The sequence below is a fragment of the Embleya sp. NPDC127516 genome (assembly GCF_044765325.1).
GTDB lineage: Bacteria > Actinomycetota > Actinomycetes > Streptomycetales > Streptomycetaceae > Embleya.
In genome coordinates, this window is the sequence record NZ_JBIWJT010000010.1 from 247,759 (window position 1) to 362,706 (window position 114,948).

General features: G+C 71.2%; 99 protein-coding genes and 2 pseudogenes (2 of these 101 cut by a window edge). 60 read left to right on the plus strand and 41 right to left on the minus strand.

The window, feature by feature from the left end; genetic code table 11:
- Positions 1-681: the 5' portion of a dihydropteroate synthase gene (gene folP / locus ACIRL2_RS21285; protein ID WP_402234074.1), read on the minus strand. 132 nt of this gene lie to the left of the window's left edge; the window shows 681 of its 813 coding nt (coding positions 1-681); it begins with the start codon at positions 679-681; its stop codon lies beyond the left edge, outside the window.
- 206 nt (positions 682-887) lie between these two features.
- Between folP and ACIRL2_RS21290 the strand changes: the two genes are divergently transcribed.
- Positions 888-1,595 (plus strand): DivIVA domain-containing protein, encoded by a 708-nt coding sequence (locus ACIRL2_RS21290; RefSeq protein WP_402233986.1) that lies wholly within the window; start codon positions 888-890, stop codon positions 1,593-1,595.
- Entirely contained in the window at positions 1,592-2,170 is a 579-nt protein-coding gene (locus ACIRL2_RS21295; protein WP_395870514.1) for a DNA-3-methyladenine glycosylase I, read from the plus strand. The genes ACIRL2_RS21290 and ACIRL2_RS21295 overlap by 4 nt, the downstream gene beginning before the upstream one ends.
- A gap of 103 nt (positions 2,171-2,273) precedes the next feature.
- On the opposite strand, the gene ACIRL2_RS21300 is transcribed toward ACIRL2_RS21295, so the two are convergent.
- Complete coding sequence (locus tag ACIRL2_RS21300; protein WP_395870516.1) at positions 2,274-3,071, minus strand: enoyl-CoA hydratase/isomerase family protein; 798 nt, start codon at positions 3,069-3,071, stop codon at positions 2,274-2,276.
- A gap of 304 nt (positions 3,072-3,375) precedes the next feature.
- Here ACIRL2_RS21300 and ACIRL2_RS21305 point away from each other — a divergent pair, with 304 nt between their 5' ends.
- Positions 3,376-3,543 carry a DUF3117 domain-containing protein gene (locus tag ACIRL2_RS21305; protein WP_078976897.1) on the plus strand — a complete coding sequence of 56 codons (168 nt, stop codon included), beginning with the start codon at positions 3,376-3,378 and terminating at the stop codon, positions 3,541-3,543.
- Positions 3,544-3,649: 106 nt separating this feature from the next.
- Here the strand turns inward: ACIRL2_RS21305 and ACIRL2_RS21310 are convergent, their stop codons facing one another.
- Entirely contained in the window at positions 3,650-4,336 is a 687-nt protein-coding gene (locus ACIRL2_RS21310; protein ID WP_395870518.1) for an O-methyltransferase, read from the minus strand.
- Between the two features lie 325 nt (positions 4,337-4,661).
- On the opposite strand from ACIRL2_RS21310, the gene sigE reads away from it, so the two are divergent.
- The 5 genes from sigE (at position 4,662) to ACIRL2_RS21335 (ending at position 9,666) form a co-directional block, all read left to right on the plus strand.
- Positions 4,662-5,279, plus strand: coding sequence for an RNA polymerase sigma factor SigE (gene sigE, locus ACIRL2_RS21315; protein ID WP_052174094.1), 618 nt, complete (start codon positions 4,662-4,664; stop codon positions 5,277-5,279).
- Positions 5,280-5,383: 104 nt separating this feature from the next.
- Complete coding sequence (locus ACIRL2_RS21320; protein WP_395870520.1) at positions 5,384-6,004, plus strand: anti-sigma factor family protein; 621 nt, start codon at positions 5,384-5,386, stop codon at positions 6,002-6,004.
- Between the two features lie 301 nt (positions 6,005-6,305).
- Entirely contained in the window at positions 6,306-8,123 is a 1,818-nt protein-coding gene (locus ACIRL2_RS21325) for a trypsin-like peptidase domain-containing protein (RefSeq protein WP_402233989.1), read from the plus strand.
- A 164-nt stretch (positions 8,124-8,287) separates the two neighbouring features.
- Positions 8,288-8,722, plus strand: coding sequence for a sec-independent translocase (locus tag ACIRL2_RS21330; RefSeq protein WP_395870524.1), 435 nt, complete (start codon positions 8,288-8,290; stop codon positions 8,720-8,722).
- 299 nt (positions 8,723-9,021) lie between these two features.
- Complete coding sequence (locus ACIRL2_RS21335) at positions 9,022-9,666, plus strand: hypothetical protein (protein ID WP_395870526.1); 645 nt, start codon at positions 9,022-9,024, stop codon at positions 9,664-9,666.
- Positions 9,667-9,798: 132 nt separating this feature from the next.
- On the opposite strand, the gene ACIRL2_RS21340 is transcribed toward ACIRL2_RS21335, so the two are convergent.
- The gene (locus tag ACIRL2_RS21340; RefSeq protein WP_395870528.1) at positions 9,799-10,947 is read right to left on the minus strand and encodes an Mrp/NBP35 family ATP-binding protein; all 1,149 of its coding nucleotides are present in this window, start codon (positions 10,945-10,947) and stop codon (positions 9,799-9,801) included.
- A 74-nt stretch (positions 10,948-11,021) separates the two neighbouring features.
- Between ACIRL2_RS21340 and ACIRL2_RS21345 the strand changes: the two genes are divergently transcribed.
- From ACIRL2_RS21345 to ACIRL2_RS21355, 3 genes are read left to right on the plus strand one after another with little or no spacing between them, the layout of a single operon-like run.
- The gene (locus ACIRL2_RS21345; protein WP_402233991.1) at positions 11,022-11,933 is read left to right on the plus strand and encodes an amidohydrolase family protein; all 912 of its coding nucleotides are present in this window, start codon (positions 11,022-11,024) and stop codon (positions 11,931-11,933) included.
- Between the two features lie 45 nt (positions 11,934-11,978).
- Positions 11,979-12,455 (plus strand): macro domain-containing protein, encoded by a 477-nt coding sequence (locus ACIRL2_RS21350; protein ID WP_402233993.1) that lies wholly within the window; start codon positions 11,979-11,981, stop codon positions 12,453-12,455.
- Positions 12,456-12,475: 20 nt separating this feature from the next.
- A complete protein-coding gene (locus tag ACIRL2_RS21355) occupies positions 12,476-13,717 on the plus strand; it encodes a benzoate/H(+) symporter BenE family transporter (protein WP_402233995.1) in 1,242 nt (413 codons plus the stop codon).
- On the opposite strand, the gene ACIRL2_RS21360 is transcribed toward ACIRL2_RS21355, so the two are convergent.
- The 3 genes from ACIRL2_RS21360 to ACIRL2_RS21370 form a co-directional block, all read right to left on the minus strand.
- A complete protein-coding gene (locus ACIRL2_RS21360) occupies positions 13,689-14,273 on the minus strand; it encodes a TetR/AcrR family transcriptional regulator (protein ID WP_402233996.1) in 585 nt (194 codons plus the stop codon). The two genes, ACIRL2_RS21355 and ACIRL2_RS21360, sit on opposite strands and share 29 nt — an antisense overlap.
- Before the next feature lie 102 nt (positions 14,274-14,375).
- Positions 14,376-14,960, minus strand: coding sequence for a DUF1003 domain-containing protein (locus ACIRL2_RS21365; RefSeq protein ID WP_395870536.1), 585 nt, complete (start codon positions 14,958-14,960; stop codon positions 14,376-14,378).
- On the minus strand, positions 14,950-16,224 hold the full coding sequence (locus tag ACIRL2_RS21370) for a magnesium transporter MgtE N-terminal domain-containing protein (protein ID WP_395870538.1): 1,275 nt from the start codon (positions 16,222-16,224) through the stop codon (positions 14,950-14,952). The genes ACIRL2_RS21365 and ACIRL2_RS21370 overlap by 11 nt, the downstream gene beginning before the upstream one ends.
- A 154-nt stretch (positions 16,225-16,378) precedes the next feature.
- On the opposite strand from ACIRL2_RS21370, the gene ACIRL2_RS21375 reads away from it, so the two are divergent.
- Positions 16,379-17,206, plus strand: a complete 828-nt coding sequence (locus ACIRL2_RS21375; protein ID WP_395870541.1) for a hypothetical protein — start codon at positions 16,379-16,381, stop codon at positions 17,204-17,206.
- A 108-nt stretch (positions 17,207-17,314) separates the two neighbouring features.
- Positions 17,315-18,259: a hypothetical protein gene (locus ACIRL2_RS21380; RefSeq protein ID WP_395870543.1), complete on the plus strand. Its 945-nt coding sequence runs from the start codon at positions 17,315-17,317 to the stop codon at positions 18,257-18,259.
- Between the two features lie 129 nt (positions 18,260-18,388).
- Here ACIRL2_RS21380 and ACIRL2_RS21385 read toward each other — a convergent pair whose 3' ends face one another.
- Entirely contained in the window at positions 18,389-18,913 is a 525-nt protein-coding gene (locus ACIRL2_RS21385) for a hypothetical protein (protein WP_395870545.1), read from the minus strand.
- Between the two features lie 148 nt (positions 18,914-19,061).
- Between ACIRL2_RS21385 and ACIRL2_RS21390 the strand changes: the two genes are divergently transcribed.
- Positions 19,062-20,030, plus strand: a complete 969-nt coding sequence (locus ACIRL2_RS21390) for an HpcH/HpaI aldolase/citrate lyase family protein (protein WP_391586794.1) — start codon at positions 19,062-19,064, stop codon at positions 20,028-20,030.
- A 158-nt stretch (positions 20,031-20,188) separates the two neighbouring features.
- On the opposite strand, the gene ACIRL2_RS21395 is transcribed toward ACIRL2_RS21390, so the two are convergent.
- Complete coding sequence (locus tag ACIRL2_RS21395) at positions 20,189-21,085, minus strand: RNA polymerase sigma factor SigF (protein WP_395870547.1); 897 nt, start codon at positions 21,083-21,085, stop codon at positions 20,189-20,191.
- 152 nt (positions 21,086-21,237) lie between these two features.
- Between ACIRL2_RS21395 and ACIRL2_RS21400 the strand changes: the two genes are divergently transcribed.
- The 3 genes from ACIRL2_RS21400 (at position 21,238) to gltX (ending at position 23,660) form a co-directional block, all read left to right on the plus strand.
- Complete coding sequence (locus ACIRL2_RS21400; RefSeq protein WP_395870548.1) at positions 21,238-21,606, plus strand: STAS domain-containing protein; 369 nt, start codon at positions 21,238-21,240, stop codon at positions 21,604-21,606.
- An 86-nt stretch (positions 21,607-21,692) separates the two neighbouring features.
- Entirely contained in the window at positions 21,693-22,160 is a 468-nt protein-coding gene (locus ACIRL2_RS21405) for an ATP-binding protein (RefSeq protein WP_395870550.1), read from the plus strand.
- 129 nt (positions 22,161-22,289) lie between these two features.
- The gene (gltX, locus tag ACIRL2_RS21410) at positions 22,290-23,660 is read left to right on the plus strand and encodes a glutamate--tRNA ligase (RefSeq protein WP_395870672.1); all 1,371 of its coding nucleotides are present in this window, start codon (positions 22,290-22,292) and stop codon (positions 23,658-23,660) included.
- Positions 23,661-23,728: 68 nt separating this feature from the next.
- Here the strand turns inward: gltX and ACIRL2_RS21415 are convergent, their stop codons facing one another.
- The 3 genes from ACIRL2_RS21415 to ACIRL2_RS21425 form a co-directional block, all read right to left on the minus strand.
- Entirely contained in the window at positions 23,729-24,760 is a 1,032-nt protein-coding gene (locus tag ACIRL2_RS21415; protein ID WP_395870552.1) for a hypothetical protein, read from the minus strand.
- 271 nt (positions 24,761-25,031) lie between these two features.
- Complete coding sequence (locus ACIRL2_RS21420; protein WP_395870554.1) at positions 25,032-26,627, minus strand: hypothetical protein; 1,596 nt, start codon at positions 26,625-26,627, stop codon at positions 25,032-25,034.
- A gap of 360 nt (positions 26,628-26,987) precedes the next feature.
- A complete protein-coding gene (locus ACIRL2_RS21425; RefSeq protein ID WP_395870556.1) occupies positions 26,988-28,670 on the minus strand; it encodes a hypothetical protein in 1,683 nt (560 codons plus the stop codon).
- Between the two features lie 613 nt (positions 28,671-29,283).
- On the opposite strand from ACIRL2_RS21425, the gene ACIRL2_RS21430 reads away from it, so the two are divergent.
- From ACIRL2_RS21430 to ACIRL2_RS21440, 3 genes are all read left to right on the plus strand, one after another.
- A complete protein-coding gene (locus tag ACIRL2_RS21430; RefSeq protein ID WP_395870558.1) occupies positions 29,284-29,832 on the plus strand; it encodes a hypothetical protein in 549 nt (182 codons plus the stop codon).
- Between the two features lie 1,193 nt (positions 29,833-31,025).
- Positions 31,026-31,574, plus strand: a complete 549-nt coding sequence (locus ACIRL2_RS21435) for a hypothetical protein (RefSeq protein WP_402234000.1) — start codon at positions 31,026-31,028, stop codon at positions 31,572-31,574.
- Between the two features lie 227 nt (positions 31,575-31,801).
- A complete protein-coding gene (locus ACIRL2_RS21440) occupies positions 31,802-32,305 on the plus strand; it encodes a hypothetical protein (protein WP_402234002.1) in 504 nt (167 codons plus the stop codon).
- Between the two features lie 102 nt (positions 32,306-32,407).
- Here ACIRL2_RS21440 and ACIRL2_RS21445 read toward each other — a convergent pair whose 3' ends face one another.
- The 3 genes from ACIRL2_RS21445 to ACIRL2_RS21455 all read right to left on the minus strand — a co-directional run bounded on the left by ACIRL2_RS21445 (position 32,408) and on the right by ACIRL2_RS21455 (position 38,004).
- The gene (locus ACIRL2_RS21445) at positions 32,408-33,535 is read right to left on the minus strand and encodes a hypothetical protein (protein WP_402234004.1); all 1,128 of its coding nucleotides are present in this window, start codon (positions 33,533-33,535) and stop codon (positions 32,408-32,410) included.
- A 365-nt stretch (positions 33,536-33,900) separates the two neighbouring features.
- On the minus strand, positions 33,901-36,273 hold the full coding sequence (locus ACIRL2_RS21450) for a hypothetical protein (RefSeq protein ID WP_395870566.1): 2,373 nt from the start codon (positions 36,271-36,273) through the stop codon (positions 33,901-33,903).
- A 453-nt stretch (positions 36,274-36,726) separates the two neighbouring features.
- The gene (locus ACIRL2_RS21455; RefSeq protein ID WP_402234005.1) at positions 36,727-38,004 is read right to left on the minus strand and encodes a hypothetical protein; all 1,278 of its coding nucleotides are present in this window, start codon (positions 38,002-38,004) and stop codon (positions 36,727-36,729) included.
- Between the two features lie 527 nt (positions 38,005-38,531).
- Here ACIRL2_RS21455 and ACIRL2_RS21460 point away from each other — a divergent pair.
- The 10 genes from ACIRL2_RS21460 (at position 38,532) to ACIRL2_RS21505 (ending at position 51,108) form a co-directional block, all read left to right on the plus strand.
- Entirely contained in the window at positions 38,532-39,020 is a 489-nt protein-coding gene (locus ACIRL2_RS21460; protein WP_395870570.1) for a hypothetical protein, read from the plus strand.
- Between the two features lie 541 nt (positions 39,021-39,561).
- Entirely contained in the window at positions 39,562-40,404 is an 843-nt protein-coding gene (locus ACIRL2_RS21465; protein WP_395870572.1) for a hypothetical protein, read from the plus strand.
- Between the two features lie 343 nt (positions 40,405-40,747).
- Positions 40,748-42,346 (plus strand): hypothetical protein, encoded by a 1,599-nt coding sequence (locus tag ACIRL2_RS21470; RefSeq protein WP_402234007.1) that lies wholly within the window; start codon positions 40,748-40,750, stop codon positions 42,344-42,346.
- 282 nt (positions 42,347-42,628) lie between these two features.
- Positions 42,629-44,377, plus strand: coding sequence for a WxL protein peptidoglycan domain-containing protein (locus ACIRL2_RS21475; protein WP_402234009.1), 1,749 nt, complete (start codon positions 42,629-42,631; stop codon positions 44,375-44,377).
- Positions 44,374-45,585: a hypothetical protein gene (locus ACIRL2_RS21480; protein WP_395870578.1), complete on the plus strand. Its 1,212-nt coding sequence runs from the start codon at positions 44,374-44,376 to the stop codon at positions 45,583-45,585. The genes ACIRL2_RS21475 and ACIRL2_RS21480 overlap by 4 nt, the downstream gene beginning before the upstream one ends.
- Complete coding sequence (locus tag ACIRL2_RS21485; RefSeq protein ID WP_402234011.1) at positions 45,582-46,376, plus strand: hypothetical protein; 795 nt, start codon at positions 45,582-45,584, stop codon at positions 46,374-46,376. The genes ACIRL2_RS21480 and ACIRL2_RS21485 overlap by 4 nt, the downstream gene beginning before the upstream one ends.
- 47 nt (positions 46,377-46,423) lie before the next feature.
- Positions 46,424-47,800, plus strand: coding sequence for a hypothetical protein (locus tag ACIRL2_RS21490; protein ID WP_395870582.1), 1,377 nt, complete (start codon positions 46,424-46,426; stop codon positions 47,798-47,800).
- A gap of 308 nt (positions 47,801-48,108) precedes the next feature.
- Complete coding sequence (locus tag ACIRL2_RS21495; protein ID WP_402234013.1) at positions 48,109-48,939, plus strand: hypothetical protein; 831 nt, start codon at positions 48,109-48,111, stop codon at positions 48,937-48,939.
- Between the two features lie 175 nt (positions 48,940-49,114).
- Entirely contained in the window at positions 49,115-49,786 is a 672-nt protein-coding gene (locus ACIRL2_RS21500) for a response regulator transcription factor (protein ID WP_020556678.1), read from the plus strand.
- Between the two features lie 56 nt (positions 49,787-49,842).
- On the plus strand, positions 49,843-51,108 hold the full coding sequence (locus ACIRL2_RS21505) for an ATP-binding protein (RefSeq protein WP_395870586.1): 1,266 nt from the start codon (positions 49,843-49,845) through the stop codon (positions 51,106-51,108).
- A gap of 88 nt (positions 51,109-51,196) precedes the next feature.
- Here the strand turns inward: ACIRL2_RS21505 and ACIRL2_RS21510 are convergent, their stop codons facing one another.
- Both ACIRL2_RS21510 and ACIRL2_RS21515 read right to left on the minus strand, forming a co-directional pair.
- The gene (locus tag ACIRL2_RS21510) at positions 51,197-51,793 is read right to left on the minus strand and encodes a GtrA family protein (RefSeq protein WP_395870588.1); all 597 of its coding nucleotides are present in this window, start codon (positions 51,791-51,793) and stop codon (positions 51,197-51,199) included.
- Positions 51,790-52,281, minus strand: coding sequence for a GtrA family protein (locus ACIRL2_RS21515; RefSeq protein ID WP_395870590.1), 492 nt, complete (start codon positions 52,279-52,281; stop codon positions 51,790-51,792). Before ACIRL2_RS21515 ends, ACIRL2_RS21510 begins: the two co-directional genes overlap by 4 nt.
- Before the next feature lie 225 nt (positions 52,282-52,506).
- On the opposite strand from ACIRL2_RS21515, the gene ACIRL2_RS21520 reads away from it, so the two are divergent.
- Complete coding sequence (locus tag ACIRL2_RS21520; protein ID WP_395870592.1) at positions 52,507-53,646, plus strand: 5-(carboxyamino)imidazole ribonucleotide synthase; 1,140 nt, start codon at positions 52,507-52,509, stop codon at positions 53,644-53,646.
- Positions 53,643-54,146 carry a 5-(carboxyamino)imidazole ribonucleotide mutase gene (gene purE / locus ACIRL2_RS21525; protein WP_395870594.1) on the plus strand — a complete coding sequence of 168 codons (504 nt, stop codon included), beginning with the start codon at positions 53,643-53,645 and terminating at the stop codon, positions 54,144-54,146. Before ACIRL2_RS21520 ends, purE begins: the two co-directional genes overlap by 4 nt.
- A gap of 385 nt (positions 54,147-54,531) precedes the next feature.
- On the opposite strand, the gene ACIRL2_RS21530 is transcribed toward purE, so the two are convergent.
- Both ACIRL2_RS21530 and ACIRL2_RS21535 read right to left on the minus strand, forming a co-directional pair.
- Complete coding sequence (locus ACIRL2_RS21530; RefSeq protein WP_395870596.1) at positions 54,532-54,957, minus strand: CoA-binding protein; 426 nt, start codon at positions 54,955-54,957, stop codon at positions 54,532-54,534.
- A 106-nt stretch (positions 54,958-55,063) separates the two neighbouring features.
- Entirely contained in the window at positions 55,064-56,383 is a 1,320-nt protein-coding gene (locus ACIRL2_RS21535) for a UDP-glucose dehydrogenase family protein (RefSeq protein WP_395870598.1), read from the minus strand.
- Between the two features lie 249 nt (positions 56,384-56,632).
- Between ACIRL2_RS21535 and ACIRL2_RS21540 the strand changes: the two genes are divergently transcribed.
- On the plus strand, positions 56,633-57,793 hold the full coding sequence (locus tag ACIRL2_RS21540; RefSeq protein ID WP_402234017.1) for an acyl-CoA dehydrogenase family protein: 1,161 nt from the start codon (positions 56,633-56,635) through the stop codon (positions 57,791-57,793).
- Positions 57,794-57,905: 112 nt separating this feature from the next.
- On the opposite strand, the gene ACIRL2_RS21545 is transcribed toward ACIRL2_RS21540, so the two are convergent.
- The 3 genes from ACIRL2_RS21545 to ACIRL2_RS21555 all read right to left on the minus strand — a co-directional run bounded on the left by ACIRL2_RS21545 (position 57,906) and on the right by ACIRL2_RS21555 (position 61,437).
- Positions 57,906-58,508: an acyltransferase gene (locus tag ACIRL2_RS21545; protein ID WP_395870674.1), complete on the minus strand. Its 603-nt coding sequence runs from the start codon at positions 58,506-58,508 to the stop codon at positions 57,906-57,908.
- A 22-nt stretch (positions 58,509-58,530) separates the two neighbouring features.
- The gene (locus tag ACIRL2_RS21550) at positions 58,531-60,063 is read right to left on the minus strand and encodes a glycosyltransferase (protein WP_395870602.1); all 1,533 of its coding nucleotides are present in this window, start codon (positions 60,061-60,063) and stop codon (positions 58,531-58,533) included.
- Positions 60,064-60,363: 300 nt separating this feature from the next.
- On the minus strand, positions 60,364-61,437 hold the full coding sequence (locus ACIRL2_RS21555; RefSeq protein ID WP_395870604.1) for a glycosyltransferase family 2 protein: 1,074 nt from the start codon (positions 61,435-61,437) through the stop codon (positions 60,364-60,366).
- A 258-nt stretch (positions 61,438-61,695) separates the two neighbouring features.
- Here ACIRL2_RS21555 and ACIRL2_RS21560 point away from each other — a divergent pair, with 258 nt between their 5' ends.
- The 5 genes from ACIRL2_RS21560 (at position 61,696) to ACIRL2_RS21580 (ending at position 70,286) form a co-directional block, all read left to right on the plus strand.
- Positions 61,696-63,219: an LCP family protein gene (locus tag ACIRL2_RS21560; protein ID WP_395870606.1), complete on the plus strand. Its 1,524-nt coding sequence runs from the start codon at positions 61,696-61,698 to the stop codon at positions 63,217-63,219.
- 78 nt (positions 63,220-63,297) lie between these two features.
- The gene (locus tag ACIRL2_RS21565) at positions 63,298-64,671 is read left to right on the plus strand and encodes an LCP family protein (RefSeq protein WP_402234020.1); all 1,374 of its coding nucleotides are present in this window, start codon (positions 63,298-63,300) and stop codon (positions 64,669-64,671) included.
- A 122-nt stretch (positions 64,672-64,793) separates the two neighbouring features.
- Positions 64,794-66,626 carry an HSP90 family protein gene (locus ACIRL2_RS21570; protein WP_402234022.1) on the plus strand — a complete coding sequence of 611 codons (1,833 nt, stop codon included), beginning with the start codon at positions 64,794-64,796 and terminating at the stop codon, positions 66,624-66,626.
- 9 nt (positions 66,627-66,635) lie between these two features.
- Complete coding sequence (locus tag ACIRL2_RS21575) at positions 66,636-69,539, plus strand: hypothetical protein (RefSeq protein WP_402234023.1); 2,904 nt, start codon at positions 66,636-66,638, stop codon at positions 69,537-69,539.
- A gap of 216 nt (positions 69,540-69,755) precedes the next feature.
- Positions 69,756-70,286 carry a pyridoxamine 5'-phosphate oxidase family protein gene (locus ACIRL2_RS21580; RefSeq protein WP_402234025.1) on the plus strand — a complete coding sequence of 177 codons (531 nt, stop codon included), beginning with the start codon at positions 69,756-69,758 and terminating at the stop codon, positions 70,284-70,286.
- A gap of 113 nt (positions 70,287-70,399) precedes the next feature.
- Here the strand turns inward: ACIRL2_RS21580 and ACIRL2_RS21585 are convergent, their stop codons facing one another.
- Positions 70,400-70,864 (minus strand): DUF6299 family protein, encoded by a 465-nt coding sequence (locus ACIRL2_RS21585; RefSeq protein WP_395870616.1) that lies wholly within the window; start codon positions 70,862-70,864, stop codon positions 70,400-70,402.
- 220 nt (positions 70,865-71,084) lie between these two features.
- On the opposite strand from ACIRL2_RS21585, the gene ACIRL2_RS21590 reads away from it, so the two are divergent.
- Positions 71,085-71,375 (plus strand): hypothetical protein, encoded by a 291-nt coding sequence (locus tag ACIRL2_RS21590; RefSeq protein ID WP_395870618.1) that lies wholly within the window; start codon positions 71,085-71,087, stop codon positions 71,373-71,375.
- Positions 71,372-71,617: a hypothetical protein gene (locus tag ACIRL2_RS21595; RefSeq protein ID WP_395870620.1), complete on the plus strand. Its 246-nt coding sequence runs from the start codon at positions 71,372-71,374 to the stop codon at positions 71,615-71,617. The genes ACIRL2_RS21590 and ACIRL2_RS21595 overlap by 4 nt, the downstream gene beginning before the upstream one ends.
- 102 nt (positions 71,618-71,719) lie before the next feature.
- Here ACIRL2_RS21595 and ACIRL2_RS21600 read toward each other — a convergent pair whose 3' ends face one another.
- Positions 71,720-71,902 carry a DUF397 domain-containing protein gene (locus tag ACIRL2_RS21600; RefSeq protein WP_395870622.1) on the minus strand — a complete coding sequence of 61 codons (183 nt, stop codon included), beginning with the start codon at positions 71,900-71,902 and terminating at the stop codon, positions 71,720-71,722.
- Positions 71,899-72,723 carry a helix-turn-helix domain-containing protein gene (locus tag ACIRL2_RS21605; RefSeq protein WP_402234028.1) on the minus strand — a complete coding sequence of 275 codons (825 nt, stop codon included), beginning with the start codon at positions 72,721-72,723 and terminating at the stop codon, positions 71,899-71,901. Before ACIRL2_RS21605 ends, ACIRL2_RS21600 begins: the two co-directional genes overlap by 4 nt.
- A 136-nt stretch (positions 72,724-72,859) precedes the next feature.
- Between ACIRL2_RS21605 and ACIRL2_RS21610 the strand changes: the two genes are divergently transcribed.
- The 7 genes from ACIRL2_RS21610 to ACIRL2_RS21640 all read left to right on the plus strand — a co-directional run bounded on the left by ACIRL2_RS21610 (position 72,860) and on the right by ACIRL2_RS21640 (position 77,442).
- Positions 72,860-73,354: a hypothetical protein gene (locus ACIRL2_RS21610; protein WP_402234029.1), complete on the plus strand. Its 495-nt coding sequence runs from the start codon at positions 72,860-72,862 to the stop codon at positions 73,352-73,354.
- 76 nt (positions 73,355-73,430) lie between these two features.
- The gene (locus tag ACIRL2_RS21615) at positions 73,431-73,769 is read left to right on the plus strand and encodes a hypothetical protein (protein WP_402234030.1); all 339 of its coding nucleotides are present in this window, start codon (positions 73,431-73,433) and stop codon (positions 73,767-73,769) included.
- 247 nt (positions 73,770-74,016) lie between these two features.
- Positions 74,017-74,262, plus strand: a complete 246-nt coding sequence (locus tag ACIRL2_RS21620) for a hypothetical protein (RefSeq protein ID WP_395870630.1) — start codon at positions 74,017-74,019, stop codon at positions 74,260-74,262.
- A complete protein-coding gene (locus ACIRL2_RS21625; protein ID WP_395870632.1) occupies positions 74,231-74,749 on the plus strand; it encodes a DUF6879 family protein in 519 nt (172 codons plus the stop codon). Before ACIRL2_RS21620 ends, ACIRL2_RS21625 begins: the two co-directional genes overlap by 32 nt.
- A 26-nt stretch (positions 74,750-74,775) precedes the next feature.
- Complete coding sequence (locus ACIRL2_RS21630) at positions 74,776-75,624, plus strand: helix-turn-helix domain-containing protein (RefSeq protein WP_395870634.1); 849 nt, start codon at positions 74,776-74,778, stop codon at positions 75,622-75,624.
- Between the two features lie 79 nt (positions 75,625-75,703).
- Positions 75,704-76,561, plus strand: coding sequence for an NDP-sugar synthase (locus tag ACIRL2_RS21635; protein ID WP_395870636.1), 858 nt, complete (start codon positions 75,704-75,706; stop codon positions 76,559-76,561).
- Between the two features lie 38 nt (positions 76,562-76,599).
- A complete protein-coding gene (locus tag ACIRL2_RS21640) occupies positions 76,600-77,442 on the plus strand; it encodes an STM4013/SEN3800 family hydrolase (RefSeq protein ID WP_402234033.1) in 843 nt (280 codons plus the stop codon).
- Between the two features lie 278 nt (positions 77,443-77,720).
- On the opposite strand, the gene ACIRL2_RS21645 is transcribed toward ACIRL2_RS21640, so the two are convergent.
- From ACIRL2_RS21645 to ACIRL2_RS21670, 6 genes are all read right to left on the minus strand, one after another.
- Positions 77,721-78,212 carry a GNAT family N-acetyltransferase gene (locus ACIRL2_RS21645; protein WP_395870640.1) on the minus strand — a complete coding sequence of 164 codons (492 nt, stop codon included), beginning with the start codon at positions 78,210-78,212 and terminating at the stop codon, positions 77,721-77,723.
- A gap of 648 nt (positions 78,213-78,860) precedes the next feature.
- Positions 78,861-80,696: an LCP family protein gene (locus ACIRL2_RS21650; RefSeq protein WP_402234035.1), complete on the minus strand. Its 1,836-nt coding sequence runs from the start codon at positions 80,694-80,696 to the stop codon at positions 78,861-78,863.
- Between the two features lie 326 nt (positions 80,697-81,022).
- The gene (locus ACIRL2_RS21655; protein WP_402234037.1) at positions 81,023-82,525 is read right to left on the minus strand and encodes an LCP family protein; all 1,503 of its coding nucleotides are present in this window, start codon (positions 82,523-82,525) and stop codon (positions 81,023-81,025) included.
- A gap of 155 nt (positions 82,526-82,680) precedes the next feature.
- Positions 82,681-84,435, minus strand: a complete 1,755-nt coding sequence (locus ACIRL2_RS21660; RefSeq protein WP_402234039.1) for an LCP family protein — start codon at positions 84,433-84,435, stop codon at positions 82,681-82,683.
- A 258-nt stretch (positions 84,436-84,693) separates the two neighbouring features.
- Positions 84,694-86,097, minus strand: a complete 1,404-nt coding sequence (locus tag ACIRL2_RS21665; protein WP_402234041.1) for an LCP family protein — start codon at positions 86,095-86,097, stop codon at positions 84,694-84,696.
- Positions 86,098-86,193: 96 nt separating this feature from the next.
- Entirely contained in the window at positions 86,194-86,940 is a 747-nt protein-coding gene (locus ACIRL2_RS21670; protein ID WP_395870650.1) for a TIGR03089 family protein, read from the minus strand.
- 124 nt (positions 86,941-87,064) lie between these two features.
- Between ACIRL2_RS21670 and ACIRL2_RS21675 the strand changes: the two genes are divergently transcribed.
- Positions 87,065-88,231, plus strand: coding sequence for a peptidoglycan recognition protein (locus tag ACIRL2_RS21675; RefSeq protein WP_395870652.1), 1,167 nt, complete (start codon positions 87,065-87,067; stop codon positions 88,229-88,231).
- A gap of 22 nt (positions 88,232-88,253) precedes the next feature.
- On the opposite strand, the gene ACIRL2_RS21680 is transcribed toward ACIRL2_RS21675, so the two are convergent.
- Positions 88,254-89,492: a glycosyltransferase gene (locus tag ACIRL2_RS21680; RefSeq protein ID WP_395870654.1), complete on the minus strand. Its 1,239-nt coding sequence runs from the start codon at positions 89,490-89,492 to the stop codon at positions 88,254-88,256.
- Between the two features lie 82 nt (positions 89,493-89,574).
- On the opposite strand from ACIRL2_RS21680, the gene ACIRL2_RS21685 reads away from it, so the two are divergent.
- Positions 89,575-90,504 carry a DNA-3-methyladenine glycosylase family protein gene (locus ACIRL2_RS21685; protein ID WP_395870656.1) on the plus strand — a complete coding sequence of 310 codons (930 nt, stop codon included), beginning with the start codon at positions 89,575-89,577 and terminating at the stop codon, positions 90,502-90,504.
- Between the two features lie 184 nt (positions 90,505-90,688).
- Positions 90,689-91,132 (plus strand): annotated as a pseudogene (locus tag ACIRL2_RS21690) (SRPBCC family protein); the annotation flags it as partial.
- Between the two features lie 358 nt (positions 91,133-91,490).
- Here the strand turns inward: ACIRL2_RS21690 and ACIRL2_RS21695 are convergent.
- Together ACIRL2_RS21695 and cofD are read right to left on the minus strand one after the other, a co-directional pair.
- The gene (locus tag ACIRL2_RS21695; protein WP_395870658.1) at positions 91,491-92,825 is read right to left on the minus strand and encodes a coenzyme F420-0:L-glutamate ligase; all 1,335 of its coding nucleotides are present in this window, start codon (positions 92,823-92,825) and stop codon (positions 91,491-91,493) included.
- Complete coding sequence (cofD, locus tag ACIRL2_RS21700) at positions 92,825-93,787, minus strand: 2-phospho-L-lactate transferase (protein ID WP_395870660.1); 963 nt, start codon at positions 93,785-93,787, stop codon at positions 92,825-92,827. The genes ACIRL2_RS21695 and cofD overlap by 1 nt, the downstream gene beginning before the upstream one ends.
- A gap of 653 nt (positions 93,788-94,440) precedes the next feature.
- On the opposite strand from cofD, the gene ACIRL2_RS21705 reads away from it, so the two are divergent.
- On the plus strand, positions 94,441-95,439 hold the full coding sequence (locus ACIRL2_RS21705; RefSeq protein WP_395870662.1) for an NAD-dependent epimerase/dehydratase family protein: 999 nt from the start codon (positions 94,441-94,443) through the stop codon (positions 95,437-95,439).
- 1,876 nt (positions 95,440-97,315) lie between these two features.
- On the opposite strand, the gene ACIRL2_RS21710 is transcribed toward ACIRL2_RS21705, so the two are convergent.
- Positions 97,316-98,428 carry a sensor histidine kinase gene (locus ACIRL2_RS21710; RefSeq protein ID WP_395874525.1) on the minus strand — a complete coding sequence of 371 codons (1,113 nt, stop codon included), beginning with the start codon at positions 98,426-98,428 and terminating at the stop codon, positions 97,316-97,318.
- Positions 98,425-99,120, minus strand: a complete 696-nt coding sequence (locus ACIRL2_RS21715) for a response regulator transcription factor (protein ID WP_402234045.1) — start codon at positions 99,118-99,120, stop codon at positions 98,425-98,427. The genes ACIRL2_RS21710 and ACIRL2_RS21715 overlap by 4 nt, the downstream gene beginning before the upstream one ends.
- Positions 99,121-99,441: 321 nt before the next feature.
- Here ACIRL2_RS21715 and ACIRL2_RS21720 point away from each other — a divergent pair, with 321 nt between their 5' ends.
- Genes ACIRL2_RS21720 through ACIRL2_RS21730 form a run of 3 tightly spaced genes read left to right on the plus strand, consistent with a single transcriptional unit; the run spans position 99,442 to position 101,434 of the window.
- On the plus strand, positions 99,442-100,101 hold the full coding sequence (locus ACIRL2_RS21720) for a glycosyltransferase family 2 protein (RefSeq protein ID WP_402234077.1): 660 nt from the start codon (positions 99,442-99,444) through the stop codon (positions 100,099-100,101).
- Positions 100,098-100,718, plus strand: a complete 621-nt coding sequence (locus ACIRL2_RS21725; protein WP_395874484.1) for a DUF2064 domain-containing protein — start codon at positions 100,098-100,100, stop codon at positions 100,716-100,718. Before ACIRL2_RS21720 ends, ACIRL2_RS21725 begins: the two co-directional genes overlap by 4 nt.
- Positions 100,715-101,434, plus strand: coding sequence for a class I SAM-dependent methyltransferase (locus tag ACIRL2_RS21730; protein ID WP_402234047.1), 720 nt, complete (start codon positions 100,715-100,717; stop codon positions 101,432-101,434). The genes ACIRL2_RS21725 and ACIRL2_RS21730 overlap by 4 nt, the downstream gene beginning before the upstream one ends.
- Before the next feature lie 1,089 nt (positions 101,435-102,523).
- Here ACIRL2_RS21730 and ACIRL2_RS21735 read toward each other — a convergent pair.
- Complete coding sequence (locus ACIRL2_RS21735; protein ID WP_395874488.1) at positions 102,524-103,030, minus strand: hypothetical protein; 507 nt, start codon at positions 103,028-103,030, stop codon at positions 102,524-102,526.
- On the minus strand, positions 103,027-104,193 hold the full coding sequence (locus ACIRL2_RS21740) for a molybdopterin-dependent oxidoreductase (RefSeq protein ID WP_402234049.1): 1,167 nt from the start codon (positions 104,191-104,193) through the stop codon (positions 103,027-103,029). Before ACIRL2_RS21740 ends, ACIRL2_RS21735 begins: the two co-directional genes overlap by 4 nt.
- Before the next feature lie 281 nt (positions 104,194-104,474).
- On the opposite strand from ACIRL2_RS21740, the pseudogene ACIRL2_RS21745 reads away from it, so the two are divergent.
- Positions 104,475-105,572: pseudogene (locus ACIRL2_RS21745) on the plus strand (glycosyltransferase 87 family protein); the annotation flags it as partial.
- 260 nt (positions 105,573-105,832) lie between these two features.
- Here ACIRL2_RS21745 and ACIRL2_RS21750 read toward each other — a convergent pair.
- The gene (locus ACIRL2_RS21750; protein ID WP_395874492.1) at positions 105,833-106,231 is read right to left on the minus strand and encodes a rhodanese-like domain-containing protein; all 399 of its coding nucleotides are present in this window, start codon (positions 106,229-106,231) and stop codon (positions 105,833-105,835) included.
- Positions 106,228-106,791 (minus strand): cysteine dioxygenase, encoded by a 564-nt coding sequence (locus tag ACIRL2_RS21755; RefSeq protein WP_395874494.1) that lies wholly within the window; start codon positions 106,789-106,791, stop codon positions 106,228-106,230. Before ACIRL2_RS21755 ends, ACIRL2_RS21750 begins: the two co-directional genes overlap by 4 nt.
- Positions 106,792-107,619: 828 nt before the next feature.
- Between ACIRL2_RS21755 and ACIRL2_RS21760 the strand changes: the two genes are divergently transcribed.
- From ACIRL2_RS21760 to ACIRL2_RS21770, 3 genes are all read left to right on the plus strand, one after another.
- Positions 107,620-107,889: a WhiB family transcriptional regulator gene (locus ACIRL2_RS21760; RefSeq protein WP_355545315.1), complete on the plus strand. Its 270-nt coding sequence runs from the start codon at positions 107,620-107,622 to the stop codon at positions 107,887-107,889.
- 132 nt (positions 107,890-108,021) lie between these two features.
- The gene (locus ACIRL2_RS21765; RefSeq protein ID WP_402234052.1) at positions 108,022-111,750 is read left to right on the plus strand and encodes a glycosyltransferase family 2 protein; all 3,729 of its coding nucleotides are present in this window, start codon (positions 108,022-108,024) and stop codon (positions 111,748-111,750) included.
- The gene (locus tag ACIRL2_RS21770) at positions 111,747-113,216 is read left to right on the plus strand and encodes a DUF5719 family protein (protein WP_402234054.1); all 1,470 of its coding nucleotides are present in this window, start codon (positions 111,747-111,749) and stop codon (positions 113,214-113,216) included. The genes ACIRL2_RS21765 and ACIRL2_RS21770 overlap by 4 nt, the downstream gene beginning before the upstream one ends.
- 96 nt (positions 113,217-113,312) lie before the next feature.
- Here ACIRL2_RS21770 and ACIRL2_RS21775 read toward each other — a convergent pair whose 3' ends face one another.
- Positions 113,313-113,678: a metallopeptidase family protein gene (locus ACIRL2_RS21775; RefSeq protein WP_078976974.1), complete on the minus strand. Its 366-nt coding sequence runs from the start codon at positions 113,676-113,678 to the stop codon at positions 113,313-113,315.
- Positions 113,679-113,955: 277 nt separating this feature from the next.
- On the opposite strand from ACIRL2_RS21775, the gene ACIRL2_RS21780 reads away from it, so the two are divergent.
- Together ACIRL2_RS21780 and ACIRL2_RS21785 are read left to right on the plus strand one after the other, a co-directional pair.
- Entirely contained in the window at positions 113,956-114,330 is a 375-nt protein-coding gene (locus ACIRL2_RS21780) for a DUF3499 domain-containing protein (RefSeq protein WP_395874499.1), read from the plus strand.
- Between the two features lie 106 nt (positions 114,331-114,436).
- Positions 114,437-114,948, plus strand: partial view of a phosphomannomutase/phosphoglucomutase gene (locus ACIRL2_RS21785; protein WP_402234056.1) — the 5' end (the start) only. 859 nt of this gene lie beyond the right edge of the window; only the first 512 of its 1,371 coding nucleotides appear in the window; it begins with the start codon at positions 114,437-114,439; its stop codon lies beyond the right edge, outside the window.

Genomic DNA, 114,948 nt, shown 5'->3' on the forward strand with positions numbered 1-114,948 from the left:
GGTGGTGGCCAGCGTGCCGAGCAGGCGCTCGTTCACCGGCTTGTCCAGCGTCTCGCCGACGAAGTCCTTGTTGGACAGCGAGACCAGCACCGGCCAGCCGGTGTCGACCATCTCGCCGAGTCGGCGGGTCGCCTCCAACGAGTGCCGGGTGTTCTTGCCGAAGTCGTGCCCGGGGTCGATCAGGATCGCGTCCCGGCGCACCCCGAGCCGCGCGGCGCGCTCGGCCAGGCCGACCGTGACGTCCAGGATGTCCTCCATCACGTCCACGTAGCCGATCCGGTGCGGCCGGGTGCGCGGCTGCGCCCGCCCGGCATGCGTGCACACGATGCCCACGTCGTACTTCGCGGCCACCTCGGCCAGCTTGGGGTCCACCCCGCCCCACGCGTCGTTCATCAGGTCCGCGCCCGCCTCGCAGACCGCCTCGGCCACCTCGTGTCGCCAGGTGTCGACGCTGATCACCACGTCGGGGTGGCGGCGGCGGACCTCGGCCACGAAGGACGCCGTCCGGCGGATCTCCTCGGCGACGTCCACCTCCGCCCCCGGACCGGCCTTGACACCCCCGATGTCCACGATCCCCGCGCCCTCGGCGACCGCGCGCTCGACCGCGTCCAGAGCGGGTCGATCGTCGAACGTCGCGCCCTTGTCGAAAAACGAGTCCGGCGTCCGGTTGACGATCGCCATGATCACCAACTCGTCACCGCCGAACTCCCGTCGTCCCAGCCTCAGCGTCGTCACCCCGTCGACCTCCGCTACCCACACCCTGCACGTGCCACCTGACCCCCTGATCGTGGCACGATCGTCCCGTGCGACGACCCGGGGGCTTCCCGAAGCGGCCCGGAGCGGACACCCGTGCCAGCACCTGCACCACCGTCGAAGGGGAGCCGTCCGTGTTCTGGATCCAGCTTGTCGTGGTGACCGGGGTGATCCTCGTGATCGCCGCGGTCGTGCTCGGGGCGGGTGGCTCCCTCCCCGACGCCTACCGCGAACAGCCCGAGCTGCGGATGCCCGGCGACCGCCCGCTCACGAGCGCGGATGTCGACCACATCCGGTTCCCGGTGGTCTTCCGCGGCTACCGGATGAGCGAGGTCGACCTGGTCCTGGACCGCCTCACCGGCGAGCTCGCGGCACGCGACGCGCGCATCCTGGAGCTCGAGTACAAGATCACCGGCACCACCCCGGCCGGGCTCACCGTCTCGGTCCCGGGCGCGACCACCGCGGGCGCGAGCGCGGTCGGCGCCGGCCGGCTCGCCCCGCCGCCGCGCGGGTCGGGCACCACGCTGTCCCTGGAGAAGCCGGACCGGGCCGACGAACTCGTCGCCGACGCGACGTCGACCCCGACCCCGGCCGCGCCCGCGGCCGTCGACGAAGCGGACGGGACGCGGGACGAGAGTCCGAACGAGCAGCGGGACGAGACCGCGGACGCGAAGCGGGACGAGACGCCGGACGCGGGGAAGACCCCGGAGGCGAGTGCCGAGGCGGCGACCGAGCCGGGCGCTGCGGCGGACGCTCCGGCCGACCGGGTCGGCGACGCCGAGTCGACCGCGGAGTCGACCGCGGAGTCGACCGCCGAGCCGAAGGGCGACCCGAAGCCGTGACCGTCGTCGGCGGTCCGATCGCGGGACCGGACGGGTTGCCCCGCTGCCCGTGGGGCGCGTCCGGCCCCGAGGACTACCGGGCCTACCACGACACCGAGTGGGGCGTCCCGGTGCACGGCGAGGACCGGCTGTACGAGCGGTTGTGCCTGGAGGCGTTCCAGTCCGGGCTGTCCTGGCTGACCATCCTGCGTCGGCGGGCGGGCTTTCGGGCCGCTTTCGCGGACTTCTCGATCGCCCGGGTGGCGCGGTTCGACGACGCGGATCGGGCTCGGCTGCTCGCCGACGAGGGGATCATCCGCAATCGGGCCAAGATCGACGCGGCGATCGCCAACGCGCACGCCGCGCAGGCCCTCCAAGGCGGTCTGGACGCGCTCGTATGGTCGTTCGCACCTTCCGGACGCCGGAAGGCTCCCGCGGCCCTGTCGGACGTACCGGCGGTCACCGACGAGTCCACCGCGCTGGCGAAGGAGCTCAAGCGCAAGGGTTTCCGGTTCGTCGGCCCGACCACCGCCTACGCGCTGATGCAGGCCTGTGGGCTGGTCAACGACCACCTCGAGGGCTGCGTGTCCCGCTGAACGCGGCCGGCCGCGGCGTCGAGTGCGGTCCGCGCGTCGACACCGCGGACCGTCGTGCGCGACCCGAGGGTCCGCGCGGCGGTCCGCGCAGCCGGCACCGGGGTCAGCGGCCGACGAAGGTCGGCTTCTCCTTGGCCACGAAGGCCGCGACCGCGATCCGGTGGTCCTCGGAGCCACCCGCGCGCAGTTGCAGCTCGTCCTCCTTGGCGAGCGTGTCCACCAGCGAGTGGGACGCGCCGAAGGCCACCGACTCCTTGAGCGCGGCCAGCGCCACGGTCGGGCCGTCGGCCAGCCGGCGGGCCAGTTCGCGGGCCGCGCCGACGACCTCGTCGGCCGGGACCACTCGGTTGGCCAGGCCCAGTTCGAGCGCCTCGGCGGCCTTGACGGTGCGCGGCAACATCAGCAGCTCGACCGCCCTGGCCTGACCGACCAGGCGCGGCAGCGTCCAGGAAGCGCCGGAGTCGGCGGTCAGCGCGACCCCGGCGAACGCGGTGTTGAACCCGGCCGTGTCCGCCATGATCCGGAAGTCGCACGCCCACGCGATCGCCGCGCCGGCCCCCGCGGCGACGCCGTTGACCGCCGCGACCACCGGCTTGGCCATCGTCGCCAGCGCGGTCACCAACGGGTTGTAGTGCTCGCGCACGGTGGCGAAGGTGGCCTCGGGGCCGGTCTCCAACTGCCGGATGTGCGCCTTGAGGTCCTGGCCGGCACAAAACGCCCGACCGCTGCCGGTCAGCAGTACGGCTCGGACGGCGGGGTCCTCGGCCGCGCGGAGCACCGCGTCGCGCAAAGCGATCTTGGTCGGCTCGTCGAGCGAGTTCATCGCGTCCGGGCGGTTCAGCGTGACGGTCGCGACCCCGTCGGCGAGTTCGTAGAGCACATTGTCGGTCTTGTCGGCCATGGCCTGCCTCCGCATCGGATCCATCTCCGCAGGTGGGATGTGCACAGCATGCCGGACCGCCGTGCCGTGCCCACGCCCGGCCCTGACGGACCGTCAGCTCACTGCCGGGGCGGGATCGAGCCGGCGCGGAGCCGGGACGGACCATCTCATTTCAGTGCCGTACGGACGTGGTTCGAGAGGCCGACGGGACCCGATGTTGCTCACCCCACCGTTCGATGCGGGATAATGGTCCCTGATCAATGCTCTCGAAGACCGGTGGCCGGTTTGAGCACCGGTGCGTCGATATGCAGGAAGGGGAACGAGCATGGCGGCCATGAAGCCGCGGACGGGCGACGGCCCGCTCGAGGTGACCAAGGAAGGGCGGGGCATCGTCATGCGCGTTCCGCTTGAGGGCGGTGGACGGCTCGTAGTCGAGCTGTCGGCCGATGAGGCCGGTGCCCTGAGCGAGGCGCTGAAGAACGCCGTGGGCTGACCCCCAGGGGCGACGCCCTCGACGAAAGTCGTGATGCGACGGCCCCGGTCCGGACATGGAGACTCATGTCCGGACCGGGGCCGTCGGCATGCGCCGGCGGCGTCGATCAACTCCGACGGGCCGCGCACAGCAGGCCGTCGCCGACCGGGAGCAGGGCGGGCACGAGCGACTCGTGCTCACGGATCACCCGCAGCACGTCGCGCACCGCGGCGGTCTCCGCGTCCCGGTGCGCCGGATCGGCCACCCGGTCGCGCAGGAGCGCGTTGTCGAAGCACACCACGCCGCCGGGCCGCAGCAACCGCAGCGCCTCGGCCAGGTAGTCCAGGTACTCCAGCTTGTCGCCGTCGCAGAACACCAGGTCGTAGCCGCCGTCGGCGAGCCGGGGCAGCACTTCCAGGGCGCGGCCGGGGATGAAGCGGGCGCGTCCGCTGGGGAAGCCCGCCTCGGTGAAGGTCTCCTTGGCGAGGCGCTGGTTCTCCGGGTCGGCGTCGACCGTGGTGAGCACGCCGTCGGAGCGCATGCCGCGCAGCAGGTAGAGCCCGGAGACCCCGGTCCCGGTCCCGATCTCGGCGACCGCCTTGGCCTCGACCGCGGCCGCGAGGAAACGCAGCGCGGCGCCGGCGCCGGGACCTATCGGGAGCACGCCGACTTCCCGGGCGCGGGCGCGGGCGCCCGCGAGGACGGCGTCCTCGCCGACGTACTCTTCCGCGAACGCCCAGCTCGCCTGGCGATTGCCGGAAATGGCTTCCTCCTCTGTCCCGGCCCCCCGTACGCGTCCCGACGAGGCGGCCACCTGAGCGCAAGCGTATTACCGAGGGCTCGGCCGCCCGGTCGGGGAGCGCCGCACGAGTGCGCGCGGGCGGCGGCGACGAGATCCGTCGAGCGACCGGTGCGGGATCGGGGAACCGCGCCCGGGCGCGGTTCGTTGGCTCCCTCGGAAGACAGGTGAACACGAGGCTCGTGGTCTCGCGGCACCGAAGGTGGGTCGGATGTGGGCTCGGCGCCCTTATCCGGGCTTAACAGGCAGGACGCTTATGGTGGTTGCGCTACTCGGAAGAGGAGGTGTGGCAGTGGTCGACCACCGCGGGGAACAATCCTGTACCCGCGACGCGTCGCCGATGCCGGATCACGTGGCCGAAGCCGCAAACGCAATCAGCAGCCCAGCCCAGGCCGAATGGGTCCCGCCGTCGTGGGAGGACATCGTCCGAACCCACTCCGCTCGGGTCTATCGGCTCGCCTACCGCCTCAGCGGCAACCCGCACGACGCGGACGACATCACCCAAGAGGTGTTCGTCCGAGTGTTCCGATCGTTGTCGAGCTACACGCCCGGCACGTTCGAGGGTTGGCTGCACCGCATCACCACGAACCTTTTCCTCGACATGGTTCGGCGCCGTCAGCGCATCCGCTTCGAGGGTCTGGGCGACGACGCGGGCGAACGCCTCGCCGGTCGTGAGCTCTCACCCGCGCAGGCATACGACGACGCCCACCTGGACGCGGACGTCCAGCAGGCGCTGGATGCCCTCGCCCCGGAGTTCCGCGCCGCGGTCGTGCTGTGTGACATCGAGGGCCTGTCGTACGAGGAGATCGCCACCACGCTCGGAGTGAAACTCGGGACCGTGCGCAGCCGCATTCACCGCGGCCGGTCCCAGCTCCGTGCGGCGCTGCGGCATCGTGCTCCCCGGAACAAGGCAGGCCAGGAGACGGCTGCGGAGGTCCGGACCACGGTGCGGAGATGAGGGACCGTGACCAGTGAGCCCGGCGACCGCTTGGGCAGGGGGGTAGTGAGTGCGACACGGATGGGACGCACCGCGACCCGACGTGGGGCATGCGAGGTGGGGACATGAGCCACCTCGAGGACAAACTCGCCGCCTATGTGGACGGTGAGCTGGGCCATGAGGCCCGGGAGAAGGTGCTGGCGCACCTCGCCGAATGCGCGGACTGTCGCGTGGAGGCCGAGGAACAGCGCCAGGTGAAACAACTGCTCGGCAGGGTGCGACAGCCCGGTCCGTCGGACGATCTGATGGCACGGCTGCTGGCCATGGGCGAGCCCGACCAACCGTCGCCTCCGCCGCCCGCGTCGGGGGATCGCTTCACCTTCCCGACCGCCGGGCGACCGGCGGTCTCGGCACGTGCGCGCTCGCGCTCGACCGGTCCACGTGCCGGTCGGCCCGGCAACATGCCCGAGCGGGTGCGCCCGCCGGTGAGTCGGCGTCGGTTGACGTTCGCCGCCGCGGGCGCGTTCTCGATGATGGCCGTCGCGCTCAGCAGCGCGTTCGTGCCGGGCGGGACCAGCGGCGGTACCGAGGGACGCCCCGCGGCCCCGGCCGTGGAGCGTTATCTCGTGGAGCAGGCCGCCACCACGACCGCCCTGCCCGCGGGCTCGGCGTCGCGGCGTCCCGCGCCGGTGCTGGCCGGGACGCAGTTGACGGTCCCGATCCAGCCGGTCGACGCCCGGCGCTGAATTCGCCCGCGCCGGGCCGGCTCGTCGGCCCGGCGGGGCGTCACGCGTGTCCGGAGCCTGTCCGGACACGCGTTCGTCACGTGTTCGTGCGCCGGGCCGGGCCGAGCGGGAACGATTCGCCGCAGGCCCGGTCCGCGGCGCGGGCCGGGTGGGGCCGGTACGTTCGGCGGGTCGCGCGTGCGACGCGGCGGGGCGGGTATCCACTGCCGCCGGGACGACACCGACCGGCACGCGCAAGACTGTGGCCGTGCCGTGGAAGCAGCAGGTGTTCGGCACACCGGGAGCGGTAGGAAGGCACACGATGAGCGACGTATACGGCCGCGGGGGAGCGGAGCCGCCGCGAGGTGACGACGCGCCGGCCGGACCGGGACCCGATCACGACGCCGAACCGGCGGCCTTCCCGACCGGGACACCGCCCTCGCGGCGGCGGGAGGAGCCCGCGCCGGATCGATCCGCCGAGGCCGACCGGACCCCCGAGGTCCCGGCCGAGACCCCGCCGGGGCCTTCGGTCGAGCGTGGCCCCGACGCGGAGCCCGCCGCGTTCCCGACCCGCCCGTCGCCGGTCGCGGCCGAGCCGCCCGCGACCGGCGGCGCCCCGGCCGCGGCCGGGTCTTCCGCGCCGGCGGATCCGGCCGAGCCGGTCGCCGAGCCGGCGGCCGATCCCACCACCGAGCCGGCCGCGTTCGGGCCGCCCGTCCCGGATGTCCGGGAGGCGGTCACCGCCGAGGTGCCGGTCGTACACGGCACCGCCGAGATCCCGAGCGCGGACGATCCGGCCTACGACCCCTTCGCGCCGCCCCCGCAGCCGCCACCGCCCGCCGGGGCGCCGACCCGGCCGTGGCCGGGGCAGGCCGGTGGCTACGGGACACACCCGGGCACGGCACATCCGGGCTATGGGCCCTACGGGCCGTACCCCTCGTACGCCCCGCAGGCGGCCTACACGCCTTATCAGGCCGTGCCGTACGGCTATTCGGTGCCGGGGGACATGACCGGTGCCGGCGGGCCCACGGAGGACCTCGGCAAGCGCTACGGCCGCCGGCTGATCGTGTGGGCCGCGGTCCTCGCGCTGGTGGCCGGGCTGATCGGCGGCGGCATCGGCGCCTGGATCGCGGATCGCCACGACACCAAGGTCCGCCTCGGCGACCCGCCCCCGACCGGCCCCGCGCGGGGCAAGGACACCATCGCCGGACTCGCGGGCCGCACGCTGCCGGGGGTGGTGTACATCCACACCAAGACCGGCCGCGGCGAGGCCACCGGCACCGGTTTCGTGCTGGACACGGCCGGCGACATCCTGACCAACAACCACGTGGTCGAGGCGGGCGCGTCCGGCGGCACGATCACCGTGACCTTCAACGACGGCCAGCAGACCTCGGCGACCCTGGTCGGCCGGGACACCGGCTACGACCTCGCGGTGATCCGGGTGTCCGGCGTTCAGGGGCTGCACCCGCTGCCGCTGGGCAACTCCGACGGCGTCCAGGTCGGCGACCCGGTGATCGCCATCGGCGCGCCGTTCAACCTGGAGGGAACCGTCACCTCCGGGATCATCAGTGCCAAGGACCGCGCGGTCAGCGCGGGCACCTCGGGCAGCGACGTGTCCTACATCAGCGCGTTGCAGACCGACGCGCCGATCAACCCCGGCAACTCGGGTGGTCCGCTGATCGACGCGGCGGGCGCGGTGATCGGGATCAACTCGGCGATCCGCTCGGCCGGCGGCGGGCAGGGCAATCCGTTCGGGGCCCAGCAGGAGGCGGGCAGCATCGGCCTCGGCTTCGCCATCCCGATCAACCAGGCGCGTCGGGTCGCGCAGCAGTTGATCGACACCGGCAAGGCCTCGCACCCGGTGATCGGCGTCACATTGGATGTCGCGTTCCAGGGTGACGGTGCGCGGATCGCGCCGCAGGACGTCAAGGGCGCGCCGCCGATCCGGGCGGGCGGGCCGGCCGAGCGGGCCGGGCTCAAGCCGGGCGACGTGATCAAGGCGATCGACGGCCGCAAGGTGCACGACGCCAACGAGTTGATCGTGGCGATCCGGTCCAAGGCGCCCGGTGCGGTGGTCAAGCTCACCATCGAGCGGGACGGGACCGAGCGCACGGTCGACATGACCCTCGAAGCCGGATGACCCGGACATGACGTACGGATGTCCGGACGAACACATCTTCGGGGGATAGGCCGCAAACACCGGGTTCGATGCCGGCCGCCACCTTCCGCTTCCGGGGCCGACGACTACTCTGAGGGGGTTCGGTCGCCCGACCGAACCCCCTCGCGCAATCTCGTGGAGTCCAGGTGTTCGACGTCGGTGCACCCGAGATGGTCGCGCTCGTCATCCTCGCGATCGTGATCTTCGGTCCCGAGAAGTTGCCGAAGATGATCGGCGACGTGGCCCGCACCATTCGCAAGTTCCGCGAGTTCTCCTCCGGGGCCCGAGCGGACCTGAAGAAGGAACTCGGTCCGGAGTTCCAGGACATGCACCTCGAGGACCTCAACCCCAAGACCTTCGTCCGCAAGAACCTGATGGGCGACGGCGACGACCTGGGCATCAAGGAACTGCGCGACTCGCTCGGCAAGGACTTCGAGGACATCAAGGGCCTGGCGAGCGGCAGCCCGTACGACCCGGACGTGCCGGACACCTCGTACAGCCCGCCCTCGCTGCACAAGAACACCGCCGCCCCTCGGGTCGAGCCCGGCGAGCGCCCGCCGTACGACGCCGACGCGACCTGATCGCCGGCGCGACGCCCGGGACACACCTCGGTCGCCGTCGCCCCGACGCGGGTTCGAACGACGCCGCGCGCCGTCGCCGATTCCCGCCCCTTCCCGGCCCGACACGGTGCGGGGGCACACGCGCATTCGGGCAGTATGGCTTCCGGAGTACACGGGCGGTGTGTGGTCGGTGACTCGGCGGATACATGTATCGGACGGACGGTCCACCCGGAAGTCGCCGGGAGAGGTGGGCCCCGGACATGGCATACCGAGGCAGCCGGCGGCGCCGTCGCGCCGCGTGAGAGGACCTGAGGCGGAGCATGGACACAATCAGCCACGCGGGCGAGGCGTTGCCCGCCGACGAGGCCGGCAAGCCCGACCTGCTGGCGGAATACCTGGGCGCGGACTTCCCCTGGTACGGCCTGGACGAGGGCTGGAACGGGCGGCGTTGGTTGTCGTCGGTGTGCAGGGGCCGAGGCGCGATCGAGTACGGCACGCTCGGCCACGGCGATCTGCCCAGCCGGCGGCCCGGTGATCCGACACCCCGACGGTTCGTGTCCGTGGTGACCGTCCCGCAGCGGCCCAAGCGGCCGGCCGGGGACGGTACGGGGCAGATGGAGGCCACCTCGAAGTCGAGCGCGGCGTCACTCGCAGGGGTGGCGTTGCTCGCGGAGAGTTGGCCGTGGCAGTTGGATCGCACGACCCGCGCGGAGTGGCTGGATCAGCAGACCAACATCGCCTGGGACCTGTCCGACAATCTGACCGGATCGGGGTGGACGGACCTGGCCATCCCGGTGGACGGGGTGCCCTCGCGGTTCCGCTACCGGGAGTCGGCCTACGGCTGGGTGCTCGCGGGCGAGAGCGCGGGCGTCTACATCGGGGTGTACGGCCGCGGCGCGAGCGCGTACGGCCTGGGCCTGTCCCGCTCGGTGGACCTGAGCAGCTACGCGAGGCCGGATTCGTGAACCGCGGCGATGATCCCGGGGGCACGCGCGGGACCGGCCGCGCGTGACCCCGGGATCATCGCGGTGGAGCGCGATGCCCGGCCGGGCCGAAGCCGTGCCGGGCATCGTGGCGCGGGCCCCGGGACACGTCCTCTAGAAATTGCGCAGCGGGGTCAGGCCGAGTTGGAGGCCGGAGAGACCGCGCTCGCGTCCGCCGAGCTTGGCCGCGATCGCGGCGAGCGCGACGGCCGCGGGCGACTGCGGCGCGTCGATCACGACCGGCTTGCCGGTGTCGCCGCCCTCGCGCAGCCGGGTGTCGATCGGGATCGAACCCAGCAGCGGGACCTTGGTGCCGGTGGCCGCGGACAGGCCGTCCGCGACCCGCTGACCGCCGCCGGAGCCGAACACGTCGACCATCTCGCCGCAGTGCGGGCAGGGCAGGCCGGCCATGTTCTCGATCACACCGGCGATGGTCTGGCGGGTCTCCACCGCGATGGTGCCCGCGCGCTCGGCGACCTCGGCGGCGGCCTGCTGCGGCGTGGTCACCACCAGGATCTCCGCGTTCGGCACCAACTGGGCGACCGAGATGGCGATGTCGCCGGTGCCCGGCGGCAGGTCGAGCAGCAGCACGTCCAGGTCGCCCCAGTAGACGTCGGCGAGGAACTGCTGGAGCGCGCGGTGCAACATCGGACCGCGCCAGACCACCGGAGTGTTGCCCGGGGTGAACATGCCGATCGAGATGACCTTCACGCCGGACGCGGACGGCGGCATGATCATGTTCTCGACCTGGGTGGGCTTGCCCTCCGTGCCGAGCATGCGCGGCACCGAGTGGCCGTAGATGTCCGCATCCACGACGCCGACCTTGAGCCCCTGCGCGACCATCGAGGCGGCCAGGTTCACGGTCACCGACGACTTGCCCACGCCGCCCTTGCCGGAGGCCACCGCGTATACGCGGGTGAGCGAACCGGGTTGGGCGAACGGCACCTCGCGCTCGGCCTGACCGCCGCGCAGGTTGCTCGCGAGTTCCTTGCGCTGCGCGTCGCTCATCACGTCCAGCTCGACCCCGACCGAGGTGACGCCGGGCAGCGCGCCGACCGCGGTCTCGACCCGGCTGATGATCGTCTCGCGCATCGGGCAGCCGCTGACGGTCAGGTACACCCCGACCGCGACCCGCCCGTCGGCGTGGATCTCGACGGATTTGACCATGCCCAGTTCGGTGATGGGCCGGTGGATCTCGGGGTCCTGGACGGTCGCCAGCGCATCCTGGACGTCGTCCGCCGAGGGCAGGGTTGCAGAAGCCATACCGTGAGCTTACGACGCCCTCGGAAAAACTCTTTGAGAGCATCGACCTCCGAGCCGAATGGGGAGGTGGCCGTGTGACGACGGTGGCCGAGGAGACGCGCGTGGCCGGCTTCCGCCGGGAGTTGGGCCTGGCGTCGCTGATCGACGTGCACACGCACTTCATGCCGGGGCGCGTGCTGGACAAGGTGTGGGCGTACTTCGACGCGGCCGGTCCGCTGCTCGGCCGGCCGTGGCCGATCACCTACCGGCTGGACGAGGACGAACGGGTCGCCACGCTGCGCCGGTTCGGCGTCTCGGCGTTCACGTCGATGCTCTATCCGCACAAGCCCGAGATGGCCGCGTGGCTGAACGCGTGGGCGCGCGAGTTCGCCGACCGTACGCCGGACTGCCTGCACACCGCGACCTTCTTCGCGGAGGCGGGCGCGGCGAAGTACGTGCGCGAGGCGATCGACGCGGGTGCGGTGGTGTTCAAGGCGCACGTCCAGGTCGGCGGGTGGGATCCGGCCGATCCGCTGCTGGAGGACGTGTGGGGCACGCTCGCGGACGCCGGGGTGCCGGTGGTCGCGCACTGCGGGTCCGGGCCGGTGCCGGGCGCGCACACCGGGCCCGAGCCGATCGCCCGAGTGCTGGCCCGGCACCCCCGGCTGCGGCTGATCGTCGCGCACATGGGGATGCCGGAGTACGGCGCGTTCCTCGACCTCGCGGACCGCTACCCGGGGGTGCACCTGGACACCACGATGGCCTTCACCGACTTCGTCGAGGAGTTCACGCCCTTCCCGCCCGCCGATCGCTCCCGGTTGCGGGACGTGGGGGACCGGATCCTGTGGGGCAGCGACTTCCCGAACATCCCGTACGGCTACGCGCACGGGCTCGACGCGCTGGCCGGGCTCGACCTGGGCGACGACTGGCTGCGGGCGGTCTGCCACGACAACGCGGCCCGGCTGTTCGCCGCGGGGCTCTCCGGTCGAGCCCAACGCCGGTCGTAGGAAACGATTGCCGGCGCGTCGGCGCGGACGGCTACGTTGCCGCGCATGGCGACCGTCACGTATGTCCGAGGAGACGCCACCACGCCCCTGGGCAAGGGCGTCAAGGTGATCGCGCACGTGTGCAACGACCAGGGCGGCTGGGGCAAGGGCTTCGTGCTCGCGCTGTCCCGGCGCTGGTCCGAGCCGGAGGCCGACTATCGGCACTGGCATCGCGAGCGGGCCGGGAACGACTTCGGGCTGGGCGCGGTGCGTCTGGTCCGGGTCGACACCCACTTGTGGGTGGCCAACATGATCGGTCAGCACGGGATGCGTACCGGCAGCAAGGGACCGCCGGTGCGCTACGACGCGATCGACCGGGCGTTGGCCGAAGTCGGGCGCCGGGCCCTGGAACTGGGTGCCTCGGTCCACATGCCGCGAATCGGCTGTGGTCTGGCCGGGGGCAACTGGGGCAGGGTGGAGCCGCTCGTCCTGGAACGGTTGAGCGCGTGCGGTGTCCCGGTCACCGTCTACGACCACGACTGAACCACGAGGCGAGGCGCCCGGTGACTACGCGAACCACGGCGGACACGAAGCCGGCGTCGGCGGCGGGCAGGCCGAGCCTGTGGCGGGACGCGTCCTTCTCGGCCGTGCTCGCCGGCCTGATCGCGGTGCTGGTGTCCTACTCGGGGCCGCTGGTGATCGTGCTGTCCGCGGCCTCGGCGGGCGGGCTGACCCGGGAGCAGACCGGATCGTGGGTCTGGGCACTGTCCATCGGCAGCGGGCTGACCTGCCTGGGGCTGAGCCTGTACACCAGGATGCCGATCGTCACCGCGTGGTCCACGCCGGGCGCCGCGCTGTTGGTGACCAGCCTGGGGTCGTACTCCTACCCCGAGGCGATCGGCGCGTTCGTGGTCACCGGTGTGCTGATCACCGTGATCGGGGTGACCGGCGTGTTCGGCCGACTGATGCGGCGGGTGCCCGCCGCCGTGGTGTCCGCGATGCTGGCCGGGATCCTGTTCTCGTTCGGCACCGGGGTGTTCACCTCGGTCAAGTCCGCGCCCTGGACAGCCGGCGGCGTGCTGCTCGGCTACCTGCTCGCCAAGCGCTTCCTCCCGCGCTACGCGGTGCTCGTCGCGCTCGTGGTCGGGGTGGCCTGCTCGGCGGCGACGTCGCGGTTGCACGTGCGGATCGAGGCGTTCGAGATCGCCCGCCCGGAGTGGACCACGCCGCACCTGTCGGTGCCGGCCCTGATCGGCATCGCGGTGCCGCTCCTGGTGGCCACCCTCGCGTCCCAGAACGCGCCCGGGATGGGGGTGCTGGCCGCGTCCGGCTACACGCCGAACGACCGGGTGCTGATCGGCTCGACCGGGGCGGTGTCCACGCTGCTCGCGCCGTTCGGGTCGCACGCGATCAACCTGGCCGCGATCACCGCGGCGATCTGCACCGGCCCCGAGGCGCACCACGACCCCCGCAGGCGTTACGTCGCGGGGGTCTCGTGCGGGGTCTTCTATCTGATCGTGGGCATGTTCGGGTCGACGCTGGTCGCGCTGTTCGCGGGCCTGCCCAAGGAACTGGTGGCCGCGGTCGCGGGCGTCGCGCTGTTCGGCGCGCTGGCGAGCGGCCTCACCGGCGCGATGGCCGACGACGAGCACCGCGAGGCGGCGCTGATCACCTTCCTGGCCACCGCGTCCGGGGTCACCATCGGCGGGATCGGATCCGCGTTCTGGGGGCTGATCGCGGGTGTCCTGGCCCACGTGGTGCTGTCCTGGGGCCGGTTCAGCCCGCGGCGCGGCTCCCGCCCATGAGCAAGCGCATGCCCTCGGCGAGATCACGGCCGGTCGGGGCGGTCTCCGGCGCGAGCATCCACTGGCGGACCACGCCCACCAGCAGCGCCTGACACAGCGCCCCGACGGTGCCGGTCAGATGCTCGTTGCCCTCCTCGGGCACGCCCAGGAACACCGAGGCCAACCCGGACCGGCCCTCGTCCTGCGCCGCGGCGAGCACCTTGTGGATCTCCGGCAGGTCGTCGAGGTGGGCCAGGATCTCGAAGTTGGCGGCCCACATCATCCGGTGCGACTCCATCAGATCGATCACCCGCGTCCAGATCGCCTCGAAGCGCTCCAGCGGCGCGGACTCGGCGCCGACCGCGTCGACCAGCGCGGCGCTCAACTCGTTGCCCCACTCCTTGATCGACTCCAGCAGCGCCTGCTGCATCAGCGCGTCCTTGGACCCGTAGTGGTAGCCGATCGATCCGAGGTTGGTGCCCGACACGGCGACGATGTCGCGCGCGGTCGTGCGCATGTAGCCCTTCTCGTACAGACAACGTTTGGCGCCGGCCAGCAGGTCTTCGCGGTGTCCCATGGGGCGATGGTAACCGGGGATTAGACAAATGTCTTACACAAGTGACTCATACGCGTGTATGAAGAAGTTCGACCCCGCCGTCGACCTGGATCCGGTGCCGGCTCAGGGATGTTCCGGGTCCGGCGGCGGCTGCTGCCGGGTCAGGTGCGCGTCGGTGACGTCGCGTCCCATCAGCCACCCGTCGGTCTCCCGTCGCTCGTCCAACTCCTTGAGCATGGACTGGAGTTCCGAACGCAGGAAGTCCCGGGTGGCGACCTCGCCGAGGGCGATCCGCAGTGCCGCGACCTCGCGGGTCAGATATTCGGTGTCGGCGATGTTGCGCTCGTTGCGGGCCCGGTCCTGCTCCAGGTTGACCCGGTCCCGGTCGTCCTGCCTGTTCTGCGCGAGCAGGATCAGCGGCGCCGCGTAGGACGCCTGGAGGGACAGTGCCAGGGTCAGGAAGATGAACGGGTACTCGTCGAAGCGCAGCGCCGGCGGCACGAAGATGTTCCAGCCGATCCACACGATCACCGTGGCGGTCATGTAGACCAGGAACCGACCGGTGCCCAGGAAACGGGCGATCCGCTCGGAGAACCGGCCGAACGCCTCCGGGTCGTACGCGGGCAGCAGCGGACGCCGCCCCGGATCGCGCGGTTGATCCAGGCGCGGGCGGCGGCGCTTGTCGGCGCTCGTGCTCTCACGAGCCACGGCGGACACCCCCGTCTCCGTGTATGGCGCCCTCGCGCCAGTCCTCGGGCAGCAGATGGTCGAGCACGTCGTCGACGGTGACCGCGCCGAGCAGGTGGTCGTCCTCGTCCACCACCGGCGCCGCGACCATGTTGTACGCGGCCAGGAAGCTGGTCACCTCGGCGAGCGGGGTGTCCGGGCGCAGCGGCATCAGGTCGGTGTCCAGCACCGCGCCGACCAGGGTGAACGGCGGATCGCGCAACAAGCGCTGGAAGTGCACCGTGCCCAGGTACTTCCCGGTCGGCGTCTCGGTCGGCGGCCGGCACACGTAGACCTGACTGGCCAGGGCCGGCGAGAGGTCGGCGTTGCGCACGTGGGCGAGCGCCTCGGCGATGGTGGCGCCGGGTTCGAGCACGATCGGCTCGGTGGTCATCATGCCGCCGGCGGTGTCCTCGACGTAGGTCAGCAGCCGGCGCACGTCCTCGGCCTCCTCCGGCTCCATCAGGCCGAGCAGGCGTTCCGCGGTGTCCTCGGGCAGCTCGGAGATCAGGTCGGCCGCGTCGTCCGGGTCCATCGCCTCCAGCACGTCGGCCGCGCGCTCCTCCTGGAGCTGGCCCAGGATCTCCACCTGGTCGTCCTCGGGCAGTTCCTCCAGCACGTCCGCGAGCCGGTCGTCGTCGAGCGCCGCGGCCACCTCGGCGCGGCGCTTGGCGGAGAGGTTGTGCAGCACGTTCGCCAGGTCGGCGGGCCGCAATTGCTCGAAGGTGGCGAGCAGGTTGGCCGCGCCCTGCTGGTCCTCGGGGCGCTCGAAACCGACCACCGCGTTCCAGTCCACGGTGATCGTCTCGCCGCGTCGCCGGCGCAGGCCGGAGGTGCCGCCCTTTTGCACGAAGAGCTTGGAGATCAGCCAGTCGCGACCGCGTCCGAGCGCCATCGCGACGTCCAGCACGGTCACCGGCTCGTCGGTCTCGGCCAGGCTCACCCGGCGATCGAGCATCTCGGCGAGCACCAGCGTCTCGCTCGGCCGTTGCTCGAAGCGGCGCATGTTGACCAGCCCGGTGGTGATCACCTCGCCGGTCTCCACGCTGGTCACCCGGGTCATCGGGACGAAGATCCGCCGACGGGTGGCCACCTCGACGACCAGGCCGAGCACGCGCGGGGGGAGCTGGGCGGTGCGCAGCATCACCACCACGTCGCGCAGCCGGCCGACGTGGTCGCCGTTGGGGTCGAACACGGCCACGCCCGCCAGGTGCGAGATGAACACCCGCCCGGATGACGCACCCATGCCGTGGTCCCTCCGTCGCCGATGTGTATGCCCGCTCGGGCCGATCCGCGGCCGATCCGCGCGGTCGTTCCTCGTATGCCCCCGGACGGTCAGGCTACCGGTCGACGTGGGCATGATCACGACACCTCGCGCCCGGCTCAGTACAGTGCCGCCCGTGCGCTTGCCTCAGACGAAGACCACGATCGCCCTCCTGGCCGCCTGCGTCCTCACCGGCACGGCGTGTTCGAAGGCGGAGACCGGACTCGGCTCGGAATCCGCGGATTCCATCGCCGGCAAGTCCAAGGCGGCGGCCGCGACGGCCGTCGCGGTCCACGTGCAGGGCGTGTGGCGGATCCAGACCCAGGAGTTCCGGATCGATCTGCGGCTCAAGCGCGAGGGAGGGGTGGGCACCGTGGTCACCGCGGACAGCACCATCGAACTGCTGCGGATCGGCGAGGACCTGTTCGTGCGCGGCGACGCCCGGCTGTATCGGGGCCGGGACGGGCGCGGGGGGACCGACGTCGAGGAGTCGGCCCAGACGCTGCGGGACAAGTTCGTCAAGGTGCCGCCCGCCGATCCCAGCTACGCGCGGCTGTCCGGGTTCACCCGGATGCAGGACATGATCACCGATCTGATCCGGCTCAACGGCAAGCTCAAGAAGGACGGCCGGGAGAAGATACGCGGCGCCGAGTCACTCAAGGTGGTGGCCGACCGGGGGCGCGGCGGCGAACTGCGGGTGGCGCTGAAGGGGACCCCGTTCCCGCTCAAGTACATTCCTTCGCCGAGCGGCGGATCGCTCGAACTGTTCGAGTACAACCAGGACTTCCCGCTGGTGTTGCCCAAGCCCGACGACGTGCTCGACTACGGGTCGATGACCGACGGCAAGGAACCGTCGGACAAGTCGCCGGACAAGTCCCCGGTCAAACCCTCGGGTCAGCCCTCCGGAAAACCCTCGGGTCAGCCCTCGGGCAAGCCCACCGGGCCGGTGCCGGGTACCGACTGAGGCGGGGGATTCCGGCTCCGGGATACCGTTTCCCGCAGGACGTCGACGCGGGCGTGCGTCGATCAGGTCAGCGAACCAACGAGACATCGAACGACGAGGAACCCAACGGTGGATCACGTGCGGCGCGGCTTCGTGGTGGCGACGGCTGTATCGGTCACGGTGCTGGCCGCCGGGTGCAGTGCGGGACGGCCCGCACACCGCTCGTGGCAGGCGCCGGTGGACGAGCCGACGGCGGGTGCGCCGCTCGGCAACCAGGTGGACGGGCTGGACCCGGCGGCGATCCTTCAGCGTGCCCAGGCCGCGACGGCCGCCGCGAAGTCCGTGCACGTCAAGGGCGAACTGGCGGTCCCGGGCGCGTCCGGCAGGCCGGCCAAGCCGTTCAGCGTGGACATGCGCTTCACCAGCACCGGCAGCGAGGGCCAGATCGTCGAGGACAACACGACCGCGTACATCACCCGGGTGCAGAACCAGGTCTGGTTCCGGGGGGACGCGAAGTTCTGGTCCAAGGTCGAGGGCAACGGCAGCGAGACGGCCAACCACGACAAGTACGTACAGGTCCCCTCCGGGGACAAGAAGTACGGCGGCATCGTGGAGAACACCTACGTCGAGCGGCTGACCAACAAGCTGATGGGCAAGCCGGGCAAGCTGGAGAAGGGCGCGGTCAAGCAGGTCAACGGCCACAAGGCGATCGCCCTGGAGAATCGCACGCCGGGCGCGGGCGGCACCATCTGGGTGGCCACCGAGGGCGCCCCGTACCTGCTGCGGATGGAGTCGGCCCAGGACGCGAAGCAGACCGGCGCGTTCGACTTCCTCGGCTACGGCGAACGGGTCGACGTGCACGCGCCGGAGCCCAAGGACGTGGTGGACAAGGACCTGACCACCCAGGGCCGCCCGACCGGCGGCAGCAACGGCACCTCGACCGGCGGCTCGAGCACGCGGCCGCCGACGACCGGCGCGCCCACGAGTTCCACCACGCGCCGCCCCGACATCGGCCGGACCGGCAAGCCGCCGGTCCCCGCCGGCCTCAAGCACGACCCGGTGTTGTTCTTCTGATCGGGCGTCGGGCCCACCCGGGGCGGCCTCATCCGGTGCGGGCCCACGGCTCACCCGAGGCGGCTCCGTCGCCGCGCCCGACGTCCCGCGGACGGTCGGCGCCCGGGCCCGGCCCGGGGGCACCGACTGTCAGCCGCGCCGGCGCAGGCGGCCGATCGACAGGTTGAACGGGGACGCGCCGCGCGTCACGGCCGGCGACCCGACCGGAACGGTGCGTCCGGCGTCCCGGGGCAGATCCCGGGCCGGGCCGGTCGGGGTCAACCGGATCAGGTCGCACTCGCGTTTCCAGCGGGCCGGCTGCTCCTCGCCGTCGGGCGCGTTCAACCGGGCCGCGTGCAGGGCCAGCACGGCCGGCTCCCACGCCGGGTCGTCCGGTGCCACCACGGCGACCCGGGCGGTCCAGCCGGGCAGCCGGCCGCCCTTGTCCTTGCTGCGCAGGTCCACGAGCGCCTCGGCGGCCTCGGCCAGGCCGGGCACGAACTGCTCGACCGCGCCGTCCGCGCGGGCCGTCACCAGCCACGACGCGCCGTCCAGCCACACGTGCCAGACCGGGCGGGCGGGTGCGGTGCCGACCGTGAGCCAGAGCAGGCCGGACTTCTTCGCGGCTTCCTCGCGCAGCGCGTCCGCTTCCGGGAGTGCGTCGGTGTCCGTCATGCGCCACAGCGTCCCACAACGCGCGGGCGCGGAACGTGGTCCCGCCCCGGCGACGTGCGAGGCCGAACGTGCGCCACCTCATAGCCCGCCAGGGGTGACCCGTCGGTAACCTGACCGCACGATCCGCAGCACTGGGAGGACCAGAGACATGGCCGCCACATCGCGTAGCTTGCGTTCCCGCCGTTCCTGTATGGCTGTGCCCGGCAGCAACCCGCGCTTCATCGAGAAGGCGCAGGGGCTTCCGGTCGACCAGGTGTTCCTCGACCTCGAGGACGCCTGCGCCCCGCTCGCGAAGGAGGGCGCGCGGCACACCATCGTCGACGCGCTCAACAACGGCGACTGGGGGAATCGGATCCGCGTCGTGCGGGTCAACGACTGGACCACCCACTGGACCTACCGCGACGTGGTCACCGTCGTGGAGGGCGCGGGGGCCAACCTCGACGCCATCATGCTGCCGAAGGTCCAGGACGCCGGCCAGGTCAAGGCCCTGGACCTGCTGCTCACCCAGATCGAGAAGACGGTCGGCCTGGAGGTCGGCCGGATCGGCATCGAGGCGCAGATCGAGAACGCCCGAGGACTGGTCAACGTCGACGAGATCGCCGCCGCGTCGCCGCGCGTGGAGACCATCATCTTCGGCCCGGCCGACTTCATGGCGTCGATCAACATGAAGTCCCTCGTGGTCGGCGAGCAGCCGCCGGGCTACGACACCGGCGACGCGTACCACTACATCCTGATGCGGATCCTGATGGCCGCGCGGGCCAACGACCTCCAGGCGATCGACGGCCCCTACCTCCAGATCAAGGAGGTCGACGGCTTCCGCCGGGTGGCCGGCCGCTCGGCCGCGCTGGGCTTCGACGGCAAGTGGGTGCTGCACCCCGGCCAGATCGACGCCGCGAACGAGCTGTACTCGCCGACCCAGGCCGACTACGACCACGCCGAGATGATCCTCGACGCGTACGACTGGTGCACCTCGGCCGAGGGCGGCATGAAGGGCGCCGCGATGCTCGGCGACGAGATGATCGACGAGGCGTCGCGCAAGATGGCCCTGGTGATCTCGGCCAAGGGTCGCGCGGCGGGCATGCAGCGTACGCAGAAGTTCGAGGCCCCCAAGGGCTGAGTCCGGCCCCGGTGACCCGGGCCGGTGCTCCGGTGCCCGGGCGGTGACGCGACGAAGGGGCGGCACCCGATCGGTGATCGGGTGCCGCCCCTTCGTGTCGCATCGGCCGTGTCGCATCCGCGCGGCGCGGCGGCTCCCGGGGCGCGCCGCGGCCCGGCTCAGCTCTCGGTGAGCAGACCCGCGCGCAGAGTGCCGAGCGTGCGCGACAGCAGCCGAGAGACGTGCATCTGGGAGATGCCCAGTTGCTCGCCGATCTCGGACTGGGTCTTGCCGCCGAAGAAGCGCAACATCAGGATGTGCTTCTCGCGCGGCGGGAGCGCGGCGATCAGCGGCTTGAGCGACTCTCGGTTCTCCACCAGTTCGATCGCGTCGTCGTCCGCGCCGAGCCGGTCCATCGGAACCGCGGCGTCGTCGCCGGCGCCCGCGGGGGTGTCCAGCGACGAGGCGCTGTAGCCGTTCGAGGCGATCATGCCCTCGACGACCTCCTCGCGGGAGACGTCCAGGAAGTCCGCCAACTCGGCGACGGTGGGCGCCCGTTCCAGGCGCCGGCCGAGCTCGTCGCTCGCCTTCGCCAGCCGCAGCCGCAACTCCTGGAGTCGGCGCGGAACCCGGACGGACCACGAGGTGTCCCGGAAGAAGCGCTTGATCTCGCCGAGGATGGTCGGCATCGCGAAGGTCGGGAACTCCACCTCGCGCTCGGTGTCGAAGCGGTCGATCGCCTTGATCAGCCCGATCGTGCCGACCTGGACGATGTCCTCCAGCGGCTCGCTGCGGGTGCGGAAGCGAGCCGCCGCGAAGCGCACCAGCGGCAGGTTGAGTTCGATGAGGGTGTTGCGCACGTACTGGTACTCGTGGGTGCCCTCTTCCAGCCGGTTCAGCCGCCGGAAGAGTGTCTTCGAGAGCGCGCGCGCGTCGGCGGCGCCCATCGATCCGATCTCGTCGTCGTCGAATTCACGCGCGAGTTCGCACAGATCCAGCTCTTCTGCCCCGGTGTCCGTCGCCGGTGGCCGCTGTGACCCCCGGACCTGCATCTCGGCTTCGAGCTGTACTGCCATGCCTCCCCCTCGTCACGCTTTTGAGGTCTCTCCCGTGCGCCTAACCCGGATGGGGGAGAGCAAACACCATCCACCCGAAAAACTTGTGCGGGCAAGCCGACCCCCCGCATTCGGGGGCGGTCGTCTATCGTGTGCCCGGGCCGGAGTACTCGATGGGCAAAGGGCAGCAGGAGGCTGGCATGCAGGGCGGCTTGACGGTGTCGGTGAGCACCAATGGCACCTCTGCGATCGTTACGGTCGCCGGTGAGATCGACGTGGACAGTGCCGCCGCGGTGCGGGACCGCCTGTTCGAGTGTGTCGAGCAGGGCAGTACGCGTCTGGTGATCGACTGCTCGGACCTCGATTTCTGTGATTCGACCGGGCTGAACGCGTTTCTCGCCGCCCGGCTGCGCGCGCAGGCCGCGGGAGGAGCCGTCCACCTCGTGGGCGTTCAACCCGCTGTTGCGCGGGTATTCGAGATCACCGGTGCGGTACAGGGGTTCACTTTCCACGAGACCCTGGCAGAGGCGGTCGGAGAGTAGCCCGTGACTTCTGGTGTCCTCCAGCGGGATGCGGGCAACTATCACCGCGTAGCAGCGTGAGCGAGGTGAGCCAGTAGATGTGCGCCATGCGATCGCAGGCGCCCGGCGACGGGGGCGCCTGCTTCTCCACACCACCGCTTCGTCAGGTGCGGAGATTGCCGTTCGAGGGCGCGAAGGGGGCGGTGGCGCGGTCGAGGACGTTCATCCGCAACACGCTCCACGCGTACGGATGGTCGGGTTCCCAGGACGAGCAGGTGATGCTGACCGCCGACGACGTGCTGCTCGTCGCGGTCGAGCTGGTCACCAACGCGTGCCTGCACGCGGGCGGTCCGGTGGAGTTGCGCGTCGTGCGGACGAGCGAGCTGTTGCGGATCGAGGTGGACGACCGCAGCGAGGAGCCGCCGCAGGCACGTGCTCCGCATTCGGGGACACGACCGGGCGGACACGGACTGCACATCATCCGGCGGCTGACGCTGGACTGGGGGGTGGTCGTGCACCAGGGCGACGGGAAGACCGTGTGGGTGGACATGCCCGTCCCCGAGGTGATGCGCTGAATCGGACGCCTGCTCGCGGGGTGCGGTGCCGAGCCGGATACCGGCCCGAACCCGGTGCGCTCGGCGGATACCCTGGAGCACATGTCTGCCTCTTCGGTTCGTGTTCGCTTCGCTCCCTCTCCCACCGGCATGTTCCACGTCGGTGGCGCTCGTTCCGCGCTGTACAACTGGGCCGTCGCGCACAAGGCCGGCGGCACGTTCGTGCTGCGTGTCGAGGACACCGACGAGGCGCGGAACCGGCCCGAGTGGACCGAGGGCATCATCGGCGCGCTCGCGGCGATCGGCATCAACGCGTCCGACCCGGCCTTCGAGGGCCCGTACTTCCAGTCGCAGAACACCGCGTTGCACCGCGAGAAGGCGGTCGAGCTCTTCGACGCGGGCCGCGCGTACTACTGCGACTGCACGCGTGAGGACCTGGAGGCCCGGACCGGCTCCAAGCACCTGGGCTACGACGGCTTCTGCCGCGACCGCGGGCTGCCCGCGGGCGAGGGGCGCGCACTGCGCTTCCGTACGCCGGACGAGGGCGTCACGGTGGTGGCCGACCTGGTCCGCGGCGACACCGAGTTCCCGAACGCCTCGCTGGAGGACTTCGTGGTGGCCCGGGGCAACGGCTCGGCCGTGTTCCTGCTGGCGAACGTGGTCGACGACGTCGACCAGCGGATCACCATCGTCATCCGCGGCGAGGAGCACCTGTCCAACGCGGCCAAGCAGCAGCTGTTGTGGGAGGCGCTGGGCGCGACCGCGCCGCAGTGGGCGCACCTGCCGGTGATCGTCAACGAGAAGCGGCAGAAGTTGTCCAAGCGTCGGGACAAGGTGGCGCTGGAGTCCTACCTGGACGAGGGCTACCTGCCCGAGGCGCTGGTGAACTACCTCTTCCTGCTCGGCTGGGGCCCGAAGGACGACGTGGAGATCCGGCCGTACGCGGAGCTGGAGCAGCTCTTCGACCTGCGGGACGTGAACAAGTCGTCGGCGTTCTTCGACGTGAAGAAGTTGTCCTCGTTCAACGCCGACTACATTCGCGCGCTGGACGCGGACGCGTTCGTGAAGGCGTGCGAGCCGTGGGTGCTCGGGGAGAAGGCGCCGTGGGCGAAGGAGGCGTACGACCCGGCGGTGTTCGCCGAGGTCGCGCCGCTCGTGCAGACCCGGATCACGGTGCTCGACGAGGTCCCGATGTACGTGGACTTCCTGTTCCTGGACGCGCCCGCCGAGGACGAGGCGGCCTGGGCCAAGGCGATGAAGCCGGGCGCCGCGGACGTGCTGGCCAGTGCGCGCGAGGAGCTCGCGGGGGCCGAGTGGAACGTGGACGCGCTCAAGGCCGCGGTCGAGGCCGCGGGTGCCGCGCACGGCCTGAAGTTGTCCAAGTCGCAGGCCCCGGTCCGGGTCGCGGTGACCGGTCGCACGATCGGCCTGCCCCTGTTCGAGTCGCTCCAGGTACTCGGCCGCGACCGGGTCCTGTCCCGCATCGACGCGGCGCTGGCCAGGTTGGCGACGGCGCAGTAGTCGCCGCACCGGAACACGGCGGGCCCGCACACCGGGAAACGGGTGGGCGGGCCCGCCGGGGCGGCGGGTCAGCTCAGTGACAGGGTCAGTGTGGTGTCGTAGGCACCGGGCTGCTGCATCGCGGGTACGGCGAGCGAGATCGATGCCTTGGCGATGAACGCGCCGCCGGTTCGCGGGGCGTTCGGCGTCGACGCCAGCACGGATCCGCCGGCGATCCGGCCGGGCGTGCCGGGCACCGCGACGCTCAGGCCGCCCGGCGCGCTCTCCACCGCCGGTACCCAGGTGAAGTGATCGGCCGGAATCCGGCCGCCGTCCGGTGAGGTGAAGTCGCCGATGTCGGCGGTGAGCGTCCAGCCGAGCGAGCCGCCGCGCACGTCGGTGACGGTGATCGGGTTCAGCGGGCCGGACATGGTCTGCGCGCGGGTGCTCACCGCGCCGCCCACGAGTCGGATGCCGTCACCCTGCTGGGAGATGGTCAGCCCGCCGGTGCCGATCACGCCGGTGATGTGCTGGGACACCGTGCCGGCGCCGGAGTCGGCACCGACCGTCAGAGTGCGCGAGACGGCCGGTGGCACGACCGGGGCGCAGTCGATCAGCGTCCCCCCGATGCCCTCCGCGGTCACCGTGTAGGTGCCCGGGGTGAGCGTGACCGGGCCGCTTCCGGGGATCGTGAACGTGCCGGTGAGATCGGTGAGTTCAAGGGAGCCGGAGGGATTCTCCGGCGCCGGGCGGCCCTGACCGCGTACCCCGAAGGCGGTGTGCTGCGAGCCGCCCACGTTCACGGCGGCCTCTGCGTAGAACGGGATCGAGTCGATGTGCGGCATTCCCGGATACTTCGGCTGCGTACCCCAGTGCCAGGTGACGGTGACCGTTTCGCCCGGGTTGTAGGTCGGCTTGTCCGGGCTGACGACCAGGTCCACGTCGAACGCGTCTTCCGGGAACCGTATGCCGAGGATGGAGGAGGAGCATCGCTCCTGGTACGTGATGGTGTCCGCCTGTGCGGGTGCCGCCGACGTCAGGCCGACGGCCGCGACGACGATCGCCGTCGCGCAAGCCGCCAGGACGCGACGGGCCGAGTTTCTCTGGTTTCTCTTGAACACGGATTTCCTTGCCGGAGTCGGGAATCGATCGGTGCCAAGGCGCGGTGGGGACCGGGTTGGTTCCGAGCGGGTCCCCGACCGACACGATGTTTGGCACGATCAATGATTACTGACGGCAACCCGCGCCGCACTCGGAATTGCGCAGCAACTCGCTTGGGTGGCAAGGAAATTGACGGGCCGTTGGATCGTTCCCGGCCGGGAACTCCGGACGGCCCCCGCGACTGTCGTCGCGGGGGCCGCCCGGAGTTTCGGTGTTGCTCGTGCTATCGCGTCAGCTGATCGAGAGGGTCAGCGTGGCGGTGTAGGTGCCGACCGCCTGGTACGCCGGGACGGCGAGGGAGAGGTCGGCGTCGGCGGCGAAGGTACCGCCGGTGACGGGCGCCGCCGGAGCGGACGCCAGCGTGGCGCCGGTGCCGATCGGGCCGGCACTACCGGGCACCGCGACACTGGGCGAGCCCGGGCCCGCGGCGACCTTCGGGGTCCAGGTGAACTTGTCGGCGCCGATCTTGCCGCCGGTGCCGTTGGTGAAGTCGGACACCGAGCCGGTGAGGGTCCACCCGGTGTTGCCGCTGCGGAAGTCCTTCACGGTCACGGTGTTCAGCGCGCCGGTCATGTTCTGCGCCTGGCCGTTGATCGTGATGTCCGACAGCTTGATCGCGCCGGCTTCCTGGGAGATGGTCAGGCCGCCGGCCACCACGTTGCCGGTCACGGTCTGGTCCAGGCTCGCGCCGGGGACGGTGATGCGGAACGGAGTGGTGATCGCGGTGGTGTCGTCGGTGCCCTCGGTCACGTAGATCGAGGCGATCGACGGGTCGCTCGCGACGAAGTCCGGGATGGTGAAGGTGCCGTCGGCGGCCGAGTCGGCGTACGCGGCCGTCTCGTCCAGCACGTAGCCCGAAGCGGTCTGGCCGCGCGCGATGATGGTCAGGTTCGGGGTGAAGTTCTTCCCGGTGACCTTGACCGTGGTGCCCACCGGACCACTGGCCGGGTCGAGGCTGATCTGCCGCGCGGTGGCGGTGATCTTGATCGGGGCGAGCGCCTCGGAGGCACCGACCTTGACCTTGATCTTGTAGTCGCCCGCGGCCACCGTGGCGATCGTGCTCACGTTGCCGGTGAGCGCGCCGTCGGCCACCGCGAGGGTGTTGCCGGGCGCGATCTTGGCCGCGTCGCAGGCCGCGCCGGCGGCGTCGCACAGCTCGACCGACGGGGTGCCGGCCGGCCAGTGCGCACCGGTCAGTGCGATCGGCGCGCCGGCGGCGGCCTCGGCCGGACCGGACAGCGTGGCCGGCTCCTGCGAGGTGCCTTCGACCTTGAGGGTGCGCGAGACCGCGACCGGGGTCACCGGCGTGCAGTCGGTCGGCACCTTCAGGCCCAGGGCCGTGGTGAAGGTCGAGTAGATGTCCGGGGTCAGGGCGACGTCACCGGGCGTGGTCAGGGTGAACTTGCCGGTGCCGTCACTGACCTTGAGGTCCTGGCCGGGCAGGGCCTCCGGGTTGTCCTGCGGCCCGATCACCTTGAAGTTGCCGCTCTGGGCACCGGAGAGCTTCACCGTGCCGTCGAGGTAGGTCGAGTTCGCCGGCACCTTGCCGATCACCGGAATGGTCGGCGGGGCTTTCGGGAACACCGTCCAGTGCCACTTGACCGTGACCTCTTCACCCACGGCGTACGTGGGCTTGTCCGGGGTGACCTGCAGATCCATCTGGACCTGACCGTTGGGCAGGTTCGGCGAGTACTTGTTGACACAGTGCGTCGTGTAGTCGACCGGGACCGCCTGGGCGGACGGTGCGAGGACCACGAGACCGCCGGCGGTCGCGACGGCGACGACGGCTGTCGAGGCGAGCAGCCTGCGTGGAGCGATTCTTCGCATTCGGGACACTATTCTCCTCGCGGGGATGGGAATATGCCTACTGCCACGGTGGAGCGGCATCGCGCGATCCCGGAATTCTGCGGCCTCCGCCCTCTCGGAGCGTGGCGGGCCGCCGGTCGGAATGCGACGGATGCGGTAGCGGTCGGCAATAGATGGTCCGACACCGTATTCATCCGTTAATTGCTGACGAAGTCAATGACTATTCCGAGGCGATCCAGGTGTCACGTGTCAACATGATCGACTTGCCGCGCGGCAAGGGAAGCGGAATGCGATCGTCCCCTCCCGGACCCCGGTATCGGGCACAACGAAGGCCGCCGTCCCCAGGGACGGCGGCCTCCGGTCGAGCCCTTCGGATATACGTCAGCCCGTCACGGTGAACGGGGTCGACGCGTTGCGGTCGGAGTGGAAGGTCTCCGACGCGATGATGCCGGTGGTGTTCGACTTCGTGATCAGGATCCAGATGCTGAAGTCGCCGTTGGCGTTCGCCCAGGCGCCGGCCCAGTCACTGGTCTTGGAGTTGCCCGCCAGACCGTTGACGTTGACCCACGCGAGCGAGCCGTAGCCGTGCCCGGTGACCAGGACGAACGTGCACGGGTCGCCGGACGTCTTGTTCAGCTCCAGCCAGCGGCGCTGCACGGTGACCGAGGTCAGCGCGCTGTTGCTGCCGTCGCTGAGCTTGAGCTTGTAGGTGCCCTCGCCCACGTTTCCGGCGATCGTCACGTTGCCGGCGAGCGTGCCGTCGGCGGCGATGGTGATCGGGCCCGAGCTGATCCGGGCGGCGCTGCACGCGGAGCCGTCGGCCGCGCACAGCGACGCGGCGGCGGAGCCGTTCGGGGTCCAGTTGTTGCCGGACACCGCGACCGAGCCACCGGCGTGCGTGGTCGCGGGCGACGCCGACAGGGTGGCCGGCAGGGCCGCGCCGATGGTGAACGGCACGGCGAAGCCGGTCGTCTCGTCGACGCCCTCGGTGATCCAGACCGCGGTGATGCTCGGGTCGCTCACCACGAAGTCCGGGATGGTGATCGTGCCGTCGGCGGCCGAGTCGGCGTACGCGGCCGTCTCGTCCAGCACGTAGCCCGTCGCGGTCTGGCCGCGCGCGATGACGGTCAGGTTCGGGTTGAAGTTCTTGCCGGTCACCGAGACGACGGTGCCCACGGGGCCCCGGTTGGGGCTGAGCGTGGCCTGTCGGGCGACCGCGTTGATCTTGACCGCGGCGACCGCCTCGCCGGCGCCGACCTTGACCTTGAGCTTGTAGTTGCCGGTCGGCACGGTGGCGACGGTGTTGATGTTGCCGGACAGCGCGCCGTTGGCCACCACCAGGCTGTTCGCCGCGATCTTGCTCGCGTCGCACGCGGCGCCGTTCGCGTCGCACAACTGCACCGACGGGGTGCCCGCGGCCCAGTTGTTGCCGGCCAGCGCGACCTGGGCGCCGGCGTTGAACTCACCGGGGTTCGCGCTCAGGGTGGGCGCCCCCTGCGAGGGGCCGTCCACGGTGAGGGTGCGCGACACCGAGATGGGGTTGATCGGCGAGCACTTGGTCTCGACCGTCTGCCCGACCGCAGTGGTCCACGTCGAGTAGATGTCCGGGGTCAGGTTGACCTGGCCGGCCTGGGTCAGTGTGAGGTTGCCGACCGGGTTGCTCAGGATCAGGTCCTGGCCGGGCAGCGCCTCGGGGTTGATCTTCGGTCCCTGGATGGCGAAGTTGCCGGTCTGCGCGCCCGTCAACTTCACCGTACCGACCGGATAGGTCGAGTCCTTCGGCACCTTGCCGACGACCGGGATCGACGTGGGGGCCTTGGGGTACAGCTTCCACTGCCACTCGACCGAGACGACATCGCCCACCTGGTAGCTGCTCTTGGCAGGGGTGACCACCAGGTCGATCTTGACCTGGCCGTCCGGCGGCGTCGAGTACGGGTTGGTGCAGTGCGTCGCGTAGTCGACGGTGTCGGCTTGCGCGGCGGGGGCGAGGACGAGGGCGCCGGTGCTCGCGATGGCGCCGACGGCTGCGGCCGCGATCAGCCTGCGCGGAGCGATTCTTCGCATTCGGGACACGTTTCTCCTAGCCGGGTGGGAGGTGCCTGGTGGTGCGGGAGAGTCCGCTTCCCCCGCGTACGCCCGGAGGGCGACATTTCGTCGCCCACTACGGCCGTCGCCCGTCGGCGACGGGTGTCGGGAGTGTTGGCCGAGTGGCTGGGTGAAAAGGCCGGGATGGCGAACTCCGAACGTTGCTGGTCCGCCCGAACATCTAGCGAATAAAGGCGCAGGAAGCAATGCGTAAAACGTGGCGATCTTGGTGTCACGTGTCACCATGATCAACTTTGATAAACCTGCTCCAGCCTTCTGTTTCTGAGCTTGACCGAGTCAATAGGAACCGCGATCGATTCATGATCGCTGCCCGATGGATTCATCTACAAAACCGTATTGACTTCTTCCGCTTGCGCAGTTTCACTTTGGCTGTGCCGGAGGGCCCCGGCGTGGGGAAGAAGCGGGCCCGCCCCGGATCCCGATAACACCGTCGTGCCGTCCGGTTCGTACCGCGTCGGCCGACCCTTCGGGATGCCCGCCGGTTGCTCCACCGTTTTCGCCTGCGGCGTGCAGGCCGGGAAGAACGTGCGCCATCACCAGGTCCTCGGAAGCGATGAAAAGGAGCTCCACCATGTCTCGTACCAAGCTCGCAAGCGCCGGTATCGCCTGCTCGGCCGCCGCCTTCGCCGCGGTCATGGCGCTGTCCGGCACCGCGAACGCGGTTCCCGATTCGCGCAGCGTGAACCTCACCTGCAAGGACAGCACGGGTACCACGTGGGTCACCGGCGGCACTGGAACCCTCACCTCCAGTGACCCGGGCGGCACGGCGGCGCAGAAGATGAAGCTCGTCTCGCCGATGACCGCGCCGATCGCGATCCCGGCGAACTCGCTGACCACCACCATCCGCACCATCCAGACCGGCGCGGGTGCGGGCACCGTTCGTGACTTCACCGGCACCGTGAACCTGCCGATGAACATCGGAAACCAGATCAACCTGGGCCCGGTTTCCGGGACTTCGCGGCTTGCTGCGGGCACCACCGTGCGCCTGCAGGACACTTCGGCCGCCGCGCCGAGCGCCACAAACTGGTCGGTGAAGATCAACACGAGCATCTCCGGCTCCCCGGTGGAGATCTGGTGTGCCGGCAAGCAGGACGCGGCTTCGGGCGACTACACGTTCTGATCGATCCCGGACCGGACCCTGCCCGTGCAGGAGGGTCCGATCAGGATTCGATGATCAGGATTCGATGACGTCTCGCGCCTGCCCGGGCGGCCTCGTGCCGCCCGGGCAGGCGTACGCATGTCCGGGTATCGGTGACGCGAGCCGGTGGGGGCACAAGGGCGTGGCCCGGCGAGCGGGCTTTTCCGCCGTTCGAGGTATTCCCGATGATTCGGGTCGGAGGGCCGGGGCGGCATTCTTTATCGGTGTCACGTGTCACCAAGATCGAATCAGATAAAGCCGGCCCGATAATCGCCTTTCGATTCTTTCCCGGATTCCCGGGAACGGAAACCGTTTTACTTCGCCGGCCGTACGGTTCGTGTCGAGTCGGCCGAAAGGGCCCGTGCGAGTGGTGGAGCGGGCCGGTCATCGGTCTCGGCGCGGTCGGTGACGGTGGCCGTATCGGCCGCATTCCCCGCCTACGCGGGCCGAAGCCGTGGTGCGGGCCGGGTCTTCGAAACCGACGCGCAGGAAGCCTCTCCAGGGCTCCCGCCGCCGCTCGGTACAGCGGGTGTGACCACCGCGTTCGCGGCAACCGCAGCAGCTTGGCCACCGTGCCGGACGCATCGAACCGGCCGGTGTGGATCGCATTGCGCCCGAACGGGCCACGGTCCTGCCCTGCGGCGCGGGTGGATCGGACTCCGGGGCGGACGACCTTCGCCCGCCGAGCGGCTCGGGCCCGGAAAATTGCACCGGAACCATCGATTTCGCTTTCCTTCGCGGATTGGTTTCCGTGCGTCTCTCCGGACGTGCCGCGTCCCGCGGGACGTTTGTTTTACCGAGAATTCGGGACGCAATACTCACGTTACGTAATCACGCCTGTATAGTGACGCGTGTCACCATGATCAAAGATATGCATTTGGTGATCATGAGGATTGAAGGCGCTCTGTCGGTCGATATGGTTGGAAGCTTCTCGAAGATCACTCGGCTTTGTAAACGTGGACATTAGGCATTGACTTCTTTTCTTTCTCCCGCTTCACTCTCCCTGTGCCGGAAGGCCCGATGCAGAAGCAATCCGGGCCCTTCGCGGTTTGGCTTGCGTCGCCGTTCCCGTCGATGTCGAGATACCGGCCGGCAGTACCAGCGTCTTGCCTGCTTCAGGGCACTCGGGCAAGCACGTCTTCATTCGGAAAGCCGTGAAAGGAGCACCACCCCTCATGTCTCGTTCCAAAGCTGCAACGGTTGGCATCGCCTGTACGGCGGGTGCCTTCGCGGCCGTGATGGCCATGTCCGGTACTGCCAACGCCGCTCCGCCGGAGTCGCGCGGGGTGCACCTGACCTGTGTCGACATCAACTCGGGTATCACGTACTCGACGAACGGCGCGGGCACCCTCTCCTCGAGCGACCCGGGTTCGCCGAACCCGCAGAAGATGAAGCTCACTTCGTCGATCACGGCGCCGCTCAACATCCCGGCGAACTCGCTGACCACCACGATCCGGATGACGGGCGGCGTCACGTTCTCCGGGACGGCCAACCTGCCGATGAACGCGGGCAACCCGATCACGCTCGGCCCGGTTCCCGCCGCCGCGCGTATCGCGGGCGGGACCAGCATCATCCTGCTGGACACCTCCGCCGCCGCCCCCAGCGCGACGAACTACTCGGTGCGCATCCAGGCGACCTTCGCCGGGACCGCGGCCGACATTCGTTGCGCCGGCAAGCAGGACACCGTTCCGCCCGCCACCGGCCCGACCCCCTTCACCTTCTGATCCGCCCGGCTCTCGACCAGGGAGCCGGAACGCTCGGATCCTTGCGCCACGGGCCCGTCGCGGCGACCTTCGGGTCGCCGCGACGGGCGTTTCCTGATCCTGTCCGCGGACAATTCCGAACGATCGGTCGATCCCCTGCCTCGGCCGGTCCGGTGAAAGGGCCCGTCGTGAAACGCACCAAGCTCGCCACCGCCACCGTCACGTGCGCCGCAGGCACCCTGGCCGCCGTGGCCGCGCTGTCCACCTCCGCCTACGCCATTCCGCCGGAAGCGCGGTCCATCACGATCGCTTGCCAAGACTCGAGCGGCGCGCTCTTTCCCGGCGTCACATCGATCACCGGGGCGCTGACGTCGAGTCAGTCCAGCCCCACACTGCCGCAGAAGATGAAGGCGAACCTGCCGGTCAGCAACCCCGTGCCCGTGCCGCCCAATTCGGCCGCGATCGTGATTCGCGTCGTGCAGACCAGCGGCGGGGGCTCGGGCGTGGGGACGGTGTTCGACTTCGCGGGGACGACCCATCCGTTCTGGGGGCCCGTGCCGATGGTCCTGGGACCGCTCGCGGCTCCCTCGGTGATTCCGGCCGGTACCACGGCTCGGTTCAAGGACACCACCGGCGCTCCGCCGAGCGCCACGAATTGGTCGATCAAGATCCGGAACCCGGTCCCCGGGACCGGGAACGACATCTACTGCAACGGCAAGCAGCCCAACGGGTCAGCGGATTTCAGCTTCTGAGTCGAGCGTCGTCCGGTTCCGAGCCGAGCGTCGTCCGGAACCCACACGCGTCGGCCCCGGTACCCGAATCGGGTACCGGGGCCGACGCGTGCGTGCCGTGCGCTACTTCACGGTGATGCCCGCCATGCCGAGCTTGTCGAACTTGAAGCTCGTGTCGATCTCGACCGCCGTGATTCCGGTGGTCTTCTTGCTGGTGACCAGGATCCACGAGGAGAACCTGCCGTTGCGGTCGGTCCACGCGACGCCGAAGTTGAAGGTCGGCTTCGCACCCTCGACGCCCGCGAGGGCGATCGGCGTGTTCGGGGTGAAGTTCTCACCGGAGACCTTCACGAACGTCCACGGGCGCACGGTGCTCTTGCTCAGCGTCACCTTGCGCTGGACCACCGGGACGTCGGCCTTCTTGACGGTCAGCGGCGTGGACGCGCTGCGGGCGCCGTCGGTGACCCGCACGCTGTACGCGCCGTCCGCGGTGCCGGGGGCGACCGTCACGCCGCCGGAGAGCACGCCGTCGGCGCCGATCCGCAGGCTGTTCGCGGAGATGCCCGCCGGGTTGCACGCGGTGCCGTCCGCGGCGCACAGGGACGGCGTGGCGGTACCGCCCTTGGTCCAGTTGGTACCGGAGAGCACGGTCTCCTTGCCGGCCTCCACGGTGCCCGGGGACGCGCTGAGGGTGGCCGTCTCGGGCGTGCTCTGCACGGTGATGCTCTGCGCGACGCCGGAGCCGCCGGTGACCGCGCACGGCGTGGTGAAGTTGCCGTACGGCGTCACCGTGGCGGTGGTGGTCTTGGTCGGGGTCAGGTCGACCGTGCCGGACGCGGTGGCCGGGACCTGGAGCTTGACCGTGAACGGCGGGCTCTGGATCGGCGTGTTCGCCGGGATGTCGATCGTGGTCTGGGCCCCGGTCAGGGTGACCGAGCCGGTGGCCCCGCCGGAGAGGGCGAAGTCGATCGACGGCGTCATCTTGATGCCGTTGAGCGCGGCCGGGCTGGTGGCCGGGCTCGGGCCGAGGGTGATCGTGAGGTCGATCGTCTCGCCGGGCTTGGCGGTGGTCGGGCCGTCCACGGTCACCGACATCGGCCCGGTCTTCTCGCCCTGGCCGAGCGGCAGCGAACACGTGACGGTCGGCGTCGCGGTGCCGGCGAGGGCGGCGGGGGCGCCGGCGAGGAGTCCGGTGATCGCCAGGGTGCCGACGCCGAGCCCGGCGGCCAGGCGCATGGTGCGTTGCTTCATCCGGTGCTGCTCCCTGTCCTGCGTTCCTTGCCGGCGGCGGGCGTTGGCGTCGCGTCGGCGGCATGGGGGCGGATATGCGCGTGCTAAGTGGAACGTGTTACAGAAGTGGGACGGGTCACATTGATGCGCCTTCGTCCGACGAAGTCAAGAGCCGTGATCGGCCCATGTGACCGGCGAGTACATCTTCGCCAGAGCGCTGACCTGCACTGACACGTGCCGTTTCGAAGCGGTGGAACAAGTTCCACTTTGTTGCGACGCGCGGCCGGTTCGCCACGTCGCGCGGCCGGCCCACGGGAATGCGAACGGGGCGCCCACCGCCACCTCGGAAGGTGTCGGTGAGCGCCCCGAGCAGGGCTGAGGCGCCGTCAGGAGACGGTGAGCGTCAGGGTTCCCGTGTAGGTGCCGGCCGCCTGGTACGCCGGGATCGCGAGCGACAGGCCCGCGTCCGCCGTGAACACGCCACCGGTCTTGTGCGCCGGGTCCGAGGACGCCGCCGCGCTGCACAGCAGGCCGCCGTTGACCGTACCCGCGGACCCCGTCACGACCGGGCTCGCCGAGTTCGGGTCCAACACGGCACACCGAGGCGTCCAGGACAGCGCCGAGGCGGGCAGCGAGAAGCCGCCATCCGCCTTGAGGTCCGAGACGGAGCCGGTGAGTTGCCAGCCCAGCGTGCCCTTGCGGGCGTCGGTGACGGTGACCGTGTTCAGACTGCCCGTCATCGTCTGATCCCGGTTCGCGAACGGAACGTCCGCGAGCACGACACCGTTTCCGGCCTGGGTCATCGACAGCGTGCCCGGCTCCTCGCCGGGACCGCCGCCACCCTCGAAGGTGAACGCGGCGAGCGCCATCTTGTTGCGGTCGCTCTTCTCGGACGCCCGGATCTGGGTGGTTCCGGGCTTGGTCACCGTCAGATCGACGGCGAACGTGCCGTCCGTGACCGCGGTGGTCTCGACCGTGTCGCCGGTCGCCGCGAGGTTGCCGTCCAGGGTCTCCAGCACGACGGGCGCGCCGGGGGTGAAGTTCTTCCCCGTCACGTGCGCCTTGGTGCCCGAGGGGCCCTTGTCCGGTGTCGCGGTGATCGCGCGTGGCAGTACGACCGCCGAGGTGACCGTGATCGGCGCGGTCAGCGAGGTGATCCCGACGGTGACCTTGACCAGGTAGTTGCCCGGCGCGACGTTCGCGCCGAGGGTGGCCTGGGCGGTGAGTGCTCCGCCCTGCGCCACCGAGCCGGACCCCGCGCCGAACCCGGAGCCGGTGCAGTTCGAACCGTCCTCCGCGCACAACTGGATCTGCGGATTGCCCTGGCCGGTAGGCCAGTTCGCCCCGGAGAGCTTGGCTACGTCGCCCGGCTCGAGCAGGTTCCGATCCACGATCAGGGTCGCCTGGGCCGGGGCGCCCACCGCGATCGAGTGCGAGGCCGCCGGAGTACCGGTGGGCGCGCCGCTCGACGAGATGGTGATGACCTTCAGGCCGTATCCGGCAGGCGCCAGATCGATCCGACCCGCCTTGGTGATCTTGAGGCTGCCCTTCATGTCGCCGACCTCGAGCACCTTGCCGCCCTGCGACGCCGGGTTGCCCTTGGGGCCGGTGACCTGCACGTCGCCGGTCTGGGCGCCGGAGATCTTGACGGTGCCGCTGGGCGTCACCGTGTCCTTGAGCGCGACGACCCAGCTCGAGGGGTTGCGGGGATAGCCGATCCACTTCCACTCGACGGTGACCTCGTCACCGATCTCGTACCACGGCTTGGCCGGGGTCACCGAGAGCGCGACCTCGGGCTCCCAGTCGAAGACCGGGCCGTTTCCCCAGGCCGGGGTGTAGCGCACGCCGTACTTGACCGGCTCGGAGTGCCGCAGCGCGTCCTTGGCGACCGAGATCGGCACCAGGACGGACGCCGTGCCCGAGCCGATCCTGACCTGACGAACGGCATCCGGCACATTCGCCGCCACCTTGACCTTGCCCGCCAGCTTTCCGGAGGCGTCGACGGTGAGGGTGGATCCCGACGCCCCTTCCGCCGCACAGGCGTTGCCTTCTCGATCGCACAGTTGCACCGTGACGCCGCTCGCGCCGATCGGCCAGTTCTCGCCGGTCACGTCGATGGTCGAGCCGGGACGGGCGATGTTTCGATCGAACGTCGCCGTCGGTGCCTTGACCGCGCCGTCGACCTTGAGCGTGGTGCCCACGCCGGGCGTGCCGTTGGGCGTACACGGCGTGTCCCAACTGCCGAACATGTTCGCGGTGCTGGTGTAGCCGCCGGGAGAGAGGTTGAGCTCGCCCGGCTTGGTGATCTTGAGCTTGCCGGTCATGGTCGACAGCCACAACTTCTCGCCACCGGGGGTCTGCGCGTTCTTCTGCGGACCCTCCATGGCGATCTCGCCGCCCTGCGCGCCGGTGACCAGGACCTTGCCGCGCGGCTTGACCGCGTCCGCGTTCACGGTCACCGAGGACGGGTTCTTCGCCGCGTCCTTCCAGGTCCAGGAGACGGTGACCTCGTCGCCCACGTTGTATCTCGGCTTCACCGGATCGACGGTGAGGTCGACCTGGGCGTCGAAGTCGAACGGACCGCCACCGATGCTCGGCGGTACGCAGTGCACGTTGTACGTCACAGGAGCCGCGTTCGCGGACTGTGCCCCCGCGCCCACGCCCAGGGCACCGGCCACGAGGGCGGTACCGAGTACGCCGGCCATGCGCTTGCTGCGGAATCCGGACCCAGTACTTTCCCTGGTTCTTGGTCTGAGCATGTGGTGCTGTCCCTCCTCGGGATGCCTGCCTGGCCCGCCGGGGGAGCGGGCAGTCGAACACCACACCGGGACCGGTCCGCCGCCGTCGGTGACCCGCGCGGCGCGGGGCGGTCGATTCGGTGCCGTGCGCCGATTCGACGTCGGCGGGGCGACACCCGACCCCGCTGTCGTCACCCGGTCGTTCCTACTGATGAAACCTGTTCCAGAAATCAGCGCCTCCCATTGAGCCCGGGGGCGTTTGCGAAGTCAACAGCGGAACGCGATCCGGCGGCAACGATTTGTATGCGGATTCGACGGGCGGGAAAGGGCGTCGGGACGGCCGGCGCGCGGCGCCCGAACGCGGCGGGCGCCCCGTGCCGACGCACCGATTCACCGTCACGGGATCCGCCCCGGTGACACGCGGACGCCCTCCTCGCGCGCGGCGAGGAGGGCGTCCCGGTTCGGTGCGGCGACTCAGCTCAGACTGAGCGTCAGGTTCCCGGTATAGGTGTCGGAGCGCGCGCCGTTCGGGAGCGACAGACTCAGCAGCGCGTTGGCCTCGAACGCGCCGCCGGTGACGGCGCCGGTGCTCGGGTTCTGCCGGCACAACACCTCGGCGCTGCCGCCGACCGTGCCGGGGATGCCGGTGCCGACGGTGGCGGGCGGGCCCTCGACGGTCGTGCAGGCCGGGATCCACGCGAGTCGCTGCGCGGGCACGATCTCGCCGCCCTGGCCGACGAAGTCGCTGACCTGGGCGGTCAGCGTCCAGCCGAGCGTGCTGCCGCGTCGATCCTCGATGGACACCGGGTTCAGCCGGCCCTCCAATCGCTGTGCGTCGCCGTTGGGTTGGAACTGCGGCATGGTCACGCCGGCCTGGTCCTGGCGCATGAACAGCGGTCCGGCCACGGCGTTCACCGGCGTCTGCGGCACCTGAGCGGCGGCCGGTGGGAGCGCGGGGATGCTCGGCGGCGGGGGTGGCACGGTCCCGCCGGTGGTGGGACCGGGCGTCGTGCCCGCTCCGCCGAGCGTGGGATCGCCGACGGTGCCCGCGGTCGGGTCGGTGGTGCCGCCGGTCGGCGGCGCGGTGGTGGGCGTGCCGCCCGGATTCGTACCGGTGTTGCCGCCCGCTCCGGTACCGGACGAGCCGCCGTTGCCCGAACCGCCGCCGGCCGATGGGCCCGGCGTCTGCGACAGGCCGACCTGGATGCTCGCCGACACGGGCAGGCGATCCGGGTGCACCGGCGTGCAGGGGGAGTCCCGAAACGCGAACTGCTTGAGCACGTAAGCGCCGGGGGCGAGGTCGATCCGCCCCTCCGTCGCGATGGTGAACCGTCCGGTCAGGTCCGCGACCGGGAGTGGCTGGGAGCCGCCGACCCCCGGGTGCTTCGCGGGGCCGGTGAGCGCGATGTCCCCGACCTGGGCGTTGGAGAGCTTGACCGTGGCGTTCGGCGTCTCGACATCGGGGAGCACGCCGGTCCACGTCCACGGGTTGCGCGGCGGCGTGGCCCAGTGCCAGGTGACGGTCACCTCCTCGCCGACCTTGTACGTGCCCTGCCTCGGCGGTGACACCAACAGCTCGATCCTCGGCTTCCAGGTGAAGTCGGGACCGCCCAGGAGCGGAGGCCGGCAACTCACCTCGTGCTCCACGGGCGCCGCCTGGGCCCCGGGTGCGACCGCCGTGAGACCCGCCGCGCCGGCGACGAGCACGCCCGCCCCCAGCATCGCGAACAGCCTCCTGCGGGGTGGAACCATGCGCGGGACGCTCCCTTCCTGTCGGACCCCGGTCCGTCGGGATCTCGGGGTGGCCTGAAACGTGTTCCATAAATGGGCCAAATGCCCATTGATTCCGCTCGCCTGACGTGGTGTCAAGGGATCCCGTGCGGCTGTGACGGGGTTCGCGGGGCGTGGGTACGCAGCGTCGTCGTCGACACGGCCGAGTGTCACGGTCGCGGCGACGGGCCGATCACCCGCGTTCCATACGGATCTCGACACGGCAAGGCCCATCCGGGCGGAACGGATCGTTCCGCCCGAATGAGACCGAAAACCGTCCGGTTCGGTGACGTCGCACCGGAACCTTTCGCCGGGAAACGGGACATGCCACCGCGACACACGGTGATAGCACGCCAACTTTCGGTTGCACACGTGTCACCCGGGCAGTGCGCCGGCTTGCGATCCGAAGTCGTGTCAGGCTTGCCGCGCTCCAGCAGACCCGTACGTGCCGCTCCACCCGGCGCGCCCTCCCGCGCGCCGTGACACCCACCCCGGGAAGAGGAATCAGCATGCGTGCTTCGGTCCAGGCAAAGGCGCTCGTGGCGGCGGGAATGTTGGCCGCCACCGTCGGATTCGCCGCTCCCGCGTCCGCGGGTACGGCCGGTGTCAACGACAACTGGCAGACGTGTGACGGACCCAGGACGTTCGCGCCCGACGGCGGCACGCTCGGTACGGCGTGTCTGGCCAAGGTCGGCAGCACGCTCCAGGCGTCGACCTACATCGATTTCAACAGTGCGACGCCGACCGGCTGGACGCAGTGCGGTGTCCTCTACAGCCTGTCCAAGCGCGCGGCCGGGGGCGGTTGGGTGTCCATCGGTGGGGAGTACGTCGACTGCCTCACCGCCGCCACGGCGGGCACGGCCATCCTGAGGTCCGACACCGAACCACTCGCGCCCGGGGAGTACCGGGTGTCCATGGGCATCCTCGGTGTGTACAACGGGCAAGTGCTCCAGGCGCAGATCCCGCTGGCCGAGACGGCGGCGGTGACCGTCTCGTAGTCGACATCGACGCGGGCCGAACGGAACTCCGGGCTAATCAGTCCGGAGTTTCCGTGTTTGTGGGGCCCTTCGGGAATCACTTGTACTTGACACGTGTCGAGTTTGTGGTGACCTGTCAACCGTCTTGTCGACACAGTGATTTCGCAGGTCCGCGCGATATGGAACCGTGTCCGACGGATGCAGATTTTCTGCTTTTCGCTGTTGTCCGCTCATGCCACTTGTCGTACCGTCACCCGAAGATCTGACGTGACATCAAGTACTGGAACAGTCTCGATGTCTCCCGGACGCGCCAAGGGAAGCCCCCTCCAGGGAACGCGAGGCGTGTCCCACCGGTGCTTGCGTGGTCCGGTTTCCCGCCCGGTCCGCGCCTCGAAAGGGGGAAGTCGGGTGTGGCGACCGCGTGTACCCGATGCGTCGGGGCGCGTGCCGGGTCGGTGCAGGCCGACACGCCGGACCGGCCCTGCTGAGCGCGCGTCGCTCCGGCCGTTCCGATCAGGACTTCTCGACGAGCAAGAAATCCCCCCGAAGGGAGAACCACCGTATGGGCAGGCCCATTAAGCGAACCGCAGGCGGCTTGGCGGCGTTCGCCGTCATGGCGGGCGGCATGCTCGCGTTCGCGCCGCAGGCCGGCGCGGCCCCCGTCAACACGACGGTGAAATGCGACTTCAGCGACCCCACGGTCAGAGCGGCCATGGGTGAGGACAAGACGGGCCCCCAGCCGTTCACGGTCACCGGTCCGGCCACCGGCGAGGCGGGCAAGTCGATCAAGCTGACCATCGACCCGGGAGTGAGCCCGGCATCCTCGCCGCTGGGCACCAAGGTCAAGATCACCCCGACGGTCACGTTCACCGCGAAGTACGAAGGCGGGTCCGCGACGGTGACCGCCGTGGGCGCGACCGCCACCCTGGACCTCGTGGCCAACGTCGGCATCGACGTGCCCTCGTTCCAGGCCAACGTCTCGGTGCCGCAGAAGGCATCCGGGAAGGTGGACCTGCTCCCCAAGGGCTTCGCCCTGAAGATCGAGGTCCTCAACCCGGAACTGACCCTGAACGTGCCCTGCGCCATCACCGACACCAGTCCTCCGGTGGCCTACTCGGTGACCGTGCCGGCCGCGAGCACGACCGGGGGGAGCACCAGCTCGGGCTCCACCACCTCGGGTTCGACCACCTCGGGCTCCACCACCTCGGGTTCCACGACGTCGGGTTCCACCACCACGTCGGGGACCACCACGTCGGGTACGACGACCGGTTCGGGCACGCTGCCCAAGACCGGTCCGCTGGACGACGCGCTTTCCATGGGCCTGCTCGGCGGCACCGTCGGTCTGCTCGGCATCGGCGGCGTACTGCTCGCCACCCGTCGGGTCCGGGCCTCGCGCAACGCCTGATCGATCGCTGGGGACGGTCGGCCTTCGCTGTTGGGAGGCCGACCGCGCCGCTTGCCGGCGGCTATTGACTATGCGGCGCGATCGCGCGTGAATGGCACGCCAGAATCTGTAACAGGTTTCAATTCGCAGCACACGATCCGTGTCCCGCTCGGGCTCGACGGACAGTGAGACGGCCGCCTCGGCCGCGTGCAACGGATCTCGAGCGAGGCGACCGCCCCAGGCAAGGCACCGGAGCGCCGGGCCCACGGTAGTGCGACGCTCCTCGGCACTCGCTCCGGTGTGGTGTTCGACCGCCCCGCCCCCCGGCGACCGGTGGTAACCCCCTGAAGGGAGCAGCACCACAATGTTCAAACCCAGCAAGAAGGTTGTCGCGTCGCTTGGCGTCGCGATGATCGCGGGTACCGCAGGGCTGGTCGCGGGCGCGCCGATGGCGTCCGCCGCCTCGGTCAATCCGGACCTGACCTGCACCGAGCCGATCCTGAACTGGAACAAGTCCGGTAAGCAGACGTTCGATGTCGCGCTCACGCCGAACACCGGCAACGCGCCGGCCACCGTGCAGGCCAAGATCGACGCGGGCGAGAACCCGCTGCGGCCGGACGACCCGTTCACCAACATCGGCTTCGTCGGCAAGTACACCTTCGCGTTGAGCACCGGTGGCGAAGTAACGCTGACCGCACCGCAGTTCCAGGCGGACATCGGTCCCACACAGGGGATCAACCCGCCCGAGTTCACCGCCGACCTGGCCATTCCCCAGGCCGCGCCGGGAACCACGATCGAGCTGACGCTCAAGACGTTCGCACTCGACGTCTACCTGGAAGGCATGCCGGACCCGATCACCACGGCCACCTGCCAGGTGACCGGCAGCAACGGAGTCGCCGCGTCCTACAAGGTCGCCGAAGCCCCGCCGCTCGACCCGACCCTGACCACCACACCCGGACAGGTAAAGCCCGGCGGCTCCCTCACCGTCGCCGGTACGAACTGGCCGGCCGGTACGCCCACCGTCGAACTGTGCGACTCGACCGGCAACGCGTGCGACGCGACCAAGGTCACCGGGGCGCTCACCGTCACCGATGGCGCGCTGGCCGGTACCGCGACCATCGGCGCGACGGTCGCGGACGGCTCGTACCAGCTCAAGGTCACCGTCGGCGACAAGTCCAAGACCTCGAACGTGACGGTCAAGGCGGACGTGCCGAGCAACCCGCGCAAGCTCACCCTGAACCCGACACACGGGCCGGTCGGCACCGAGGTCACGGTCAACGGTGAGGGTTACACGCCCGGTGCCGACGTGTACGTGATCCCGACCAACGCCGCCCAGCAGCCGGACGTTCCCGGCCTGGTGATGGCGAAGGCGGGCACCGACGGCAAGTTCACCGCCAAGGTCAAGGTCAACAAGGCCGACACCACGCTGATCGCGGCGTCCGAGGACACCAGCGGCACGCTGTCCGCGGGTGCCCCGTTCACGGTCGACGGCGCACCGCCGGTCGGCTCGCTCAAGCAGGACCTCACCGGCACGATCGCCGGCGGCGCCCTGACGATCTCTCAGGAGAACGGCGGGATCAAGCTTTCCGACGTGACCCTGAACGGCACCCAGCAGAACATGACCGGCGCGCTGAACACGGTGACGGTCAAGGACTACCGGGGCGGCGCCACGGGCTGGACGCTGACCGGTGCGGTGACCGACTTCGGCAATGGCGCGGGCGGCACCATCCCGGCGGACAAGTTCTCCTGGACGCCGAAGGTCACCCCGGGCGAGGGATCGCCGAGCCAGGCGGTGGCCGGTAGCGCGGGCCCGATCGGCAAGACCGGCGCCACGCTGGCATCCGCGCCCAACGCGGACGTCACCGGTGGCACGTTCGCTGCCGACGCGGGTCTGTCCCTGGCGGTTCCGGCCTACCAGGCGCCCGGTAACTACAGCGCGACGCTCACGCTCTCCATCTCCTGACCGAAATCTCCGACCGGACCCGTCCGGCGCGGAGACCTCGAACGGCCTCGACACCGGGGGCTCGTGCGCCGCGGAAAACCATCCGTGGCGCACGGTCCGCCGGAGCGGGCCGCTGCGGATCGACGCAGAGCGGAGGGTGGGGCGGGCAGCCGGCCCGTCCCGCCCACACCGCACCCGCCCGATCCGCGCCCGCATCACCCAGGCACACAGCGCGGGCCCTTCGGATCCGCTCCCGAAGCCGGCCCTTTCGATCCGCAGCACACAGACTCGCTGGAGACACCGATGACGGGCACCCCGGCCCCACACAGCCGCCGGCAAGGCGGACGTATCCGATCCCTGGCCACCGTGTTCGCGGTGCTGGCCACGCTGTTCGCGTCCCTGACGCTGGTCGCGCCGACCCCCGCGTCGGCCGCGGGCAACGGCGAGTGGTCGGTCGATCCGTACGTGCCCGACGGCACGAGCCAGAACGCTCGTCGCTACTTCTTTCTCGAAGGCGCCGCCGGCACCACCGTCCCGGACGTGGTGACGGTGCACAACACGAGCCAGGCGCCGCTCACCATGAAGCTGTTCGGCGCGGACGCGTACAACACGCCGCGCGACGGCGGCTTCGCGCTGCGCACGGTCACCGACAAGCAGAAGGACGTCGGTACCTGGATCCAGGTGGCGCCGGAGAACCAGACGCTGACCCTCCAGCCGGGAGAAAAGCGCCAGGTCCCGTTCAACATCGTGATCCCGCCGAACGCGACCCCCGGTGACCACCCCGGTGCCGTGGTCGCGCTCAACACCGCGATCGAGGGCACCCAGCAGCAGGGCCAGATCAAGGTCAACATCCAGCGCCAGATCGGCGCCCGGGTCTACCTGCGGGTGCAGGGCGACGCGTTGCCGGCGATGGACATCCAAAAGGTCGAGGTCGAACGGGACGCGGGCTTCGGGCAGTTCTTCGGCTCCAGCGACGCGAAGATCACCTACCGCATCATCAACCGGGGCAACGTGATCCTGCGCCCCAAGTTCGATCTGAAGGCCGAGGGGCTGTTCGGGCGCAAGCTGATGAGCAAGGTCGAGGAGGGCGCCGAGATCCTGCCGGGCTCGACCGTGGAGAAGGTCGTGGAGTGGAAGGACGCTCCGCGACTGGACCACGTCACGGTCAAGGTCGACGGCAAGGTCGCGGACCAGAACGTCAAGGACGACGCGAGCGCGTCGTACACGGCCGTGCCGTGGCCCAGCCTGGTCACCCTGGCCGCGCTCCTGCTGGTCGCCGGCGTCGGCTGGGGCCTGTGGCGCAACCGTCGCAAGGGCAAGGGCGGCGACCCGGCCACGCCGGGTGGCCCGGTCGGTCCCACCGACGACACCACCGTGCTGCCGCCGATCCCGGCCGCGCCCGCGCCCGCCGGCGAGACCGTCGCGGAGCACGCGGAGACCGCCGGGGAACCCGAGACCGAGACCGAGTCGACGGTCGAGGAGCCGGTGCCGGCCGAGCCCGCCAAGGCGGCGGTGGCGGCGGAGACTTCCGGGGAGTCCGAGCGGGCCGAGGCGGAGAGCGAGACGCCGGCCGAGGTCGCCGAGGCCGATGCCGAGCCGGTCGTGATCGAGAAGGGCACGAAGGCCGAGCCGACCGTGGGGGAGTCGACCGCAGGGGAGTCGACCGAGGCTGCGGCGACCGTGGAGAAGCCGGCCGAGGCCGCAGCGGGCGAGGGCGACGAGGCGGACGGCAACGCCGTCGAGGAGAAGCGGGCCGACGAGGCCGGCGTGTCGGGTGGGGTTGCCGCCGAGCAAACTCCTGCCATGGACAAGCCCGTTGAGGAAGTGCCCGACGTCGCGGACGCCGCGTCCGAGCCGGCCGCGCCCGATGCGAAGCCCGCCGCCGAGCCGGCCACCGAAACCACCGCCGGCGCCGCCACCGAGCCCGCCACCGAAGCCGCACCCGCCAAGAAGGCCGTCAAGCGCCCGAAGGGCAAGCAGCCGCCGGCGCGCCCTCGCACGGACGCGCCGGCCGCCGAGGACTCCGCCGATTCCGCGGGGGTCGGCCGTTGATCATGGGCAACCGGGTCAGTCACGCAGTTCGGGTCGGCCGCACGCGCGGTACCGCTCTCGCGCTGATCGCCGTGCTGTTGCTGGGGCTGGTTGCCCTCGGCGGCACGGCGCCCGCGCGTGCGGCGGACCCTGCGCCGGGCGCGGGACCGAGCGCGTCGATCGACCCGGGCAAGGTCGCGGCCGGGGACAAGGTCTCGGTCGTCGGCGGCGACTGGACCCCCGGTTCCCTGCTCCAGGCGAGCATCTGCGGGGAGAACGGCCTGCGCGGCACGGTCAACTGCGCGGCGGCCAGTGCCGCGAGCGGCACCGTGGACGCGGGCGGCAACGTCGCGATCACCCTGACCGCCGCCATCCCGCCGTCCCCGTGCCCGTGTGTGGTCCGGATCGCGGTGATCATGAACGGCCCGGCCAAGGACGCGAGCGTGCCGCTGGAGATCGACGGAGCGCCGTATGCCCCGCTGCCGCAGACGGTCAAGACACCCGGTCGACTCGTCTTCATCGACAGCCACATGGCCGGCGAGGACTCGATCTTCACGTGGTTCGGCTCGCCCGTGCAGCGCCGGTTCCGGATCGAGGTGGGCAACATGGGTCAGCAGCCCATCATCAACCCGACCTTCCGGATCGGCTTCTACCAAGGGGTCTACGCCCCGACGTGGGAAGACTACGAGTCGCACATCGTCATCCCGCCGGGCAAGCGCACCACGATCTCGCTCCCGGTGGAACTGAAACCCCGTCAGCACGGCACCTTCAGTTGGCGGGTGATGTACGACAACCAGGTCGTGGACGAACAGGCCCTGGAGGTCGGTCGTCCGTGGGGTGTCTACATCTTCGGCGCGCTCCTGGTGATCGTGGTGCCGGTGACGGCGTGGCGGCTGTTCCTGCGGATCGTCGAACTCATCGGCGAGCAGCGGGCCCGCCGTGCCGGCGAGCGCGAGCGCGAAGTCGGCCTGGCCGAACCGCCGTCGCGCCTGACCAGGGGTGACAAGAACCGCAAGTCCGGCGAGGACAAGGCGGATGACGGTACGTCGGAACCCAGGACGGCCAATCGGCGCCCGTCCGAAGTCGGCGCCGAACCGGTCGACCTGAGCAAGCGGCCGATCCGTTCGATGGTCGAGACGATGGTGATCGGCGGTCCGCTGTACGCGGGTTCCGAGGCGGGCGAGGACGATCATCCGCGCGCCGGCGACTCCGGGGGGCCGCAGCGATGACCAGGCGACCCGGCAAGGGGCTCGGCGCCCTGATCGCGACGACCGCGGTGGTCGGCACCGTGCTCGGGTTCTATTACGGCCCCGGCGGCGGCGAGTTCGGGCCGTCGCACACCAACGTCACCGATCAGGCCGGCCCGAGCGGCGGCGGCACCTTCCGGCCCGCCCCCACCGGCGCCGGCGAACCCACGAACTCTCCTCTGCCGAGCGAGGATTCGACCGGCCCGGAGGTGTCCGGCAGCGGATCCGGGTCCGCCTCCGGTGGGAGCGACGGCGGCGGATCGACCTCCGGCGGGGGAGACCTGGACTGGGACACCAGGATCGAGCAACCTCGGTCCCCGGCCCGGGTGGACGGCAACATCAACCCGGGCGTCCTGGCCGTCAGTACACCGAGCACCGGACAGAGCCGGCTCACCGTGGATCGGGTCAGCGGCACCGCCAGGGGCGCGCTGAATCCGATGCTCGTGCAGGACTTTCGCGGGTCGCGCAACGGGTGGACCCTCACCGGCGCGATGTCCGACTTCCGGGCGGAGAACGGAACCCGGATCGAGGCACACAACCTCGTCTGGGATCCGTACTGCACGCCACACCCGGGACGCGGCCCGTATCCCAGCTCGGCGAAACCCGGTAACCGGGCGCAGTCGAGCCGCACGGCGACCCTGTGCTCGACATCGTCATCACCGAGTGTCACGGGGGGTGAGTTCGACGTCGGTGCGGAGCTGACCCTGCGGCTGCCGGACCGGAACACGTCGGCCGAGAGCTACTCGGCGACCTTGACGCTCACGCTCAGCTGACCGAAACGACGGGGTGGGTCCCGCCCCGACGAAGGGAGCACAACCTGATGAGCAAGGCCAAGACAAGACTCGCCACAGCCGCGATCGGCGGCATGCTGGTGGCCGGTGGCACCGGCATGGTCGTGCTGGCGCCGGCCGCGCAGGCGGCCGACTCGGTCAAGGTCAACATGACCTGCCAGATTCCGTACCCGCCCGGTTCCCCGGACGTCACCGCCGACTTCAACATCGCGATGGAGGTGCCCACCGGCAAGACCGCGCCGGGCGGTGAGGCCACGGTCAAGATGACCATGGGCGCGACCCCCGTCAACGGGCCGGTCAGTCTGCCGGACCCGGTGGACTTCACCGCGACGTTCGACGCCAAGGCGTCGGGGGGTTCGACCCAGACCACGAAGATCGTGGGCGAGAGCGGCAAGATCCAGGTCACCGAGGGGCAGCCGATCACGCTTCCCCCGTTCAACGCGAAGATCAAGGTGCCGTCCGACGCCACCGGCGACATCGACATCACGCCGACCAAGCTGGTCCTGAACGCGGCCGGTGCCATCGACGTGCCGTGCACCGTGAACGGCACTCCGAAGCTGGGCACCATCAAGGTCGACGCGGGCGGGACCCCGCCGCCGTCCTCCCCGCCGCCGTCGTCCCGGCCGCCGACCTCGCAGCCGCCGACCTCGCAGCCCCCCACCACCGAGCCGCCCGGCACCCAGGGGCCGCCGAACGGCAAGGAGGTGAACGTCGACTACGCGTGCAAGACCAAGGTCGAGGACTTCCCGGTCAACATCCCGGACACGACCGCGACCTACGGCGTCACCATCACCGTCCCCAGCACGGCCAAGAAGGGTGACAAGGTCGACATCTCGGCCAAGTTCAAGGACAACCTGGTCGGCAAGGCACCGGCGGGCCTGCCCGGCAGCAACATCGACCTCAAGTTCATCCCCACGTTCACCATCGACGTGGAGGAAGGGTCGAACAAGAGGTCTCTGGACCTGACCGGCCCGGAGAAGGCGCTCAAGGTCAACTCGGGCGACCCGCTGACCCTGGACGGTCCGATCACCGGCAAGTTCGACGTGTGGGGCGGAGGCGACTTCTCCTTCAAGCCCGGTCAGCTGAAGATCTCCACCAACGCGTCCCTGGGCACCATCAAGGCCAGGTCCACCACGACCTGCACGGTGACCAACACGTCCGTGTCGGCCACCCTCAAGGCCAGCGGTGACCAGGGCACCCCGCCGCCCACCCTGACCCAGTCCCCCACGGGCAACGTCGGCAGCAACGGCGGCAGTTCCGGTGGCACCACCGGCGACCTCGCGAACACCGGCGCCTCCGGCGGCGGCATGACCGCGTTCGCGATGGCGGCCGGGACCGCGGTGCTCGGCGCGATCGCGCTGATGTTGTTCGTGCCCTACCGTCGGCGGATTCGCAACCAGGTCTGACATCGCGTCCGCGCGTGGCGCCGGCCGGGCGTCGCGCCGGGCACGATGAGCGGACCGGGTCGAACTCCACCCGGCAGCACGTGACGCGAAGGGTCCTCCAGTCGGTCCTCACCCGACCGGAGGGCCCTTCCGCCGTCTCGCGCCCCGGTCCACCGCGCCCGGGCGATGCCCGGCCCGATGCGCCGACTCCCGCCGCACCCGAACCCGCAATCCCGTAATAACGTCACCCGCAAGTCCCGCCACCCCACCCGCAGTCTCGCCACCATCAGAAGGGAACGCGACCCCCGATGGCTCTCTCGGCTCCACGCTTGGCGAGCGCCGCCCTCGCCCTGGGCTGCACGGTCGGCCCGGCGCTCGCGCTCGCCCCGTCCGCCGGCGCGGCGGAACCACTGACCGTGCAGGTGCACTGCGTCATCCCGCTGGATCAGCCCGCGGTCGACGGCCCGCAGCAGATCACGCTGGAGGCACCGAGCGAGCCGGTCCGCCCCGGCGACAAGGTACGGATCAAGGTCACCCTCGGCGGCAGCCCCGCGACCAGCCCGCTGCCGTTCCCCGGCACCCCGCTGACCCCGTCCATCCAACTCGTGCTCTCCGGCGGCGCGAGCGGCGAACTCACGCTCCAGGGCCCGAAGATGCGGGTCGACATCCCGGGTACACCGGCGCAGATCGTGGTGCCTCCGTACGAGGGCGAGGTCACCGTGCCGCTCGACGCCAAGGGTGACATCCGGATCGCCCCGGGCAAGATGGTCACCAGCACCGCGATTTTCGGCGACCAGATCACCACGTGCTTCCCGACCGCGCCCGCGCCGCCCGCGACCACGCTCCGGGTCGACCTGTCGGCGAAGGGCGTGGACGGGCCGTCCGGCAACCCGGGTGATCCGGGTGCCGTGCCGCCCGCGATATCGGGCCAGGCGTCGGCACAGGGCCCGATAACGCTCGCGGAGAGCCCGGTCGCGAGTGTGGGCGAGGTCGCTCGGGAAGCCGGCCGCAACGGCGTCGACGTCGTGAGCCGGGGCGAGGACGACGGCGACATCTCCGGCGGCACCATCGTGCTGATCGCGGGCGGCGCGCTGATCCTGCTGATGGCCGCGGTCGCGATGATGTACTCGTGGCGTCGGCACTCGGACGACGAATGGTGACGGGGTTCGGCGTCGGCGTGGCTGTGGTGCGCGTCCGGGGCTGATCCGCCCCGGTTCGGGCAGAATTCGTCACAGTCCCCCGATCAGCGAAAAATCCCCGCCTATTTCCGGCCGCCGCAGGTCTGTCGGCCGGAGCTCGTCAACCTCGAGCCGATGGCTCAGTAACATCAAGGTCATGACCCGCGTACTGCTCGCCGAGGACGACGCATCCATCTCCGAACCGCTCGCGCGTGCGTTGCGCCGAGAGGGCTACGAGGTCGAGGTGCGCGAGGACGGCCCAAGCGCTCTCGAATGCGCCGCGCAGAGCGGGGTGGACCTGCTCGTCCTCGACCTCGGTCTGCCCGGGATGGACGGCCTGGAGGTGTGCCGGCGGCTGCGCGCCGAAGGGCACGGCTTCCCGGTGCTGGTCCTGACCGCGCGCGCCGACGAAGTGGACACAGTGGTCGGCCTCGATGCCGGTGCCGACGACTACGTCACCAAGCCCTTCAGGCTGGCCGAGCTGCTCGCGCGTGTTCGCGCGCTGCTGCGGCGCGGCGCCGCCGACGTCGGCCAGGGGGTGCACGGCGTACGCATCGACGTCGACTCGCACCGCGCCTGGATCGGCGAGGAGGAGCTCCAGCTCACCGCCAAGGAGTTCGACCTGCTGCGCGTGCTCGTGCGCGACGCCGGCCGGGTGGTCACCCGTGACCAGCTCATGCGCGAGGTGTGGGACACCACGTGGTGGAGTTCCACCAAGACGCTGGACATGCACATCTCGTGGCTGCGCAAGAAGCTCGGCGACGACGCGGGCAACCCCCGCTACATCACCACCGTGCGCGGCGTGGGCTTCCGCTTCGAGAAGAGCTGACTTCGAGCCGGGCCGACTTCGCGGGAACCGACCTCGGAAAGCTGACGGGACCAACCTTGCGTCGCAGGCTCATCAACACCACGCTCGGCGTGGTCCTGGTCGTCGTGGCGGTCCTCGGCGTGCCCCTGGCGTTCGTGGAGACGCACGCGATCGAGAACAGCGCCGGCGACAGCCTCAAGGCCGAGGCCGCGCGCATCCTGGAGGTCGTCGAGCTGCGGCTGGCCTCCGGTGAACGCTCGGACGCGGAACTGCTGCACCGCCAGATCGAACCGCATCGCTACGCGATCGTGCGGCTGCCGGGGGAGCCCCCGCTGGTGATCGGCGACAAGCCGAGCGGCCGGGTCTTCGAGAAGGACATGCACGGCGAGATGGGCGACTCGGTCACCGTCGGCGAGCCGCGCGAGCGGGTCACCGGCAAGATCCGCGAATCCCTCCTGCTGATCCTCGGCGTCGCGCTGCTCGCCGTCGCGGCCGCCGCCGCCCTCGCCGTGTGGCAGGCCCGCCGGCTGGCCCGCCCGCTGACCGACCTGGCCGAGACCGCCGAACGGCTCGGCTCCGGCGACCCCCGGCCAAGGCACCGCCGGTACGGCGTGCCCGAACTGGATCGGGTGGCCGAGGTGCTGGACCAGAGCGCCGAACGCATCGCCCGGATGCTCACCGCCGAGCGCCGACTCGCCGCGGACGCCTCCCACCAACTGCGCACCCCGCTCACCGCGCTCTCGATGCGCCTCGAGGAGATCGTCGCGACCGAGGATCCGGAGATCGTCAAGGAGGAGGCCGCGATCGCCCTCTCCCAGGTGGAGCGGCTCACCGACGTGGTGCAGCGGCTGCTGACCAGCAGCCGGCGCGGCAGCGGCGGGCGCGACCCGCGCAACATGTCCGCGGTCACCGTGCGGGTGGACGACGTGATCCAGCAGCAGATCGACGAGTGGCGGCCCAACTTCCGCGAGGCCAAACGCAACATCCGGGTCGAGGGGGAGCGCGGGCTGACCGCCGTGGCCACGCCCGGCGCGCTGTCCCAGGTGCTCGCGACGCTGGTCGAGAACACCCTCATGCACGGCGCGGGCGCGGTGAACATTCGTACCCGGACGACCGGCACGTCGGTGGTGCTCGAGGTCGAGGACGAGGGCACGGGAGTGCCCGACGAGCTGGGTGCGCGGGTTTTCGAGCGGGCGGTCAGCGGCCACAACTCGACCGGCCTGGGCCTCGCGGTCGCCCGCGACCTTGCCGAGGCGGACGGCGGTCGCCTGGAACTGCTCCAGCAGCGCCCGCCGGTGTTCGCGGTGTTCCTGGCGGCCCACCCGGAGGAACCGCCGGAGTAAGGCCCCCGGGCCTTCGAACCCCGGGCCTTCGAACCCCGAGCCTTCGAACCCCGAGCCTTCGAACCCCGAGCCTTCGATGTCCCGGGCCTCAGGCCCGGGACGTCTCACTCTCGTCCTCCACCAGCCGGGCCGCCTCGGTGTCCAGGCGTGCCCGGCCCGGGCGCGCCGGCCGTCCGTCCGCCTCCGCGGCGTCCTCGGTCGCCTCGCCCGCCTGCGGCGCGACCACCCGGACCGCCTTGCGGTCGACCTGGTGGGTGCCGGTGAACACCCACGTGCGGTAGGACCAGAAGCGGAACAGCGTGCCCAGCGGCAGTCCGACCGCGTACTTGGCGACGTTGTCCGCGAGCAGCGAGGGGTAGCCGAGCCAGTAGTGCGAGATGGCCACGGTGCCCGCCTCGATCGCCATGCCGACCCCGCTGAACACCATGAACAGCACGAACTCGCGGCGACTGTCCGCGGACGTACGGTGCCGGAAGGCCCAGTACCGGTTGCCCAGGTAGTTGACCACGATCGCGATCGCGGTCGAGATCACCGACGAGCGCACCGAGGCCAGGCCGAGGTGGTTGCGGCAGATGTTGAACACGATCACGTTGACGATCACGCCGAAGCCGCCCACGGCGCCGAACTTCAGCGTCTCGTGCAGCAGGTGTCCGACCCGGCCGTACCAATCCCGGAGCGCCTTCACGACATGCCACCTTCGACGACCGGCACGGATTCCGGCCGTTTGTGCTTGAACACCCACGTACGGAATGCCCAGAAGCGGAACAGCGTGCCGAGGGCCATACCGACGATGTTCGCCGAGATGTTGTCGGCGAGCGTGCTCTCGTAGCCCATCAGGGTGTGCGAGACGTACACACTCGATGCCTGGATGCCCGCCGCGATCGCGCTGAACACGAAGAAGAGGGTGTATTCGCGGCCGACGCCGGTGCGATCCCGATGCCGATAGGTCCAGTACCGGTTACCGACGTAGGCGACGATCGTCGCCGGGATCGAGGACATGATCTTCGCCGCGACCCCGCCCATGCCGAGCGAGAGGCCGAGGTTGAACACGAGTACGTCCACCGCGTAGGCGAGCCCGCCCGCGACCAGGAATTGGGTGACCTCGGCACGAAAGCGCGCGAGACGACTCGCGGGCGGCGTGCCGACCGTGTCGGGACGTGCGTCGACGGGCAACGGCTCGGACGCTGCTCTGGCTCCGCGGGTGCTATCGGCATGACGACTCACCCGACGAGGGTAGCCGCCGCGGCCGTTCGGCATCGGCGCGCGGTCTCCCTCATGTCGCAGACTCTTTACCGGAACATCTTCCGCCCCATGTGGCACATGTCGTTCGGGCCTGCTCGGCCGCGCCCGGAATGCCCGCCGACACGCCCACCCGGGTCGGGTCGGTACCCTTCCCCCGTGACGTTCCCAGTCGTCGGCATGGTCGGCGGCGGCCAGCTCGCCCGCATGACGCACCAGGCCGCAATCCCGCTCGGCGCCCGCTTTCGCGTACTCGCCGCATCCCCGTCCGAATCCGCGGCCCAGGTCGTCGGCGACGTCGTGCTCGGCAGTGAGGACGACCTCGCCGACCTGCGCCGCTTCGCGCAGGGCTGTGACGTGGTCACCTTCGACCACGAACAGGTGCCCCCCGCGCTCCTGGAGGCCCTGGAGGCCGACGGCGTGGTCGTGCGGCCGAGTCCGAAGGCCCTGGTACACGCCCAGGACAAGGGCGTCATGCGGGCCCGGCTGGCCGAGATCGGCGTGCCGTGCCCGCGCAACCGGATCGTGACCGACCCGGCCGACGTCGCGGCGTTCGCCGCCGAGGTGGGCGGCTGGCCGGTGGTGCTCAAGACCACCCGCGGCGGTTACGACGGCAAGGGCGTGTGGATCGTGCGCGGCGAGGACGAGGCCGCCGTGCCGTTCGCGGCCGGGGTGCCGGTGCTCGCCGAGGAGAAGGTGGACTTCACCCGCGAGCTGGCGGCCTGCGTGGTGCGCTCGCCGCACGGCCAGGCGGTGGCCTATCCCGTGGTCGAGTCGATCCAGGTGGACGGCGTGTGCCGCGAGGTGATCGCGCCCGCGCCGGACCTGGCCGAGGAGCGCGCGGTGCAGGCGCAGCGGATCGCGCTGTCGATCGCGGGCGAGCTGGATGTGACGGGACATCTCGCGGTCGAGCTGTTCGAGACCACCGACGGCCGGATCCTGGTCAACGAGCTGGCCATGCGTCCGCACAACAGCGGGCACTGGAGCATCGACGGCGCGGTCACCTCGCAGTTCGAGAACCACCTGCGCGCGGTGCTCGACCTGCCGCTGGGCGACCCGCGCGCCCGGGCCCCGTGGACCGTGATGGTCAACGTGCTCGGCGGCGACTACCCGGACATGTACCGCCCGTACCTGCACGTGATGGCCCGCGATCCCGGGGTCAAGGTGCACATGTACGGCAAGGACGTGAAGGCCGGCCGCAAGGTCGGGCACGTCACCGTGTGCGGCGACGATCTGGCGGACGTGCGCGAGCGCGCCCGACACGCCGCCGACTACCTCCGAGGGGACATCACCGAATGAGCACGCAGCCCGTCGTCGGCATCGTCATGGGGTCCGACTCGGACTGGCCGGTGATGGAACTCGCCGCGCAGGTCATGGACGAGTTCCAGATCGCGTACGAGGCCGACGTGGTCTCCGCGCACCGGATGCCGCAGGAGATGATCGAGTACGGCACGAGCGCGGCCGAGCGCGGTCTCAAGGCGATCATCGCGGGCGCGGGCGGCGCCGCGCACCTGCCCGGGATGCTCGCCTCGGTCACCCCGCTGCCGGTGATCGGCGTACCGGTGCCGCTCAAGTACCTGGACGGCATGGACTCGCTGTTGTCGATCGTGCAGATGCCGGCCGGCGTGCCGGTGGCCACCGTCTCGATCGGCGGCGCACGCAACGCCGGCCTGCTCGCGGTGCGGATGCTGGCGGCCCACGATCCGGCACTGCTGGCCCGGATGACCGCGTTCCAGGCCGACCTGAAGGCGCAGGCAACCGAGAAAGGCCGCAAACTGCGCGAGCGGATCGGGTCCTAGACCCCCCGCCGCGACAGAGGCCCGGCGCGTCAGCGCCCCCGACCCCTGAGCGGATCGGGTCCCAGCCCCGACCCGTCAGCCCCCGGCGCCCAGCCCCCGGCGCGTCAGCGCCCCCGACCCACCCCACCCCAGTGATCGACGCGCGAAGCGCGGAGAGCGGCGGAGCCGCAAGCGTGGGCTTCGTGCCCCGGAGCGAAGCGGAGGGACACGAAGCCCCGAGCGAGGCACCGCTTTTTCTTGGAGGAGCGAAGCGGGGGAAAGAAAAAGCGGTGCCTCGCGAGCCGGCGACGAAGTCGCCCAACAAGCAGCCCCTCGCGAGCCGGCGACGAAGTCGCCCAACAAGCAGCCCCTCGCGAGCCGGCGACGAAGTCGCCCGACAAGCAAATCAGGCCCGGCCCGCCCCGGTCATCGTGATGCGCTGGAGCTCCACCGCGGAGCAGCGGTCCATCACCATGTCCAGGCCCGCGTCGCGGACGCGCTGGTAGGCCCGCTCGTCGATCACGTCCAACTGGAACCAGACCGCCTTCGCCTCGATCTTGACGGCCTGGTCGGCGATCTCGCCGGCATGTTCCGAGTTGACGAACACGTCGACCACGTCCACCGGGAACGGGATCTCGGCGAGCGTGGCGTAGCCCTGCTCGCCGTGCACGATCTCGGCCTTCGGGTGCACGGGCACGACGCGCTTTCCCCACTGGCGGAGGAACGCGGCTACTCCATATGCGGCGCGATGGGAGTTGGTGCTGAGTCCCACCACCGCCCACGTGTGTGTGTCGAGGATCCGTCGGATCGTGGCCTCGTCGCCGTACGGCATGCTGATGACCTCGCAGTCCTTGTCTCGCTGCTCGCGGTGCCCCCCGACAGACGGACGGCGCGGCGCCGTCGGCCCGGTGACTGTGCCCCCGGGGCGGGCCGGCTACTCAGGGGCGACCGAGTGCCCGGTACGTCCATCCTGCGCCGCGCCAGCGCACCGGGTCGAGGGCATTGCGCCCGTCGAGTACGCGACGTTGTGCGACGATCTCGCCCAGTTCGGCCGGATCCATCTCGCGGAACTCCGGCCACTCGGTCAGATGCAGCACCACGTGGGCGCCCCGGGCGGCGTCGAAGGCGGTCTCGGCGAAGGTCAGGCCCGGGTACATCTTCCTGGCGTTGTCCATGGCCTTGGGGTCGTACACGGTCACCTCGCCGCCCTGGAGCTGCACCTGGGCGGCGACGTTGAGCGCGGGCGAGTCGCGGATGTCGTCCGAGTTCGGCTTGAAGGCGGCGCCGAAGACGGCCACCCGGCGGCCCAGGAAGCTGCCGTCGCACTGCTCGCGGGCGAGGTCGACCATCCGGAACCGGCGGCGCATGTTGATCGCGTCCACCTCGCGCAGGAAGGTGAGCGCCTGGTCGGCGCCCAATTCACCCGCCCGGGCCATGAACGCGCGGATGTCCTTGGGCAGGCAACCACCGCCGAAGCCGAGGCCGGCCTTGAGGAAGCGGCCGTTGATCCGCGGGTCGAAGGCGAGTGCCTCGGACAGTTGCTCGACGTCGGCCCCGGCCGCCTCGCAGACCTCGGCCATCGCGTTGATGAAGGAGATCTTGGTGGCCAGGAACGAGTTGGCGGCGGTCTTGACCAGCTCGGAGGTGGCGAAGTCGGTCACCACGAGTGGTACGTCCTCGGCGAGCAGCTTCGCGTACACCTCGCGCAGCGCGGCCTCGGCCCGCTGCGAGCGCACGCCGATCACCAGCCGGTCCGGGTGCAGGGTGTCCTGGACGGCGTAGCCCTCGCGCAGGAACTCGGGGTTCCAGGCCAGCTCGGCCTCGGTGCCCACCGGCGCCAGCTCGGCGATCCGGACGGCGAGGCGCTCGGCGGTGCCGACCGGGACGGTGGACTTGCCGACGACCAGGCACGGGCGGGTGAGCAGCGGGGCCAGCGCGTCCACGGCGGCGTCGATGTAGGACACGTCGGCGGCAAACTCGCCCTTGCGCTGCGGCGTGTTCACACAGACGAAGTGCACGTCGCCGAACTCGGCGAGCTCGGTGACGTCCGTGGTGAAGCGCAGCCGCCCCGACGTGACGTGCGGGGCCATCAGCTCTTCCAGCCCGGGCTCCCAGAACGGCGTCCGGCCGCTCGAGAGGGTGGCCACCTTGTCGGGATCCACGTCCATCCCGAGGACCTCGAAGCCCAGCTCGGCCATGCACGCCGCGTGCGTGGCGCCCAGGTAGCCGGTACCGATGACCGTGATGCGGGGTGCCACGTACGTCACCTGACTTCTTCGTCGAGGGCGGGATGGAGCCTGATGGTGCCTGATGGGACGGGTACGGATGCCGTCCGTCATGGATCGTATCCGTCGCCGTCACGCCGGCGTCGTCGAATCGTGGCCGTGCCGATGCGGGCCCGGCCGGGGTGCGGCTGAATAATTGTGGGCGACCGTGTTGTTTACTGAGCGGTAATAAAACGCTGCTGCGTACGCGCCGCACATCCTTCAGTCGAGAGGCAGGCACCCGTGGCCGGACGAAAAGACTTCGACCTCTACCGCGTCTCCGAGGAGCACGACATGCTCCGCGAGTCGGTCCGCGCCCTCGCCGAGGCGAAGATCGCCCCGTTCGCCGCCGAGGTCGACGAGCAGTCCCGCTTTCCGCAGGAGGCGCTGGACGCGCTCACCGCGAACGATCTGCACGCGGTCCACATCCCCGAGGAGTACGGCGGCTCGGGCGCGGACGCGCTGGCCACCGTGATCGTGATCGAGGAGATCGCGCGGGTGTGCGCCTCCTCGTCGCTGATCCCGGCGGTCAACAAGCTCGGCACCATGCCGCTCGTGCTGTCCGGGTCCGAGGACCTCAAGCGGCGCTACCTCGGCGCGGTGGCGCGCGGCGACGGGATGTTCTCCTACTGCCTGTCCGAGCCCGAGGCGGGCTCGGACGCCGCCGCGATGAAGACCCGCGCGGTGCGCGACGGCGACTCGTGGGTGCTGAACGGCGTCAAGCGCTGGATCACCAACGCGGGCGTGTCCGAGTTCTACACGGTGATGGCGGTGACCGACCCGGACAAGCGCAGCAAGGGCATCTCGGCCTTCGTGGTGGAGAAGTCGGACGAGGGCGTCTCGTTCGGCGCGCCGGAGAAGAAGCTCGGCATCAAGGGTTCGCCGACGCGCGAGGTCTACCTCGACACCGTGCGGATCCCGGCCGACCGGATCATCGGCGCCGAGGGCACCGGCTTCGCCACCGCGATGAAGACGCTCGACCACACGCGCGTGACGATCGCGGCGCAGGCGCTGGGCATCGCGCAGGGCGCGCTCGACTACGCGAAGGGGTACGTGCGGGAGCGCAAGCAGTTCGGCAAGCCGATCGCGGACTTCCAGGGCATCCAGTTCATGCTCGCGGACATGGCGATGAAGCTGGAGGCGGCCCGGCAACTGACCTACGCGGCGGCGGCCAAGTCCGAGCGCGGCGACGCCGACCTGACCTTCCACGGCGCCGCCGCCAAGTGCTTCGCCTCCGACGCGGCGATGGAGATCACCGTGGACGCGGTCCAGCTCCTCGGCGGCTACGGCTACACGCGCGACTACCCGCTGGAGCGGATGATGCGCGACGCCAAGATCACCCAGATCTATGAAGGCACGAATCAGGTTCAGCGCATCGTGATGGCCCGGAACCTGCCGAAGTAGGCCCCTCGGTCCGCACGGGTGAGGTGCGGAGCGCCACGATCCCCCGGCCGAGAGGCCGGCGAGGCTTCGGCCGGGGGATTCGGCGATCGCGGCGGCAACCGGAAGGGTCCACCTATGCGGGCGAGGCGGCGGGCGGCGGTGTCAGGGTCAGTCGCCCGTCCTGTTCCGTGTACAGCTCGCCGGTTTCCGGGCAGCGCCACCGGCCGTCGCCCGCGTCGGTCAGGGGCACGCCCGCGCGGCCGACCCATTTGATGCGGCGGGCCGGGACGCCGGCCATCAGGGCGTGGTCGGGGACGTCGCGATGCACCACCGCGCCGGCGGCGATCAGGGCCCAGCGGCCGATCGTCACGCCCGCGACGACCACGCTGCGGGCGCCCACGGCGGCACCCTGACGGACCGTCACGCCCTGGGCCAGCCAGTCCTTTTCGCCCTTGAGCAGGCCGTCGGGGGTGATCGCGCGCGGGTACATGTCGTTGGTGAGCACGACGGCCGGACCGATGAAGACGCCGTCCTCCAGCACCGCGGGCTCGTAGACCAGCGCGTGGTTCTGCACCTTGACGTTGGCCCCGACGCGGACCGCGGGCCCGATGTACGCGCCGCGACCGATCACGCAGTTCGGGCCGAGGACCGCGCCCTCCCGGATCTGGGCGAGGTGCCACACACGGGTGCCCTCGCCGATGGTTGCCGACTCGTCAACGTCCGCGCTGGGGTCGATTGCCACCCTCGAACGCTAGTGCTCACTCGGCCGCCACGCCCAGGAAATCGGCGAGGACGCGGGCCGAACGCCGGCCGTCGTGGTGCTCGGCGACGTACGCCGGGCCGCGGGCGGCCAGTTCGCGGGCCGCGTCCGGTTCGGCGATCACCTCCTCCAGCACCTCGGCGAGCGAGTTCGGGTCCGCGCCGCGGATGGGCAGGTCGGACGGCAGGTGCGCGGTCGCCGACTCGTGCAGGTAGCAGATCGTCAGGCGGCCCGCCGCGAGCGCCTGACACGAGGTCATGCCGTAGGAGCCGCAGGCGAATTGGTCGAGCACGATGTCGGCGTCCGCGAACAGCGCCGGGAGTTCGCGGGCGGAGCGGCTCAGGACCCGCCGGTACTCGATCAGGCCGATCTCGTGCAGTCGGTGCAGGGTGGGCTCGATTCGCGCGGTGCCGTGCAGGAACGGGCTCGACATCACATGCAGTACGACCGGGCGTTCCCGGGTCAGCACCGGTGTGTCGGCGCGCCACACCCCGGGGTCGAGCGCGGGGGGCAGCCATACCGCGTTCGGTACGTCCGCGATCAGGTCGGGCGTGGCCACGAAGGTCGGCACGTCCAGGTCCCGCAGGATCGGCAGCAGCCGGTCCACCTTGGCCTGCAACGCGTGGGTGAGCTCGTAGCGCGGGTCGAACGGCGAGAACTCGACCCGGGCCCGGTGCGCCGCCGGATCGCGCACCTCCGAGCCGTACAGCACCAGTCCCAGCGCGATCCCGGCCGCCCGCAGCTCGGCCAGGTCGGTGTCCACCCAGGAACCGCCGAGTCGGCCGAACGCGGGCATCCCGCACTCCGCCAGGACGTGGGTGTAGCGATCCAGCACATGGGCGAGCCGGCCCAACTGCCAGCGGGTGGACAGCCAGTCGTCGGTCTCGATCGCCTGATCGGTGGGGTAACCCAGGGTGTTGGCGGAGGTGAGCGCGGACGCCTCGGCGCGGACGCCCGGCAGGTGCCGCTCGACCGCGCGGGCCCACGCGTGCCCCTGTCCGCAGGTGTTGGTCGGCCCGATGCCCAGCACCGGCGAGGACGCGGCCGGCGGCTGCGCGTCGGCCGCGAACGCGCGCACGTACGGCTCGTACGCCTGCGCGCAGCGCAGTGCCCACGCGTCGGCGTCGCGTTCGGCCTCGGCCCGGTGGGTGCGGCGGACCGCCTCCAGGTCGCGCTGGGCCATGATCCGGCGCAGTCCCTTGAGCACCCCACCGCCGTCGAGCGCCTCGACCGCGGCCCGCGCGGCGGCGAGCCGGGCGGTCTTGGCCGGGTCGACCGGCACCCGCAGCGAGCGCACCACGCCGGTCTCGGACACCCGCACCGAGGTGGTCACCGCGACCGTCTCGGCGGGCTCGACCCGCAGCACGTAGGCACCCTCGACCGGATCGTCCGGATGCTCCCCACCCACGTCCGTGTGGGTGACGACGACGCGCCGCAGCCGTTCGGGCGGGGTGAAGCCGCGATCCTCCGCGGCCTGCCGGGCGTCCGGAATCGCCACTCCAGCGGCCACAGCCGAGTCCCTGTCGCTCATCGCCGTCGTCTCCCAAGGCCGTGCCGACTGTTCACAGACTGTCACCGGGGACGAGCGGTGACCAGGGCGGCCACGTTACTTGGATTTACCGAAAGGACCCGGTTTCCGGCCGAAGAAGCGGCGAGTCGTCGGCTCGAGGCCGGCCCCGGAGCCCGATTCGTGGCCGCGGCCGAGGCCCGGCCGAGGCCGGGTCCGAAGCCCGATCCCGGGCCGCAGCCGAGACGACGCCTCTCCCGCACAACGCGAGGGCCCGGGTCGCACGCGCGCGACCCGGGCCCTCGGACAACCGTTGCCGGTGGTTCAGCTCAACTCGTCGGCCGGCCGCTCCGTGCCCGCCTCGACGCGATCGGCGAGGCTCTTCGGGCTGGTCAGGAAGCCGGCTCCCCAAGCCCCGTGCATCGTGGCGAGCACGATGGGCAGGCGGACGAACGCGGCGGGCCGCAGGCCGCGGCCCTCCCACGCGACGCCGCCCAGGATGGCCACCACGTAGCCGCCGGGCAGCAGCCAGCCGGGCCAGAAGCCGACCAGACCGGCCACCGTGCCCAGCGCGACCGCGAGCAGCGCGGCCGGCGGCGCCAGATAGCGAAGGTTGACCGAACCCTTGTGGTGCCGGGACACCACCCGCCGCCAACGGCCGTAGTTGAAGTACTGCTTGGCCAGCGCCTTGGGGGTCTGCCTGGGCCGGTAGGAGACCTTGAGCTCGGGCGAGAACCAGATCAGGTAGCCGGCCTGCCGGATCCGGTAGTTCAGCTCCCAGTCCTGGGCGCGCTCGAACTCCTCGTTGTAACCGCCCATTTCCTCCAGCACCTCGCGCCGGAAGACGCCGAGGTACACGGTGTCCGCGGGCCCCGCGCTGCCGCCGGTGTGGAAGCGCGCGTTCCCGACGCCGAGTTTGGAGGTCATCGCGCGGGCGACCGCGTCCTCGTACGGGGTGGTGCCCTCGGCGTGCATGAGCCCGCCGACATTGGCCGCACCGGTGTCGACCAGCAACCGGACGGCGGTGGAGATGTAGCCCGCGGGCAGGATGCCGTGGCCGTCCACGCGCACGATCACCGGATGGCTGGAGGCGCCGATCGCGGCGTTGAGCGCGCACGGGGTCCGACCGCTCGGGTTGGCGACGGTGTGCACCCGCTCGTCGTTCGCGACCAACCGGGCGGCGATGGAGTCGGTGTCGTCCGTGGACGGTCCGAGCGCGATCACCACTTCGATGTCGCCGGGGTAGTCCTGCGCGAGCACACGACCGACGGCCTCTTCGAGATGTCGGGACTCGTTGAGCACCGGCATGATCACGGAGACGGGCGGTTTTTCGGGAAGCGGCTCCGCTCGGCGAGCTGGGGGCTCGTGCGTGGCGGGCTCGTCGGCGGTGTGATTCATCGCCTTGGAGCGTACTGCGAATGGACCTGCCGACGGGCATCGACCGGGTGAGCGAGCGAGGGCGATCGTCGGCGTGCCGTCCTTGATCCCGCCGGATCCCGCTTTACGGTGGTTCGACGCCCACCGCAACCGTGGTCGGACGGGCAGGCGTCCTTCGGGTGAACGCGGGTACGGATGCAGATCCGCACGGTGCGCGCCGCAAGGGTGCGCGGCGAACGGCGGGACGACATCGGTCCGCGAGGAGGGACACCGCAGCCCATGGCGACGACCGGCGGCCGACCCCCGGCGAGAACCACCACCGGCGACCGGCCCGAGCGCAACGTCGGCCGCAACTGGCTCGTACTGATCACCGGCGTGCTCGCGGCGGCGATCCTGGTGACCAGCGGCATCGGCTGGGCGTGGGTGAAGCACTTCGACGGAAAGATCCAGCGGATAGACCCGTTCAAGGGCCTGGAGAACCGCCCGGGCACCGGATCCGGCAAGGACCTCAACTTCCTGGTCGTCGGCTCGGACAACCGCGCCGGCATCTCCAAGGACACCCTCAACAAGCTGCACGCCGGCGGTGAGTCCTGCGACTGCACCGACACGGTGATGATCGTGCACCTCAACGCCAAGCGGGACCGCGCGACCATCACCAGCCTGCCGCGCGACAGCTACGTGGAGTTCCCCGCGCACAAGGACAAGACCACCGGCGAGCAACGCGGCCCCTCCAAGGGCAAGATCAACGCCGCCTACACGCTCGGCGGCCCCCCGCTCACGGTCGCCACCGTGGAGAAGGCCACCGGCATCAGGATCGACCACTACATCGAGGTCAACTTCGTCTCGTTCGTCAGCGTCGTGGACACCCTCGGCGGCATCGAGATGTGTACGCCCAAGGCGCTGCGCGACCCCAAGTCCGGCCTCGACCTGCCCGCCGGCACCAGCAAGCTGGACGGCGTCAAAGCCCTCCAGTTCGTCCGCGCCCGGTACATCGCCAGCGACCCGACCGGCGACATCGGCCGTACCCAGCGCCAGCAGAAGTTCATGACGCAGGTGCTCGCGAAGGCGACCTCGTCCGGCACGCTGACCGACCCGCTCAAGCTCAAGAACGTGCTGGACGCGGTGCTCGGCTCGATCAAGGTCGACGACAAGATGAGCTCGCAGGACTTCCTGGAGTTGGGCGGCAAGCTCAGGAACCTGACCAACTCCGGGGTCACCTACGCGCAGGTGCCGCTCAAGAGCATGGACCACCAGGTCCCGGACTGGGGCTCGACCGTGTTGTGGGACGACGCCAAGGCGGCCGGTCTGTTCCAGGCCATCCGCGACGACAAGGACCTGATCGCGCCGCCGGAGAAGAAGCCCGACACACCGGGTGCCACCACCGCCCCGGCGCCGTCCCCGGTGTCGGTCGAGGTGGCGCCGGGCGACATCTCGGTGCTGGTGTACAACGGCGCGCCGACCACGGGCCTGGGGCCGCGCGCGCACGAGGACCTCAAGAACGCGGGCTTCGCGATGGCCGGCGCGCCGCGCATCTCGACCTCCACGGACGGGGCCCGCACGATCATCCGGTACGACCCCCGGTGGAACCGCTCGGTCAAGACGGTGCAGGCCGCGCTGCCGGGCGCGACGCTGGAGTCGGTCACCGGCCTGGGCCGCACGATCGAGGTGGTCGTGGGCTCGTCGTACCAGGGAACGACCCCGGTCCGGGTCGGCGGCGCGAGCAGCGAGCAGCCGTCCGTCGCGGCAACACCGAATCCGGCATACTCCGCCAAATCCGGTGACGAGGTCTCGTGTAAGAAGTGAGCATCAACTGTGGAACAGATGGTCGATGAGATGGGCATTCGGTTGCCTCGGGGCTGATCGAGTGAAAGCTTCGATCTCATGAGTAATTGGCCGCCGGGATGGGCGGATGGCGACCAACAGCCGCAGCAGCCCCCTCCGGGAACGATTCCGAGCCGCCCCGGCGGCCACTCCGCCGGTGCACATCCGGTCGGTGGGCCTCCGGCCGGCGGATATCCGCCGCAGTCGCCGGGTGGGTATCCGCCCGCGCCGGGTGGGTACCCGCCGCAGCCGGGCGGTGTCCCACCGGTCCGGCAGGCGCCCGGCCCGGACGCCTATCCGCCGCAACCACCGGTCGCCGACGCGCACGGCGCGCCCCCGGCGCCGGTGGGACCGCCGCCGCAGCGCGGGCCGAGCGGCCCCGGCGGGCCCGACGGCCCCGACGGGCCGCCTCGCCCCGGTGGTCCGCCGCGGCGCCCGCGCGGCCCGGTCAACTGGAAGAAGCGCATCCTGATCGGGATCGCGGTCTTCGTCACGCTGATCGTGGTGTTCGGCACCGTGACGTACTTCTGGGCCGACTCGAAGATCCGGCACGAGGACGTCCTGGACAACTACAAGGGCCGCCCGGGGTCGACCGCGGGCACCACGTGGCTGATCGTCGGCTCGGACAGCCGTGAGGGCCTGGACGCCGACGACCGCAAGAAGCTGCACACCGGCAAGGCCGCGGGCAAGCGCACCGACTCGATGATGCTGCTGCACAAGGGCAAGGGCGGCACCGCGCTGATCAGCCTGCCGCGCGACTCGTATGTGGACATCCCGGCGTTCAGCAAGAACGGCAAGACGGTCAAGGCGCAGAAGAACAAGCTCAACGCGGCCTTCGACCTCGGCGGCGCGCCGCTGCTGGCCCGGACCGTCGAGATGGCCACCGGCATGCGGCTCGACCACTACGCGGAGATCGGCTTCGGCGGCTTCAACAACATCGTCGACGCGATGGACGGCGTGGACATCTGCCTCAAGGGCCCGATCAAGGACGAGAAGTCCGGCGCGGACCTGAAGGCCGGCTGCCAGACGCTGGACGGTGCGGAGGCGCTTGCCTTCGTCCGCTCCCGCTACTACGACCCGGCGCGCTCCGACCTGGCCCGGATGGAGAACCAGCAGAAGTTCCTCAGCGCGCTGGCGAAGAAGGCCAAGTCGGCGAGCGTTCTGCTCAACCCGTTCAGCGCCTTCCCGGTCGCGGACGCCTCGCTGAGCGCGGTGACGGTGGACGACGACACCGGGCTGTTCGACCTGTACGACCTGTTCAAGGACATGGGCAGCCTGTCCGGCGGCGACGGCGTCACCACGACGGTGCCGATCTCGAACCCCGGATACTCCGTCAAGAATGTCGGCTCCACCGTGCTGTGGGACGACAAGGGTTCCAAGGCGCTGTTCCAGGCGCTGCGCGACGGGCGGACCGTGGACGCGCCCAAGAGCTGAACCCCGGTCGGCGGGGACGGGCGGGCGGACAACTGATTCGCCGCCTGTCCCCGCCGTTTCGTACCATCAGCACTCGGCCGGGATGTCGGCCGGCGATCCTGCCCCGAGGTGACGAAGTCCGCATGAACGACGCCGCGATAACCGCCGCAGACCACACCTTCCAGGTCGATCTGCGCGGTCTGGTCGACCTGTTGTCGCACCACCTCTACTCCAGCCCCCGGGTATACCTGCGCGAGCTGCTGCAGAACGGCGTCGACGCGGTGACCGCGCGCAGAGCCGCGGATCCCGAGGCGGACGCGGCGATCACCATCACGGTCGAGGACGGCGGCCTGCGGATCGCGGACACCGGCGTCGGGCTGACCGAGGCCGACGTGCACCGCTTCCTGGCGACCATCGGGCGCAGCTCCAAACGGGACGAGTTGGAGAGCGCCCGGCGGGACTACATCGGGCAGTTCGGCATCGGTCTGCTCGCGTGCTTCGTGGTCGCCGACGAGATCACCGTGGTGACCCGCTCGGCGCTGGTGGACGCGCCGCCGGTGGAGTGGAAGGCCGGCTCCGACGGCCGCTACACGGTCCGCGCGTTGGCCCGCGAGGAGCGCGAAGAGCCTGGCACCACGGTCTTCCTGACGCCGCGTCGGGGCAGCGAGTCCTGGTTCGCCCCGGAGCGGGTGATCGAACTCGCCCGCGACTTCGGCGCGTTGTTGCCGTACCGGGTCACCGTGGTGGCCGCCGGCGAGCACACGCCGATCACCGACACACCCGCGGTGTGGGATCGCCCGTACCCCACGGCGGAGCGCCGTCGGGCCGCGCTCGCCGCGTACTGCGAGAGCCGGCTCGGCTTCACCCCGCTGGACGTGATCAACCTGGACGTACCGCTCGCGGGGGTGCGCGGCGCGGCGTTCGTGCTGCCGGAGGCGGTCAGCCCGGCGATGCGCGGCAAGCACCGCGTGCACCTCAAGGGCATGCTGCTCACCGAGAACGCCGACGGGTTGTTGCCCGACTGGGCGTTCTTCGTGCGCTGCGTCGTGGACACCGACACGCTGCGGCCCACCGCGTCCCGGGAAAGTCTGTACGACGACGAGTCGCTGGCCGGCGTGCGGGACGCGCTCGGCGGGCACATCCGGGACTGGCTGGCGAACCTGGCCGCGCACGATCAGCCGCGGCTGGCCCGGTTCCTGAGTGTGCATCACCTGGGCGTGAAGGCACTCGCCCGGCACGACGACGAACTGCTGCGCCTGGTCCTGCCGTGGCTGCCGTTCGAGACCACGGACGGACGGATCGCACTCGACGAGTTCGCCCGTCGGCATCCGGTCGTGCACGTGACCTCGACCGTGGAGGAGTACCGGCAGGTCGCGCCGATCGCGGCGGCGGCCGGACTCGGCGTGGTCAACGGCGGCTACACCTACGACCTGGATCTGGTCCACCGACTGGCCGAGATCCGCCCGGGCACCACCGTCACCGAACTCGACCCGGACACCGTTACCGCGCACCTGGACTCGGTCGACCCGGCCGCCGAACTGGCCGCCGCGAGCTTCCTCGCGCACGCGCGGGCCGCGCTCGATCCACTCTCCTGCGACGTGTCGCTGCGCACCTTCCAGCCGGTCACCGTGCCGGCGCTGCTGCTGGACGGGCGGGACGCGCGCGGCGAGCGCGGGCGAGCCGAGGCCGAGCAGGACGCGGCCGGTCGCGGCGACGACCTGTGGTCGGGCATCCTCGGTTCGTTGCGCGGTCAGGGTCCGCGCGCCCAACTCGTGCTCAACCACCTCAACCCGCTGGTCCGCCGGATCGCCGGCCTCGATGATCCCGAACTGGCCCGGGCCGCGGTCGAAGGACTGTACGGCCAGGCTCTGTTGCTCAGCCACCGACCGCTCACCTCGGCCGAGACCGGCCTGCTCGGCCGATCCTTCCTCGGCCTGCTGGAGCGGGCCGTCCACCAGCCGAACCCCGCCGAATAGGAACCCTTGATGGAAATCCGTGACGACGCCGGGTTCTTCGCTGCCCTGGACGCGAACGAGGAACTGCCGTACGGCAAGGCCCGCACCGCCCGCGCCGAGGAACTGGTCGTGGTGGCCGAGCGGATGGGCAACGACGAAAACCTCGCGTGGGCGCTGCTGCGGCTGATCACCGCGTACAACTACGGCGGCGAGTCGCCGCGTACGCCGGTGCCGCTGTCCCGGCTGCTCAAGCTGTGGGACGAGCACCCCGAGGGCTTCGACGAGCAGTTGACCCACCATCTGTTCTGGGACCTCAAGTGGGTCACCAGCTCGCTGCTCTCGGTGCCCGAGGTGCCGCTGACCGCGATCCGCGGCTATCTCGCGGACATGGAGCGCCGCTACCGCACGGCGGGGCACAGCCCGCGTCCGGTGCACCAGAGCCGGTTCTACCTGGCCCGGCACGTGGGCGCGGACGCGGAGACCACCGAGGCGTTCGACGCGTGGCTGGCCGCCGACCGCGATCGACTCGCCGACTGCGACGCGTGCGAACGGCGGGAGCAGGCCCGCTGGTTGATCGCGCAGGGCCGGGACACGGACGCGCTGGAGCTGCTCGCGCCCACCCTGGACGGCGAGTTGACCTGCGCCGAGGAGCCGCAGGTCTCGCTGGCCACCTCGATGTTGCCGCTGGTGCGCGCGGGCGACCCGGATCGGGCGCGCGCCCACCACCTGCGCGGCTACCGGTCGGTGCGCGGCAAGGTGAGCACGTACGCGGCGGTCGCCGAGCACATCGAGTTCTGCGCGCTGACCGGCAACGAGGGTCGCGGCATCGAGATCCTGGCCGAACACCGCGCGTGGCTGGAGCGTCCGCAGAGCGACCCGTCCGATCACTCCGACTTCCTCGCCGGCGTCGCGGTGCTGCTGCGCCGGTTGGTCGCGGTCGCCGGGCCCGAGCTGGTGGTCTTCGAGGACACCTCGGCCGGCGCGCTGCGCGATACGGTCGAGCGCGAACTCTTCGCGATCACCGCACGCTTCGACGCGCGCAACGGAAACGACGCGGTGAGCTCGCGGGTGCGGCGCCGGCTGGCGGCCGTACCGGTGGCCACGTCGCTGCCGCTGGGGCTGCGTTCGGTGCGGGTGGCCGCGGCAACCGAGCCGGCCGCCCCGAGGAGCGCCGTCTCGGCCGCCGCCGATACCGCAGAACTGCTGTCCCACGCACAAGAGTTGGACGGGCAGGGACATCCCGGCTCGGAGGGCGCCTGGCGGGACTACGCGGCCGCCGCGCGGGAGCGGGGGCAGGACGTGGACGCCTTCGCGCTTGCCGCGATCGAGGAGGCGGACGGGGTCGAGCTGGTCGAGGAGGGCGAGTTCGCGGCCGGCATCGCGGCGCTGACCCGGGCCGCGGCCGGCTATCTCGCGGCGGACGCGCCCGGGCGGGCCGTGGGCGCCGAGGTACGCGTCGCGATGGCGCGGTTCCGGGCCGAGGAGGCGGACACGATCGAGCTGTTCGACGCTGCTCGGGACAAGGCCGCCACATTCCTGCCGGAGGACGCCGCCCCGCTCGCACTGGTCCTGCACCACCGGGTGATCGTTGCGCTGGCGAGCGAGGCGGAGGACGTCGACGACGTCCTCACCGAACTGCACGACCTCGGCCGCGAGCACGGGTTGAGGCACCGTCAGGCGGCGGCGCTGCACATCCGCGCCGAGCGGGCACTACAACAGGATCGTACGGCCGACGCCCTGGCCGATCTGAGCGCCGCCATCACGCTGTGCGGCGAGGCCGAACGGCCGTGGTCGGCCTGCCGACCGCTGTTCCTGCGCAGCCAGGTGCGGATGCAGACGGGCGATCCGGCGGGGGCCGAGGCGGACATGCGCGCGGCGCTGGAGAAGGCCGCGTTCTACGCCGAGCCGCAGTTCCCGGTCGGCCACGCGCTGACCATGCTGGCGAACGCCCTCGGCGCGCAGGAAAGGGCCGAGGACGCGCTGCCGTTCGCGCTGGAGGCCGCGCACGTCTTCGACGACGAGGGCGACGCGGAAATGGCGGCGGCATGCCGCAGGGGTGCCGTGAGCATGCTGTTCGGCCTGGGCCGGGACGCGGAGGCCGCGGCGATCCTGGAGGAGTTGCTGCCGGAGATCGAGGCGCAGCATGGTGCCGAGCACGCGATGCACGAACGGTGGGCGCTGGGCATGTGCCTGCGCCGACTCGGCGACGCCCGGGACGCGGCGAAGCATCTGTCGATGGCGGCCGAGGCCGCGACGAAGGTCGCCGATCGGGCGACGCAGGCGGAGCTCGCGGTGGCGGCGGCGCACGCGCTCGACGACGCGGGGATGGCGCCGCAGGCACAGGCGGCCTTCGGCCGGGCGATCGAACTGCTGCGCGCCGAGGGCGACGTACGCGAGACGGTCCGCGCGCTGCGCGCGAAGGCGTGGAACATCGCGGGCAACACGGACCGGGAGGACCCCTCGGGGGTGGACCGGGCGCTGGCGCTGTTCGGGGAGGCGTTGCGGGAGCTGGCGGGGGCCGGGGGCGGCGCGGACTCGGGTGCGGGTTCCGATGCGGACGCGGATGCGGGTGTGGGCTCGGGTGACGGGTCGGCGTCGGGTGTGGGCTCGGGGGACGACGTGGCGGCGATGATCGCGGTCGAGACGGCCGGTACGCATCACCAGCTCGCCCACCTGCTGGCGCGCGCCGACCGGCTGCATCCGGCGCTGGACGCGGCCGATCGGGCGGCGATGGCATACGTGCCGCTGCTGCCGGAGGAGGGCGACGGGTATGTGGATGCCGTGCAACTGGCCGCGCGGATAGAGGCGTTCGGGCTGGAGCAGCGGCAGACGGCGGTGAACCGGTTGACCGCGGCGCTGTCGGCCTGCGCGGCTGCGGACTTCCAGGCGGTCCAAGACCTCAGGGCGTTGCGGAACGAGCTGGCGAAGAACTGAGCCGCGGAGGCCGGCGGGCGGGTCACGACGGAACCCGCCGCCGGTCTCCAGCCTCCCGGTGCCTGTCGTGTTCGGGCCGGGCGGTCCGATTGTGTACCCGAACGGATGAGGATTCATGACGCGGGATGTCAGGGATCCGGGTCGATCATTGACTGGTCGGCGTTCGTGATGGCGTGAACCGGGCGCCGCGGACGGATTCGGATAGGCAAGGACCCCATGCGCGAAACTCCGGAAGATCTGAAAGAGCTTCAGTCCCTCCTCGACGCCTCCCTCTCCCGCTCCACCACACATCTGCGCTCGATCATCAACCGCGAGCGCACCTTGACCGCGGAGCAGCTCACCCGGACTCTCACCGGCATGTGCACCCTCGCCCTGTCCACCGTGACGGCGAAGGGCGAGCCGCGGATCAGCGGCGTGGATGGGCACTTCCTGCGTGGCAAGTGGCACTTCGGCACGGCGCGCGACGCCGCCAAGGCGCGCCACCTCGCGGCGCGCCCCGCCGTCAGTGCCGCGCACATGCGCGGTGAGGAACTGGGCGTGTTCACGCACGGCAGGGTGGAGATCCTCAACCCTCGGGAGGGCGCGCCGGCCGCGGATTGGCCGGACCTGCTGGCGTACTTCAAGGACTTCTACGGCGACGACTTGTTCGACTGGGACAACGAGGTGGTCTACTACCGGCTGCATCCGCACTGGATGACCGTCTACGCCGCCGACGTCGCGAAGCTCACCGCGACGCCCGGGTCCTGATACGCGCCGGTCCCGATAGCGCCGGAACCGCCACCCATGCCGGGTGGAAGGGGTGGTCCCGTCGCCCGGAGCCCCGCGACGTGGCTCCGGGCGTCGGGTCGCCGGGCGTACCGCTAGATCGCCTTGACCGCCACGTCGCGGGCGTCGTGCGCGAGGATGTTCGGGAGGAGCGGGATCACGCCCTCGCCGGGCGCGAGTTCGAGCAGGGTGGCCTCGCCGCGCGCGGCGCCGGGGTGGATGTCGATGTAGGGCTGTCCGGTGCTGCGCCAGGTGTGTCGGGCGCCGTCGCACGTGGCGACGCTGCCGCCGACGGAGGCGTGCCGACCGTCCTGGTCCACCTGACCGCCGACCAGCACGGTCCCGGCGTGGTGGGGGGTGCATCGGTAGGTGCCGGAGAGTGTGATCGTGCCGTCGGCCGCCACCCACACGGTGGAATCGATGGTGACGTGGTCACCCCCGGCGCGCGCGGCACCGATCGGGAGCGTATGCGCCTGTGCGGCCACGGGAGCGAGCGCGAGCACGAGGCCGGCGAACCCGGCGGACAGAACCGTGGCCGTACGGCCGGCAGTGATGATCATGCCGTCGCCAACGATCCCGAATCCGAAAGGTTTCGGCCGTGCGTACGGAGGGGGGATCGCCGGGGATCCCACTCCGTTGCCGTCCATGGGCACAGGCCGACCTCACCGGCGCTGGGCCGGAGCCGGTGTGCTTCGATACGCCGGTGCCGGCGGCTGCCGGCCCTCGCGGGTTGGGCGCACACTGGTGCGTGTCATCAGGCCGTCGCGAAGGAGAAGCGTCATGACCCGGCACGTGCTCACGACTCACATAGGGGGGCGGGAGGTGGCCTTGCCCGGCACGATTGCCGACATCCGCGAGGCCTTGCCCGAAGCGTTGCGTGCCGACTTCGAGCGCGAGATCGAGTCCGCCTCGGCCGATGAGCTCTTCGGGGTGATGGCGAGCTGGGCGCTGCGCACGCCACAGGCCCAGGATCCGGACGAGGACGCCTTGGCAGAGCGGCTCAAGGCCGGGGACATGACCGGGATGAAGTACGCCGACGAACTGGACGACGCCTATCGGAGTACGGGATGAGCTATCGCGTCGCTTACACGCCGGATGCCGAAGTCGAACGCGCGCACCTCGCGCCCGAGCGCCGCAAGCGCTTCGATGCCGGAATGACCGGGATGGCAGCCGACCCGTACGCGCACGGTTCGACGCTGGGCGGCGATCGAGACCGTCGTGAGGCGACCGTGGCCGGTGTGGCGTTCATCCGCTACGTCGTGAGTGCCGCAGTCGTCACGGTGACCGTGGTCAAACTCGTACCTGCCCCCTGACACGACGCGAGCCCACAATCGCATGGCCATCGGCGATGCCGTCACTCGATGCGACCCAAGACGGCACCGACGCGTCAGCGCCGGGCCGTCTCCGATAAGCCGCTAGTCCCGCAGAGCGCGCAGCATTTCGCGCCAGGCGGCCGGGGCGATCTCCAGGTGGCCGCGCCGGCGGTCCTTGGTGTCGCGGATGCCCGTGGAGGCCGGGAGGGGGGCCACCTCGACGCAGGAGTCGTTGCCCGTGGATCGACTGGCCTTTCGCCACGCGTACGCGTCGATAGTGCTCAAAGCGCATCCAATCTGCTCTGGATCAAGCGCTGTGACTCGTCTTCGGGAAGCGACGCCGAACGCAGATAGTCCAGGTTCCGTCGGTGCCGTCGAACGGTCCGCTCGTCCTTGATGATTTGTGATCCACTTTCCCACTCGGCGTGTGCGGCTGCCGTATCGGGGGCGGGCAGTTCGAGCACTGTCACTGCCCCCAGGAACGGCCGTGCCGTAGCGCTCGATGGCACGATTCTCAGCCGTACATGGTCGAGTCGGCTCAGGTCCAGCAAGTACTGCAACTGCTCTTGCAACGCTACCTGTCCGCAGAAGCTGGTGAAAAGCACCGCCTCGGACAGCGTCACCGATAGGGGGGTGTCGCCGGACGCGACCATCTGCGCCCGGTGCAGTCGAACCTCCAGAAGCATGTCCGCGTCGTCGGGGTCGGGCACGAACGGTGTCTGCACGAGCATGGCGCGCGCATAGCCTGCGGCCTGGAGCGGTCCTGGAACAACCGTCGACGCAACTTCCAGGGCGGTTGCCTTCGCCTCCAGAAGGATCAAATCCTCGTAGGCCCGGGTGAGTACCTCCGCGTACTTCACCCACCACTGATCCGGCTCGCGCACTACGCCGAGCGCCCGGTCGAGTCGCATCCGGGTCACCGGGGAGAGCTGCAAAATGTCGGCCAGCACGGCCAGTTGCTCCGGCCTGATAGGTGTCACCCCGGTCTCCAGCCGAGACTGTGAGCCCTCGGCCCACCCCGCGCGCTGCGCCACGCGCGCCATGGGGAGCCCCGCCTCTCGCCGAAGTCGTCGTAGTTCGGCACCCACTTGCGCGGGAGTATGCATTGCGCCTCCGGTTCACCCACCTGGCCCCGATCATTACGAACGGTACATGGAAGGTTGCCGTAAGTCACCTTGCATGTCAGCGTTGATGCCACGGGTGCTCGCCTCTCCGTGAACGTCGTCGGCTGTGTGGGAGCGGGTGGAGCACGCCGCCATCCGTGGGGCGAAAGGTGCCGCCATGCGTCACATCCGGCCGGACCCATCAACCAGAACATCCGCTCGCCCCGCCGAAGGGGTATGGATCCGCGACGGGCGCAGCGGACTGTGCGGGATCTGCGAATCGACCACCACGCAAACCGTGTTCGCCCGCACGCTCGCCGGCACGCCGTTCACCGCGCGCCGCGACGACGTGTGCGTTCTCTCGCCCGACGCGGCGAACGAGGCCGTACACACCCCGCCCATCACAGCAATCACGAAACACAGCAAGGGAGTTCAGATGAGCCACCTGCCACAAGTACGCGAAGGGCACACCGTCGAGCACGTCGACGAGAGACTTCGTGGGGAGTATCCGGCGGGTCGGGTCGTGCTCACCGGAGTCGGCATGGTCTCGGTGCAGCCCGCCAACGGCGCGCCGAAATGGACGGTCGACCGCTACGACGTGCGGCACCTCGACGAAGACCAGCAAGCCGATTGATCCGCAGGTGGGCGGGTGCTCGATTCCAGGCGAAGCCCGCCCACCTGCAACACCACCGATCTCGAAGGACGGCAAGGTGCATCACGAACACTACCGAGTCCCGCCCGAAGGGCACCCGGGCGACGAATCACGCGAGTTGGGCATCGGCGCACGGGTCCGGCACGCAAATCCGAAGCTGCGATCCACCTACCCGGACGGCTACGTGGCCCGCATGCCCGGTCCGACCGGACCCCCACACGTACTCGTCCAGCCACACGGCCGCCCCGCCGGCACGGATCAATACCGCCTGCCACCCATCGACCTGACCCTGGCCAACCCGACCGACATCCTCACCTCGGCATACCTGTCGGCCGCGCTACGCAGGTTGGCGCACGTGGTCCGGACCGAACAATGCGCGCAGGACGAAGCCCCCTGACCACCGGACCCAACCCGCCCCGAACTCCGGCGCCTCGAAAGCCGTTTAACGCCGCCACCTCCCACCGGTCGAACAACCCAACCGCACCATCAGTCCCCGGCCGACCCATCTCGGCCGGGGACGCTCGACGCCCGACGGATCGCCGAAGCGCGCATCGGCCCCTGCCCAACTTGGGAAGGGTTCGTGCCGTCGGTGCAGGGCACAGGTCGTGCAACAAGTCGCAACATCCTCGACGTCGGAGGCAACGATGGCTCTACTCTTCTTCGGCAAAGACCCCGACACGGACGAGGACCACTGTCCGACCGTCTGGGTGGACGACGTGAGCGCGGATCTTGTTCTTCAGGGTTGGAAAGCGGACGGCGCGACCGAGAAGAAGTGTCTGGTGACCGGCCCGATCCCGGACACCGAGGCGGTCATCCGCATCCCGGCCCGCATGGTGCCGCAGATCAGGAAGGCGTGCGATGCCGCAGAACGCTCAGCCCAGCTTCGCTGACGTCATCCGGAACACGGACCACTCGGCGGTCCACTTGGAGATGCGCGACGGCTACGGCGACAACGAGCGATTTGCCGCGTGGCGGCGTGGAGAGCGGATCGACTGGGACAACCGGGCGTCGTGGTGGCGCGGATTCCACGATCAGGTCACCGGGGCCATCGCACGAGGGGTATCCATCCGCCGAGTCCGCATCGTCAGTGAGCCGGTCTCGGAATACATTCGCTGGGAGCACTACATGACCCGGGCCAACCTCGCCGTCGGCGAGCAAGTCAGATGGGTTCCCCGGCGTCTCGCTTGCGATCTCGTGGTCCCTTGTAATGACTTTTGGCTGTTTGACGACCGACTGGCGAGGGTCCACCACTTCGCAGGCGACGGTTCCCTTGTCGAGGACGAGTTCAGCTCCGAGCCGCATCTCCTGAAAGTGTTCGCCGCGTCGTTCGAAACCGCCTGGGAGCGCGGCATCCCGCATGAGGAGTATCAGCTCTGATCGTCTCGTAGCCCATCGGTCGGCACATGCCCTCGTCCCCGTTCTCCAGCGCCCAGGCCGCCCGCGAGTCCGTGGCGGCGCGGCTCAGGGATCTGCGTCTGGACGCCGACCTGACGATGCAGGATCTGGCTGATCGGTGTGACTGGAGCAAGGCAAAGACCTCGCGCATCGAGGCTGCGAAAACCACCCCGTCCGATGCCGACCTCCGGGCCTGGTGCTCGGCCTGCGGCGCCGAGGGACAGGCACCCGACATCATTGCCGCATCTCGCTCCGCCGACTCGATGTACGTCGAGTGGCGACGGATGCAGCGTACGGGTCTACGCAGACTCCAAGGGGCCAACGCTCTGCTGTACGAGCGGACGAAGGTGTTCCGCATGTATTGCTCCAGGGTCGTGCCCGGGCCCCTCCAGACCAAGGACTACGCCCACGCTCTTCTGTCGCTGATCGCGGACTTCCGTAATCTGCCCGACGATGTCAGCGCGGCCGCAACGGCTCGCGTGGACCGGTCGCACATCATCCGTGACGGCCACCACCGCGTCATCATGCTGGTCGAAGAGGACGTACTCACCCAGCACATCGGCGACGACTTCGTGATGGCCGGCCAACTCGGCCACCTCCTGACGGCCATGTCCTACCCCGCCGTCTCGCTCGGCATCATCCCTCGATCTGCATCCAGAGCGATGTGGGGACCGGAGACGTTCACGATGTTCGATGACAGGCGGGTCCACGTCGAATTGCTTGCCGCGAAGGTCACCGTGACGACGCCGACGGAAGTCGAGATCTACCACCGGGCCTTTGCCCGCCTCTCCGGCATGGCGGTGTACGGCCCCCGCGCTCGGACTCTGGTCGTCAGGGCGATCGACGCCCTCGGCTGATTGCCCTGCAACAACCTGCAACAACGTGGACCGGCAAGTTCCCTGTTTCGTAGCGTCTTTGTCGAGGCGGTTCCTCGCGGTGAGCAGGACATCCCTCGACCGGGTGAAGGGGCCGCGCCGTTGCATCGACTACTGCCACGATGCCGCGACAGCACCAGAGTCGTTCCGCAAGACCGAAGGGGCATGGATGGATACGTCCGGCGTTACGCAAGCGCTGATCCTGGCGGGCGGACAAGCCACCCGTATGAGGCCCTATACCGACGATGCCCCCAAAGCCATGGTCCCTGTCGCCGGCACACCGATCATCGGTCATCAACTGCTGTGGCTCGCCGCATATGGTGTGAAGAGCGTCGTTGTCTCCGGTGGTTACAAGGCGGAGGTGATCATCGACTACGTGGGCGACGGCTCGCGGTTCGGTGTCGAGGTCACATACGCAATCGAAGACGAGCCGCTGGGTCGTGGTGGTGCTCTCAAGTACGCGGCGCGGCAACTGGTCGACACGGAAGCGCCGTTCTTCGTCCTCAACGGCGACGTTGTCAGTGCGTTCTCGCCGGCTGATCTCGCCGACTTCCACCGGCGTCGCGACGGAGCCGTGACCGTCGCGCTGTCCCCGTATCGCTCCAATTGGGGTGTGGCGGACCTTGACGAGCAAGACCGCGTCAGGGGCTTCGTCCAGTCCCCGGAACTGCCCTACTGGGTCAACGCGGGCATCTACGTCTTCGACCCGGACGTGATCTCGCTGCTGCCCGACAACGGAGATCACGAGGACAACACCTTTCCGCAGCTTGCCCGAGAGGGCCGCCTCATGGGCTACCGGCTGTCGGGCTACTGGCGGGGTATCGACACCGTCAAGGACGTCATGGACGCGTCCAGGGAATGCCGCGACTCCGGATCCATCCCGGCCGCCGAGTTCCGCACCACCGATATCGACATCTAGGCCCCAGCCCGCAGGACTCCTGACCGGAGAGGGAGACCATGATCAACGGCAACGAGGTCATCCCAAGTCATCACGTCCTGTTCGTCACGTTCGATTCGCTGCGCTACGACGTGGCGCGGGCCGTCCTCCACGGCGGACGCAGCCCCAACCTCGAGCGCGTCCTGCCTGACGGACTGTGGGAAGAACGACGAACTCAAGGCTCGTTCACCTTTCCTGCGCACATGTCGTTCTTTTCCGGCTTCCTTCCGGTTCCCTCCGGTCCGGGCCGCCCTGGCAGGCTCTTCGCCTGTCACTCCATGCGCGGAACCACCATCCACGAGCGGACCTACGTCTTCGACGCTCCGGACATCGTCAACGGTCTGGCCGGACTCGGCTACCGCACCGTATGTATCGGGGGGGTCGGCTTCTTTTCCAACCAGACCAAGCTGGGCCGGGTTCTGCCCGGCCTGTTCCAAGAGAGTCACTGGAGTCCACGGACCGGCGCCGACGAGCCCGAATCGACACGGCACCAAGTGGACATCACCTTGGCGGCACTGCGCGATCAACCCGCCGACAAGCCTCTGTTCCTGTTCCTGAACATCTCGGCCACCCACACACCGACTCACGTGTATCTGCCCGGAGAGACAGCGGACTCCTGGGAAAGCCAGTGCGCAGCCCTCGGCTACGCCGACAGGCACCTGGGTCGACTTCTCGACGCGCTTCCCGGCCACGGATCGTGGCTCGCCCTGTTCTGCGCCGATCACGGCGAGGCATACGGCGAAGACGGCTACACCGGGCACGGCATCGCGCATCCCTGTGTCTGGACCGTCCCTTACGCCGAGACCATCATCCCTGGCCGGCCACCCGAAGGACGGCCATCTGTGGCACCGAAAGCCGTTTGATGCCGACAGGCTCTTCGCCCGGTGGAGCCGACCACACTGCGATCCCCCGGCCGAAGCCTCTCGGCCGGGGGATCGTGGCGCTCCGCGCGTCGCCCGTGCGGACCAGGGGGCCTACTTCGGCAGGTTCCGGGCCATCACGATGCGCCGGACCCGGTTGGTGCCCTCGTGGATCTGCATGATCTTGGCGCCGCTCATTGTTCGGGGCGAGAAGGATGTGGTGCGGGTGGTTGTGGTCGCTGGGGGAGGCGGGCCGGGTTGACGGGTGGCTTCGGTGGGGGTCAGTCCACGTCCAGAGTCGCCTCGATGGTGTCGCCGTTGGCGTCGGGTTCGGGGCGGTGGCGAAGTTCGGCGCCGCCGGTGGTGAGGAGGCGTTGGGCGGCGGTGTTCGTGTCGGTCGTACTGGCCACGATGCGGCTCGCGCCCTGGGTCTTGGCTTCGGCGCGGAGGAGGGCGACGACGGCGTGGCCGACCCCTTGGGCCCGGTGCGAGCGGCCGATCCACAGGCCGGCCTCCAGGGCGCCGTCCGGGGTCGGTTGGAGACGGGCGGCGCCGACCACCTGCCCGGCGACCAGGATCGCGTATGTGGTGGGGGTGGCGGCCCACTCGTGATGGAAGGCCAGGAAGGCCGCGCGGCGGTCGGCGGTCCAGCCGGGTGGGCCGGGTACGGCCGGCATCACCTCCGACGGGTCCGCGTCGGTCACCGCGGTGTCCAGGAGGGCGGCCAGCAAGTCTTCGTTCAAGCGGCGCAGTTGCACCCGTGCGTTGTCCACCCCCGGAGCCTCTCCACCACCACACACCCCCGTCAAACCCATAGGCTCCCCACGACGCGCATCGCAGCCGCGCGGCAACTCGTCCGCACCGGCCGGCCGATCCGAGAGACGCGTCTTGCCCGCCCGTGCTTGCCGACGGGACGCCTCAAGCCGGTGCCTCCGAAACGAGCCGCGCCTGTCGAGTCGGCTCGGCTCGACGTCCGAAACGAGCCGCGCCTATCGAGTCGGCTCGGCCCGACGTCCCGGCCATCTGATGCGCCCGTGCGTTGGTCGATGGCGCGCATTCCGATCGGCGTCCTGGACTTGCCCACCGGCGGGACTTCGCCAGGCGTTTTTGCAGCCGGCCGCGCCTTCGCTCGCCCGGCAACTCGGCTGCGCCCGGCCGTAGTTCGCACTGCGAGTCGAAATCGACCCGGCATTTCCGGAACGAGCCGTGTCGGCTGCCCCGTTCGTGGCGGCCGGACTCCGTGCCGCCCCGATCGCGGACCTGCCGTGACCGCGTCCTTCCGGAGCGCCCCCCTTGCAACCGCCCGCCTTGACGGCACCCGCCACCGGCAACCCGCCCCCGGCGTTCGCAAAGGGCAACGGCCGCCCGCCTGCCCTCCGTTCGGGAGGGAAGCGGGCGGCCGTCGGGGGTGTTGCGGTGGGTTACCTGTTCTTCTTGGGTGCGCAGACGTTCTTGTCCGCCGTCTCCAGGTCGATGTTCTTCGGGGGTTCGGTCGGCGCGGTCGTCACCGGGGGTGGGGCCGCGGTGGGGTAGTCCTTGCCGATCAGGACCTCGAAGCGGGTGAGCGTGGTCGAGGTGCTCTCGATCAGCGCGCCGTCACCCAGGCCCGTCGCGGCGGCCAGGGCCTTCGCGGCGTCCAGGCGGCCCTTGGGATACGTGATCCTGCTGGTCGGGTGGATCTTGCCGTCCCGTGCGTTGCCGGAGGCGACCGCGACGAACTTGCGCCCGGCCAGGTCGGCCGCGACCTCGTTGGCGCGCTTGTTGACACCGCTGCCGTTGCGTACGTCGACCTTGACCGTGGTCGGGTCCACCTTCGGCGGTTCGGGCGTCGTCTGCGCCGGCGGTGTGTCGGCCGCGGGCTTGTCGTCCTTGGTGACGGGCGTGTCCGTGCGCAGCATCGCCATCAGGTTGTTGGCCTCGGGCTGCTTGGGCTGCACCTTGGACTTGGCCATCGGCGGGTATTCCTCGATCGGCAGCGTGGTGAACGCCATCCGCTTCTCGGGGACCTTCTTCAACTGGTTGCCCAGCGAGATCAACTTGTCCACGCCGCCCAGACCCCGGTCCACGGTCAGCGACTCGACCGCGATGTTGGCGATCTTGAACATGCCCTCGACGTTGGTCAGCGACGCGCTGTTCTTCAGCTTGCGGGTGAGCGCCATCAGGAACGCCTTCTGCGCCTTGATCCGGGCCAGGTCGCTGCCGTCGCCGAAGGCGTGCCGCGCGCGCAGGAACTTGAGCGCGGTCTCGCCGCTGAGGTTCTGGTCGCCCGCGTCGAGCTTGAGGTCGGTGCCGCCCTGCTGGTTCGGCAGTACCGGGTCGTTGATCGGCTCGGAGATGCACATGTCCACGCCGTTGACGGCGTCGGTCATCTTCTTCACGCCGGTGAAGTCGATCATGATGTAGTGGTCCACCTGGACCCCGAGCATCTTGTCGACCGTGGACACCGTGCACGGCGGACCGCCGTTGGCCAGGCTCTCGTTGAACGACTGCGGCCCGTTGGACGCCGGGTACGTCTTACCGTCCACGACGCACTTGGGTATCTGCACCATCGTGTCGCGCGGGATGCTGACCAGCGTCGCGTTGCTGCGGTCGGCCGAGACGTGCATCAGGATCGTGACGTCGGCGAGGCCCTCGGTGTGCTCGGACGCGCCGTACTTCTTGCCGAGACCCTTTCGGCTGTCGTTGCCGATCAGCACGATGTTCAGCGGCTTGCGCCCGAACGCGTCCTCCTCGGCCTTGGGGATGCCCTCGCTGCCCGCGTTCTTCGCGGTGGTGTTTATCTTGCTGTCGAGGTACTTGATGTAGCCGTACGCGCTGCCGGCCAGCACCACCAGCAGGCCCACCACCGAGATGGCGATCCACTTGAGCCGCTTCTTGACCTTGCTCTTGGGCGGTCCCTCGCTGCGCGCGCCGTTCCGGGCTCCCGCGCGCCCGGTGGGTGCGCTGCCCGCGCGGTCCCGACGCCGGGGCGGGTCGTCACCGGCGCCCTGACCCGAGGCGGCGGCCACCGCCGACGGGCGGCGCCTCTCGGGGATGGCCGCCCGCGAGCGCGGCCCGGAGGTACCGGGGCCGTCCGTACCGGCCCCGGCACCGGATCCACCGCCGGATCCATTACCGGCGCCGCCCGGTGCCCGCAGCTCGAAGCTGCCGGTGTCCGGGTTCATCACCCACATGTCCGCGACGTCCGCGTCGTCCATGCCGCCCAGGGGATCGTTGTCCCCGGGCGCGCCGCGGTGCGGCCCGTTCCCTCTGTTCACGCCGAGATCCCCTCCGGCTGTACCCGCCGCACGGTCCCCCCGGCTGTGCGCGGTTTCATGGGCGACACCGGGGTTCCGGAGGCATCCGCACGGAACCCGACGGTGGTACGTGATGGTCGGTATGGAAGCAGCCACCATAACCGGCGAGTTCTTGCCATGGTCACAGAGACTGCGAAGTCCTGACGCTCGGATCATCGGAAAAGGTACAAACACCCTTCAGTGATTGTTCCGGATCCGTCGTCGTTCGATCGTCGTTCGATCGATGGGGGTCGCGGACGAACGCTTTCGCGCGAATGCCACCACGACCCCCCTCGAACGTGCAAGCGCTACTTCTTGCGCGGTGAGGCGCATTTCGTGTTGTCGGCCGTCTCCAGGTTCAGGTCGGCGGCCTTGGGCGGTTCCGGCGTCCGGTCGGGGCCGGCGGTCGTCGAACTCTTCGGGGTGCCGTCGTCGGTGCCCGTTCCCGGGAGATCCGCGCCGATCAACAGCTTGATGGTGGTGTCGCCGGGACGAGCCGCCTCCAGTGCGGTCTCCGGCAGGCCCAGGGCGGTCGCGATCGCCTTCGCCTGGTCCTGGCTGCCCTCGGGGTAGGTGATCCGACTGTTGGCGTGTTCTCGCCCATCCGGCATCGTCGTACCCGAAGTGGCCTTGAAACCTTGGCGCTTGAGGTTCTCCACCACCGGGGTGATCCGCCTCTTGGTGGTTCCGGTGTCCACCGTCACCCTGATCCGCGCCGCGTCGCCGGGCGAGATCGTCGCCGGCGGGGGCGGCGTCGTGGTCACCGGCGCGGGCGGCGGAGTGCTCGCCGCGTCGCCCTGGGTCAGCGGCCGGTCCGCCCGGATCGTGGCCCACAGATCGTCCGCGGCCGGACGCCTGGGCTGGACCTGGTCCGGAGCCGGCCGATAGGTCTCGGTCGGCAGGGTGGTGAACGCCATGCGTTTGTCCGGCACCTTCTTGATCTCGTCGGCCAGGTCGATCAGCTTGTCCACGCCCGCCAGGTCGTTGTCGACCGTCAACGCGCTGACCGCGCTGTTCGCGATCCGGAACATGCCGTCCACGTTGGTCAGCTTCGCGTTGCTCTTGAGTTCGCGCGCCAGCGCCATCAGGAAGACCTTCTGCGCCTCGATCCGGGCCAGATCGCTGCCGTCGCCGAACGCGTGCCGGGCACGCAGGAATTGCAGCGCGTCGTCGCCGCTCAGCGTGTTCGGGCCGGCCGGGAGCTCCAGTCCGGTACCTCCGCGCGAGCCGGACAGGACCGGGTCGTGGATCGGCGCGTCCAGGCAGATCGGCACCCCGCCGACCGCGTCGGTGAGATCCCGGACGCCCTTGAAGTTCACCTCGATGTAGTGGTCGGTGCGGACCTGGAGCATGCGGTCCACGGTGGCGACCGTGCACGACGCGCCGATGCTGCGGAAGCTGTCGTTGAACTGGCCGAACCGGGCCTCGGTGACCTTCTTGTCCTTGCCCTTGCCGATCTCGCAGCGTGGGATGTCGACCATCGTGTCGCGCGGGATGTTCACCAGTGTGGCGTTCGAGCGGTCGGCGGACAGGTGCATCAGGATCGCCACGTCGGCGAGCCCCTCGTGGCCCTCCGCGCCGTAGCGCCGCCCCTCGCCGACCCGACTGTCGTTGCCGATCAGCAGGATGTTCATCGGACTTCGGCCCTGCGCGTCCTTCGGCGCGGCCGGTGGTCGATTCTCCTTGTCGGCGGTGATCTGGGTGTGGTGCAGCTTGCCGTTCAGATACTGGATGTACCCGTAGGCGCTGCCTGCCAGGACCACCAGGATGCCGACCACGGAGATCGCGATCCATTTCAGGCGCTTCTTCACGGTGCTCTTTCTGCGTATGCCCCGCCGGCCGGGTGCCGCAGGCTCCCCGACCTCCGTATCCGCGTCCGTGCCCATGTCTCGCGTCCCCTCCGGCAACGTGCCGGATCACCGCCGATCGACGGCGGCCCGGCCCTCCCTGATGCGGTGTCGATGAATCAGCTCGCGCACACGTCCTGTTCCGCCGTTCGTCCCGAGACGGTGACGATCGGACTCGTGTCCGCGGCCGGCGTCGGCTTGGCCGACGGGGTACCGCCGCTGGTCGAAGGGGGATTCTCCGTGGAAGCCGACGAGGACGGAGCGGAGGTCGGCGCCTCGGTGCCGGTCGAGCGCTTGCCCGTCGGCTTGCCGGCGCCGCTCGAACTCGGCGCGCTCGGCGTGAGCGTCACGCGCTCGCCGTTCTCGTCGATGGTGGTGCGGGCGGACGCCGGCGGTGTCGCCGACTGCTCGATCCGCACCTCGCCGTTGTTCTCGAAGCCGTTCTCGTCCTTGCCGCTGACCGCGGTGCCGACCGCGACCCGGTCGAGGCGGATCGCGTCGAACAGTCGGTCCGCCTGCGGCTGGACCAGTTCGTCGCGGTCGGTGTCGAGCCGGTACGGCTGCCGAGGCACGGTCAGGAACGCGACCTTGTCGTTCGGGATTCCCTTGATGCTGTCGGACAGGGCCATCAGCTCCTTGAGCGAGCTCAGTCCCGGGTCGGCGGTGATCGACCGGGTTCCGGCGTCGAGGAGGTTGTACAACTTCCACGGCTGGGTCAGCATGTCGCCGACCTTGACCTTCTTAACGAGCGCGGCCAGAAAACGCTGCTGCCGGGTCATCCGCTGGGTGTCGCTGCCGTCGTCCACGTTCTTGCGGGCGCGGACGAAGCCGAGCGCCTGCTCACCGTCGAGCTTCTGCTTCCCGGCGGGCAGGTCGAGCTTGGCGGCGGTGTCGCGCATCGGCTTGCTCAGGCACACCTCGACGCCCTCGACCGCGTCGACCATCTCCTTGAAGCCGGCGAAGTCGATCACGATGTGGTGGTCGACCCGAATCCTGGTCATCTGCTCGATGGTCTTGATCGTGCAGGCCGCGCCGCCGATCTCGAACGCGTGGTTGAACTGGTCGCGGTAGGCCCGCGACTTGCTGCCGTCCGGGCGCACGCAGGAGGGGATGTCGACCATCAGGTCACGCGGGATGCTGACCGCGACCGAGCTCTTCCGGTCGGCGGCGAGGTGCAGCAGGATCGTCGTGTCGGAGCGCTTGGTGCCCTCGCCGATGTCGCCGTACTGCTTGTTGTCGCCGGTGCGGTCGTCCGAGCCCATCAGCAGGATGTTCGCCGCGTCGTGCGCGACGACCTGTGGGCGCTCGGCCTCCGGTCCCAGCTTCGCGGTCAGGTCCTCGGTGGTGATGTTGCCGTCCAGCTTGCGGTACAGCGTGTAGACCACGACGCTGCCGGCCACCAGGCACAGCGCGACGGTGACGGTGACGCCGATCAGGACCCGCTTGTACACGCGCCGGCGCCGATTGCGGCGGGCGAGCCGATCGGGGGCCGCGGCGTCGCCGGCGGCGGCCATCGCGGCGAGGGGCTCCGCCGGGTCGGTGGGGGTCGGCGGGTTCGGTACGGCCGGCGGCTCGGCCGCCTGGGCGGCCTGTTCGGGAACCCCCGTGCCCGGTTCGGCGGCGGCCGGCCCGGCCGCGCTCGTGTCGTCGGTGCCCGGCTCGGGCGTGCCGGCCCCGGGCGCGCCGGTCTCGGCGGTACCCGGCTCGGCCTCGGCCCGCTCGGCCGCGCCGGCCTCGGCCGACGCCTCCGCAGCAGGTGCGTCCGCCGTCGGCGGGGCCGATATCTCGGCTTCGGTCGGAGCCTCGGGCGCCGTTTCCGGGCTCGCGTCCCGACCGGGTTCGGCCTGCTTGCCGGCCCGTTCGCTGTCACTCACGTCGTGTCTGCTTCTTTCCCCAGGGCGCCCAACGCCGATCAAGAGCGACGAACCGCGCGTAGAGCGGCCGTTGCAGTGATAGACGTGCTGCCACTTCCTTGAGTTGCGTGCAGCCATTCGCGTGTGACGCAGGTCACCCGATGTGGGCGCAGCACGCCGCGTCGGAGCGGCTCGCGTATCGGCGAGCACGCTACCGTGCGCCGCCGTATCGGTGACCCCGGAGTCGGTACGTATCCCCGTGAACGGGGTGACGCGTCGTCAGTTCGCCTTGCAGATGTCCTGATCCGCGTTCCGAATGTCCGCCTTGACCGGCGCCCCGGCCGGCTCGGACGCCGCCCTCGGGGTCCCGGCGACCCGGGCGCCCGCGATCGGTGCCGATCCGGTCGCGCCGGTGCGGTCGGCGGTCGGCGTGGGTGCGGCGGAGGCGCCCGAGGCGGCCTCGGCCGGGGGCGGTGCCACTCCCGTGGTCGCCGCTCCCGTACCCGCCGCCGCGCTCGTGTCCGGTTTGCCACGACCGTCCAGCGGCCGGTCGTGGTTGATCGCGTCGAACAAGCGCCGCGCCTCCGGCTGGATCAGCGCGACCCGGTTGTTGTCCTCCGGCGGGTTGTACACCGGTACGTGCGCGAAGGTGATGTCCTTCGTCTCCAGGTCCCGCATGCCGCGCGCGAGGTCGACCAGGGCCGACACCGAGTCCAGGCCCTCGTCGGCCCGGATCGACTTGGTCAGCGCGTCCGCCAGGGCGAACAGCCGGGACGGGCTCGAGAGCGTGTCGCCGCTGCGGATCTGCTTCGCGAGCGAGGCCACGAACGCCTGTTGCCGCTTGATCCGACCCAGGTCGCTGCCGTCGCCACCGAGCCCGATGTCGTGGCGCAGCCGGACGTAGTCCAGCGCCTCCTTGCCGTGCACCTTGCGTCGGCCGGCCGACAACGAGATGTTGCCCTCGCGGTCCTGCACCGTTCTGGGCAGACAGATCTCCACGCCGCCGACCGCGTCGACCATGCCCTTGAAGCCGGAGAAGTCGACGATGATGTGGTGGTCCACGCGCATGTCGGTGATCTTCTCGACGGTGTTGCGCGTACAGGCCGCGCCGCCGAGTTCGAACGCCGAATTGAACATCACCCCGCGCTGTTCGGCGGAGCGCGCGCCGTCCCTGGTGACACACGAGGGCACGGTGACCAGCAGGTCGCGCGGGATGCTGACGACCGCGGCGTGCTCGCGATCCGAGGACAGGTGCACCAACAGCGTGGTGTCCGAGCGTTCGCCGTTGTCCCCGCCACCGCCCAGCGCGCGGTTCTCGCCCGCTCGCGAGTCCGAGCCGATGATCAGCAGGTTCATCGGCCTGCCCTTGCCGTTGCCGCCCACGTCGGGGCGGTCGGCGTTGAGCTTGCCGTCCACCGAGTCGGTCCTGAGGTTGCCGTTGAGTCGCTGGTAGGCGAAGTAGCCGGCCGAGACGCCGGTCAGCACGATCAACGAGACCCCGACGCCGATCGGCAGGAACACCCTGCGGCGCCGGTTGCGCTTCTTGCGCGCGCGCCGCGCGGCGGCCCGGCCGCGGGCGGATTCGACCGGCGCGGCCGAACCGGGTTCGTGGGGCGGCGCGTTCGACGGATCGGCGGGCTCGGCCGCGGCCTCGGACCGATACAGGTGATCCCACGAATCCATGAACCCCACGCCTCCCCGACTGCTGAGGGACCGCCGGGCACGGCACTACGGGCGGTCGGGGCCACGAAAGCGCAGCACGACCCGTCTTGTCATGGCCTAGTCGGCGGAACGGGTGACGGCACGGGTGACCCGTTCCGCCTCGATTCGCCGCTCCAGCAGGGATTCATCCAGGTGACGGCATACGACAACCGGTACGGACGCGGCCAGCGGCGCGAGCAGGCCCGCCCGCAGTCCACCCGTTCGGGCGAAGCTCAAAGAGGTGAGCAGGCGGTCGCCGGAGACCAGTTCCCACTCGCGCGCGGCGGCCTCGCCCTCTTCGGCCAGTTCGCCGGCCGTCCACACCCGCCCGGCCTCCTCCAGCGCGGCGTCCGGCGCCCGCGTCGGGCCCTCGGGGACGAAGCGATCGCCGTGCCCGGCCACTTCGGCCGCGTAGTCCAGGAAGCCGGCGGGCGGCGCGGGAAAGCGCCCGCCCATCGGGCGCAGGGCCAGCGCGACCCGCTCACCGGGACACGTGGCCGCGCGCTCGAGCGTGTCCGGACCCGAGACCACCACGTCCGCGTCGGCGGGATCCGCGTCGAAGCTCACCACTAGGCCGAGCGACCAGGCCGCGAGCAACCACACCTGGGTCTGCCAGTGTGCGGGCAACAACAAGGACACCCGCGCTCCGGGCTCCACCGCGAGGTCGTCGCGCAACAGATTCGCGGTCTTGGCGACCCAGTTGTCGAACGTGGCGACCGAGAGCTCTACCCGCTCGCCGGTGGCGTCGTCGTAGAAGGTGGTGAAGGGCCGCGCGGAGTCGGCGGCGAGCGCGGTGCGCAACTGATCGACCGGGGTGCTGGGCATGGGCTCAGCCTATCGAGCACGCGAATCAGTGCGGCAAATGGGTGTATTTAAGACATTTGGTACGGGCTTCGTCGTTGTCCGGGCACCCGTAGAACTCGACCACCCCACAATGGAGGGTCTGCCCGTGTACACCAGAATCGCGTTGTCGATCGCCGCCCTCGCCGTACCCGCCGTGCTGCTCGGACCGCCCGCGCAGGCCGACCCGCGGCCGAGCACCCCCGGCTCGACGGTGACCCTCCCCTTGGCCGGCATCGAACAGGAGCCGGACGCCGACGCGCCGCGCACCGGCCGGACCGAGGTGCTGACCACCGAACGCCACACGCCCGCCTACTCGTTGCTCGGCGTCACCTGGGCCGGTTCCGGCACGGGCGAACGCGTCGTGGTGCACGTACGCACCCGAACCGGCGGGGTCTGGAGTCCGTGGCGCGAACTGCACGCCTCGCACGCGGGTGGCGACGGCGGCACCGGCGGCGGGGACGTCGATCGGGCGGGAGCCGGCGGGCGAGGCGGTACCGAGCCGTTCTGGGCGGGCCCCTCCGATGGCATCCAGATCCGGGTGGGCGTGCTGGAGGGGGTGTCGCCGAAGGACCTGCGCGCCGAACTGGTCGATCCCGGCGAGTCGATCCTGGACCGCATGCCCCCGCTCCCGGGCCTGCCCAAGCGCACCGACGGCCGCGCGGTCAAGGGCCACGCCATCGAGCCGGCGATCGTCGCGCGCAAGGACTGGGGCGCGGACGAGTCGCTGCGCGACGCGAAGTTCAAGTACACGAACACGGTCCGGGCCGCGTTCGTGCACCACACCGCCGACGGCAACGACTTCTCGTGCAGCGACTCGGCGAAGGTGCTCCGGTCGATCTACCGCTACCACGTCAAGACCAACGGCTGGGCCGACGTGGGCTACAACTTCCTGGTGGACAAGTGCGGGACCATCTTCGAGGGCCGCGCCGGCGGCACCGACAAGCCGGTCCTGGGCGCACACACCCTCGGGTTCAACACCGACAGCATGGGCGTCGCCGCGATGGGCACCTATACCAAGGCCCAGCCGCCCGGGCCGATGCTGATCTCCCTGTCGAGGCTGCTCGCGTGGAAGCTCGGCCTCGACGACCGCGACGCCAAGGGCAAGGTCACCCTGACCTCGTCGGACGGCGGCAGCCGCTACCCGAAGGGCACGACGCACTCGTTCGACGTGATCTCCGGGCACCGGGACGCGTTCAACACGGAGTGTCCGGGACAGGCGCTCTACGACGAACTGGGCGCGATCCGTCGGGATGTGGCGCTGCGGTTGGGGTGAGCGACGGGGTGGCCGCGGGCGGTCAGGATCGTTTTTCGACGATCTCCCGGAGCCGTTCCACGAGCGGTTCCACCACCGCCTCGGGTACGAAGCGTTCGCGCGCGAGGGCCGCTGCGGCGGCACGCAGCCGGGCCACCTCGGCCGGATGCTGGGCCAGCCGGCGCAGCGCGTCGGCCAGCGCGTCCGAGTCGCCCGCGGGGACGAACAGCCCGGCCGGGCCGAACAGTCGGCGCTGCGGCGCGGTGTCCGAGGTGAGCACCGCACACCCCGCGGCGGCTCCCTGGAAGACCTTGTTCGGGACCAGCCGCAGCGCCTTGGCGCCGGTCCCGAACACGCCCAGACATACGTCGTGCGCCGCGACCAGACGCGGCAGTTCGGCCTCGGGCACCCAGGTCCGCCAGGTCACCCGGGGAGCGTTCGGCCCGACCAGGTCCCGCGTTCGCTGCGCCTGGAGACCTCGGCCGATCATCGTCACGGCGATCGGGTAGCCGTCCAGGCGGCTCAGCGCGGCACCGATCACCGGTGCGCCCTGGACCGGCGAGTACAGCCCGAACGAGATCACCCGCAGGTCCTCACCGGGGCGGAAGTCCGGCACGAAGTCCATGGGGGGATCCGGGGAGGGATCGATGGCGGGTTCGGTGGCGGGATCGGTGGCGAGGTACGGATCCGTGCGGGGATCCGTCGGGTGATCCCGATCCGCCCGGTCACCCGGTCCGAGGTCCGAGGCCGCGTCGAACCACACCTGCGGCGCCCCGATCGGTACCACCACGGCCCGCTCACGCTGCGCCGGCGCGAGTACCCGGCGGTGCTCCTCGGTGTCCACCAGCACCAACCGGGCCGCCGCGATCGCGGCCTGCTCGATCCGGTCGACCTTGCGCAACTCGGCCTGAGCGGCCTGGCCGAGCCGGTCGGCCACGTCGTCCACGCTCTCCAGATGGTCCAGCACCAGGGGGATGCCCGGGAACAGCCGCCGGGCGATCTGGATGTCGAGCCGGCCCTGATAGCCGACGATCACCACGTCCGGACGCGGCGCGCGCCGGGCCTTGGCGACCAACTCCGCGATGCACCGCGCGTGCCGTATTCGCTGGCGCGGGATCCCCGGATGGGCCGACGGCGGCGGGACCATCGGCCCCGCGTCCATGTGCCCGAGGGGGACATTGCAGGTCACCACCTCGATACCGTGGCGCCGTAAGCCCTCGATGAGAATTCCCACCCGGGGGTGGACGGTCGTGTCATAGGTGCCGAACGCCATCACCCGCATAGGTGAAGTCTGCTCTGCGCACATCGGGGCAAAACCGGGAAGGTACGGTGGCGGTCCCGACCCGGACCGCGAGGAGAGCCCGTTGCACCCGAGTGCCCTCCATCGTGTGTGGCGTCCCGGCTTCGCGATCGACCTGCGGCTCACCGTCGGCCAACTTCGCCGCGGCCACAGCGACCCGACCTACCACGCGGGCACCGACGGCTCGGTGTGGCGTACCTCGCGCACCCCGGACGGCCCGTGCACGCTGCGCCTGATCGACCGCCCCGCGACCGGCGAGATCGAGGCGAGCGCGTGGGGCCCGGGTGCCGAATGGCAGCTCGACGCGCTGCCGGCGCTGCTCGGCGCCGAGGACGACCCGACCGCTTTCGTGGCCCTGCACCCGATCGTCCGGGACGCGGAACGTCGGTTCGCGGGACTGCGGATGCCGCGCACGACGCTGGTCCTGGCCGCGCTGGTGCCCTCGATCCTGGAGCAGAAGGTCACCACGATCGAGGCCCGTCGGGCCTTTCGGCTGCTGCTGGGCAAATACGGCGAGGCGCCGCCTGGGCCCGCCCCGGCCGGTCTGCGAGTGGTGCCCGACGCCCGTACGTGGGCGATGATCCCGTCCTGGGACTGGGCCCGTGCCGGCGTCGACGGGCGCCGCTCGCGCACCGTGATCGAGGCGACCCGGGTGGCCGGACGACTGGAGGCGACCACGGGCGTCGCGCATCCCGAGGCGGCGCGACTGATGCGCCTGGTGCCCGGGATCGGGGTGTGGACGGCGGCCGAGACGATGCAGCGCTCGCACGGCGATCCGGACGCGCTGTCGGTGGGCGACCTGCACCTGCCCAAGACGATCGGCTTCGCGCTGGCCGGGCACGCGGTCGACGACGCGGGCATGTTGGAGCTGCTCGCGGGCTATGCGGGGAACCGGCATCGGGCCGCGTTGTTGATTCGCATGTCGGGGGTGAAGGTGCCGCGGCGGGCGCCGCGCTTCGCACCACGCCCGCACTTCGTCGGCAAGGCGTTGTGAGGATCGGTGTTGTGAGGACTGTGTTGTGAGGACCGTTGTGAGGACCGGTCGATGCCGGGACCGGGCAACGCGAGCGTGATGCGCCACGTTTGTCCCGGAGGGCCTCGGGCAGCCGTTCGGGTGAAGGACCCGGCTGTGTAGCACCGCAGCGGGAACCGACACCGAGAACGAGGAGGAAGTGCTCGTGACGACCGTCCAGCACTCGATCGACGTGGACGTGCCGGTCCGCACCGCATACAACCAGTGGACCCAGTTCAGGGAGTTCCCGCAGTTCATGAGCGGGGTCGAGCGGATCGACCAACTCGACCCGACGCACACCCACTGGGTGACCCGAATCGCCGGGGTGACCCGGGAGTTCGACGCCGAGATCACCGAACAGCGACCCGACGAGCGGGTCGCCTGGAAGACCCTGGACGGCCCGCACCAAGCCGGCGTGGTCACCTTCCACCGGCTCGACGACGTGCATACCCGGGTGATGCTCCAGATGGAGTTCGACCCCGACGGTCTGGTCGAGACGGTCGGGGACAAGCTCGGCTTCGTGCGTGGTCGCACCAAGGGCGACCTCGAACACTTCAAGGTGTTCGTGGAGAAGCAGGGCCACGAGACCGGAGCCTGGCGCGGAGAGGTGGCGCCGCCCGGCAGCCTCGGCTCCGCCGACGGGCCGCGCACGTCGCCCCCGCCCTATGACAGCCCCGGCATGTCGCCGACCCCCGGGCGTACCGGAGCCCCCGGCGGCGGGCACATTCCGCCGCCGCGCCCGCAGGCCCCGCCGACCATCGGTGGAGCCTCGGCAGGGGGTCACTGATCACGGCGTGAAGCCCCCGGACATCGGCCGGACATCGCTCCCGACTCCACGTCGGCGGCGGTGCGGGTCCACCGAATCCGGGCCGGCAGCGCCAGGCGGCAGAGACCGTGCGAAAGGGGTGGGCCCGCCATCGATGACGATGGCGGGCCCACCCCTTTCCGCGTACCGGACACGGCGCAGCTCAGCGCACCACGATCACGTCGTCCGCCGAGCGGGCCGGGCGCTCCCGGGGCGGCTCCGCCGGGCGGCCCACCGCGATGGCGCCCATCGGATCCCAGTCGGGGGGCAGGGCGAGCGTCGCGCGGACCACGTCCGGGCAGAACATCGTCGAGGACACCCACGCCGACCCCAGGCCCTCCGCGGTCAGCGCGATCAGGAGGTTCTGTACGGCGGCGCCCGCCGAGACGGTGAACATCTCCCGCTCGGCGCCGGCGCGTACCGGGTCCGGGTAGGTGTGCGCGCCCTCGGTGACCAGGCACGGCACCACCAGGTACGGCGCCGCGCGCAGCACGTCGCCGCGCTTGGTCCGGCGCGCGATCCGGTCCTCGTCCAGCCCGTCCGCGCGCAGGTCGGCCACCCACGCGTCGCGCATCGCGTCGAGCAGCGCGGTCCGGGCGGACGCGCTCTCCAGGAGCACGAACCGCCACGGCACGGTGTGGTGCGGCGCCGGCGCGGTGATCGCGGCGGCGACCGCACGGCGGACCGCGGCGGGGTCGACCGGCTCGTCGGTGAACGCGCGCACCGTACGTCGCGCGGTGATCGCGGTCCGGGCGCCCTCGGCGATCGCCTCGGCCGTGCCCAGGCGGAACATGTCGTCCTGGGCGTCGCGTACCAGCGGGCGCACTCCGGCGCCGTCCGCGTCGGTGACCAGGCGGTCCAGGCCGCGCACGATCGCCACCGGGACCGCGCCCGCCTTGCCCTTGACCAACTCGGCCGCGCTCGCGAGTTCGTCCACCACCGCGGTGATGGTCACCGCGAGCTGGTTGCCGTGCGTGTCGGTCCGACCCCGGTGGTCGTCCACCGCGTCCAGCCCCGCGACGCCGATCGCCACGTCGGTGACCCCGTTGCGCCAGGGCCGACCGAAGGTGTCCGAGACGACGACGCCCACCCGTACGCCGGTTCGCTCGGCCAGCGCCGCACGCAGTCGGCGCGCCGACGCGTCCGAGTCCTCCGGGAGCAACAGCAGCGTGCCGGGCTCGGTGTTGGAGGCGTCCACACCCGCCGCCGCCATCACGAAACCGTGCCGGGTCTGCACTATCCGGGTATCGCCCCGGCGGGCGACCACGCGCACCGCCTCGGCGTCGATCACCTTCTCCCGATCGACCCCGCGCAGCAGCCGGCCCTCGGCCTTGCTGAGGATCTTGGAGGTGACCACGAGGACGTCGCCGTCGAGCAGGCCGGGCCCGTCCGGCCCCGTCGCCGCGTCCGCGATCAGCCGGGCCAGGTCGGCGCCTTCGCCGATCTCGGGCAGGCCGGCCAGCCCGAGTACCGAGTAGCCGCGCGGCGGGGCGCCCATCAGCGCACCTCGTCCGCGAGCGCGAGCGCGGCGCGGGCCATCTCGGCGGTGGCCTCGACGTCGGTCATCAGCAGCGGGATCGCCCGGCACCGGATGCCGGCCGCCTCGACGGCGAGCACCGCGTCCGCGTCCGCGGTGTCCACCAGCCAGCCGTCCAGCAGGCCGGGCCCGTAGTGCTGTGCGACGGCCGCCGCCGTCGTCTCGACCCCGACCGCCTCCAGGACCCGGTCGGCCATCCCGCGCACCGGCGCGCCGCCGATGATCGGGGACAGCCCGATCACCGGCGCCTCCGCGGCCACCAGCGCTTCCCGGATGCCGGGCACGCCCAGGATGGTGCCGATGCTGACCACGGGATTGGACGGCGGGAACAGGATCAGGTCGGCCTCGGCGATCGCCTCCAGCACGCCGGGCGCGGGCTTGGCCGTCTCGATCCCGACCGGCACGATCGCGTGCGCGGTCGGCGCGGCACGCAGCCGGACCCAGTACTCCTGGAAGTGGACCGCCTTGCGGGTCCCGGGCTTGTCCGCGTCGTCGACCACGACGTGCGTTTCCACCCGGTCGTCGCTCATCGGCACGAGCCGGACGCCGGGCTGCCACCGCGCGCACAGCGCCTCGGTGACCGCCGACAGCGGGTAGCCGGCGGCGAGCATCTGGGTCCGCACGATGTGCGTCGCGTAGTCCCGGTCGCCGAGCCCGAACCAGGTCGGTTCGACGCCGTACGCGGCCATCTCCTCGCGAACGCTCCAGGACTCGTCCCGGCGGCCCCAGCCCTGCTCCTCGTTGATGCCGTCGCCGAGCGTGTACATGACGGTGTCGAGGTCCGGGCACACCTTGAGCCCGAACAGGTGGATGTCGTCCCCGGTGTTGCCGACGACGGTGATCTCCGCTTCCGGAACGGCCGCCTTGAGACCCCGCAAGAACCGGGCCCCACCGATGCCGCCGGCAAGTACAACGATGCGCATGGGGCCAGTCTCGCAGGCTGCTTGTTGGGCGACTTCGTCGCCGGCTCGCGAGGGGCTGTTTGTTGGGCGACTTCGTCGCCGGCTCGCGAGGCACCGCTTTTTCTTTCCCCCGCTTCGCTCCTCCAAGAAAAAGCGGTGCCTCGCTCGGGGCTTCGTGTCCCTCCGCTTCGCTCCGGGGCACGAAGCCCAAGCTTGCGGCTCCGCCGCTCTCCGCGCTTCGCGCGTCGATCACTGGGGTGGGCGCGGGTCGGGGGCGCTGACGCGCCGGGGGTGCGCGGTCGGGGTGGGCTGGGGCGGGTGTCTGAGCCTGGGGCGGTGGCGGGGGCGTGGGGGTGGGGGTCCGATGCACGCGTGGCGTTACTGCGGGGGGGTGGGTGTGGGTCGTGGGTGTGGTGGGTCGACGGTGGCGGGGTTGTGGGGGAGCGACACAGGCGGCGTGACGTTACCGCAGGGAGAAGACGTGCCGGGGGCGGGCGCGTGTCCCCGGATGGGACGGCCGAACAGCCGGGGTCGTGGGTGTGGTGAGTTGGGGGCGTGGGGGTGGCGGATCGTCGCGTCCGCGGCGCGGGCGGGGGGTGTGTGGGTCTTACGAACGGGTGACGTTGGTGTGGTTGGGGGGTTTCGGGGGTGTGTGCGTGTCTAGCGTTGGCGGTATGCGAATCCTGGTTACCGGCGGCGCCGGGTTCATCGGAGCACACGTGGTCGAGTGTTTGACCGAGTCGGGGCATGACGTGCGGGTGCTCGACGTGGTGGAGGTCGAGGGCGTGGACGCGGTGCGGGGGGACGTGCGCGATCCGGCGGTGGTCGATCGGGCGTTGGTGGGCGTGGACGCGGTGTGCCATCAGGCGGCCAAGGTCGGGTTGGGGCTGGACCTGAACGACGCGCCGGACTATGTCGGTTGCAACGACCTGGGCACCGCGGTGTTGCTTGCCGCGATGGCGCGGGCGGGGATCGGACGTCTGGTGTTGGCGAGTTCGATGGTGGTGTACGGAGAGGGCCTGGGGCATTGCGTCGAGCACGGTGAGGTGATGCCGGGTCCGCGGCCGGTCGAGGATCTGATGGCCGGCCGCTTCGAGCCGCCCTGCCCGACCTGCGGGCGCGCGGTCACTCCCGGCCGAATCTGCGAGGAGGCCGCACCCGACCCGCGCAACGTGTACGCCGCGACCAAGCTCGCCCAGGAGCACCTGGCCGGCGCCTGGGCCCGGGCCACCGGAGGCGTGGCCACCGCGCTGCGCTACCACAACGTGTACGGCCCGAGGATGCCGCTGGATACCCCGTACGCCGGCGTCGCCGCGATCTTCCGCTCGATGCTGCGCGCCGGCATGCCGCCGAGGGTGTATGAAGACGGCGGCCAACGCCGCGACTTCGTCCACGTCCGCGACGTCGCCACCGCCAACCTGGCCGCCCTGGACCGCTCCGGCCACGGCCTGCGCACCTACAACGTGGCCACGGGCGTCCCCCACACGGTGGGCGAAATGGCCACCGCACTCGCCAAGGCCCACGCCGGCCCCACCCCGATCACGACCGCCGAATACCGCCTCGGCGACGTCCGCCACATCACCGCCTCCGCGGCCCGCCTGGAATCCGAACTCGGCTGGCAAGCCCAAACCGACTTCGCCACCGGAATGGCAGAGTTCGCCACCACCACATGACCCCTGGCCCACCCACCGACACAGCCCCACACTCAGCACTCACCCCAACTACCCACCCCCGCGCTCCAGACAAGCCGCCCACCCACAACGCCGACCCGGGCCCGTCGATCCGCCCCACACACAACCCCGCCACCGTCGACCCACCACACCCACGACCCACTCCCACCCCAGCGCGTCTTCCCCCGCAGTAACGCCACGCGTGCGTCGGACCTCCACCCCCACGCCCCCGCCACCTTCGTCTCACCGCGCCGCCGGCCCACCCCCGCCGCGACCCACCCGCCCCGACCGCGCACCCCCGGCGCGTCAGCGCCCCCGACCCGCGCCCACCCCAGTGATCGACGCGCGAAGCGCGGAGAGCGGCGGAGCCGCAAGTTTGGGCTTCGTGTCCCGGAGCGAAGCGGAGGGACACGAAGCCCCGAGCGAGGCGCCGCCTTTTTTCTCGGAGGAGCGAAGCGGGGGAGAGAAAAAAGGTGGTGCCTCGCGAGCCGGCGACGAAGTCGCCCAACAAGCAGCAACGCCGCCGAACACGAATCCGCCCACCCCAACCCGCCCCCGCCCCGACCCAGATTCCCCAGCACCCCACACCGACGCCACAGGTGCGCCGACCCACCACCCCCACGACCCAGCCAACTCGATCCGCCGCCTCCGCGACCTTGGTTGGTCGGCTGTCTGGGGGCCGCAACCCGGGTAGGTCGGCCCGCCTCTCGCGACCTCGCCGATTCGATCCGCCGCCTCCGCGACCTTGGTTGGTCGGCTGTCTGGGGGCCGCCACCTGGGTGCGTCGGCCCGCCTCTCGCGACCTCGCCGACTCGATCCGCCGCCTCCGCGACCTTGGTTGGTCGGCTGTCTGGGGGCCGCCACCTGGGTGCGTCGGCCCGCCTCTCGCGACCCCGCCGCCTCAACCCGCCACCCCCACGACCCCGTTGCGTCTCCTGCCTGCGATGGCAACACGGGCGCCTCATCCCACCCTCGCGCGCCCGCCACCTTCAACTCGCCGCGCTCACCGCCCCAAACGCGCTGCCTCCCTGCGTTAGCGACACGGGTGCGTCGGCCCGCAGCTCCGCAACTCCGCGCTTTCGCCGACTCGACCCGCCGCTCCCGCGACCCCGTCGCGTCGCCTGCCTGTGGTGACGACACGCGCGCGTCGACCCGCCACCCCCGCGATCTCAGAGCCTTGCCTCGTGCGTTGACGGCGCAGGTGCGTCGGCTCGCCCCCCGGCGCTCCCGCCGACGTCCTGCCCCTGCGCCCCCGGTACCTGCCTCGTGCGTTGACGGCGCAGGTGCGTCGGCTCGCCCCTCGGCGCCCCCGCCGACGTCCTGCCCCTGCGCCCCCGGTACCTGCCTCGTGCGTTGACGGCGCAGGTGCGTGGGCTCGCCCCCCGGCGCTCCCGCCGACGTCCTGCCCCTGCGCCCCTGGTACCTGCCTCGTGCGTTGACGGCGCAGGTGCGTGGGCTCGCCCCCCGGCGCCCCCGCCGACGACCTTCCCCCGCGCCCCCGGCACCCGCCTCCCGCACTGACACACGTGCGTCGGCCCACCACCCCGCGCCCCCGCCGACGTCCTTCCCCCGCGCCCCCGGCACCCGCCTCCCGCACTGACACACGTGCGTCGGCCCACCACCTCACGCCCCCGCCAACACGACCCGTCCCCGCCCCGGGCGCCTCCACGGGCATTGCGTACTCCAGACCCGGCGGTCTCCCACGCCGTCAACACGACCCGTCCCCGCCCCGGGCGCCTCCACGGGCATTGCGTACTCCAGACCCGGCGGTCTCCCACGCCGTCAACACGACCCGTCCCCGCCCCGGGCGCCTCCACCCCACCCCACCCCACCCCGCCGACCCCAGCGGCCCATCCCCTCGCGGCCCCTCCCCCTCCCCCTACCCCGCCGGCAGCCGCACCTCGAAGCGGCATCCGCCACCCGTGTTGGCCACCCCCACCCGGCCCGCGTGGGCCTCGACGATGCCTCTGACGATGGCCAGGCCCAATCCCGCGCCGCCGCCGGGGGAGGGGGTTCGGGCGTGGGTGCCGCGCCAGCCGGTGTCGAAGACTCGGGGGAGGTCCTCCTCGGGGATGCCGCCGCACGCGTCGGTGACCGAGACCACGACCTCGCCCTCGGCGGTGCGTACCCCGACCGCGACCGTGCCGTCCGAGGGGGTGTGCCGGATCGCGTTGACCAGCAGGTTCGTGATCGCCCGGGACATCTCGCGGCCGTCCACCCGGACCGGGACCGCGACGATGTCCTCGCCCGCCAGCCGCACCGAGCAGGACCGGGCCAACGCCTCGGTGCCGGCCATCGCGTCCGCCACCAGGTCGTAGAGCGAGACCCTGGCCAGGGTCAGCTTCAGGGCGCCCGCCTGGATCCGGGACAACTCGAACAGGTCGTCCACCATGCCGCTGAGCCGATCCACCTCGATCCTGATCCGGCGGTGATAGCGCGCCGGATCCTCGGGCAGGTCGTCCTCCAGTGCCTCGGCCATCGCGCGCAGGCCCGCGAGCGGCGTGCGCAGGTCGTGCGAGATCCACGCGATCAGCTCGCGCCGCGCGTGTTCGACCGCCCGTTCGCGCTCCCGGGACTCGGTCAGTTGTACGCCGGCCCGCTCCAACTCCCGCCCCAACTCCGCGAGTTCGACCACCGCCGAGACCCGCCGCGACGGCCCCGGCACGCCGCCGCCCAAGGCCCGCGCGGAACCGCGCAGCGCGCGGACATCGGCCACCACCGGGCGGCCGAGCAACATCGCCACGCCGATCGCGAGCACCGCCGAGACCGCGCAGACCACCATCACCACGGTCAGGTCGTGCGAGGAGAGCAACATCGCCTGGGAGACCCCGACCGTACCCGCGGCCATGCCGGCTATGGTCACCACCGACATCGCGGCCAGCGCGACCGAGAGCGAACGATTGCGCAGCGCCCGCAGGCCGAGCAGGCCCAGCAGGGTGACGCCGAGCCCGCTGCCCGCCGCGATCAGGCAGATCAGCGCGAAATCCTTCACGGGCATCCGGGTTCGACCTCCAGCCGATAGCCCACGCCCCACACGGTCACCAGGAGCCGGGGTGCGGCCGGGTCGTCCTCGATCTTTTCCCGCAGCCGGCGCACGTGCACCGTCACCGTGGACTGGTCGCCGAACTCCCAGCCCCAGACCCGACGCATCAGCTCCTCCCGGGTGAACGCTCGGCCCGGGCTGCCGAGGAAGAAGCACAGCAGATCGAACTCACGCGCCGTGAGCGAGAGTTCGTGGCCCGCGCGGAGCACGCGGTGAGCGCCGACGTCCACCTCGATGTCCGCGTGCCGCAGCACCGAGGGCGCCACGGGCGGCGCGCCGGGACCCGCGACCCGGCGCAGCACGGACTGCACCCGCAGGACGAGTTCGCGCGGGCTGAACGGCTTGGTGACGTAGTCGTCCGCGCCGACCTCCAGGCCGAGCACCCGATCGCCCTCGTCGCCCAGCGCGGTCAGCATCACCACCGGCACCGGGCCGCGCTCGCGCAGCCGTCGGCAGACGTCCAGCCCGTCCATGCCGGGCAGCATCAGGTCCAGGACCACCAGATCGGGCATCTCGACGGCTGCCAGCTCGAGCGCGGTCGGCCCGTCGGCGGCGTGCGCCGTGTCGAACCCCGCACGTTCGAGATAGCCGACGACGACCTCGGCCACGGTCGGATCGTCATCGACCACGAGCACCTTCATGCCGGCGAGTGTAGGTGCGCGAAGGGGACGATTCCGGCGAGCGATCGATCCGTAAGCGGCACGTAACCCACATGGCCGCATCGCTGCGACGTCAGCACTCCGTAAGCACGTCAAGCCTGCGGCTGCGGCCGGCGCGTACTTAGCGTGAGCCGCATGGAAGCCTCTCCGGCGCATCCCGCCGAGCACATGGAAGCCTGTTCGGCGCATCCCGCCGAGCACGTGGAAGCCTCTTCGGTGCACCCCGCCAAGCACATGGAAGCCTCTTCGACGCATCCTGCCAAGCACGTGGAAGCCTCTTCGACGCATCCCGCCGAGCATCTCGTGGACGTCGTGCTGCCGTGCCTCGACGAGGCCGACGCGCTCCCGTGGGTGCTTGCCCGGATGCCGGCCGGATACCGCCCCATCGTCGTGGACAACGGCTCGCGCGACGGCTCGGCCGCACTGGCCCGCTCGCTCGGCGCCGGCGTGGTGGTCGAGGAACGCCGCGGGTTCGGCGCGGCCTGCCACGCGGGCCTGCTCGCGGCGACCGCGCCGATCGTGTGCTTCTGCGACTGCGACGCGTCGCTGGACCCGGACGAACTGCCCTCGGTCGTCGGACCCGTGCTCGCCGGCGACGCGGACCTGGTACTCGGCCGCCGCCGCCCGCAGACCTTGAACGCCTGGCCGCCGCACGCGCGCCTGGCCAACGCGGTCCTGGCCCGCCGCCTGCGCCGACGTACCGGAGCGCGGCTGCACGACCTCGGCCCGATGCGGGCCGCCCGGCGCGCCGACCTGCTCGCGCTGGAGGTCTCGGACCGCCGCTCCGGCTACCCGCTGGAGACCGTGGTCCGCGCCGCCGACGCCGGTTGGCGGATCGCCGAGACGGACGTGCGCTACCTGCCGCGCTCGGGTCGCTCCAAAGTGACCGGCACGGTGCGGGGTACGGTCACCGCGGTCCGGGACATGAGCGCCGTCCTCGCCCGTGCCGGGCGGCCCGCGTGAGCACCCTCCTGGTGATCGCCAAGGCGCCGCTGCCGGGCCGGGTCAAGACCCGGCTGACCCCGCCGCTGACCCCGGACCAGGCCGCGGCGGTGGCCGAGGCCGCGCTCACCGACACACTGGCGGCGGTGCTCGCGACGCCTGCGCGCCGCCGGGTCCTGGTGCTCGCGGGCGAACCGGGGCCGTGGCTGCCGGCCGGCTTCGAGGTGGTGCCGCAGGGGGCCGGGGGACTCGATCTGCGCCTGGCCGCCGCGTTCGCCGGCTGTTCCGGGCCGACCCTGCTGATCGGCATGGACACCCCGCAGGTCACCCCCGAACTGCTGACCGTGGACTGGTCGGCCGCCGACGCGTGGTTCGGCCCGGCGACCGACGGCGGATTCTGGGCGATCGGGCTGCGCGAACCCGACCCGTCGGTGTTCCCCGGCGTACCGATGTCGGTGCCGCGGACCGGCGCGGTCCAGCGGTCCCGGCTGCTCGCCGCCGGACTGACCGTGCGCGACCTGCCCACCCTGACCGACATCGACACGGCCGCCGACCTGGCCGCCGTCACCCGCGACATCCCCGGCACCCACTGCGCCGGTGTGGCCCGCGCATTGCTCGGCGGCGAGGTGTACGCATGACCCTGGTCCGCGAGCCCGACCGCACGGCCGACCCGGCGAACGCGCGGTCCGACACCCCGGCGGACGCTCCGGCCCACCCCGGGTCGGACGCCCGGACCACCGACCCGTACGCGCTCGCCCTGCGCGACGGCGGAGCCGTGTACGTCCGCCGGCACGGCCACCGTCGGCAACCCCTCGAACTGGCCCGCTGGTGCGCCGAACCGGACACCGCCGACGACACCATGCTCGCCCGCTGCACCGGCCCCACCCTGGACGTCGGCTGCGGCCCGGGCCGACTGGCCGCGGCGCTGAGCCGTCGAGGCGTGACCGCGCTCGGTGTCGACCCGGTGCCGACCGCCGTCGCGCGGGCCCGGACCGCCGGGGCCACCGCGCTGTGCCGGTCGGTGTTCGACCCGCTGCCCGGCGAGGGCCGCTGGGCGGTCGCCCTCCTCGCCGACGGCAACATCGGCATCGGTGGCGACCCGGGCGGACTGCTCGACCGCATACACGGCCTGCTCGCCCCCGGCGGCCTGCTCGTGGTGGAGACCGATCCACAGGACGTGTACGAACGCTTCGCCGCCCGGGTCGAAGACGACCGAGGCAGTCACGGCGGCGCCTTCCGCTGGGCCCGGGTGGGCACCCCGGCGCTGCGCCGCCTCGCCCCGACACACCACTTCACCGTGACCGACACCTGGACCCGCCCGGGCCGCGCCTTCGCCACCCTGCACCGCTCCTGAGCCTTCGACGGCCGCCCGACCCGGCGCCTGCCGGGCCCGACCACGCACCGACCGACCCGCCCGGGCCGCGCTTTCGCCACCCTGCACCCGTTTTGGCCCCGAGGAGTCGCCGACCGTCCGCGATCCGGCGACGGCTCAACTCGAATACGCGCCGATCGGCCCGCCTGAGCCGCGCCTTCGTCATCCCGTCCCGAGCCCGAGTGCGCGCCTGCCGGCCCACGCTGGCCGTGCTTCCGTCACCCCGCATCGGTTCCGAGCCGTCGCCGACCGACCCGAGCCGGCGCCGGGCCGGGCTCGAACGCGTCGATCGACCTGGGCCGCGCCTTTGTCGCCCGCACCGCGCCCGAGCCCTCGCCGACCGGTCCCGAGCCCCGGCAATCCGGGTCTCCAACCCGCACCGGCCAACCCGCCTGGGCCGCGCCTTCGCCACCCCGCGTCGGTCCCGGGCCCGAGTGCGCGCCTGCCGGCCCACCCTGGCCGTGCTTCGGCCACCCCGCATCGGTTCCGGGCCGTTGCCGACCGTCCGCGATCCGGCGACGGCCCGAGCCCGAATACGCGCCGATCGGCCCGCCTGAGCCGCGCCTTCGCCACCCCGCATCGGTCCCGGGCCCGAGTGCGCGCCTGCCGGCCCACGCTGGCCGTGCTTCCGTCACCCCGTCCCGGTCCCGGGCCCGAGTGCGCGCCTGCCGGCCCACGCTGGCCGTGCTTCCGCCGCCCCGTCCCGGTCCCGGGCCCGAGTGCGCGCCTGCCGGCCCACCCTGGCCGCGCTTCCGTCACCCCGTCCCGAGCCCGAGCCCGAATGCGCGCCTGCCGGCCCACCCTGGCCGCGCTTCCGCCACCCCGCATCGGTTCCGAGCCGTCGCCGACCGTCCGCGATCCGGCGACGGCCCGAGCCCGAATACGCACCGCCGGCCCACCCGGGCCGCGCTTTCGCCGCCCCGCACCGCCCTTGGCCGTCTCCGCCCGGCTCCAAAGTCGGCGACGGGCCGGGCCCGACCACGCGCCGACCGACCCGCCGCCGCCGACCCGCACAGCCCACCCCCGCCGACCCGCCGGCTGATCCGCACAGCCCCCCGCCGGCCCGCCGCGTCACCGGCCTTCGGCCACGCCCCGGGCCTCACCCCCGCCCCGCTCCCGCCCCCGCACCCGGCGGAACGCCACCACCCCCGCGGTCCCCACCACCACCCCCGCCCATACGATCGCCAGCCCGCGTCCATAGTTCAGTGGAAGCACCGACGGGTTCTGCGTCGGCAGTGGCCGCAGCAGCGCCGGCAGCGCGATCAGCGTGCCCACGACACCCACCGCCAGGCCGCCCAACACGGTCCGTCGCACCCACGCGGCCGGCCTCCGCCCGAACCGCATCACCAGCGCGCCGACGGTGAAGACCACGACGGCGAACACCCCGTCGTGCAGCAGCACTCCGGCGATCAACCACTTCGCCAGACCCATCCGCTCGGTCAGGAACGGGTCGTCCCAGACACCGGCCACGCCCCACCCGATGCCGGCCACCCCGGCGGCGCCCAGCACGAGCCGGACGGCGCCCACCGCCCGCCCGGTTCGCGGCGCGACCGGCTCGGGCTCCATCGCCGTACTCATCCCAGCACCTCCATGCGGGCGACCCACTTCGTCTGGAGCACGCCCGGCCGGTTCGGCGCGATGATCCGCGCCGGATACCCGTGGTCCTCGGCCAGCGGCGCGCCATTGAGCATGAGCGCCAGCAGGGTCGACGAGTCGCGGGCGTACTCGTCCGGCATCTCCATCACCGAGTACGGACTGAACCGCTCATGCGAGAACACCCGCAGCCGGGCCCCGGACGGCGCACCAGCCCGGGCCATCAGGTCCCGAATCCGCACCCCGGACCAGTGCGCCGACGCGCTCCACCCCTCGACACACGTGATCGGCAGCGTCGCCTCGTGCTGCGCCATCGCCAACAGTTCGGCCCGGGTCAGCGCGAACGGTCGCGGGCCGGCCACCTCCAGGCGCCACGCGGGATCGCGGACCGCCGTGAACACGCCCGCCGCGGCAGCCGTGCGATTCACCGGCAGACCTTGCGGGCCGATGTCCGCCCGTCGCGGCGCCAGCACCGACACCCGCCCCAGTGGAGTCACCGTCTGCCCCACCGTGGCCAACGTGACCACGCCCACTCCGGCGCCGAGCACGGTCAACAGGCCGCGCCGCGAGGGCCCTTCGGACTCGGCCGGCACGCCCCGGGGACGCCGCCAGTGGGCGAGGATCAGCGGCAGCTTCACCGCGACATGCAGGGTGAGCGCGCCGGCCGCCACCCACGCGATCCAGTAGTGCGCCGGTACGAACGGGAACGGCCACGGATACCACTGCACGATGTTCAGCAGTCCGGTGACGAGTTCGAAGATCGCCGCCATCATCAGCACCGCGATGGACAACCGCTCCAGCGCGTGCCCCACCGACTTCGCCGGCGGCCAGGCGAACAGTCGCGGATAGACCACCCACAGCTTCACCAGAAGCAGCGGCACCGCCGCGATCCCGGTCGCCACGTGCAGCCCCTGGGTGACCCGATACCCCCACACCGGCCGGGACGGCAGCGCGAGCCAGTGCGGCTGATGCTGGAGCAGATGGCTGAACAGGCCGGTCAGGAAGCAGATCAGGAAGGCGAGGCCGAGCAACCGGCCGACGAGGACGGCCGTACGCGGATCGTGCAGCGCGCCGCGGAACGCGCCGGCTCGGAACGGACCGCGCCGCAACGCGGCGGGCGGGTCCGGCAAGCGGATGTCGAGCTTCATCCCCCCAGCCAACGCCGAAATCCCCCTGTAGGCCCCCATTGACCGTCTTACGGAGTGCTGACGCTCGACCTCCGGAGACCTCGACCGTCCTGCCTCGACCGCCGTACGGAGTGCCGACGCTCGACCCCCGGAGACCCCGACCGTCCTGCCTCGACTGCCGTATGGAGTGCCGACGCTCGACCCCCGGAGACCCCGACCGCCCTGCCCCGACCGTCTTACGGAGTGCTGACGCCCGGCCCGGGACGCCCCGTAAACGCCCCCACCGCCGACACACTCGCCGCATGGCATCGAGCACCGCCACCACGAGCACCCCCACCACCGGCACGCCTGCCACCGGCACCGTGACCACGATCTCCGCCGTCGGCACCGGCCTGGGCCTGACCGCCGCCGTCGGCTTCGCCGTACACGGCCCGTGGACCCACCCCGGCAGCGTCGGCGTGTACGTCGTGTACGGAACCGCCTGGGCGCTGTTCGCGCTGGGTGCCTTCCTCGTCCACCGACTCCCGGTGCGCCGTGCCGTGGTGCTGATCCTGGCCGGCGCGGTCGCGCTGCCCGTCCTGGCCGCCGGCGCCCCGCCGCGCACCAGCGACGACGCCTACCGCTACGCGTTCGACGGGCGGGTCCAAGCCGCGGGTCGCTCGCCGTACGTGCACGCGCCGGCGGATCCCGAGGTGGCCGGGTTCCGCGACGACTGGCTGTTCCCGCCGGGCGAGTGCTCGGGGTGGTTCAAGCACCCGCTGCCGGACGGCTCGTGCACCCGGATCAACCGGCCCGAGGTGCACACCATCTACCCGCCGGTGGCCGAGGCGTACTACTGGCTCGTGCACGTCGCGACCCCGCCCGGCCGGCCCGAACCCGTCCAGGGCGCCGCCGCGTTGCTGGCGATGCTGGTGAGCGTCGCGCTGCTGCTGGTGTTGCGCCGGTTCGGCCGCGACCCCAGACACGCGGTGTGGTGGGCGTGGTGTCCGATGGTCGCGCTGGAGAGCGGCAACAACGCGCACGTGGACGTGCTCGGCGTGCTGCTCATGGTGCTCGGCCTGGCCGCGATCGCCGGCCGCCGGCCGATCCTGGGCGGCGTGCTGCTCGGCGGCGCCGCCGCGACCAAGATGTTCCCCGCCGCCGCGCTGGCCGGCGGCGTACGCCGGGCCCCGGTGCGCCTGCTCGGTGCGGCGGCGCTCACCGTCGTGCTGGTCTACCTGCCGCACGTGCTCGCGGCCGGCCCCGCCGTGCTCGGCTACCTGCCCGGCTACCTCAAGGAGGAGCGCTACGACGACGGCGCGCGTTTCGGTCTGCTCGGCCTGGTGCTGCCGACCGACCTCACTCCGTACGCGGCCGTCGTCGTGCTGATCGTCCTGGCCGCGGTCGTGGCGGCCCGTGCCGACCCGGATCGCCCGTGGCACGGCGCGCTCACCCTGACCGGCGGCATGTTGTTCGTGCTCACCCCGGCCTACCCGTGGTACGCGCTGCTCGTGGTCGCGCTGGTGGCGCTGGACGGGCGCCGCTGGGAGTGGCTCGCGCTCGGCCCGGCGGGGTACGCCCTCTACCTCACCTGGGGACTGGAACCGACCCCGGGTCAGATCCGGGCCACCCATCAACTCGGCTACGGCGCGGCCCTGCTGCTCGTGCTCGGTGTGGCGCTCTATCGACGAGCGCGGCCCGCCGACGGCACCACCGGCAGGCCCGCGGCCTTCCACGCCTGGAAGCCGCCGATCAAATCGGTCGCCTCGGACAGCCCCAGGTCCACCAGCGACGCCGCCGCGAAACTGGACGCGTAGCCCTCGTCGCACAACACGACCACCCGCAGGTCGTAGCCGGTGGCCTCGGCCACCCGCGCCGAACCCTCGGGATCCAGGCGCCACTCCAGATGGTTGCGCTCGATGATCAGCGCGCCCGGGATCGCGCCGTCGACGTCGCGTTGGAAGTCGGGTCGGGTGTCCACCAGCACCGCGCCGTCATGGAAGGCGGCGTGCGCCTGCTCGGGGGTCACCCGCGTCAGCCGGGCCCGGGCCTGCTCGAGGAGTCGGTCGACGGCGCTCACCACTGGTCCCCCGAACGCTCGACGCCCACCCGGCGCAGCGGCTCGAAGCTCGGCCGCGCGATGTCCTCGCCGGCGTCGTACAGGTTCATCGAGTCCAGGCGCGGCGTGTACACGTGCACGCTGATCGCGGGCTCGGTGCCCATGTTGGTCACCTCGTGTACGTAGGTCGGCCCGAACACGCGGGTCGAGCCGGCGGTGAGCACCCGTTCGCGGGCGCCGGCCCGGCGCAACGGGGTGACCACCAGGGAACGCTCGTGCAGTTCGCCGGAGACCACGGTGAACACGCCGGACGAGCCGCCGTGGTCGTGCAGGCCGGTGCTCTGACCGGGCAGCCAGCTCAGCAGCCAGACCTCCATGTCCTCGGTCGCGGCGAGCCGCTTGTACCAGCGGGAGATCGGGTCGTAGCGGACCTGGTCGAGTTCGGCCGCGACCAGGTCGGCGTGCCGGCGGGCGAGCGCGGCGAGTCGGGCGACGGCGGGGCGGACGGGCGGGGCGACGGGCAGGGCGAGCACGGCGGGGGCGGCGAGCGGGTCGCCGGCGACGGTGATGTCGCTGGACATAGGGGAGTCCTTCGGGATGTCTGCGCTATTTCTCTGGCGCGGCGGATCAGGCGAACGCGGCGGATCGAAAGCGAACACGCGAGCGGTCGACAGCAACCCGAACGGACATCCGGCCATGGGGGACGGCCGTGCCGATAAAAGGGGAAAAGAGTGCCGCCGCTTGCGCGGAGGACGACCGAAAAGGCGTCCTCAGGCGATACAGCTCGGACAACAGCTGTACACGTGGTCGCACGGCGGACACAGCGCGCTGAACACCCGACGGACGTCGACAGGACGACTCCGGTACCGGCTGCAGCGTGCGGACATGGGAAAAGGACATCGTCTGGGGGGTGTCCCTGTCAACTCGCCACGGCCCCGCCGGTGCCGCGCTCACCCGAATCGGCCGAGCGCTGCCCGATTCGGGTGAGGAATCCTGGGAAGGGATTGAAGCCTCCCGGGCACGGGGAGGCCCATTTTCGGGTGAGCCGGGTATGTGACCTCGGTCATCATCGCGGTTTTCCGGCTCGTCCGGGGAACTGTGCGGACCGTGTGAGGCGTAGTCCATTGCAGAGGTCATCACGGGTTGGCATCGAATGTCGTCGCGCCCTCGCCGGTACGCTCCCCGTCCGGAACGTCACGGCGATCGCGTGACACGACAGGGTGTCCGGATCTGTCCATTTATGAGGTCAATTCGGATTGCTGTGGTCCCGGGGAGTGAATCCCCGCTCTAATAGCAGAGCCCGGCTTGACGTCGCAGCAACGACGCGCTTGTAATTTCACACACGTCGTGAACCGTTACCGGTAACGGCTTAATCACGGGGACGCAAAAACGGGTCGAGGAGGCACGCGATGGGCGAGCTGTTCCAGCTACTGGTCGCCGAGGGCGAGAGCGAGGAGGAGGAGCTCGGTTGGCAGGAGCGCGCGTTGTGCGCGCAGACCGACCCCGAGTCCTTCTTCCCGGAGAAGGGCGGCTCGACACGAGAGGCCAAGAAGGTCTGCCTCGCGTGCGAGGTGCGCGACGAGTGCCTGGAATACGCGCTGGCCAACGACGAGCGCTTCGGGATCTGGGGTGGGCTGTCCGAACGCGAGCGGCGCAGGCTCAAGAAGGCGGCCGTCTGACCGTCGCCTGTTCGGGCCCGAGTCCGAGCAGGGCGGGCGCGGGGTGCCCGTCGCGTAGTGTGTTGGCCGTTCGGCCGGATGCCGGACCGCTGGTACCACGCCGCTTCGAGCCCCCCGGGGTCCCCGCACTCGATGTCACTTTTCAGCCATCAGTCGGCATACGCGCAAGCTCCGGCTTTCCCACGGCACATCGTCACCGCGATCCTCGTCGCCCATGACGGGGCACGCTGGCTGCCGCGCACACTGACCGGCCTGCTCGGTCAGGAGCGCCCGGTCCAGCGCGTCCTCGCGGTCGACACCGGCAGTACCGACGCCTCGGTCGGTCTGCTCGAGGACGCGCTCGGTCAGGGCTCGGTGCTGCACACCGAGCGACGGACCGCGTTCGGTACCGCCGTGAGCGAAGCCCTGCGTGCCGCGCCGCACGTCGACCCCGCGTCCCTGCCCTACCGGATCGACGCGTACGACGCGTCGGACCCGTACGGCGACACCGACCAGGACCGCCCGCCCCGATCGACCGAGCCGGTCGAGTGGTTGTGGCTCCTGCACGACGACAGCGAGCCCGCCCCCGACGCGCTGCACCTGCTGCTGCGCGCCGCCGACGAACTGCCCTCCGCGGCCGTGCTCGGCCCCAAGGTGCGGAGCTGGTACGACCGCAGGCAACTGCTCGAGGTCGGAACCACGCTCACCGGCAGCGGCCGACGCTGGACCGGCCTGGAGCGCCGCGAGCAGGACCAGGGCCAGCACGACGCGGTCCGCGGCGTGCTCTCCGTCTCCAGCGCGGGCATGCTGGTGCGCCGGGACGTGTGGGAGGGCCTGGGCGGCTTCGACCCGCGCCTGCCGCTCTCCCGCGACGACACCGACTTCGGCTGGCGGGTCAACGCCGCCGGACACCGCGTGGTCGTGGTACCGGACGCGGTGGTGCAACACGCCGAGGCGGCCACGCGCGAGCGCCGGCCGATCGACGTCGCGGCGAACCGCCCGCACCGGGTGGACCGCAGGGGCGCCGCCTTCACGCTGCTGGCCAACACCACCGGCGCGACCTGGCCGTTGTTGTACCTGCGCCTGCTGTTCGGCGGCCTGTTCCGCAGCCTGGGCTACCTGCTCGGCAAGCTGCCCGGGATGGCCCTGGACGAACTGCTCGGCACCATGGCGGTGTTGCTGCGCCCGGCCGCGTTCCTGTCCGCGCGGCGCGCCCGTTCGCGGACCCGGACCATGTCGGACAAGGACCTGGGCGACCTGTTCCCCAGCCGGGCCGCCACCGTTCGGCACGCCGCCGAGGGCCTGATCGGCAATCTGCGGCGGAGCGAGGAGCCGGAGAACCGGTCCGGTCGACACAGCAGCGCGGAATCGGGCCCCACCGACGACGACTCCGAGTCGCTCGACACGGAGAGCTTCGTCAAGCTGCGCGTGCTGATGCGCCGCCCCGGACTCTCGCTCGCCTTCGTACTGACCCTGGTCACCCTGTTCGCCGCCCGTGGATTGCTGGGCGGCGGCAGTTTGTTCGGCGGCGCCCTGCTGCCCCCGCCGGAAGGCGCGGCGGACCTGTGGCACCGCTACCGCGACACCTGGCACGGGGTGGGCTTCGGCGAGGCGGCGAGCGCGCCGCCCTATGTCGGCGCGCTCGCCGCGTTCGCCACGCTTTTGCTGGGCAAGGCCGGCACCGCCGTCGCGGTGCTGCTGATCGGCAGCGTCCCGCTCGCCGGGATCAGCGCCTACCTGTGCTCGCGCCGGCTGGTGTCCGGGCCGGGCGTCCGGGTGTGGGGCGCGGCCGTGTACGCACTGACCCCGGTGGCCACCGGCGCGATCGCCACCGGCCGGATCGGTACCGCCGTCGCGCTCGTGCTGGCCCCCGTGGTGGCCCGAGGCGCGGCGCAGGTGCTCGGCGCGGGCGAGCTGAAGGCGTCCATGCGCGCGGCCTGGGCCACCGGCCTGGTCCTGGCCGTCGCGGCGGCGTTCACGCCGCTGCTGTGGCTCGCGGTCGCGCTGCTCGCGCTGATCGCCGTCGGGTTGTCCTTCGCCGGACGCCTCGGCCCGCGCCCCGGGGTCGGCCTGCTCGTGCGGGTGGGTGTCGTGCTCGCCACCCCGCTCGTGCTGCTCGGCCCGTGGACGTTGGCGCTCGCGGGCAAGCCCACCCTGTTCCTGGCCGAGCCCGGGCTGGCCGGCGACGCGCTCGCCGAGAAGGGCACCAGCCCGGTCGGTCTGTTGCTGCTGGACCCGGGCGGCCCCGGTACGCTGCCGGCCTGGCTGACCGGCGCGCTGCTGCTGGTCGCGCTGGCCGCGCTGTTGCGCGACTCGCGCCGGGCCGCGGTGCTCGGCGCGTGGGCGGTCGCCCTGGTCGGCCTGGTGCTGGCGATCGTGACGAGCCACGTCGAACTCACCGTCGAGGCCACCGGCGACAAGGCGCCCGCATGGCCCGGCGCGGCCGTCGTGGTGATCGCGCTCGGCTATGTGGCCGCGGCGATGGTCGGTGCCGAGGACGCCCGCACCCGAGTCGCGGCCGGCAGCTTCGGCTGGCGCCAGCCCGCCGCGGTGGTGCTGGCCGTGTTCGCCGCTCTCACCCCGGTCGTGGCGGCCGGGGCCTGGTTGTGGCAGGGCGCGAACGGGCCGCTGGAGCGGCGCGACCCGGTCGTGGTGCCCGCGTTCGTGGCCGAGGAGGCCACCGGCCCGCGGCACTCGCGCACACTGGTGCTGACCGCGCCGGAACCGGGCAACGTGAGCTACACGATCGTGCGCGGCGCGGGTCCGGCGCTGGGCGACGCCGAGTTGGCGCCCAAGGCGTCGACGTACCGGCAATTCGACACGTTCCTGGGCAAGTTGCTCTCCGGGGGCGGCGGTGCGGACGCGAGCATGCTCGCCCAGTACGGCATCGAGTTCGTCCAGCTCAAGCCGCCGGTGGGCAACGAGCTCACCGCGCGTCTGGACGGCACCCCGGGTCTGACCCGGGTGGGTGCCACCCAGGGTGCGACGCTGTGGCGTCTGCAATACCCGGTCGGCCGCGCGCTGATCGTCGACCCGGACGGTCGCGCCAAGGCGATCCCCTCCACCCGCGAGGGCGTGTCCACCCGGATCGAAGCCGGCCCCCAGGGGCGGATCCTGCGCCTGGCGGAACGCGCCGACTCGGGCTGGGAGGCCACCCAGGGCGGCCGCAAGCTGACCGCTCGCACGCTGGACGGCTGGGCGCAGGGCTTCGAGCTGCGTCCCGAGGCGGGCCGGCTCGAACTCACCCACGCCTCCGGCGGGCACGGCATGTGGCTGCTCGTCCAGGGCGTCCTGGTGTTCGTGGTGTTCGTGATGGCACTGCCCGCGCGCAGGCGCGGCACCGACGACGACCTGCCGGACAGCGCCGCGCCGATCCCGGCCGCGGGCGAGGGCACCGGTCGGCGCGGTCGTCGGGTCAAGGCCGAGGCGGACGAGGCGACGCCGGAGCCGGTACCGGTCGCGCCGGGCGGCGACGGCCTCGACGAGTTCGGCTTCCCCGAACAGCGCACCGATCCGGCCGAGGCGCCGGTGCCGGTACAGGCGTGGAACGGCGCCGGCTACGACGCGCAGGCGACGCCGGCCTACGAGCAGTACCCGCAGCAGGACTACGGGCAGCAGTACCAGGGCTACCCGGACTACCAGGGCTACCAGTACGACCAGGGTGCCCAGGTCCCGCAGGGCACCCCGGAGGGATCCGACGCGGCAGGCTCGTACGGCTGGGCGCCCCCCGCGCCGCAGCAGCCGGTCTACGACGAGTACGGCAACGTGGTGCCCGCGCCGCAATACGACCCGAACGCCTACCCGGACCACGGCGGATGGCCGCCCGAGCCGCGCTCGGGTGACGAGCCGTGGCCGCCGCCCTCGCAGGGAGACCGCCCGTGAAGCGCACCACCCTCTCCCTGGCCGTCGTCGTCGCGCTGCTGGCCGTCGTCGTGGGCCTGGCGATCGTGACCCGCCCGACCGAGAGCAAGGCCGCGCCGCCGCCGGCGGCCAGCCGGGTGCCGGTCCAGCAGGCGGAGCTGAGCTGCCCGTCGATCCGCCAACTGCCGGGCAGTTCGGCGGCGGTCTCCGCGCTGACCCCGCCCGGCCAGGGCGCGGCCGGCGCCGGCGAGGCGAGCGTGGTCGAACTCGGCGACCGCACCAAGGTGCGGACCAAGGTCGAGGCACCGGGCAAGCTCGCGAGCTTCGGCGTCGACAACGCCGAGGTCCCACCGCTGGTGGCCAACGCCGGCGGGGCGTTCGCGCCGGGCTTCTCGGCCGGAGCGGTCGCCCGGGTGCCCAGCGGGGCCGGTCGCGGGCTGGCCGGTCTGGCCTGCGAGGCACCGACCACCGACCGCTGGTTCGTCGGCACCTCCACCGCCGAGAACCGCGACGCGTACCTGTACCTGTCCAACAGCAAGGACACACCGGCCGTCGTCGACCTGGAACTGTTCGGGCCCAACGGCCCGATCGAGGCCGAGGCGGGCCGCGGGTTGACGCTCGCGCCCGGCGCGACGATGCCGGTGCTGCTGCGCACGCTCAACCCGGGCGCGGTCTTCAACGGCATCGCGGTGCACGTGATCGCGCGCACCGGTCGGGTCGGCGCGGCGATCCGCGACCAGGAGGGCGCGGTGGGCACCGACTGGCTGCCCTCGGCCGGCGCTCCCGGCCGCAACCTGGTCCTCACCGGCCTGCCCGGGCTGACCGGCGACGCGGGCAACGTGCAACTGATGATGTTGTCGCCGAGCGGCGAGAGCACCGACGTGCAGTTGTCCATCGCCGGCAAGGTGAACACCTTCAAGCCGGTCGAGCACGAGACGGCGGACATCAAGGGCAACAAGCTGACGGTGATCGACCTGGGCCCGGTCAACCGGACCGACGCGGGCGCCATCCGGCTGGTCTCCGGCCGCGCGGACATCATCGCCGGCGTCCGGGTGGTGCAGGGCGCCGGGGCGGACGCCGAGGTGGCCTTCCTGGCCGCCACCCCCGAACTCGCCGGGCGCGCGGTGGTCGCGGAGAACCGCAGCGGCGGCGCGGTCACGAGCACGATCTCGATCACCGCGCCCAAGGGCCCGGCCAAGGTCAAGTTCACCTCGATCGGCGACAAGGGCGAGCCGGTGTCCGCCGACGTCGAGGTGCCCGCCGGTACCACCGTGCAGGTGCCCGCGCCCGTGCCCGCCGGGGCGACCCGGTTCGCGGTGATCGCCGAACCGCAGGCCGGCTCGCAGCCGGTGCACGTGGTGCGCACGATGACCGAGACGATCGGCAAGACCGCGGCCTTCACGGTCCAGCCGTTCGTGCCGACCCCGGAGACCGCGGTGGTGCCCAACGCGCGCGAGGACCTGTCCCTGCTGGTCCCGCAGCGGTAGACCCGGCACCGATCGGCCGCCACCGCACCGATCGCCCACGACGCGCCGGCCCGGGCCCCACGAGGGGGACCCGGGCCGGCGCGGTGGTCTTCCCGCTCAGTCGTCGGGGTCGATGGTGTCCGGATCCATGCCCAGCAGGTCCGCGACCTGCTCCACGAGCACGTCGTTGACCAGCATCTCCAGCTCGGCCCGGCCCTCCGCGCGCAGCTCCAGCGGGCGCCGGTACAAGATGATCGTCGCGGGCACGGCCTTGGTCGCCGGCACCAGCCGACCCAGCGCCACCGCCTCGTCGCCGTTCACCGCGGTCTCGGCCTCGGGCACGTCCAGGACCGCGAAGCGGACCTCCTCCAGTTGCGGCCAGCGCTTGGCGAGCCGTTCGACGACATCGGCGGCGAGGTCGTCGAACCGCTGCGCGCGGGTGAGCGCGATCGGCACGGGGGGTGGGGCGAGCGGACCGCGCATGCCGCGGCCGTGCCGGTCGCGCCGACTGCGGCGACGCCGGTCACGCTCGCGAGGAGAAGAGGGGACCGAGTGCTCGTTGTGCACGGGACGAGCTTAGAGCCTGACCGCCGGATCCGGATCGGTCCACGCCGGCCCGGTCCGCGCCCGGTCCCCGCCCGGACGGACGCCCCGCCGGGCGGCGGCCGACGCCGCCGACACCCTGTGAGGAGCGACACGTGAGTCACACCGCACCCGGATACGACGCGGCTTCGGTCCGCTTGCGGTACCGTCCATCGTCGTGAGCCCTGTACGTCGCTGTTCGCGGACCGCCTGCGGCCGAACCGCAGTCGCCACGTTGACGTACGTCTACGCCGACTCCACGGCCGTCCTGGGCCCTCTCGCGACCTACGCCGAGCCCCATTGCTACGACCTGTGCGCCGAGCACTCGGAGCGGCTGACCGCGCCGCGCGGCTGGGATGTCGTGCGCCTGGCGCCGGATCCGAGCGCGGGCAAGCCCAGCAGCGACGACCTCGAGGCGCTGGCCAACGCGGTGCGCGAGGCCGCCCGCCCGCCGCAGCCCCCGCAACCGGCACCCGAGCCGCAGGACCGCGACGGTCGCCCCGAAGCAGGCCGGCGCGGCCACCTGCGCGTTCTGCGCTCACCCGAGAGCTGACCGCCGGCCGATAGGGTCTGATGCGTCGTCCGCGGGGCAGGGATCGACGGTCAACGGCCAATACCGCGGCGAATCGCGACCGCGGCCAAGCGAGTGGAGTCTTCGGGTGCGCGACCTCTCCCAGATCGTGAAGGCGTACGACGTGCGGGGCGTGGTCCCCGATCAACTGGACGCCGACACCGCGCGGGCACTGGGCGCGGCCTTCGTGCGGGTCACCGAGGCCGACGCGATCGTGGTCGGCTGGGACATGCGCCCGTCCTCGCCGGAGCTCTCCGGCGCGTTCGCCGCCGGTGCCGCCGCCCAGGGCGCGGACGTGACCCTGATCGGCCTGGCCTCCACCGACGAGCTCTACTTCGCCAGTGGCAGCCTGAACCTTCCCGGCGCGATGTTCACCGCGAGCCACAACCCGGCGCAGTACAACGGCATCAAGATGTGCCGCGCGGGCGCCGCCCCGATCGGCCAGGACAGCGGCCTCGCCGACATCCGCGCGCTCGCCGAGGCGGGCGTGCCCGAGTACGCCGGCGAGCCGGGCACGATCACCGAACACGACGTGCTGGCCGACTACGCCGCGCACCTGCTGGGCCTGGTCGACCTGACCGGCATCCGGCCGCTCAAGGT

Excerpts from the sequence above, each read along its gene's own strand:
- ACIRL2_RS21300 (WP_395870516.1), bottom strand. The coding sequence starts at position 3,071 with ATGGCCGACAAGACCGACAATGTGCTCTACGAACTCGCCGACGGGGTC.
- ACIRL2_RS21305 (WP_078976897.1), top strand. The coding sequence starts at position 3,376 with ATGGCGGCCATGAAGCCGCGGACGGGCGACGGCCCGCTCGAGGTGACC.
- sigE (WP_052174094.1), top strand. The coding sequence starts at position 4,662 with ATGCCGGATCACGTGGCCGAAGCCGCAAACGCAATCAGCAGCCCAGCC.
- ACIRL2_RS21320 (WP_395870520.1), top strand. The coding sequence starts at position 5,384 with ATGAGCCACCTCGAGGACAAACTCGCCGCCTATGTGGACGGTGAGCTG.
- ACIRL2_RS21325 (WP_402233989.1), top strand. The coding sequence starts at position 6,306 with ATGAGCGACGTATACGGCCGCGGGGGAGCGGAGCCGCCGCGAGGTGAC.
- ACIRL2_RS21335 (WP_395870526.1), top strand. The coding sequence starts at position 9,022 with ATGGACACAATCAGCCACGCGGGCGAGGCGTTGCCCGCCGACGAGGCC.
- ACIRL2_RS21340 (WP_395870528.1), bottom strand. The coding sequence starts at position 10,947 with ATGGCTTCTGCAACCCTGCCCTCGGCGGACGACGTCCAGGATGCGCTG.
- ACIRL2_RS21350 (WP_402233993.1), top strand. The coding sequence starts at position 11,979 with ATGGCGACCGTCACGTATGTCCGAGGAGACGCCACCACGCCCCTGGGC.
- ACIRL2_RS21360 (WP_402233996.1), bottom strand. The coding sequence starts at position 14,273 with ATGGGACACCGCGAAGACCTGCTGGCCGGCGCCAAACGTTGTCTGTAC.
- ACIRL2_RS21370 (WP_395870538.1), bottom strand. The coding sequence starts at position 16,224 with ATGGGTGCGTCATCCGGGCGGGTGTTCATCTCGCACCTGGCGGGCGTG.
- ACIRL2_RS21385 (WP_395870545.1), bottom strand. The coding sequence starts at position 18,913 with ATGACGGACACCGACGCACTCCCGGAAGCGGACGCGCTGCGCGAGGAA.
- ACIRL2_RS21390 (WP_391586794.1), top strand. The coding sequence starts at position 19,062 with ATGGCCGCCACATCGCGTAGCTTGCGTTCCCGCCGTTCCTGTATGGCT.
- ACIRL2_RS21395 (WP_395870547.1), bottom strand. The coding sequence starts at position 21,085 with ATGGCAGTACAGCTCGAAGCCGAGATGCAGGTCCGGGGGTCACAGCGG.
- ACIRL2_RS21400 (WP_395870548.1), top strand. The coding sequence starts at position 21,238 with ATGGGCAAAGGGCAGCAGGAGGCTGGCATGCAGGGCGGCTTGACGGTG.
- ACIRL2_RS21405 (WP_395870550.1), top strand. The coding sequence starts at position 21,693 with ATGCGATCGCAGGCGCCCGGCGACGGGGGCGCCTGCTTCTCCACACCA.
- gltX (WP_395870672.1), top strand. The coding sequence starts at position 22,290 with ATGTTCCACGTCGGTGGCGCTCGTTCCGCGCTGTACAACTGGGCCGTC.
- ACIRL2_RS21420 (WP_395870554.1), bottom strand. The coding sequence starts at position 26,627 with ATGCGAAGAATCGCTCCACGCAGGCTGCTCGCCTCGACAGCCGTCGTC.
- ACIRL2_RS21425 (WP_395870556.1), bottom strand. The coding sequence starts at position 28,670 with ATGCGAAGAATCGCTCCGCGCAGGCTGATCGCGGCCGCAGCCGTCGGC.
- ACIRL2_RS21430 (WP_395870558.1), top strand. The coding sequence starts at position 29,284 with ATGTCTCGTACCAAGCTCGCAAGCGCCGGTATCGCCTGCTCGGCCGCC.
- ACIRL2_RS21435 (WP_402234000.1), top strand. The coding sequence starts at position 31,026 with ATGTCTCGTTCCAAAGCTGCAACGGTTGGCATCGCCTGTACGGCGGGT.
- ACIRL2_RS21445 (WP_402234004.1), bottom strand. The coding sequence starts at position 33,535 with ATGAAGCAACGCACCATGCGCCTGGCCGCCGGGCTCGGCGTCGGCACC.
- ACIRL2_RS21450 (WP_395870566.1), bottom strand. The coding sequence starts at position 36,273 with ATGCTCAGACCAAGAACCAGGGAAAGTACTGGGTCCGGATTCCGCAGC.
- ACIRL2_RS21455 (WP_402234005.1), bottom strand. The coding sequence starts at position 38,004 with ATGGTTCCACCCCGCAGGAGGCTGTTCGCGATGCTGGGGGCGGGCGTG.
- ACIRL2_RS21460 (WP_395870570.1), top strand. The coding sequence starts at position 38,532 with ATGCGTGCTTCGGTCCAGGCAAAGGCGCTCGTGGCGGCGGGAATGTTG.
- ACIRL2_RS21465 (WP_395870572.1), top strand. The coding sequence starts at position 39,562 with ATGGGCAGGCCCATTAAGCGAACCGCAGGCGGCTTGGCGGCGTTCGCC.
- ACIRL2_RS21470 (WP_402234007.1), top strand. The coding sequence starts at position 40,748 with ATGTTCAAACCCAGCAAGAAGGTTGTCGCGTCGCTTGGCGTCGCGATG.
- ACIRL2_RS21475 (WP_402234009.1), top strand. The coding sequence starts at position 42,629 with ATGACGGGCACCCCGGCCCCACACAGCCGCCGGCAAGGCGGACGTATC.
- ACIRL2_RS21485 (WP_402234011.1), top strand. The coding sequence starts at position 45,582 with ATGACCAGGCGACCCGGCAAGGGGCTCGGCGCCCTGATCGCGACGACC.
- ACIRL2_RS21490 (WP_395870582.1), top strand. The coding sequence starts at position 46,424 with ATGAGCAAGGCCAAGACAAGACTCGCCACAGCCGCGATCGGCGGCATG.
- ACIRL2_RS21500 (WP_020556678.1), top strand. The coding sequence starts at position 49,115 with ATGACCCGCGTACTGCTCGCCGAGGACGACGCATCCATCTCCGAACCG.
- purE (WP_395870594.1), top strand. The coding sequence starts at position 53,643 with ATGAGCACGCAGCCCGTCGTCGGCATCGTCATGGGGTCCGACTCGGAC.
- ACIRL2_RS21530 (WP_395870596.1), bottom strand. The coding sequence starts at position 54,957 with ATGCCGTACGGCGACGAGGCCACGATCCGACGGATCCTCGACACACAC.
- ACIRL2_RS21550 (WP_395870602.1), bottom strand. The coding sequence starts at position 60,063 with ATGAGCGACAGGGACTCGGCTGTGGCCGCTGGAGTGGCGATTCCGGAC.
- ACIRL2_RS21555 (WP_395870604.1), bottom strand. The coding sequence starts at position 61,437 with ATGAATCACACCGCCGACGAGCCCGCCACGCACGAGCCCCCAGCTCGC.
- ACIRL2_RS21560 (WP_395870606.1), top strand. The coding sequence starts at position 61,696 with ATGGCGACGACCGGCGGCCGACCCCCGGCGAGAACCACCACCGGCGAC.
- ACIRL2_RS21565 (WP_402234020.1), top strand. The coding sequence starts at position 63,298 with ATGAGTAATTGGCCGCCGGGATGGGCGGATGGCGACCAACAGCCGCAG.
- ACIRL2_RS21570 (WP_402234022.1), top strand. The coding sequence starts at position 64,794 with ATGAACGACGCCGCGATAACCGCCGCAGACCACACCTTCCAGGTCGAT.
- ACIRL2_RS21575 (WP_402234023.1), top strand. The coding sequence starts at position 66,636 with ATGGAAATCCGTGACGACGCCGGGTTCTTCGCTGCCCTGGACGCGAAC.
- ACIRL2_RS21580 (WP_402234025.1), top strand. The coding sequence starts at position 69,756 with ATGCGCGAAACTCCGGAAGATCTGAAAGAGCTTCAGTCCCTCCTCGAC.
- ACIRL2_RS21585 (WP_395870616.1), bottom strand. The coding sequence starts at position 70,864 with ATGATCATCACTGCCGGCCGTACGGCCACGGTTCTGTCCGCCGGGTTC.
- ACIRL2_RS21590 (WP_395870618.1), top strand. The coding sequence starts at position 71,085 with ATGACCCGGCACGTGCTCACGACTCACATAGGGGGGCGGGAGGTGGCC.
- ACIRL2_RS21595 (WP_395870620.1), top strand. The coding sequence starts at position 71,372 with ATGAGCTATCGCGTCGCTTACACGCCGGATGCCGAAGTCGAACGCGCG.
- ACIRL2_RS21605 (WP_402234028.1), bottom strand. The coding sequence starts at position 72,723 with ATGCATACTCCCGCGCAAGTGGGTGCCGAACTACGACGACTTCGGCGA.
- ACIRL2_RS21620 (WP_395870630.1), top strand. The coding sequence starts at position 74,017 with ATGGCTCTACTCTTCTTCGGCAAAGACCCCGACACGGACGAGGACCAC.
- ACIRL2_RS21625 (WP_395870632.1), top strand. The coding sequence starts at position 74,231 with ATGCCGCAGAACGCTCAGCCCAGCTTCGCTGACGTCATCCGGAACACG.
- ACIRL2_RS21630 (WP_395870634.1), top strand. The coding sequence starts at position 74,776 with ATGCCCTCGTCCCCGTTCTCCAGCGCCCAGGCCGCCCGCGAGTCCGTG.
- ACIRL2_RS21640 (WP_402234033.1), top strand. The coding sequence starts at position 76,600 with ATGATCAACGGCAACGAGGTCATCCCAAGTCATCACGTCCTGTTCGTC.
- ACIRL2_RS21665 (WP_402234041.1), bottom strand. The coding sequence starts at position 86,097 with ATGGATTCGTGGGATCACCTGTATCGGTCCGAGGCCGCGGCCGAGCCC.
- ACIRL2_RS21670 (WP_395870650.1), bottom strand. The coding sequence starts at position 86,940 with ATGCCCAGCACCCCGGTCGATCAGTTGCGCACCGCGCTCGCCGCCGAC.
- ACIRL2_RS21680 (WP_395870654.1), bottom strand. The coding sequence starts at position 89,492 with ATGCGGGTGATGGCGTTCGGCACCTATGACACGACCGTCCACCCCCGG.
- ACIRL2_RS21695 (WP_395870658.1), bottom strand. The coding sequence starts at position 92,825 with ATGGGCGCCCCGCCGCGCGGCTACTCGGTACTCGGGCTGGCCGGCCTG.
- cofD (WP_395870660.1), bottom strand. The coding sequence starts at position 93,787 with ATGCGCATCGTTGTACTTGCCGGCGGCATCGGTGGGGCCCGGTTCTTG.
- ACIRL2_RS21705 (WP_395870662.1), top strand. The coding sequence starts at position 94,441 with ATGCGAATCCTGGTTACCGGCGGCGCCGGGTTCATCGGAGCACACGTG.
- ACIRL2_RS21715 (WP_402234045.1), bottom strand. The coding sequence starts at position 99,120 with ATGAAGGTGCTCGTGGTCGATGACGATCCGACCGTGGCCGAGGTCGTC.
- ACIRL2_RS21730 (WP_402234047.1), top strand. The coding sequence starts at position 100,715 with ATGACCCTGGTCCGCGAGCCCGACCGCACGGCCGACCCGGCGAACGCG.
- ACIRL2_RS21735 (WP_395874488.1), bottom strand. The coding sequence starts at position 103,030 with ATGAGTACGGCGATGGAGCCCGAGCCGGTCGCGCCGCGAACCGGGCGG.
- ACIRL2_RS21740 (WP_402234049.1), bottom strand. The coding sequence starts at position 104,193 with ATGAAGCTCGACATCCGCTTGCCGGACCCGCCCGCCGCGTTGCGGCGC.
- ACIRL2_RS21755 (WP_395874494.1), bottom strand. The coding sequence starts at position 106,791 with ATGTCCAGCGACATCACCGTCGCCGGCGACCCGCTCGCCGCCCCCGCC.
- ACIRL2_RS21760 (WP_355545315.1), top strand. The coding sequence starts at position 107,620 with ATGGGCGAGCTGTTCCAGCTACTGGTCGCCGAGGGCGAGAGCGAGGAG.
- ACIRL2_RS21765 (WP_402234052.1), top strand. The coding sequence starts at position 108,022 with ATGTCACTTTTCAGCCATCAGTCGGCATACGCGCAAGCTCCGGCTTTC.
- ACIRL2_RS21775 (WP_078976974.1), bottom strand. The coding sequence starts at position 113,678 with ATGCGCGGTCCGCTCGCCCCACCCCCCGTGCCGATCGCGCTCACCCGC.